Here is a 115,343-nt window from a genome sequence, read left to right as displayed (position 1 = left end):
GGCGGGATTGCTGTAGAGGTCCTGGCGCTGGCGGGGACGCGGGATGTCCACCTCGAAGACGCCGCGCACCGAGCCGGGGTTGAGCCCCATGACCACCACGCGGTTGGCAAGCAGGATCGCCTCCTCCACGTCGTGGGTGACGAAGAAGACGGTCTTGCGCTCCTGGGAGTTGTGCTGCCACAGCTGCAGGAGCAGGTCCTGCAAGCGGGCACGGGTGATGGCGTCCAACGCCCCGAAAGGCTCGTCCATCAGGAGGACCGGCGAGTTGATAGCGAAGACCCGGGCGATGGCAGCCCTTTGCCGCATCCCGCCGGAGAGGGCTCCCGGGAGCTTGTGGAACACGTCGTTCAGTCCCACCATCTCCAGGTACGCCTGGGCGGTATCCGCCTGCTCCACCTTCGACTTGCCCGGGAACGCCTGGTTCAACGCCAGGACCACGTTCTGGCCCGTGGTCATCCAGGGGAACAGACTGTAGTCCTGGAACACGACGCCGCGGTCGAGGCCGGGACCGGTTATGGGGCTGCCGTCGAGGGTCAGGCGGCCGGAGGTCGGATGCCCCAAACCCGCCAGCAGCCTCAACAGCGTGCTCTTGCCACAACCGGAGGGGCCCAGGAGGCAGACGAACTCACCGGCGTAGGCGGTGAAATTGATGTCCTCCAAAACGGTCTGGCTTCCGTAGGAAAAGGTGACGTTGTGTAGAGCTATCTCGTGCATGGTCGTGTCTCCGGCGTAGGTCGTTTGTGGCGTGATCAGGCGTCCTGGAACAAGGCGGTGGACAGGTAGCGCTCGCCGGTATCGGGGAGCACGACCACGATGAGCTTCCCCTTATTCTCCGGACGCCGAGCGAGCTGGCGTGCGGCGAAGGCTGCGGCTCCGGCTGAGATGCCGACCAGCAGCCCCTCCTCGCGCGCCAGGGCGCGCGCCGTCTCGAACGCCTCTTCGTTCTTGACCTTGTAGATCTCGTCGTAGACGTCCGTGTTCAGAACGGCCGGAACAAAGCCGGCACCGATCCCCTGGAGCTTGTGGGGCCCGGGCGTGCCGCCGGAGAGCACCGGCGAATCCAGCGGCTCGACCGCGACCACCTTGATGGCCGGATTGCGTTCCTTGAGCACCTCGCCCACCCCGGTGAGAGTGCCGCCGGTCCCGACACCGGCGACCAGGATGTCCACCTTGCCGTCGGTATCCTCCCAAATCTCCTCCGCAGTGGTGGCACGGTGTATGGCGGGGTTGGCGCCGTTGTTGAACTGTTGCGGTATGAAGGAGTTCGGGGTGGCTGCGGCGAGCTCGGTGGCCTTCTCGATCGCCCCTTTCATCCCTTTGGCGCCGGGGGTAAGGACAAGCTCAGCGCCGTAGGCCTTCAGGAGGTTTCTGCGCTCGATGCTCATGGTGTCGGGCATGGTGAGGATGAGCCGGTATCCTTTGGCTGCCGCGACATAGGCGAGGGCGATACCGGTGTTGCCGCTGGTCGGCTCGATGATCACGGTGTCCTTGTTGATCACCCCCTGCTCCTCGGCCGCCTTGATCATGGCGAAGCCGATGCGGTCCTTGACCGAGCCGCCCGGGTTGAAGGATTCGAGCTTGGCAACCAGCTCGGCGTTGCCGCCGGACTGGCGGGCGGAAAGACGCAGCAGGGGAGTTCTCCCGATGAGGTCGGTGATACTGTTGGCGATTCTGGACATAGCACAGTCTCCTTATTGGTTGATGTATCTGGAAAGCAGCTTCGATTTTTCCAAGGTCGCCAGGGCCTCGGGCACTGGCAGTTCCAACACCAGGGGAAAGATGCGCCGCGCCAGGAGCACGTCTATGGCGCTGGCTCCGATACGGGCAACGGCGAGGCCCCTGCAATCGGAGATGACCTCCGCGGTCTGCTCCAACATCCCGTCCGCGTGTTCCTGCCCGGCACAGGCCGGAGTGTTGTACCGGTCTTCCAGGTGCTCCCACCCTGCCCCGGTCAGGCGGTAGATGCAGAAGCGGGTGGCCCGCCCGAAATGCTGGTCCACCGTGATTCCGTCACTGGATGCCAAAGCCACTCTCAACTCCACGCTGCACCTCCGACTGTTTTTGTAGCTCCCAAAGCGTCCCCCCTCCCAGCCTTCCCCCTCCGGGGGGAGGGGCCGAGATACCCGCCCAAGCGTCCCCGCCCCCGGAGGGGGAGGGACAGGGAGGGGGCTTCGGCCTGCCCAGGCCTTTCCCAACCAGATCCAGCTTCCCCCTTTCGCAAAGGGGGATTGAGGGGGATTTAGCTCAGTTGCTGCGCAGGATGGCGTGGCTAGCTGGGCTAAATCCCCCCTGCCCCCCTTCGCAAAGGGGGGAACGTGAGGCGCGTGCTGCGCGGCTGAAGGGACTGGCTCCGTTAGGTGCCTGTCCCTCTAGCGGGACGCTCCCTTCAGCTTCAGCCACCTTCCCTAAGCCTAACGGGACAGGCACCTGGCGGAGCCAGTCCCCTCTCCCCGCGAATCCCAGACCACCAAAACGAAAAAAGGCCAAGGTAGCGCCTCCCATGAGGGGTTCGCTTACCTTGGCCTCCAGTTTGTCTGGTCAACCAGTCTTATGATGATGAAGCTCCGGGAGCCTCACCGTTACTGAGGCGCCGATGATAGCGCCTGGGCCTGAACAAGTCAAGCCTTTTTCTATCTACCCTACATTTTTTGTAGAGTGTTGTTAGATCTGGTAATCCTCTACGAAGACGCGCATCTTGCGCGGCCTGGCGTAGACCTGTTCCCCTACCTGCAACTGGAGCCGGTCCGCCTCGTCGCGCGGCAGCTCCGCCTCGATGGTCCGGTCACTGCCGGAAAGAACCAAGTCTACGCGCACAAGAGGACCCACCGAGAGGAGGTAGCGGACCTCTGCCTTGATGGCACCGGAACCGTTGCCGTCCCGCTCGATGGCGATATCGTGCGAGCGCACATAGCCAACGGCGGGGGCATGCTGCGCCGAGGCGTTCTCCGGCGAGGACAGGTCGAGCCCCGCCATCTGCGCCGTCCCCTCGTGCACCCGGCCGTGGAACAGGTTTACGCTGCCGAGGAAGTCGTAGACGAACGGGGTAGCCGGGCGGTCGTACACCTCGGACGGCGTCCCTTCCTGCTCGATGCGCCCCTCGTTCATGACGACGATCCGGTCGGCAACCTCGAGCGCCTCCTCCTGGTCGTGGGTCACGAAGACACTGGTGACGTGGATCTCGTCGTGCAGGCGCCGCAGCCAGCGGCGCAACTCAAGCCTCACCTTGGCATCGAGCGCGCCGAAGGGCTCGTCCAGAAGGAGCACCTGCGGCTCGACGGCGAGCGCCCGGGCCAGCGCCACGCGCTGCCGCTGTCCGCCGGAGAGCTGCGCCGGATAGCGGTCGGCCAGGTTTTCCAACTGGATCAGCTTGAGCAGGTTGTGCACCTTGTCCCGAATCTCGGCTTTGCCGGGGCGGCTCTTCTTGGGCTTGACGGTGAGGCCGAAGGCGATGTTGTCGAAAACGGTCATGTGCCGGAACAGGGCGTAGTGCTGGAACACGAAACCCACCTGGCGCTCCTGGACCTGGCGCTTGGTGGCCTCCTCGCCGTCGAACAGGATCCTGCCGCTGTCCGGGCTCTCCAACCCGGCGATGATGCGCAGCAGCGACGTCTTTCCCGACCCGGACGGGCCGAGCAGCGCCACCAGCTCCCCGGAGGGAACCTTGAGACTCACGTTCTTCAACGCGGCAAACGTGCCGAATGACTTGCTGATCCCTTCGATTTCAATGCTCATGGCGTTACCTTTCTGTCTCTGCTGCTGTTATCGTCTGCTGCATCTTCCATTCGGACACCGTCTTCACCGCGAGGGTCACCAGGGCCAGTAGCGCCAGGAGCGATGCCACCGCGAAGGCCGCTGCGTAGCTGTATTCGTTGTAAAGAATCTCCACCTGGAGAGGGATGGTGTTGGTGGACCCGCGCACGTGGCCGGAAACGACGGAGACTGCCCCGAACTCCCCCATCGCCCTGGCGTTGCAGAGGATGACGCCGTAGAGGATGCCCCACTTGATATTGGGAAAGGTGACCCGCAGGAAGGTTTGCAGGCCGCTCGCCCCCAGGGTCAGCGCCGCTTCCTCCTCCTCGCGCCCCTGCGCCTCCATGAGCGGGATCAACTCCCGCGCGATGAACGGGAAGGTGACGAAGATGGTGGCGAGAATGATCCCCGGGACCGCGAAGATGATCTTGATGTCGTGCTCCTGCAGCCTGGGGCCGAGCCAGCCCTGCAGGCCGAAGATCAGCACGTAGATGAGGCCGGAGACCACCGGCGAGACCGAGAACGGCAGGTCGATCAGCGTGATAAGGAAGCTTTTGCCGGGGAAGCTGAACTTGGCGATGGCCCAGGCCGCGACGATGCCGAAGAAGAGGTTCAAGGGTACGCAGACCGCGGCGGTGATGAGCGTGAGCCGGATGGCCGAGATCGTGTCGGGCTCCGTGAGCGCGGCGAGGTAGGCCTCCCATCCCTTTTCCAGTGCCTGCGTAAACACCGCCGCCAGCGGCAGCACCAGGAACAGCGCAAGGAAGGCCAGGGCAACCGAAATCAGCAGCCAGCGCACCCAGGCCGGTTCAGTGACCGTCGCCCCTTTCCTCTCCTTTTTGTGAAGCCCGTTACCAACCATTTCCTACCCCTCCCGGCGCCAAAGCCAGTCTATTCCGCAAAACATCTGCTCCACTTCTGCAACAGGTTGATGCAGAGCAGCATGAAGAAGGAGACCACCAGCATCACGGTGGCGATGGCGGTCGCGCCGGCGTAATCGTACTGCTCCAGTTTGGTGATGATGAGCAGCGGCGTGATCTCGGAAACCATCGGCATGTTGCCGGCGATGAAGATGATGGAGCCGTACTCCCCGACCGCGCGCGCAAAGGAAAGGGCAAAGCCGGTCAGGATGGCGGGGAGCATGGTCGGGAGCAGCACCCGGCGAAAGGTCTGCCACCTGTTGGCGCCAAGGCAGGAGGCAGCCTCCTCGATCTCCTGGTCCAGTTCCTCCAGCACAGGCTGGACCGTGCGCACCACGAAGGGAAGGCCGATGAAGACCATGGCCACGGCAATGCCGAGGGGGGTGAAGGCAACTTTGATGCCGCGCGGCTCCAGGTAGCGCCCCAGCCAGCCGTTTTGCGAGTAGATGCTGGCAAGCGTGATACCGGCGACGGCGGTGGGAAGGGCGAACGGGAGATCCACCAGGGCGTCGATCAGCTTCTTGCCCGGGAAGCGGTAGCGCACCAGCACCCAGGCCACCAGCACGCCGAAGAAGCCGTTGATGACCGCAGCGGCAAGCGAGGCGCCGAAGGTGACGCGATACGAAGCCAGCACCCGCGGCGCCGTAACCGCAGCGACGAAGTCGCCCCAGGTGAGGGTGGCGGTCTTGAAGAAGAGCGCCGAGAGGGGGATGAGCACAATGAGGCTCAGGTAGAAGATGGTGTACCCGAGGGCCGGAGTAAAACCCGGCAACACGTTGTTCTTTCCTCTCCCCACAGCCATCCCTCCCCTTTCCGTCCGCAACAGCGTCTCAATTCCTATATTCCATCGGATTGGTGGAGTTATGCTTAACACTACACTACCAGGTTTGTCAACTTAATTTTACACAAACCCTGTAGAGTAATATCCAAAAGGAAAAACCGGCGACCAGGTAAAGTACGCACGACTGGTCCGAGTTAGAGTTGGGGCCGTCCATAAGTCCGCGCCACAGCAACCAACGCGTCTATATTGGCGGGTGGTGTGTCGATGGGGAGGCCGCAGCCAAGGCCGAGGATATATCCCTTCGGATTGTCCCACGCCTTGGCGAGACACTCCCTCGCATTAGCGACAACGTCGTCGGGGGTGCCGAGGTACATGGTCGCGGTAGGGCGTATGTTGCCGAGAAGCGCCACACTGTCCCCCACCGCCGCCTTGGCGGCGGCCAGATCGACCACGTCGTCCAGGCTCAGCACCGAGGCGCCGGTGTCGGCCATGTCGGACCAGATCCTGGTCGTGTTGCCGCAGATGTGCAGGGAAGGAGCCGCGCCGCTCTGTGCCTTGATGGCGGCGCAGACCTCCTTCAGGTAGGGGAGCGCGAACTCCGTGAACAGCGTGGGCGAGATCATGGTGCCGGAGGCGGTCGGGTCGGCGAGGCCGATCCTGGCGCCGCGCTCGAGGGCCGCCCTGGCGAAGCGGATGATGCTCTCGGTCGAGTGCCGCAGGAGGCGATGAGCGAAGGCCGGGTTCCTGCGCAGGTCGCGCAGAAACGTCTCGGTGCCGCGGATGCCGGCCGCCGTGGTGAAGGGTCCCGCGCAGGTCATGCCGAGGGGAACCTCATCGCCGATTTCCTTGAGCACCTGGGTCGCCGCGTCGAGAAACAGCGGCAGGCGGCCGTCCTTCTCGGGGTCCGGCACCTTCAGGGAATCCAGCACCGACTCGTGCGTCACCACGCTTTCGGCGATATAGGGGGTGCTGTCGGGAAAGGCGACCTTGCTGCCGATGGCCTCGGCGACGCCGGTGAGCCCGGGCCCGGTGTTGACGTTGTCGGTGCCGTACCTGCGCCAGGCCGCGATCTGGCCGCGGGCCAGCAGGTCAGCGGAGTTGTTGTAATCGCCTACGCTGACGCCGATGACGCGCGCGGCGTGGTCGCTGATCAGGAGGTTCACCGGGATGCGGTCGTACGGCTTTCCGGTAAGGGCCGCAATGGTCCTCTCCCTGGAGGACATCCATTCCTGCACCGGCTGCGCTACCGCCTCTTTCATGTTTGTGGGCTCCTTGCACAGCCACCGATCAGGCCGACCGCGTCGGCGCGGCACTGCTGGCAGCCGCGGAACTGTGCGATGGTGGCTTCGTTGGCAGAGCGGACCTGTTCCAGGTGCTCTGGGGTCGGCCGGGGGACGTGGGCGAGATTCGCCTGTGGGATGATAGGCATCACGTTCATGACAAAAGCCCCCGCCTCGCTCGCCTTCTGTGCGACAAGCGGGATCTGCTCCTCGTTGATCCCCGGGATGAGCACCATGTTCACCTTGACCACCATGCCGCGCTGCGCGGCAAGGCGCACCCCCTCGAACTGGTTGCGGATCAGGATCTCCGCGCCCTCGGCGCCACGCAGGACGCGGCCGCGGTAGCGGACCTCCCGGTAGATCCGCCCCCCCACCTCCGGGTCTACGGCGTTGATGGTCACGGTGAGACTGTGCAGGTTGACGCCGGAAAGGTCCCCGATCCTGTCGGGGAGCGCCAGCCCGTTCGTGCTCAGACAGAAGAGCAGGTCCGGGAACTCCCGCTGCACCAGTGTGAACGTCTCGAAGGTTTCTGCGTTGGCCAGGGGATCCCCCGGCCCGGCAATGCCGATGACTCTGATCAGGGAGCCGTACGTGGGGCTGGCCATGACACCGCGCACCTGCTTCAGCGCCTCCGGCGGCGTCAGGAGCCTGCTGGTCACGCCGGGACGCGACTCGTTGGCGCAGTCGTGCCTTCTATCGCAATAGCCGCACGTGATGTTGCAGCGCGGCGCCACGGCGAGGTGGATGCGCCCGTTCCTGTGCCGGTCCCCGCCGAAGCACGGATGCCCGTGCAGGACCTTTTCTCTCGTGCATGAAGTCGCCATGCCTCCTCCCCTCCCCGCTCCGTTTGCTCTAGATGCTGGCACCGCTGCTTCTTACCTCGCCGGTCTCGATGGCAAGCAGGGTGTCGGCCCACTTGAAGGCCCACTCGTGCAGTTGCTTATCGTTGAGCGGCGCGGGCACCTTGGATTCAGTGTGGTTGTAGATCCTGTTCGCGAGGGAGCGGTACACCTTGGCCTGTTCGGAGTCGGGGAAGGCCTCGACGGTCGTCTTACCCTGGAGCTCCGACTGGGTCACCGTGACCGAGCGGGGGACGTACTCGACCACTTGGGTCTGCGTGTTCTCCACGAAGTCGTCGATGATCGACTTGTGGTAATCGGAGTTCATCGAGTTGGCGATCACCCCGCCCAGGAGGGCGCCGCCGTTGTTGGAGTACTTCTGGATCCCCTTGAAGAGGTTGTTGGCCGCGTAGATGGCCATGAAGTCGGATGAGGAGACGGTGAAGACGTGGTCGGCGATCCCTTCGCGCACCGGGACCGCGAAGCCGCCGCAGACCACGTCCCCCAGCACGTCGTAGACCACGATGTCGAGATCGAGTTCCTCGAAGACGCGCAGCTGCTTCAACAGCTCCACCGAGGTGATGATGCCGCGCCCGGCGCAGCCTACCCCGGGGGCGGGTCCGCCCGCCTCGACGCAGTAGATGCCGGCGAAGCCGCGGAAGACGACCTCGTCGAGCTTCACGTTCTTCTTCTCGCGCAGCGTGTCGAGGATGGTCGGGATGTAGCCACCGCCGCGCAACGTGGTGGTGGAGTCGCTTTTTGGATCACAGCCTATCTGCATCACCCTGAGGCCGGAGGCGGCTAGGGCGGCACTGATGTTGGAGGTGGTGGTCGATTTGCCGATCCCCCCCTTGCCGTAGATGGCGATGGTTTTCACTTTTTTGCCGGACATGTCGTTTGCTCCTTTGCTTGTTGGTTTGGCCCCAAGGCCGCAGCGCCGTTGCGCTATCGTGGTTGAAAAAAGTCCTGTCAGATGCCCAGTCCGCCGTTCACCACGCCGGTCTCAAGCTCGGCGATGATGCTCCCCCACTTCCCCGCCCAGCGTTGCATGGCGTGGTCGTCCAGTGCCTTGGGACGGCGCAGCGCGCTCCCCTCGGAGAGGTTCCGCGCCAGTTTCCGATAGGCGTAGGTGACGTGGGAGAAGGGTGCGGACTCCAGGAGTGTCTGGCCGTAGAAGTCACTCACCGAGACCATGATGGAGTGCGGGATGGTGGCCAGCACCGAGGTCCCGGTCTGCGCTGCGAAGTCGGATACGATCGCCTCCTGCAGCGGCCCGGACAGGTTGTTGGCGACCACCCCTCCCAGTCGCGTGTTGGCCGCGGCGATGGTGTTGAGCCAGGCAAAGAGCCCGTTCACCACATGCAGAGAGCAGCGGTCAGCGGAAGTCACCGCCACGAGGCCCACCACCCCGTCGACTCCTGCCGGGAGACGCACATCCCCGCCGGATTCCCAGGTTAAATCGTGCAGCACGTACTCCGGCTGGAATGACTCGACCAGGGGATGGGCAAGAAGCGCCTTCTCCAACTCTTCCCTGCGTGCCACGGCCGCTCCGGCCTCGAGGCATAGGGTGCCGCGGTAGCCGCGCGCGTAGAGGGGGACATCCTCGCCGTGCAGCCACCCCGGCAACGCCTCCATCTCATTGCCGCCGCTCAAGGTACCCGCAGAACTGCGGTGGCTGTCGTAACCGACCAGTAGGACGCGCCTACCCGCCTCGGCCAGGGCTCCGCCCAGGTTGGCCGCCACTGTCGACTTCCCCGTGCCGCTTTTCCCCGCGATGACAATGTGTCGTCCGGCCATCTGTTCCCCCTTTGCGTTTCATCCCCGTGCGGCTGGGTTGATGCTATGCAAACAAAAAAGGCCAGGCATAACCGTGCATCCGGTTAAAGCCTGGCCTCCAGTTTATCTGGTCAGCTGCAGGTGGTTTTCTCGTTGTTCTTCTCTACTACTCTATTCGTTTCTTTCGCTATTGGATCCTGATCTTCTCGTTTTTGTCGAGTTGGATCACTTTCCCGTCCTGGACCACGAGGGTAACGGTGCCGTAACGAAGGTCCCGGAGCGCCAGGCGGATCCTTTGCTCGAGGTCGCTGCTCAGCTTGCCAGACTGTTCCGATGTCGTCTCCATGCTCCCCATGACCTCCTTTGATACGGTGCCTCGCGCGCCGGTTTATTTCACGCCATAGATCTGGTCGAACACCCCGCCGTCGGCGAAGTGAGTCTTCTGCGCCTTGCGCCAGCCGCCGAAGGTGTCGTCGATGGTGACCAGCTTAACCTTGGGGAACACCTTGGCGTACTTGGCGGCCACCTTCTTGTCGCGCGGGCGGTAGTAGTGCTTGGCCGCGATCTCCTGGCCCTCGGGCGAGTAGAGGTACTTCACATACTCCTCGGCGAGTTTCCTGGTCCCCTTCTTGTCGACCACCTTGTCCACCACGGTGACCGGCGGCTCGGCCAGGATGCTCAAGGACGGGACCACGATCTCGAACTTGTCCTTGCCCAGTTCGTTGACGGCGAGGAACGCCTCGTTCTCCCAGGCGAGCAGCACGTCGCCCTGGCCGCGCTGCACGAAGGTGGTGGTGGAGCCGCGGGCGCCGGAATCGAGCACCGGTACGTGTTTGAAGAGCTCGGCAACGAACTGCTTGGCCTTCGCCTCGTTGCCCCCCTTCTGCTTGAGGGCGTAGGCCCACGCCGCCAGGTAATTCCAGCGTGCGCCGCCGGAGGTCTTGGGGTTGGGCGTGATGACGGCAACGCCGGGCTTCACCAGGTCGTTCCAGTCCTTGATCTTCTTGGGGTTGCCCTTGCGCACCAGGAACACGATGGTCGAGGTGTAAGGAGAGCTGTTGTTGGGAAGCCTCTTCTGCCAGTTCTCCGGAAGGAGCTTTGCCTTGTCGCTGATCTCGTCGATGTCGTAGGCCAGCGCCAGGGTGACCACGTCGGCCTCAAGGCCGTCGATCACCGCCCTGGCCTGCTTGCCGGAACCCCCGTGGGACTGCTTGAAGGTGACATTGGAGTGCCCTTTTTTCGCAAAGGCCTTGTTGAAGTCCTGGTACAGCTCGCGGGTCGGATCGTACGAGACGTTGAGGAACTCCTGTGCCGCAAAGGCGGTGAGGGGCAGTGCTGCGGTGAGCAGTGTGAGGAAAGCGGTGCGGATCAGTCTCTTCATGGCGATTCTCCTTTTCCTGTTTAGTCTACAGATTTGATAGGTTTTAAAGGCAAAAAAAAGCGCTGCGGTGCTAGATACAAAAATCGATGACGTTCTTTTCAGAGAGTTCGGCGTGGTCGACGCGGTTGAGCACATCGGCCAGGGTTGTGTTGTCCAGGATCTGCGCGATCGCGTCGCGCACGTCCTTCATCACCAACCGGATGCCGCAGGTGTTCTCGTTGCCGCACTCGGTACACTTCGCGTACGCGGTCTCGCTCACGCAGGGAACCGGAGCCAGGGGACCTTCCATGACACGGATGGCCTGCCCCATGGTAATCAGCCGGGGTGAACGCCCCAGGTAGTAGCCGCCCCCCTTCCCTTTCCGGCTCTGCAGGATACCGCTGTTTTTCAGGGCAAGCAGGATGGCTTCCAGAAACTTTTTGGGTATATTCTCGTCACGCGCGAGGTCCGCGATCAGGATCGGTCCCTGCTCGTACTGGCGTGCGAGGTAGATGAGGGCCTTGAGGCCATATTTGGTTTTCTTCGATATCATCTATTACCCTGTCGTTTTTGTAGACTTGTGTATAAACCTTCAGTCACTTCCTGTCAACATTTTTTTGTTTTTTTTGGTGTCGCAGCAGCATTACGCGGAAATCATTGACTTTTTTTCTTCGGCTGAAACCTCCTGGAATACGATCTCCCGCCAGGCAGAGCAGTCGTCCATCCACTCTCTTTCGTTGAATCCGGCCAAAAAACAATGTACAGTCCCGGCCAATGCACGCTCATCCTGCCAGGGGTTCAGAAAAGGAGTTTCCCATGCGTTACATCAACACCGACAAGATACTCGCCGCCCAACTCACCACACCGGCCGAAAACCCGCTCGTCGGCGACGACACGCGCCTCATCGACGTCTGGTTTGACGGCAGCGCCGTGCGCAAACAGCTGTTCAAGAAGGTGCACAAGACCGAGCAGGAAGCGATGGCCCAGGATCTGGAGCAGAGAGGCTTCATCCGCTCCGGCAATCTCCTCATCAACCCGAAGGCCGTCCTCTTCGCCGAGATGGAGCACGAGATCGTCGGCGGCCTCGTCACCATAGGCTACCAGGACAACGGCAAACCGGTAGAACTGAAGATGGAGACCCAGGCCTTCAAGGAACTGTGCGAGCGGCTGGCGAAACAGGAAGGGTGATCTGGTCCGGAAAAGCGGTAACTTGAGGGATGTTATGAAGACACAGTACTACGCAGCATCCAGTCTGGACGGGTTCATTGCCACCGAAGACGATTCGCTGAATTGGCTTTTCACGTTAGGCAACGTCGACGAGAGCAGCTATCCCGCGTTCATCGCCGAGGTCGGCGCGCTGGCGATGGGTTCAGCAACGTTCGAGTGGATGCTGCGTCATGCCGACGAGGTCGCCCGGGAGACCGGATCGGCGTGGCCGTACACCCAGCCGGTGTGGATCTTCTCCACCAGGGAGCTGCCAGCCATTGCGGGGGCGGAGATCCACTTCGTCCAAGGAGACGTCCGGCCGGTCCATGCAGAAATGAGCAAAGCGGCCGGTCCCAAGAACATCTGGATTGTGGGCGGAGGTGACTTAGCCGGTCAGTTCCACGATGCCGGGCTGCTGGACGAGATAATCGTTCAAGTAGGTTCGGTCACCCTCGGCAAGGGTAAGCCGCTCTTCCCGCGTCGTCTGGTCGCCCCCCCGTTGTCCTTGGTATCAGTGCAGCAGTTCGGCTCCGGCTTCGCCGAATTGCGCTACCAGGTTCCGAAAAGTGCCCCATGAGGCTCCTCTGGACGCCGCGGAATAGCGGCGTCTCCCCTCCCCTTCCGACTACGCCCTCCCCCCCTCCTGCCTTTCTTGCGACCGAAAGGTCCTATCCTTTCTTTTCCCCTCCCCCACACTCACAGCCACATCCCGCCTCTGTCACAGACCGTCCCTGTCCCTGTCAAATTCGCAGTGTCTACAGATTTAGCTTGAACAATGACAGCACATCAATTAGGTTAGACTCACCACTTTACAACAAACAAATATCTCCCGATTCAGTTGCAAACAACATGCGCCTACTGCTTTCCATCATCCTCCTCTGTCTTGCGGTGCCAGCCTTTGCCGCAAACGATCGCCTGGTGACCATCGAAACCAGACCTGGGGTATCTGTTCCCTTCTATTACATGAAACGCGAAGGAGCCAAGGCCACCGTCCTCCTGCTGACCGGAGGGAGCGGCGGCATCGCGGTAAAAAACGGCATCCCCACCTCCAACAACTTCCTGGTCAGAAGCAGGGACCTCTTCGCCGCCAACGGCTTCAACGTAGTGGTTGTCGGCAAGCCCTCCGATCATGACGAACTGGACGGAGTCTTCCGCACCAGCCCGGAACACGCCGAAGACCTGCGCCGGGTGATCGGCTTCGCAAAGAGCGATGCCGGTGCCCCCGTCTGGGTGGTCGGGACCAGCATGGGCACCATATCCGCCGCGGCCCTGGCCACCGTTGCCGGCAAAGACGAAGTAAGCGGCATCGTGCTCACCTCCAGCGTCACCCGCAAAAAGGTGGGCGCCCTCCCCCAGCAAAAACTCGAACTGATCAAGCAACCCGTACTGGTCGTGCACCATCAATCCGACGAGTGCAAGATCTGCGTCCCCGGGGACGTCCCACAGGTGATGCAGCAATTGAAAAATGCGCCTATCAAGAAGGAAGTCTACGTGACCGGCGGCACTTCGCCGACAGGAGACCCATGCCAGGCATTGCACCGGCACGGGTTCATCGGGTTGGAGAAGGAAGTGGTCGACCTTATTTCCGATTGGGTCAAGAATCCCAAACCATAGGGGACTGCAAACGGAGTCACCTTGGTGGCTTAATGTTGTGCGTCTTCCCTTTTTCTGGAGACTGAACTGAACGAACAACACAAAATACTTCCAGCGCTGAGATCTCGGCTGCGGGAAGCATACCAAGGCGCCAGACACGATGCCTTGGTCTTTGCTGCCTTGACGGTGCTGCTGACACCGGTCGCAGTGGTGGTCTTCCTTCTCACTCTGTTATTCGCGCTGGCTCTGGTGGACCTGCCGGTCATCGACCATCTTGGGTACAGAGCATCTCTCATTACCGGGGCAAACCTCAGCCTCGGTTTCATGGCTGCATCGTACTTCCTGCGCCCCAAAGAGGCATATCGGCAGAAAAGCGGTGACAGCATGTGGTTGCTAATAGGTGGCGGTTTTTTCTGCGCCCTGCTCTCCCTCTGCTACTTCACTCAGCTTTCCGCGAGCCACCCGGCGTGTTTTTGGACGATTTACCTCCTGCTAGCACTCGTAATGCTCGGCTGTATCGGGCACGCCTATGAACCCCATGACGACTACTATCTCGGCTGGACCTTTGGACCGGTACTGATCGATAACCCTTTCACTATAGAGGACGATATCGACCGTGCTCATATCGGTCTCGGGTTTGTCGTCGCAGTTGCCCATCTGATTCTGGAATCCTACGGCTCCATCTTCGGCAGCCGTTGGCTTTGGAGTCGAATGGGTGAATCAGAAATCACGGCGTCGATCACGTTGCTGCAGCGGTTGGCAGTACAGGATTCTTCAGGTGTGGTAGCTCTTCTGCACGACCTTGAAAGGAAATCAGCAGCCGATGTTGTTCGAGCACTGGTAAAGCTCGATCTGGTCTCCATGCACAAAGGGCGACCCAAGCTAAGCACAAAGGGGAAAGCGTTTTTGGAAGTAAGAACATAAAGGGCGCAGTAGCATAGCCGCTTCATCGTCACGACACGTCTGCACCTTGTTAGGGTAAACGCATAGCATGCCCCCGTATCACTGAAAAAGGTGATATTTCAAGACCTGGCACCCGACACCCCGTCAGAGTTTGATGTGGATTTAAGTAGCAATGACAATCTAGAGTTAGAAGTGCTGGAACATATAGTCGCTCACCGTGAAGCAATATTATTTTCAAAAGATTTACTGTGGCAGTACGAAAACGAATACAGATTTGTTTCAATATCAAGTGATAGTAGTGAATTCGAAGTTGATATCTCAGGTTCTTTAGTGGGGATTTTCACGAGTTACAATTTCCCGGACTGTTACAAATTAAACCTACTCAGTATAATTGAAAAATTTGATATTTACGCCCTACGAATCGAATGGGAATTTGGTGTGCCCTTGATCACTCAGTGGCCAAGTAGGGATGGCAGTTAAATAATCTATAGTGGAGGTGGCTAGGGAGAAGTGGGTCCAACCTAGCGAGTTGAGACATCCTTAGACACGAACGGCTGACGCCGCCGGTGAAGGCCGCCCCCGTTGTACAGGAGAAGAAGATGACAAAGGCGAGAAGGAATTTGCTTGCTGGTCGGCTAGCGGAGCATCTTGTCTGCGCTGAATTGTCACGCCTCGGACTCATAGCAACAACTTTTACGCATAATGTCCCAGTCTATGATGTCCTTGCCACGGACGATAAATGCCGCACTGTGCCTATCCAAGTAAAGGCTACAAGAGACAAATACTGGAGGACCACTGCCACTAATTGGATGAATATAAGTCTGATAGAGGAAGAGCAACTTCAAAAATATGAAGGCAGAAAAGAATTACATCCTTTAAATCTGGGTATGTGTTGCGGTTGGTGAACGTCGGATTGACGATAAGTTCTTCATAATGATGCAGTACCAGCTCCAAGAAATCCTAATAAAGCACTACACTCAAGAGCTTGAGAGGCTTAAAGGAAAAAGGCGGAAGAACTGGCAGGCTTTAGATTGCTGGTGGAGCGCCGAAGATGTTGCAACTTACAAAGACACATGGCAGACGATCACCGATCGTCTATCCGAAACAGCACCAGAAAGTTGATGGCACAACCACTCGGCGGCACGCGGTCTCCGCTGCGCCCCGCCGGTGCGCCTCGGCCACGTTGGTTAAACTGAACTAAGAGACAAATCTGAGGACTGAATGAGCATAGCAGGAATACGCTCCAATCGTGGCGATATTTATCAGACCCTAATTGCCTTCGACTGGGCATTGACTGTCTTATCTGATCCCGAATTTCAATGGATCGAAATAGATTCAACAACGTACCAAGTAGACGATGTCGTAATTGGCAAATCCGACGGAACCCTGATTTGCTGTCAGTGCAAAAAGAACCAGGCAGATTTCAGCGCATGGTCTATAGCTGATCTTGCGGACGGAGGACGAGGGGACGTAGGTAGCTTATGAAGCTTATCAGCCCGAAAGGTACAGAAGCTACCAGCGTCCCCTCCGTTCTACAGACGTTCGGGCTTGCCGAACCTCCCCTGCTGGCGTCCCGCTACAACGTGGCGCCGACCCAGCAGGCGGCGGTGGCGCGGGAAGGGGCTGACGGGGGGAACCGGCTCGACCTTTTGCACTGGGGGCTGATTCCGGCCTGGGCCAAGGAGAGGACGGTCGCCTACAAGATGATCAACGCGCGCCCGGAGACGCTCCGGGAGAAGCCGTCTTTCCGCCAGGCCTACAAGTACCGCCGCTGCGTGGTGCCGGTGTCGGGATTCTACGAGTGGCGGCACGAGGGGAAGTAGAAGCTCCCCCACTACATCTACCTCCGCGACGGGCATCCATGCCATTTTGCGGAAGTTTGGGAGCAGGCTTATCATCTTAATTCACTCAGCAGCAGTTTTTCATCTTCTGGTATCAAATGTGATACCTCTGCGCAGTCATGTGTATCGGCAGCTGCAGTCATCTGCATTAAATCTTCCATGGAAGCATTTTCCAGCCACTCTGCATCAGCCGCCTCATCAGCTGCATCACGTGCCTCTACACCTGGACTCCTTGCAGCTTGCAACTGCGAAGGGAGTTTTACTAACCGATACTCGCCACTATCTGATGTGCGTACCGGTGCCACATGAACTGGGGCCGGAGGGATAGTGCTGCCGCTGTTTTCCAGCCCGTATCCTATACCTATGGAAGCAACAACGATTACACCTATCATGATAAGCGGCTTTTGCATTGGCAACCTCGCATGTGTATTAGCCATTGTATTAAATTCACAAGAACTTCAGGGTCACCCCAAAGACGGCCTTAACCCACACCATGGAACTATAGGAGTTCGGCGCGCCACCTGTTGCTTTCTGCGGCTCGGCATCACGTTTTAGGCCCTGCCGGCCGTTCTCTTGGCGCTCAGGTTTTCTTGCCGGACGGCACGGGCCTTCACCAGGTAGCCTGGCAGTCCGCGGGCGATCGCCATGTCACGACGCAGCGCCGAAAAACTGAGGGCAGTGAGGGACTGCTGGCGAGGAATGCCGAACCTGTTCCGATACTCCTTAGGCTTCATGGCGTGCGTAGTTGCCAGGTGCCGGGTCAACGACTTCATTGCCTTGCCACACAACAGGCATATTACTTCGGATTTCCTGAAGGCCTTGTGGATGGGCACAGCAGGCAAAGCCACTGTCTTAGGGTGTGAGTCGTCGTTCAAGGTGGAAAGCGTGCTATGGACCTTGGCGATTTCAGCGACAATTTCCTCCGAGGTCATGGGGCTTTTTGAAGCGTGTGCCGCGACTATCTGTCCTACTGCTTCTATCAGACCGTTCATAGGCATTCTCTCCCGATGTCGATTTGCAGTGATCAGATTAAATTAACTTTTACCAATGTCAATAAAAAATAAAGATGTGACAGGGCTGTCTCTCCCTGCTGGCACACAGTTGCTGACTGGTCTAGTCGGTACAGTGGCTGGGAGTGAAGGCGTGACTGAAGATGGGATTACGAAGGCAGCAGGTGGGGAAGGCAGCGCGGTTTGCCAGTGAAGAGTCACTGGTCGGCGCTGTGTGTAGATGCTTGCTGCCGAACCTCTTCCAACAGTTCTTCAGCTGTCCGGAAGTTTCATGGCAATGGCCGTCAGCAAGAAATCTGCCCTTGAAACGAAAAGCCGGAAAAAATAATGTTACAACAGACCATCACTTGAATTAACCGATCATCCTCAGACTGTATCCAGGAAACAGTCCGACCAACACTGACCTATACAGGGAAAAGACCTAGCTTAACACCAGTGAATTCCTGATGCCGTTAAACTCAACCAACATCCACACAGATCTCAACCAGATTTAGTGCCATCCTTTATCATCACTATGAGCCTGAAAAACTTAAGCTATGTTAAAAGTACTTGATCAGGGCATCCCCGAGTGATAGGGTCGGGCTGTTTGCCCGTCGGCATTCGAAGTGTCAATAATGTTCAAAGGAGGAAGTATGCAAAGAATTGTGTCATCGATGCTCGCTTGCGCTGCTGTTCTCACCATGGCGTCAGTTGCCGTCGCCGGTGAGAGGGAGGGGGCGTTTTCGGTTTCTCCCTTCGTTGGTGGTTACACCTTCGATGGAGAGCAACACCTGGAAACCGCGCCCATGTTTGGGCTCCGCTTGGGGTACGACCTGACCAAGAACTGGGGTGTCGAAGCAGTCGGCGATTTCCTGGCGACCGAAGGAACACGTAATGACCGGAGTGTCAACGCCCTGTCCTACCGCCTGGACGTTCTCTACAACTTCATGCCGGACGGACCGCTGGTGCCGTACCTTGCCGTGGGCGGCGGCGGCATCACCTATGGGCATGGCCACGACGGTCTTAAGATCAGCGACCGGACCACCGACGCCACCATCAACGCAGGTGGCGGCATCAAGTACTTCGTGACCGATTCGGTAGCGCTGCGCGCCGACGCCCGCCAGCTGTTTTTGCTGGAGAGCCCGGACAAGCCCAAGTACAACTGGGAATACACCGCCGGTTTGACCTTCCTCTTTGGCGGCAAGGGAACTCCCGCACCGGTAGCGGCTCCGGTACCCGTGCCGGCGAAGGTTGCCGAGCCGGCCCCGGCTCCAGCTCCTGCACCGAAACCGGCTCCGGCGCCTGTGCTTGCTCCCGCCCCCGCCCCGGTGCCGCCGGCTCCGTCCGCGAACCTGTCGGTCGCGCCGGGTTCGATCACCAGGGGGGAAACGGCCACCTTGTCGTGGAGCTCGAAAAACGCCACCGACTGCAGGATCCAGCCTGAGATCGGCGCCGTCCCCCCCCAGGGTTCCATGACCATCACCCCTGCCGACAATGGCGCCTACACGCTGACCTGCAATGGCGCCGGCGGCAGTGCAGAGAGCGCAGCCAGGGTTGCGGTAGTCGCTCCTGCGCCGGTAGTGGCAGCGCCCCCGGCTCCGGCTCCGGCTCCGGCTCCGGCCCCGAAGCTGTGCCGCCCCGCGGTGATCAACGTCCAGTTCGATACCAACAAGGCCGACCTCAAACCCCAGTACCGCGACGAATTGAAAACTCTGGCCGATTTCCTGAAGGAGTTCCCGGAGGCAAAAGGGCTCATCGAGGGGCACACCGACAACGTCGGCCCTAAGGCCTTCAACATGAAACTGTCCCAGCGGCGTGCCGACACGATACGCAACTACCTGGTCAAGGAGTTCGGCATCGCCCCGGACCGGATCAAGGCCGTTGGCTACGGTCCGACCAAGCCGGTCGCCAGCAACAAAACCAAAGCGGGCAAGGCAAAGAACCGCCGCATTGAATCCAACTTCACCTGCAACAATAAGTAGTAGTGCAGCCCGGCATGTTAACAAGCAGAACACCCTTTAACATGGGTGTTCTGCTTGCCGCCAAAATATCCAGTGATATCCTCGATGCAGTTGACTATGACTGAATGCCGTTTGCCCCAAATCAGAATTATTAACGTCAATGAAATCCCATGGGACCGCCAAGTCCTGTGCGGCTCGCTGCACCTTCTTGACGGACATGGTGTCCATGCCGGCAACCTACGCGAGTGGCCAGCCTCTCGCGATTGTCAACGCAACCCAAATCGTTATTCTTCACGGAGGGCGAGACTATGAGCATCGTCAAAGAGTTCAAGGAATTCGCGGTAAAAGGCAATGTTGTGGATATGGCGGTAGGCATCATCATCGGTGCGGCATTCGCGAAGATCGTGTCGTCCTTCGTCGGCGACGTCGTCATGCCGCCCATCGGAGCCTTAGTGGGGGGAGTCGATTTCTCCCAGCTTTCCATCGTGGTGAAGGAGGGTGTCGGCAATAAACCACCGGTACTGATCAGTTACGGCAAGTTCATCCAGACCATCATCGACTTCATTATCATCGCTGCTGCAGTGTTTGCTGCGATCAAAGGGATTAATTCGCTCAAGAAAAAGGAAGCCGCAGCACCGCCGCCTGCACCTACCAAGGAAGAGCTACTCCTCACCGAGATCAGGGACCTGCTCAAGGCTGGGAGATAAGTCACCGCCGCAGCCTGCTGACGTATCTCATCTTCGAGGTGCCCCGACTTGAACGGCGACTGAGTGCTCTTAAAAAGGTTCTAGCGAGGAAATAGTCAGTCTAAGCACTCACAGGATGATACGGGAATCAAGAAAGCCGGGTTACTGAAATATCTTCGGGTATTGAGGTCCCGGCTTTTTGCATCTATGGCAGACCGAAGCAATGCAGGCCACGATGGAATCGCCCAGGAGAGGGACAACAATTTCATTCGAGGTGGAGCTACTCGTATCTGTATTCATGTTGTAGGCGTTGTAGGCCTCCCTGTCACATATTTCCAGGAAAGTACTGCCTCAATATGAGAGAATTCCTGCATTTCCGAACGGGAAACTTGATGTAGATTGGTACGAGAGATACGAGCTTATACGATTGCGCTTAGGATGCGGGCAGTGGTCCTAAAATAATGGAGGAAAACGGTGAGCATCACTGACATCCTGCTCCTAGCACCTGCAGAACTTCTTGAACTACGCGACCGCTATCCCGATGGTAATTTCGAGAAACTTACCAACTGGAAAGGTAACATTCAGGAATACCGGGTGCAACTAGAGGGTGAAGACGAAGAAGGATACTACAGTGTCCTGCAGGATATAGGCATAGCCATGTCATCACATAGCTTCTACACCAAGGTGAAAACGGACCAGAGCTTCGCAGACAGGGTTAGGCAGAGGAATGGGTTATCCGGCTGAGGCCGTTTCTCGCTAGCCATCCAACGTGGAGCGAACGGCTTCAAGAAAGCCGGCAGGGGTGAAGGGTTTGGGGATGAGACTGACGCCATCAGGCGGCGGTTGGTCTAAGGCATACCCGCTCATAACCAGAACTTTTAGGCATGGGGTGATGGCCCTCATTATCTTTATGCTCGCCAGACCGTCCAGACGCGGCATAACGACGTCTGTTACGACCAGGTTTATTGCTTCGAGGTTGAGCTTGAACTTTTCCAGTGCATCCAGGCCGTCATCAGCCTGTATCACCTGGTAACCGTTGCGAACCAGGAGAGCACAAAGCATCGACCGTATTTGCTCCTCATCATCTACGAGAAGGATCGTTTTCCCACCTGCAGGCTCTCCCTGTATCACAACAACACCCTCCAGCTAAAATCATGCATGATCGACCGCCCACCTGTATATCGCCAATTCGAAGCAACCGACAGGAGAGAACCGGTATCGGCGCTACGCGGGGGAGGCATCCCACGCCGGGGAGACGCAAATCCGGGTCATGATGGTGTCGATGCCCTGTAATATCTCGCCGGATGTGTCTTCGGATGAAAGACCGGCAACAAACTCCTCCACCAGAAGCTTGAGCTTGTGAAGAAAAGCCGCCTCCTCAACCTCGCTCGACTCCCCTTGGTGCTTCAAGAGTTCTACCCTTAACCGCAGGAATTTCACCTCAAGCTCGAACTGTCGCTTGTGGGGTGAAGACTTTTTGCGCAGCGCTTGCACGCAGTCATTTACCATCCGATATCTCTCATCCATGTGGCCTCCACTGTTTGTAATGAGGCGCCAGTGCCAGAGGGACTGTCAACTTATCCTAATTCATCTCTAATGTAAATGTTTCTAATTTATTACTTTTGGAGATTCTGACTTGTCGGTCATTGAGGCACGGGAGGAGCGGAGACTGAAACGAAGGGGCTGCTCAGGAGTTAAGGCGGTATGTGGAATTGTTATGGTCTTCCACAACAGAGGCCGCCTACACGGTTGTCTGTGGGCAGTGGTTCTTGTATAACTATCATGGGTTATCTCTCCCGAGCCGCCGAAGCGTTCCTCGCGCTGCTGCCTGCAACTACACCCGAGGCGGAAGGCGGCACTTGTATCAACTGTGGTGAGGAGTTGGAATCGCGGACTAGCATTTAAAATTCACGGCAGAGAATTCGAAATTGTTAGGGAGCGATAAAAACGGGCGGTGCAGAATTCAAATTGGTCGAGAGCAATTAAAGCTGGCGGCGGAGATTTTGAATCGCTGGCGAGCAAATAAAATCGGCGGCCAAGAATTCGAATCACTGACAACCAATTAAAACCGGCGGCCGAGAATTCGAATCGCTGACGAGAAATTAAAATCGGCGGCGGAGAATTCGAATTGCTGGCAAGAAATTAAAACCGACGGCGAGGAATTCAAATTGCTGGCGAGCAATTAAAACCGACGTCGAGGAATTCGAATCGCTGGCGAGAAATTAAAACCGACGGCGAGGAATTCAAATCGCTGGCGAGCAATTGAAACCGACGGCGAGGAATCCGAATCGCTGGCGAGCAGTTAAAACTTACGGCAAGGAATCCGAATGGCTCGCGAGAAATTGAAACCGGCAGCGGAGATTTCGAATCGCAGGCGAGCCTTTCAAACAAAAAGGCCGAACCAGCTTCACGACGCAGATCCGGCCCGCACTTTGATCATGGCACGATTGGCCACGGAGCAAATCTAAGAACTTCTGAGATAACCCGAACCAAAGAAGACCAAGCCACGGTCCTCCCCCACCTGGTCACAAGGCTCACGACCTGGTGCGGATCAGAAACAGGGGATCAAGGCTGTAACGTTTCAGGTGCCGGCTGATTGGCCTTCATCCATGCGACGAAACGTTCCCTGTTCCTTCTGGACAGGATGCGAGGGAACTTCTCCGGATCGTAGAGATAGAGACAGTGTCTGATAGAGGTGTAGGCGCTGAAGGTCCGCTCCGGATTTTCCGTCAGTATGCGGTCGCGGTACTCCCTGACGACCTTCAGATTCTCGTTCAGGCACCTGTGTAGTTCGGCCTTTTGCAGGTTGCCGTTTTGCTCCAGTATGTCCTGCACGAAATCGTCAACCTTCTCATCGTCGAAGACGAAGTCACGGAAAAAGTGCCCGGCAATGGGCATGAAGTTAAAGGCGTTCACGGTCCTCGCACCTGCGGTAACCGCCTGGCCCGGCGCTTCCGGTTCGATCTGGGTAACCGTCGCCTGCTGCATCAGGTCGGAAGTCGCGTTCCTGATCTCCTTGAACTCACGGTCAGCAAGCTCGAAAAGGGCGGCGAGCACATTGATCCTGCGCTTCAGATCCACCGGGATCGATTTCTTGTACTTGATCTTGTGGTCCAGCCTGCTCCACGCGTCTTGAATCAGTGACCGAATCTGCACCTCGAAGCTGATCTCCATCGGCGGAAGATGCTTGGCGAGGCAGGGAGCCTGCGGGTCCAGCGCCAGGTCCATGTGCAGACCTTTGTAACCAAAAGAGTCTTCCGTACTCTCCACTGCAGACGTCTTGTCCGTGACGTTCAGTATCGTATAGTGCCGTTGCAGCAGCGCCGAAACGACCGGGACTTCATCCTCGTAGAGGCAGACGACCCGGATGCCGACCAAGTCTGATATGAAGTCCTTGATCGCGTAGGGTTGCTCGTCCGCCTCGAGCTTGCCCTGATACTTGCGCTGGAACTTCTTTATGCATTCCTCTCTCTCCTTGACGCGCCCTTCTATCTTGGTGACCTCACCAACATCGCTTTGCCGGATCAGGGTCCTGATCATGCCGAGATATGCATCCTTCGCTGCGATCAACTGCTTGTGGTTGCTCTCGTAGTACTTGTTGAAAATTGCTTTTTCCTGTTCGAAATCCAGTGATGCCATGTATCCGTCCTTATATGACGCTGTTGTTACCCTCTACATCTTCGACCTCAAGTACAGTTCCTCGACCTTGTCTCTGGCCCAAGGCGTCCTTCTCAGGAACTTGAGGCTGGAGGAAATGCTGGGGGTGTGGGTAAAACAGCGAATATCGATCCGCCTTCCCAGCTCTTCCCAGCCGAGTTCCTCCACCAGTTCGGTGAGAATCATCTTCAAAGTGACACCGTGGAGCGGGTCGGTTGGCGATTGAGCGGTCATGTTTTCATCCTGATGGTGTTTAGGTGCAAATGCGAGAAAAGTGGAATGCTGTTGATATGGCTGATTTGCTGAAGGAAGTCAACCGAATCCGCCCCCAAGTTCCCCCTCCCCCCATGCTTCTCCTCTCCACCATGCTGTTATTGGCGTATGCTGTCGAAGCCAATGAAGAACTAACCACCCTGCCGTTCCAAACAAAAAAGACCGGGGCTGCGTTCACAACGCAGCCCCGGTCCGCAGTAACCGAAGGAGCCGGAAATTTTCCATGGCCGTTACGGCGCGGTCGCCTTCACATCGTCAAAGCAGGTCACGGAATCGGCTTTGGTCCACAGTCCGATGCCACCGCCCCTGAAGGTGTCGTCACGAGCCTCGACAACGAGTTTGCCGTTCAGGTAGCCGCGGATGTCGTTGCCCTTCACCTCCACGCGCAATTCCTGCCATGTGCCCGACGGCACCTTGCCCGCCCCTTCCTTGATGGCCTGGCGGGCTCCCCCCACGTACCTGTAGATGTTGACATTGTCCTCCAAGGCGTTGGCCCGGAGGATGTAGAAGTTGTCCTGGTCCTGGATGCGGAATATGATCCCGGCCGCCCGGTCCTCGTTGCCGGAGACGGGCTTGAACCGGGTCGAGACGGTAACGTCGGCAAAGACCTTGTCACTGAGGACTATGGCCGGGAAGCGCGCTGACCCGGTCTGACAAAGAGCATGCGATGGGCTCGGAGCGTCGCTCTCCGCTTTTACTGCCCACGTGCCACTGAACACGTGCGCTCCTGCCGGGAGAGTCCCGACGTTTTCCTTGTCGAAAGACCACTGTAGTGTCTGCCCCCTCTGCACACCCTTTTCATCGCGTTGATGTTTGACTGCAGCAGTGGCACTGGATACTAATGCCGCCACCAAGATTCCTATCGCTATCAACAGTTTAGTAGTCATATCGTTTCCTCCTACCTGCTTGAGCCATGATACCACTTCCACGCACAAAGGAGTCCACCGCACCTGGAACTGGAATGGCATATGGCCGAGGGGGGCACTGCACGAGGCGAGAAGCTGGGAACCGCGGGAGACGGGAAATATCGACCGCTCAGAAATGCCGCTCTTCGACCTCTTCGACCTCTTCGGCGGCTTTGTGGCGCTTAACGGGGGGCTTCCAGAAGCTGGCCTGCCAGTTGTCGATCCCGTTTTCCCGCGCCACCCAAGGGGGAAGACCGACCTTGAAATGCCGGGAGAGCGCGTAGACGTAAGGCTCGTACATGAGGCGCAGTTCGGCAAGGCTTTGTTCCAGCACTTCCCTCTCCTTCAGTGTATAGCCGCTGCGGTGCAGGATGTCGCAGATCTCGTCCAGTTTCGCCGACGGCAGCCGGTCGGCCGGCAGTTGCCGCGGCTGAGTGCGGAACACCAGCGCCAGGTCGACCACAGCGTGGCGCGACATGGCGAAGGTGAGTTCCGCCTGCCGGTTGCATGTTCCCTCCACTCCGGCCATGATCAGCGCGCAGGTATCCAGGATCGAGGTGAGCGCGGTGAGCCAGGATTGGTTGTCGTGCTGGGAGCGGAAATAGGCGAGCACGGGATAGGAAAGATGTCCTTCAAGGAACTCAGCGGCCCAGCGCTCCCACTCGTGCAGCAGTTCGCGCAGCGATTCCGGGCCCCCGTGATGGCTGTGCCTGCGCAGCATCTCCGAAGCGGTGGGAGGTGAACCGGCCCGTGCGTCGAGTAGGGAGATACTCACCTCGCGCCGCGCGAAGGATTGGTTCAGAGCCGGCAGGTAGCTGATTACCAGTGCCAGGAAGGCGAACCCCATGCCCGACTCGACCACCACCAGCAGGCGCCCCAGGCTCGTCTTGGGCACCACGTCGCCGATACCGAGGGTGAAGAAGGTGGTGCCGCTCAGGTAGAGATCACTGATCAGTTCGGTACCGCCGTCGGGGTAAAAAAGCCAGGAACCACCCCAGTGGATAAGCGCGAAACCGGCGATCAGCACCGCCGCCCAGAGGCTCAGAAGAAGCAATAGCGACAGCGGGCCGAAGTAGCTCAACCACGTTTCCCGGCGCTTGGGCGGAACGAAGTTGTGGATGAGCCACGTCCAGGGGCGCCAGCTGCTGCGGTAGAAGACCCGTGTGATGCGGAAGCGGCGTGTCACCCGGCGCGGCAGGATGATGGTTTCGAACCCTTCCCACAGTACCAGGAGCACCAACACAGTTCCAAGAATCATCGCCACAATCGCCATATCCGCCTCGCATCCTGCCGTTGAACTGCGTCCACTCTCATAGCAGTATAACCTAGAACCATTGGCCTCGGAGAACATCTGAGGACGTCTGAGAAAACCCGAACCAGAAACAAAAAAAGAGGGGTTGCCCCCTCTTAGAGTTTTGCCTCTTTCAGGCGTTCTCAGGTTTTCTGCGTGGCTAACGATTTTTGTCCACGTGCGCCGGGACAGGGTCCGTCGGGGCTGTCGTCAACTACCTGCGCCCGCCATACGGGCCGCGCCCGTAATAGCCACCATAGTCGTCGTAATAATATCCGTGGTGGTGCCCGTAATAACCGTCCACCGGCACGACAATGCAGCCCGACAGCAGTGAGGTCAGCACCGCGAGTACAGCCAGGTACCGGATTTTCGTTTTCATATTCGTGCTCCTTTTCACCGGAACATAACATCGTCCTCCTTAAATTATAAAGGGATTGAGGCAAAAAGGGGACGAATTGGATGCTTCAGGCGCCTGCTTTGCCTTGGGCAATGACTGCGTCCATAGCGGTTGTGGCCCTGCCGATCAGGGAGCTTAACTGGTGGCCGTCATCGAAGAGCCCACCTTTGGTCGCGCCGCTGTCGGAATCGGCCAGCAGCGCTGCGAACGGCTCCGGAAGCCCAACGGACACGAGGAGATTTTTAAACTCGGGCTCGGAGAGGTTCACGTAGTTGACCTGCTTGCCGTACTGGCGGGATATCTCGGCGGCAAATTCGGTAAGGGTGTAGGAGGTGTCGCCGCCCAGCTCGTAGATCCGTCCCTCCTGCCCTTCCGTGGTGAGCACCGCGACTGCGGCTTCAGCGTAATCGGCGCGGGCTGCCGACGCGATGCGTCCTTCGCCGGCGCAACCGTAGAAGGATCCGTGCTCGACCGCCGGGGGAATGCTGGCGGCATAATTCTCGGTGTACCAGCCGTTACGCAGGACAACGAAGGGGACGCCGGATTCGCGGATCAGGGTCTCCGTGGCGATGTGCTCGGCGCCAAGGCCAAGGGGGGTGCTGTCGGCGCGCAGCAGGCTGGTGTAGGCAAGGAGTTTCACCCCTGCCTTTTTAGCGGCGTCGATGACGGTGCGGTGCTGGTCGATGCGCTGGCCGACTTCGCTGGAGGAGATCAGCAGCACCTTCTCAGCTCCGGCCAGGGCGCCCTCCCAGGTGTCGGGCGAGTTGTAGTCGGCCTGGCGCACCTGCACGCCCAGGGTTGCAAGGTCTTTGGCCTTGTCGGGGTTGCGTACAGCGGCGACGATACGGGAAGCGGGCACCTTTTTGAGCAGCGATGCGATGACGAGCCGCCCTAACTGTCCGGTTGCTCCGGTGATGACGATCATGTGACTATCTCCTTTATGTGTGGGTGCGATTTATGTTACAGGTGGAGCATAGCAACAACGATTACAAAAAGTAAGTACGCACAAAAAGGTAAGTATCATGAGTGAGCCGGAAGTAGTCAGCCTGTCGGACCAGATGCGCCGCGGGGAGCTGTTTTGCGTACAATGCCCTTCCCGGGAAATACTGAAGCATGTGACCAGCCAGTGGGGAGTTTTGGTACTGGTTGCCCTGATGGAAAAGACGCACCGATTCAGCGAGTTGCGGCGCAAGGTAGGAGGTGTGAGCGAAAAGATGCTGGCGCAGACGCTGCAGTACCTGGAGCGGGACGGCTTCGTGGACCGGGTCTCCTTCCCGGTGATGCCGCCTCACGTGGAATACTCGTTGACCCCGCTGGGCAGGGACATCGGCAAGAAGGTCTCCGCCCTGGCGGATTGGATCGAAAGCAACCTGCCAAGCATCATGGCGGTTCAGCAGGCAGGGGGGCCGGAAGAGGCCGAATAATGGACGAAGGGGGCGCAGTCTCGCAACTGCGCCCCCTTCATGCGTACTTCCACCGGTCGGAACGATGGTCTGCGTGGGTTTCCTGTAGGGGCGAATAATCATTCGCCCCGTTCTTTTACGCACAGCGAGGTTTTCCGTGGTGCCACCAGCGGCTGGGCGAATGATTATTCGCCCCTACGGGTGATCCGACTCCTACTACTTCAACTTTTCCGTGAAAAAGGTTGCCAGCTTGTCAAACGGGATGTAGTTCACCCGGTCGTAGAGGTCAACATGTCCCGCACCGGGCACGATGTAGAGCTCCTTCGGCTCGGCGGCAAGCTGGTAGGCATCCTCGCTGAACTCCCTGGAATGGGCCGTCTCACCGGCGATGAACAGCATGGGACGGGGCGAGATGGTCTCGATGTCGTTGAAGGGATAGAAGTTCACGAATTTCACCTCGGAGGTAAGCGCGCGGTTTTGCGTCTGCTCCAGGGTCCCCCCCTCAGGAATGTGAATCCCGCGCGGCGTACGGTAGAAGTCGTGGAACTCACGAGTGATCGGGTCGGCATTTTCGCCCAACTTTGCCGGCAGGTAATTGAGGAACTTGGGCTCGCCGCTGGTGAACTCGGCGTAACGCTGCTCCGCCGCAGCTTCGACCATTTTCTTTCTCTGCTCCACGGTCTGCGAGTGTTTGAGTCCGCTACGGGCGGCGGCACCCATGTCGTACATGCTGACCGTTGCAATGGCTTTCAGGCGCGGATCGATCTTCGCGGCGCTGATGGCGAAGCTGCCGCTGCCGCAGATGCCGATGACGCCGATCCGTTTCCTGTCGACGAAGGGGCGGGTGCCGAGAAAATCGACCGCGGCGCTGAAGTCCTCGGCATAGACATCCGGCAACACGGCGTTGCGGTATTGCCCTTCGCTCTCGCCCCAGAAGGAGAGATCGATAGCAAGGGTGACGAATCCCCTTTCGGCCATCTTGGTGGCGTAGAGGTTGGAGCTTTGTTCCTTGACGGCGCCCATGGGATGCCCGACGATGATCGCCGGGCTTTTTGCATCGGCGTACAACCCTTTCGGGATGAAGAGGTTCCCGACCACCTTCATCCTGTACTGGTTGTTAAAGGAAACCTTCTGCACGGTCACTTTGTCGCTCTTGTAGAAGTTGTCCGCTCCCTCTACGATGTCCTTGGCGGAAGCGACGCCTGCGGTAGCCGAAACGATGCCCAGTACCGCCGCGCCAATAACAGCAAAGCTGCGAGAAATAAAACCTTTCTTGTTCATATCTAACTCCTTTCCATGTTGTCGTTCAGTCTCCTGTTGAAAGACTGGCATTAGGCCTGCCAACTACTATTGCCTTGCGCTGCTAAGTCATCAATTTATAAAGGCACCCCGGGTCCCGGGGAGCGGCTGGTGTGGCGGAAGATTATGGCTAATAGCGTCAGCCTTTGATGCGGTTCCCGCTTCCAATCACTACGGCGGCAAGACCGAGAAGAATGGTCCCCCCAATGAACGTCGCCGCGATGGAAAGGTGATCGAGGAGCAGGCCGCCAAACGCCGCACCCAGCAGGATCGAGAGCTGTATGGCTGCGACCATCAACCCGCCGCCGCTTTCCGGCTCGTCGCTGATCCCTTTGGTCAGCCAGGTAGACCACGCAACCGGGATTGCCGAATTCAGCGTCCCCCAAGCGATCATCATGACCGCCACTTGCCATAGCATATGGCCGACCGCCAGCAGGCCGAGCGTCACCGCCGCCAACCCGATGGGGAGCAACCTGAGCAGCGCATAAAGATGCCGCCCAAGCAGTGCGCTGGCGCCGTATGTGCCTGCGAATCCTGCTCCGCCCAGGCCGAGCAGGAGCAGTGACAGTTGAGGGACGCTGACCCGCGTGTAGGTTTCCAAAAACCGCCGCATATAGGTAAACGTAGTAAAGGCTCCGGCAAAGGTGAGCATGACTCCCACCATGGCAAAGATGACGGTGCGCCTTTTCAGCAGGCCGAGGATCTTACCCACCGGGTGGGCTGTCTGCGGGGGCATGGACGGCAAGCTGATCCACTGCCAGATCAGGTTTATTACGACCAGAGGTACCAAGGCCCAAAAGACGCCGCGCCAGCCGACAATCCCACCCAGATAGCTGCCGATGGGCGCAGCAAAGGTGGTGGCAAGAGCGTTACCGGTGTAGATGGCTCCCAACGCCTGAGGAACGGACTCCTCCGGAACAAGGCGCATGATGATTGCCGTAGCCAGAGCCCAAAAGCCGCCGACCACGATCCCCAGAAGCGCCCGTGCCGCCATCAACGTCCCGAAGGTTGCCGCCTCGGCCATGAGGATCAAGGAGGCCAACATCAGCCCCGTAAGTCCCATGAGCACGTGGCGGCGATCAAACCGACCTGCAACGATGGCGATTAAGAGGCTGGTTACCACCGCGAAGAAGCCTGAGATGGAGATGGCCTGGCCTGCCGCTCCGGCGGTCGCCCCCAGGTCGGCGGCAATCGGCGTGAGCAGGCTGACCGGCATGAACTCCGAGGCGATCAGCATCGCTACGCACAACGCCATAGAGCCGACAGCGCTCCATGTCTGCCGTGCGGAAACGGCGCGCTGCACCGCCGCTGGAGTGGCGGCCGCCTCAACAATAAATCCTTCCGATGCGGAGAAAGCTGCATCCATTCTGTTGTCAGCGAGAACGGCTGTAGATTCCACGCAGTTTGCGAAGGTGACTTCGTCATCTAAAATTGCACTCATGATCCAGGTACTCCTTTGTGTTGCCATTGCCTTGTCTGGTGATTTCATCCTAGACCAAGCCATGAAAATGGAGATAGACCGATCCTGGAAAATTATTGCCTGATCCCACAAAGGGTCGCGTATTTATTGTAATGCAGGTTCCGGGTTGGTATGATGGGCGCTAGAGATCAACAGGAAGTTTTTCTGCGAAATCAGCCAGATGCGAGGTGGACATGAACAACAGGATGGAAGCGGCGCTAGAGACGATGAAAGAGAGCCTTGCCCGATGGACGAAGGTTGACAACCTGAGCCAGTCGTCCGTCCCGGCGCTCTGGTTCTTCAGGGAAAATGGCCCTACCGAACCGACCAGCGCGGTTTACGAGCCATGTGTTTGCCTGGTGGTGCAGGGGGCCAAACGGGTACAGCTTGGCGCCGAACAATACGTCTACAACGACCGCCAGTATCTGATCACCTCGGTCAACCTGCCCACGTTCGTCCAGGTTGTCGAGGCGAGCAGGGAAAGGCCGTTACTCGGCCTCAAATTGACCTTCGACATACAGCAGGTTTCCCAGATGCTGGTGGACAGCAACTTCCCGCATGACCGCGCGCAACAGTCCCGCCACGGCATGGCGACCAGCGAAATCACCCTGCCGCTTGTCACCGCCTTCCAGCGTCTTATCGACCTTCTCGATGAGGAGCGCGACATCCCGATGCTGGCGCCCATCATCGAGAAGGAAATCATCTATCTTTTGCTGGTTGGGGAGCAGGGAGCTCGGCTGCGGCAGATAGCGGCGGCGGGGAGCCAGAGTCAACAGATAGCGCGAGCCGTTGAATGGCTGAAGGACAACTACGCGCAGCAGCTCCGCATCGACGAGATGGCATCCCAGGCCCGCATGAGCCCATCTTCCTTTCACAGTCACTTTCGGACCCTGACCGCTTTGAGCCCGTTGCAGTACCAGAAGCATCTGCGTTTGCACGAGGCCAGGCGCTTGATGTTGGCGGATTCATTGGATGCCGCTGCCGCAGCATTCCAGGTCGGCTACGAGAGCCCTTCCCAGTTCAGCCGCGAATACAACCGCCTCTTCGGGGCTCCGCCGTTGCGCGACATCACCAGGCTGCGCCAACTAGCCGTCGCCCAACAACCCACTTCCCAAGCGACTAAGGGGGACAGGGGACTGGCGCCTTAGGTGCCTGTCCCCTTAGCGGAACGCTCCTTTCAGCTCAACCGCCTTCCCCGAGCATTAGGAGGCCGGAGTTGCCGTGGATGAAGGGGACAGGCACACCTCGCTCGAGACTTTCACCCGCCCAGGGTGAAGTAGAAGGTAGCCCCTTTGCCCACCGCCCCCTCGCCCCAGATCCGGCCGCCGTGGCGCTCGACGATCTGGTGCGAGGTCGCCAGCCCTATCCCCACACCAGCGAACTCGGAACCGTGCAGCCTCTCGAAGGGTTTGAAAAGCTTGGCCTGGTAGTCCATGTCGAAGCCGGCTCCGTTGTCGGTCACGAAGAAGGCTTCATCGCCCGAGGCGCTGGACTTGCCCACGGCGATGCGCGGGAAGGAGGTCTTGGAGGTGTACTTCCAGGCGTTGCCCAAGAGGTTGCCCAGCAGCTGATTGACGAGATGGGCGTCGCCGCGTACCGTGAGGCCCGGCTCGATCTCCTGGCAGACCAGCCGATGCGGCTCGGTTTCCTGCAGCATATGCAGGATAGCGGACGCCGCGGCGCTGACATCGACCGGCTCCATGGTGAGGGTCGCCCTGGCTACCCGGGAGAACTCCAGCAGGTGGTCGATGAGCGCGCCCATCTGGTTGGCCGCGCCCCGCATCCGGTCGAGATAGGTGCGGGCCTCGTAGGGGAGCTCGGGGCCGTATTCCTCGATGAGGATGGAACTGTAGCTGCTGATGTGCCGCAAGGGCGCGCGCAGGTCGTGCGATACCGAATAGCTGAACGATTCCCGCTCGCGGATGGCCGACTGCAGATCCGCGGTGCGCTGGCTGACTCGCTGTTCGAGCAGTTCGTTCGCTTCTTTCAATTCGTCTCTCTTCGCAAGCAGTCGGCTCTGCGTCTGCTTCTGCTGGGCTACGTCCCAAGTGAGATCGGCGAACAGGTTGACGGCATCGATATCACTTTCCGTATAGTCAGAAGGCTTGTTGCCGACGCCTAAAATGGCAACCACCTCTCCGTGTCTTTGCACCGGGACCACCAGGATGCGCTGGATCAGGGCGTGCCCCGGGGGAAGTCCCTTGCGGTGCGGCAGGCTGTTGTAGTCGTTGTAGATAATTGCCTTGCCGGAGCGCAGGCAGTCGGCCCAGACGCCGGCTTGGTCGATGCTGTACGGCCTGTCCCGATCGTCGACGCGGCAGAAATTGTCCAAGGTGCTGGTGGACCAAGCCTTCAGCGAGACGGATTCTGCGGCGGCGTCAAATAGGTGGTAAAAGCCGATGGTGCTGCCAGTCAGCACCTCCACTTCGTCCAGCGCGTTGGCCATCAGTTCGTCCAGCGTATGGCCGGCGGCATACTGGACCACACGCAGGCGCGAAAGGTGGATGTCGTTGATCCGCTTTTGACTGGAGATTTCGTGCATGGTCACGAAGACCTGGTACGGGGTGGACTCGTCGGGCCGGAACATTGGGATGGCGTTGAGATTGAACCAGCGGAAACATCCTTTGAGCGGGTTGAATACCCCGGCGATGAAGTCACATACCGGCAGGCCACTGCTGAGCGAAACCATGGAGGGGTGCCGTTCGGGAGGGAGGTCGGATCCATCTTCGGCGATGACTCGCCAGTCGGGGTTCATGGATGTGCGCCCAAGGAACTCGTCGCGGGTCAAGCCGAACATCTCCAGTGCTGCAGGGTTCACATCGGTGAGTGTGCCGTCCGCAGACTGGAAGAATGCTCCCTGGGCCATTTGGTCAAACAGGGCGTGGTATTTGGCTGCGTCGTCTCCCATAGCGATCCCTTCCGTTTCGGCCAAGCGCCGCAAAGCGGGGACAGGATAACACATTAGGAGGGGGGTTAAAAAGTATTTTAATGTTAGTCGACTCGCTTATCGACTCACTCCTGGGACGGTTTTACGCGCGCAGCCCTTCCACAACCACCTCAGCCAGATCCTTCACCCGTACCGATCCCCCCTGCAGATCCTTTAAGCCGTCCTCCATCATGGTGAGGCAGTAGGGGCAGCTGACGCAGATGGTGTCGGGTTCCTGCTGCAGCGCCTCTTTGACACGGTTCAGGTTGATCCTCTCGCCTTCCTGCTCCTCCTGCCACATCCGGCCGCCTCCGGCGCCGCAGCAGAAGGAGCGCTCCGCGTTGCGGGCGAACTCGGCGGGTGCACTGCCGGTAGCAGCCGTCAACGCCTGCCGGGGCGCGTCGTAGACATCGTTGTGCCGCCCCAGGTAGCAGGAGTCGTGGAAGAGCAGCCGTCCCAGGTCCGCCACCCGCTGCTTCAGCTCCAGTTGCCCCGAAGCGAGCAGCCCGGCTATCAGTTCCGAGTGGTGCATCACGTCCAGGTCCATGCCGTACTGGCGGTAGTCATTCTTCAGGGTCGAAAAGCAGTGCGGGCACTGAGTGACGATCTTTTTCACGCCGCGCTCGGCAAGGAGGCTGACGTTGTCTCGCGCGGTGCGGTCGAAGACGTACTCATTGCCCAGACGACGCAGGCTGTCGCCGCAGCAGCGCTCGTCCTTGCCGAGCGTCCCCCAGGAAACGCCGGCGGCGTCGAGGATGGCGGCAAGCGCGACGGTGACCTGTTTCTGCCGCGCATCGTAAGCCCCCGCGCAGCCCACGTAGAGCAGGTATTCCGTCTTCCCCTGCTCGAAGGGGCGGACCTGCAGGTTGGCGTGCCACTTGGTCCGCTCGGTCGGGGCGATGCCCCAGGGGTTACTCCTGGCCTCGACGTTCTCGAAAAAGGTCGCCAGTTCTTCGGGGAAGGAGGCCTTCATCTGCACCAGGTGGCGGCGCATCTTGACGATTTTGGGCATGTGCTCGATGAGCACCGGACAGACGCTCATGCAGGCGCCGCAGGTGGTGCAGGCCCAGATGGCGTTCTCGGCCGCGCTCCCCTCCCCTGCGCCCGCACCAGTCTCGCTCGCTGCAATCAAAGGCTGCGGCGGTGCATCCCCCGCGCGCAGGGAGGCGCCGTTGGCCAGGAGGTTGGTCTTGAGGGCGTGGATTACGGATCTAGGATTGAGGGATTTGCCGGTCCCGGCGGCGGGGCAGGCGTCCTGGCAACGGCCGCACTCGGTGCAGGAGAAGGAGTCGAAGAGATCCTTCCAGGTGAACTCGTCCACCCGGCCCGCGCCGAAGCGCCCCCCCCTGGTAAACTCCTCGCGCGGTTGGGTGTTGGGGCGCTCGAGCCCGGCGAGGAAACAGTTGGGGATGGCGGTCAGGATGTGCATGTGCTTGCTCTGCGGCAGGTAGGCGAGAAACGAGAGCAGCGCGAGGGCGTGCAGCCACCAGGACCAGACAGCCAACGTGGCCGGGTCGATGGCAAGAGGCGCCACCAGGTTTGCCGCGATGAAGGCGGAGACCGGCATGGCGGCGGGATCCTCGATCCCCGCGGCGATGCGGGCGGCGTGCAGGCCGAAGTAGGCCAGCATGAGCAGGGCGATCAGGGAGAGGATAAGGAAGGCCTCGGGACTGCGGGCCTTGACGTAATCACTGCTCAGGGAGGGCTCGGCGAAGAAGAGCCTGCGGGCGAAGGCGACCAGGACGCAGACAAGCGCCGCCATGGAGACCAGGTCGAAAAGAAAGAGCAGTGCGTGCTGGAGCGGCACCGGGAGCGCTGCGAGGCTTACCTGAGGCGCCAGGCCGCTGACCAGGAACTCGGCGTTGGCTGCGGCGAGGATGATGAAGGACCAGAAGATGACGAAGTGGTTCATCCCGAAGGGTTTGCCGAGCACCCGCTGTTGGCCGAAGGCAAGGCGGAGCATGCGCGAGAAGCGTGTCCCCGGCGCGTCGAGGCGGTCCTCCGGCCGTCCGAGGGCGACCAGGCTGAACCGGCGGTAGCAGCCGATGACGAAGGCGGAGGCGGAGAGAAGCAGGAGTACGGCAAAGAGTTTCGGGTTGGGGGACATGGTCAATCCTTTAGATTCCAAAGGCATTTTTTAACGCAAAGCCGCAAAGGCGCAAAGTTGAGAAGACCAAACCCTGTAGGTTTAGGTTTGATACTTTGTACGCCGCCTCTTTTGATCCGAGATTCAGAGCAATGATTAGCCGAGTTTCTCTTTGCGGCTTTGCGTCTTTGCGTTAACAAAGGGTCGGGTCTTTACCCGTTGCTGCAGATGGCATCTTCCGGCGCCTTCTGCTTCATATTCCTCAGGCGCTCGGTGAGGGCCGGGACGACTTGGAAGAGATCACCGATGATGCCGAGATGGGCGACCTCGAAGATGGGGGCATCGGGGTCGCGGTTGATGGCAATGATCAGGTCGGAGTCCTGCATCCCGACCAGGTGCTGAATGGCGCCGCTGATGCCACAGGCGATGTAGATCTTGGGACGCACGGTCTTGCCGGTCTGCCCCACTTGCCGCTCATGCGGCATCCACCCCGCGTCCACCGCGCTGCGCGAGGCGCCGACCACTCCGCCCAGTTCGTCGGCCAACTCCTGCAGCAGGACGAAGTTCTCCTTCCCCATCATGCCGCGCCCGCCGGAAACGATGAACTCCGCGCCGGCGACATCGACGTGGTCCTTGTTCCGGTCCGAAACCACCGCCAGCACCTTGGTAAGGATCTCTTCTTCCACTACGCCGCTGGCGACGCGGATGACAGGGCCGCTTTTCCCTTCGACGCGCTCCGGCAAGGGCATGACATGGGGACGTACCGTGGCCATCTGGGGACGGAACTTGTCGCACATGATGGTGGCCATGATGTTGCCGCCGAAGGCGGGACGGGTCTGCATCAGGTTGCGCCGATCGTCGATGCCGAGCCCGGTGCAGTCGGCGGTGAGTCCGGTGCCAACCACGGTCGCCACCGCTCCCGCGAGATCACGTCCCAGACCGGTCGCACCCATGAGCACGATCTCCGGCTTGTAGTTTTCGATCAGCCGGCACACCGCCTTCAGGTAGGCCTCGGTACGGTAGTGCCGGAACACCGGCTCGTCCACAAGGTAGGCTTGGTCGGCACCGTAGCAGAAGGAGTGGTAACAGAGTTCCTCGACGTGCGACCCGACCACGACGGCGGAGAGCGGCACCCCAAGGGTGTCGGCCAACTCACGCCCCTTCCCCATCAACTCCCAGGAGACCCGGGCCGGCTCCCCTTCGGTCTGCTCCACGAAGACCCAAACACCGCGGTAGGCGGCGAGCTTGTCGGCCAGGGCTTGCGCTTCCGGATCGACTTCCGCATCGGCACCGCTCTCCGTGGCTAGCCGCTCCAGGATCCGTTTTTCTTCGTCGGTGAAGACCACCTCAAGCGCCTGGGCGGGACAGACCTTGACGCACTTTACACAACCGATGCACTTGGACGCGACGATCTCGGGCTCGCCGCTCCCGCTCATCTCGACGGCGTCGACCGGACAGGCGCTTTCGCAGCGCCCGCCGCAGGCGATGCACCTCCCTTCGATCAGCCGCGCCTTCCCCCGCGGTCGTTTCACCCCTATCTTCGCCTCGCTCATCTTGTCTCCTATACGACCAGCAGATCCCTGCTCACAAGTTTGTCCACCAGCAGATGGGCGGCCCCTGCCGGGTCGGCGGCGCCATCGCCGACGATCTCCCCTTTTTCGCGTTGCGGCGAGAAGATCCGGCTCACCCAGGTCGGGGAGCCTTTCAGTCCGATGCCGTTTTGGTCGAGCTGCAACTCCTGGTTGCTCCAGACCTGAACCGTCGCCTGCTCGGACTCCAGCCTCATGGGAACGGTCGGATAGCGCGGACGGTTCAGTTCGCGCACCACGGTGAGCAGCACCGGAAGCGGTGCCTCCACGGTCTCGTGGCGCCCTTCCAGCTTGCGCCGCACCGTTATCCTCCCCTGGAAGGGATCGAATTTCTCGATCCGGTCCACCAGGGTGAGTTGGGTATAGCCCAGGCGCGTGGCGATGCCGGGGCCGACCTGGGCGGTGTCGCCGTCAATGGTCTGTTTGCCGCAGATGACGATGCCGACCTGCTCCTGCCGGTTCAGCCTATCGATCGCCTCCGAGAGGACGCGACTGGTGGCCAGGGTGTCCGCGCCGCCGAAGACGCGGTCGGAGAGGAGGATAGCCTCGTCGACTCCGAGGGCCAGCGCCTTCTTCAGAGTCGCCTCCGCGTTGGGAGGCCCCATGGAAATGGCGGCGACGCGGAAGCCGAAGCGGTCCTTGAGCCTGAGCGCCTCTTCCAGGGCGTGGGTGTCGTAGGGGTTGACGATGAAGGGGATCCCTTCACGAACCAGGGTGTTGGTGACCGGGTCGATCTGTACCTGGGTGGTGTCGGGGACCTGTTTGATGCAAACTACGACTAGCATTGTCAGCTCCGTTGACGTTGACGTAAGATGCGAAACGTGGTCAAAAAAAATTCTGCCTTTTCTTGATCTCCTACCGACACATCCACATCCCCTCTCCCTCTGGGAGAGGGCAGGGTGAGGGGATTCGGCAGGTAACAAACGTCCCTCACCCGCCCTTCGGGCACCCTCTCCCAGGGGGAGAGGGGACTGGTGGACGGGCACCCTCTCCCTCCGGGAGAGGGTACTAGGGGGAAATCTCGACTATAAGGAGAATGGTGTTGTTACACCGGCTTTACCTTCGGGATGAAGATCTGCTCCGGGTCGAGCACTTCGTGGATGTAGTGCAACTCCTCCCTGGTGGGGGGAAGTGTTTCGCCGCTGACCCGGCTGATGTCGAGGTCGAACTGGCACATGTCCCGGATCTGCTCGGGCGTGTTGCCCGCGTGGCAGGTGTCGAGGTAGATGCGCCCGCTTTCCTCGTCGAAGCGGAAGACACCGAGCGTGGAAATGACGGCCGAGGGGCCGCCGCGATAGGCCGCGCCGTAGAGCTCGCGCCGGTGCACCGTTTCGCCGCCGGGCCAGTTGCGCACCCGCCAACCGGGGCTCGTGATGTAGCTCACCTGCTCGGTGAAGCGGCGCTTCTCGTGCACCATGATGAAAACGGTGCGTTTCGCGAAGGAGTTGATGTCGGGGTTGCCGCCGCTGCCGGTGAGGCGCAGTTCAGGGCTCAGGTAATCGCCGATGCAGGTGGTGTTAACGTTGCCGTACTGATCCACCTCGGCGCCGCCCAAAAAGCCCAGGTCGACGTAGCCGCGCTGCGCGATGCTGAAGGCATCATGGAGACCGGAGGAGCGCGAGGCGCCCATCTCGCAGCGGGCATCGCCGACCGAAGTGGGGATCTCGGGGGGGCGGCCGTCCAGCGTCCCGGCTTCGAAGATCAGCTTGAGGTTGGGCGCGTGGGTCTTTTGCGCCAGCATGATGGCCACCATGGGGAGCCCCGTGCCGGCGAAGACGATCTCGTTGTCCTGCACCTCGCGGGAGGCGGCACAGCAGAGGAGGTCGGCCAATCCGTATTCTTCGGGTTTCGCGAACTCTTTGTTCATGTCACTGCCCCCTTTTCACGCCGGTGCTGTACTTGAGGGCGGTGTTCGCCTTCAGGTTGAGCATCTTCGGCCAGCCGAGTTTCTCGAGGTAGCCCAGGTGGTCCAGGCCGTGGATCCATTCCTTGGCGAAGTCGTCGAACCCTTCCTGGGTCCTGGTCCTGCCGTAGAAGTCCTTGAGGAAGGCGCCGTCCACGTCGTAACGGCCGAACATCCCGGTGGGGTGGGCACCGAAGGGGACTTCGAGGATGTGGTCGACCTCGAAGCTGGTGATGGTGTTCAGGTCGCTGTCGCGGCGCAGGTACTCTTCCGGGACGATCTCCTCCGCCATGACGATGGTGACGTCGGCCGCCCTGGCCACCTCCGGGTCGGAGTAGAACTGGCCGTTCACCCGCACCGTCCCCTCCTCCCCCACCTGCTGCACGCAGAGGATGGCGACGTCCACCTTGGCGGCGGGGACCATGACCTGGGCGCCGGCGCCGAAGAAGGGGTCCTCGGTGAAGCGGTACTTGTGACGGGGAATGCGCCTGCCGTCGCGGAGTCCGGCGTTGCCGAGCGTGTCGTAGGCGGGGTTATGGATGTCGGTGCCGAGCGAGGTCTGGGTCACGGCGTAGGGGGCGCCGGAAGCGGCCGCGCTGAAGCGGAACAGCATCTCCGCGTGGCTGTAGTCCTCGACCAGGATCTCCTTGTTGCCCACCTTCCTGGAGAGGTTGGCGCCGTACTTGCCGTAGAGTTCGTGGCCGACCCAGCACGACTCCCAGATGTCGACGCATCCCGCGCCCACCAGGAACTCGGTCTGTGGCCCGCCGTTCACCTCGATGAGGTGGAGCCCCTTCCTCCTCTGCCTGATCAGCTCGTAGACCAGCGCGAAGGGGCGCCGCCAGATGGTGAAGCCGGAAAAGGTCAGGCTTGAGCCGTTCTTCACGATCTCGGCCGCCTGCTGCAACGTGATCCGCTTGCCGCTACTCATGCGTCCCTCCACGAAGACAGATTAAGATTTAGACTGAGATTTAGACTGAGATTTAGACTGAGATTCAGATTGCCATTAACTTCGCCTGTTACTAATTACCTTCCGCTGGTAAGTCCCCCTTTGGCAAAGGGGGATTTAGGGGGATTTTGCTTCAGTGGCAAGCCAGGATGCTTTGGCTGCCTCGGTTAAATCCCCCCTGTCCCCCCTTCGCAAAAGGGGGGAACCCTGGTTCACGAGCAACGGTTTAAGGCAGCATATCCGATGGTGGCAGCCCCTGGTCCCGTAAGGGCACTTCGTTTAGCTAAAGTTCTTCAGGACCTCCCGGGCGATGATGACGCGCTGGATTTCACTGGTTCCCTCGTAGATGGAGGTGATCCGGACGTCGCGGGCGTAGCGCTCGACGGGGAAGTCGGCGGTGTAGCCGTAGCCTCCCAGCATCTGCACCGCGTTATAGCAGGCACGGTTGGCGGCCTCGGTGGCGAAGAGCTTGGCCATGGAAGCCTCCTTGGCGAAGGGGCGGCCGCTCTCCTTGCGGAAGGCGGCGCTCATCAGCAGCAGACGCGCCGCCTCCAATTCGGTGTAGCTGTCGGCGATCTTCCACTGGGTGGCCTGGAAAGCGCTGATCTTCTGCCCGAACTGCACCCGTTCGTTGCTGTACCGGGTGGCGTAGTCCATGGCGGCCAGGCCGATGCCGAGCGCCAGGGAGCCGATGCCGATCCTCCCGCCGCCCAGCTCGGCGACGGCGATCCGGAAACCGTCGTTCAGTTTCCCCATCAGCGCGTCCTTCGGAATGCGGCAGTTGTCGAAGACCAGTTCGTTGGTGGCCGAAGCATGCTGACCGGTCTTTTCTTCCTGCTTACCGATGACGAGCCCAGGCGTCCCCTGCTCCACGAGGAAGCAGCTGATCCCCTTCCCTTTGGGCGCTTCCTTGTCAGTGACGGCCCAGACCACGAAGACACCGGCGTAGGGCGCGCTGGTGATGAAGATCTTGGAGCCGTTCAGTACCCAGCTGTCACCGTCGAGGACGGCGGTGGTGGTCATGCCCGCGGGGTCCGATCCGGCGCCGGTCTCGGTGAGGGCGAAGCTCCCGGCGGCGTAGGCGCCGGAGCAGATGCGCGGGATGTACTTCTCCTTCTGCTCCTGCGACCCGATGGCCTGGATTACCTCGCAGACCATGTTGTTCACCGAGACGGTGACGGCGGTGGAGGCGCAGGCGCGGGCGATTTCGGTCATGGCGACGCTGAAGGCGATCACCCCGGCCTCGGAGCCGCCGTACTCTCCCTGGACGTTCAGTCCCATGAAGCCCAGCTCCGCCAGCTTCTTCAGGTTGGCCAGGAAGGCGGGGTGGTCCCCCTCCCGGTCCAGCTTGGGCGCAAGCGGTTCCAGCACGGAGCGGGCAAAGTTTCGGGCGGTTTCCTGTATCAGCTTTTGTTCTTCAGTCAGTTCGAGAAACATCGGCGTCTCCCTCTTGGTGAATCGGTTACGTTTCGCATTTTCCTGCTGAGCCGCACTGCCCCCCTCCCTAACCCTCCCCCTCCGGGGGCGGGAAACTTATCCCCTCTCCCCCCGGGAGAGGGGACCCGTGAGAGGACTTGTGAAGTTTTGCCGCTCATCAGGATCGGTTACAGTCTCATCTCGCGCACTTGGCGGTGAAGGCTGGGACGAACTGCATCACATCGGCTACCACCAGGACGTCGGCGATCTCGCCGATGGGTGCGTCCTTGTCCTTGTTGATGGCTACGATGAAATCGGCCTTCTTCATGCCCGCCAGGTGCTGGATGGCGCCGCTGATGCCGCAGGCGACGTAAAGCTTGGGGCTCACCGTCTGCCCGGTGGTGCCCACCTGGTGGCTGTGATCGACCCAGCCGGCATCGACTACGGGGCGGCTGGCGCCGAGTTCGCCCCCGAGGGCGCTGGCCAGTGCGGCGATGACCGGGACGTTGTCCTTCTTGCCCACGCCGCGGCCGGCGCTCACGATGACCTCGGCCTTGCTGAGATCGACCCCCTTCTGCTCGGCGGCCTCGTAGCCCACGAACTCGATGGCGGAGACGGTGCCGGAGAGCTCCAGCCGTTCCAGTTGGGGGGTGCCCTGCGGCTCGCCGGACGGGCTGAAGGCACCGGCCTGGATGGTGAGGACGCAGCGGCCGCTTTTCGGGGTTACCGTCCGGCGCAGCTTGGCGTTGCAGGCATTCACCTCGTAGGCCCCCTCGTTGAGCGCCACGATTTCCGAGACCTGGCCGGCCTTCAGGGCGACCGCGACGCGCGGGGCGAGGTCCCAGCCGTAGGAGGAGTGGACGAAGACGATGCAGTCCGGGTTCTCCCTCTCGACCGCCTGCAGCACCAGCTGCTTGTGCAGGTCGGGATTGTACTCGCCATACTTCGCGGCATCGGCGAGGTAGAGCCTGCCGTCGTATTTGGGGAGGTCGGCATCGCTTCCCACCAGCAGCATGACGCTGTCGGTGCCGAGGCGGTCGGCGAAGGCCTTGAGTTCATAGGTGGTGTCGAGGAGCTTTCCCTGCCGGTATTCCCCTATCAGTAACGCTTTCATGGTCTCCTCCTATCTGAGCACCGCGGTCTTTTCTTTCAGGATCCCCATCAGCCGGTCTACCTGGATGCCGATCTCCCCTTCCAGCACCAGGCCGCCGCCTTTCTTGGCGGGCGGGTAGATGGCGGCGGTGGCGGTCAGTTCGGCCTCACCGGAGAGCTCCGCCGGCGTCAGGGAGGCGATCTCCTTCTTCTTCGCCTTCATGATGTTGGGGAGCGTCGGGTAGCGCGGGGTGTTGAGCCCCAACTGGCAGGTGACCAGCGCCGGGAGTTTCAGCTTCGCCACGCCCTTGATTCCACCTTCCAGTTCCCTCTTGGCGGTGATGGTGCCGCCGTCATAGCTGAAGCCGACCAGGGTGGTGGCGCAGGCGATACCGAGCAACTCTGCCACGATCACGCCGACCTGCGCCGAACCGCGGTCCTGGGACTGCATCCCGGTGAAGATGAGGTCGAACCCTTCCCCCTTGGCGTAGCTCGCGATCATCGAGGCGATCTGCCAGGGATCCTTCTGGTAGTACCGGTCGTCGCGGATGTGGACCGCGCGGTCCCCACCCATGGCGAGTGCCTTCTTGATCGCCTCCACCGTCCGGTCGGGGCCGATGGAGAGGACCGTGATCTCGGGCTCGCCGCCCAGTTGCTCCTTGAGCTGGACCGCCTGTTCCACCGCGTACTCGTCGTATTCGTTCATGCGGAAGGCGAGGTCCCCCTCGTCGTACCAGGTCTTTTCGCCGTTGGGCCTGAAGCGGGACTCCATGTCCGGCACCTGTTTGATGCATACCAGTATCTTCATAGCTTCCTCCTCTGGATTCTTTGCGGCGTCACGCCGACACACCTTCCGCGGCCGCCAGCCGCTCCTGTTCCGGCGGCGCCGGCTCGATCCTCCCGGCCACGTCGGCCAGCGCGGTGACGGCGGCCATAGTCAGTTCCGGCCCCGCCTTGCCTATTTCGAGCGGCGTCGCGAGCCGTTCCGCCACCACCTCGGCCAGGTCCCGCACCGCCAGTTTCCCTTCGCAATCGCCGGTCTTGATGCCGTCCTCGAACATGGTCAGGCAGAAGGGACAGTTGGAGACAATCAGCGGCGCGCCGGTCGCCTCGGCCATCTTCACCCGCTGCACGTTGATCCGGCTCCCCAGCTTTTCCTCGGCGAGGATCCGGCCGCCGCCGGCGCCGCAGCAAAAGCTCTCCAGGCCCGACCGCTGCATCTCGTTGATCCTGCCTCCGGCGACGTGCAGCACGTTGCGCGGCTGCTCCATGATGCCCTGGTAGCGACCCAGGTAGCAGGAGTCATGGTAGGTGTAGTCGAACTGGTGCGGAGCCAGGGCGAGTGTCCCTGCGCCGATGAGCCGGTCGATGAAGACGGTGTAGTGTTCGACCTCCACGTCGAGCCCGAGGTCGCGGTAGTCGCGCCCCAGCGTGTTGAGGCAGTGGGGACAGGTGGTGACGATCTTCTTGACGCCGTACCCCTTGATCAGCTCGATATTCTCCTGCGCGGTCATCTGGTACAGGTACTCGTTGCCCAGCTTGCGCAGCGGTTCGCCGCAGCAGCGCTCCTCCTTGCCCAGGATGCCGACCTTCACACCGGCCGCGTCGCAGATCTTCACGAAGCTCTTGGCCACCTCCTGGTTTCTCTTGTCGAAGGAGGCGTAGCACCCCACGAAGTAGAGGATGTCCGCCTCCTCCCCGTCGGAGAGGTGCCGTACCGGCAGGCCGTCGGCCCATTTGCCGCGCTCGGCGTAGGCCATGCCGAAGGGGTTGCCGTTCACCTCGACGTTGTTAGCCGCGACCATGACCTCCTCGCCGGGGAACTCGCCCTGCATGAGCACCAGGTTGCGCCGCATCTCGATGACCTTGTTGACGTGCTCCACCTGAGCCGGACAGATCTCCTGGCAGGAGCGGCAGGTGGTACAGGACCAGAGCGCGTCCCGCCCCACCGTCTCTATCAGGTCCGCCTGCGGTGCCGTGCACGCGGTCTCGCCTATCTGCTGCACCACCTGCATCGGAGAGAGCGGTTTCTCCGTGTTGAAGGCGGGACAGCGGTCCTGGCAGCGCTTGCAGCTGGTGCAGGCGTCGGCGTCGAAGATGTCCTTCCAGGTGAGGTCGGCCACCTTGTCCACCCCGAAATGCTCCACCCCTTCGGCCTCCAGGTCGATGGTGTCGATGCTCCCCTTGGGCCTGAGATCGACGAAGAGGTAGTTGGCGGGGGTGGTCAAGAGGTGACGGAACTTGGTCCAGGGGATGGCGGCGATGAAGCCGGTGACCAGCAGGAAATGGCACCACCACCAGAGCCGGTGCAGCTCCTTGAGGGACTGCAGGTCCAGGGCGGCGAACTGGCCGGCGACGAAGAGCCCTACCGGCGAGAAGCGGGCCAGGTCCGGGTTCTGGCGCAGCTCCGTGGCGGCCATGCGCACCCCTTCGGCGAAGAAGCCGGTGACGATGATGGCGGACAAAAGGCCGTGCATCAGGTAGTCGTCGCGGGTGATCTTGAGCCCCTCCGGCCGCGCCACGAAGCGCCGCAGGGCGAGGCCGAACAGGGTGACCAGCGCGGCCAGCCCGGCCAGGTCCAGCACCAGCGAGTATCCCTTGTAGAAGCTGCCGGTGAGAATCTTAATGCCGAAGAGCGGCTGCGAGAAATCGGCCTGGGCCATGACGAAAAGCGTCCCGATGAAGAGGACCACGAAGCCCCAGAAGAACAGTGCGTGCGGGATGCCGGGGCCAGCGACGCGCAGCACCCGGATCTGGCCGAACAGGTTGGTCGCCATCAGCGTGACCCGCTCGCGCAGGTTGTCCAGGCGGTTTATCGGTTTGCCCTGCCGGTAGACCTCGACCCGCTTCCAGCACCCGTAGGCGCAGGCGGCGAAGGCCATCAGCGTGAGCAGGTACATCGGGAGCACCACGCCGTGCCCTACGTTCCAATAGATTTCCCTGGTAGCTTCCATAACTGGCTCCTGCGTGTTACCGGCTTCCCCCCTCCCGACCTCCCCCCTCCGGGGGGAGGAGCCCGTGGAGGACCGTTGTTCTCGGCGTAGCCGCGTCCCGTTTACCTACCTTCAGGGGGCAGGTGGATGAGACGAGACGGCGTCGTTACGAAAGAAGCATCTTCGAGATGACCACGCGCTGCACCTCATTGGTCCCTTCGTAGATCTCGGTGATCTTGGCGTCGCGGAACATGCGCTCCACCTCGTAGTCGCAGATGAAGCCGTAGCCGCCGTGGATCTGGATCGCCTCCTTGGTGACGTAGGTGGCCGCCTCGGAAGCGAGCATCTTGCACATGGCCGACTCGGCCGTGTAGTTCTTCTTGGCGTCCTTGAGGCAGGCGGCCTTGTAGGTCATCAGCTTGCTGGTCTCGATGCGGGTGTACATGTCGGCCAGCTTGAATTGAACCGCCTGCAGCTCGCAGATGGGGTGATCGAACTGCTTGCGCTCCTTGGAGTAGGCCAGCGCCCGCTCGAAGGCCCCTTCGGCAATGCCCAGCGCCTGGGAGGCGATGCCGATGCGCCCGCCGTTGAGTGTGTCCATGGCGATCTTGAAGCCCTGCCCTTCCTGTCCAAGGAGGTTCTCGGCCGGGATGCGCACGCCGTCCAGCGCGAAGGCGGTGGTGTAGCTGCCGCGGATGCCGAGCTTGTTCTCGTTCTTGAGGATTTCCACCCCGGGGGAGTTGAGGTCGATGATGAAGGCGGAGACGCCCCGGTGCTTCAGGCTCTTGTCCGAGGTGGCGAAGAGGACGCCGGTGCCGCGGTAGCCGCCGTTGGTGATGAAGATCTTGGAGCCGTTGATGACGAACTCGTCGCCTTCGCGGCGGTAGGTGGTGGAGATGGCCCCGGCGTCGCTGCCTGCATCGGGCTCGGTGAGGAGGAAACAGCCGATCACCTTGCCCGTGTTCAGCGCCGGGAGCCATTTCTTCTTCTGCGCCTCGGTGCCGAAGGTGTAGATCGGGCCGCAGGCGAGCGAGGTGTGCGCCGAGATGAGCACGCCGCTGGAGCCGCACGCCTTAGAGACTTCCTCGACCACGATGGCGTAGGAGAGCATGTCGAGGCCGGCGCCGTCGTACTCCTCGGGGAAGTAGCTGCCCAGGAAACCCATCTCCGCCATCTTGTTGACCAGCGAGTCCGGGATCATGTGCTCCTCGTCGATCTTCATCGCGATCGGCTTGATCTCCTTCTCAACGAACTCGCGCACCGAATCCCTCAATACTTTGTGGTCCTGGCTCAATTCGAAATCCATTGCATCCCCCTTATTTAGAAAACGTTCTATGTTCTACGTTCTAAGTTCTACGTTCACCCCACTACTGCTGGTCAGGTTCTCTGTTCTTTGTTCCATTCCGGATTGCTTAGAAGCGCTATTACATCTTTTCCAAGCGCCTCTGTTCGCAACGTAGAACGTAGAACATAGAACGTAGAACTGCTTCTGGTTCACTTTCCCTGGAACTGCGCTTTGCGCTTTTCGACGAAGGCGCCCATACCTTCTTTCTGATCCTCGGTGGCGAAGAGGACTCCGAAGAGGGAGCTCTCGTAGCGGAATCCATCTTCTTTCGTCATGTTGAGACCGTTGACGATGGCGTTCTTGGCGTAGCCGACGCCGAGGCTGCCGTTTTTGGCGATCTCCCGCGCCAGGTCCAGGGCCTTCGCCGCAAGCTCCGCCTGCGCGACCACCTCGTTGACTACCCCCCAGGCCAGGGCCTTCTGGGCGTTGATCATCCTGCCGCTATAGATCAGCTCCTTGGCCCGGTTGGGGCCGATGAGACGGGCGAGGTTCTGGGTGCCGCCGAAGCCGGGGATGATCCCCAGGGTGACCTCGGGGAAACCAAGCTTGGCGTTGTCGGAGGCGTAGATGACGTCGCAGGCGAGGGCCAGTTCGAGGCCGCCACCCAGGGCGTACCCGTTCACCGCGGCGATCACCGGCTTGGTCATCTTCTCCATGAAGAGCATGACCCGCTGCCCCTGGAGGGCGAAACGGTGCCCCTCGTAGGAGTTCATGTCGGCCATCTCCTTGATGTCCGCGCCGGCGACGAAGGCCTTTTCACCTGCTCCGGTGAGGATGACGACGCGCACTGCGGAGTCCTGCTCCAGCTTGTAGAGGGTGCACTCCAGTTCGCCGAGCACCTGGCTGTTCAGCGCGTTCAGGCTCGCCGGGCGGTTCACGGTGACGGTCGCCACTCCCTCGGCGATCTCGCAAAGGATGTTCTGGTTTTCCATGATGATCGCTCCCCCGGGCCTAGCCCTGATAGTCGTAGAATCCCTTGCCCGACTTCTTGCCGAGATAGCCGGCGTTGACCATGTTCACCAGGAGCGGGCAGGGACGGTACTTGGGATCCTTGAAGCCGTCATGCAGGACGTTGCAGATGGCGAGCACGGTGTCGAGGCCGATGAAGTCGGCGAGAACCAGCGGACCCATGGGCTGGTTGGTGCCCAGCTTCATCCCCTTGTCGATGTCCTCGGTTGTGGCGATCCCCTCGTAGAGGGCGAAGATCGCCTCGTTGATCATCGGGATCAGCACCCGGTTGACGATGAAGCCGGGGTAGTCCTTGGCGACCGCCATCTCCTTGCCCAGGCGCGCGACCAGGGCGCCGATGGCCTGGAAGGTTTCCTCGCTGGTGCCCAGGCCGCGGATCACTTCGACCAGCTGCATGATCGGCACCGGGTTCATGAAGTGCATGCCGATCACCTTGTCCGGACGCCTGGTGCAGGCCGCGATGCGGGTAATGGAGATGGAGGAGGTGTTGGAGGCGAGGATGGCGTCTTCCGCCACGATCTCGTCGAGCTTCTTGAAGAGGTCGAACTTGAGGTTCTCGTTCTCGGTCGCCGCCTCCACCACCAGGTCGCACTGGGCGAAGTCCTTGAGGTCCTTGGTGGCGGTGGTGCGGGCCATGATCCCTTCGATGCTGGTGGTGAAGATGACGCCTTTCCTCGCCTGGCGCTCCAGGTTCTGTTCGATGGACTTGAGCGCCTTGTCCAGTTGAGCCTGGGAAATGTCGTAGAGCAGAACCTGGTACGCATGCTGGGCGAAGACATGGGCGATACCGCTTCCCATCTGGCCGGCGCCTATGACGCCTACTACCTTGAACATGTCATCCTCCTATGAAAACTGGGATCCTTGAAGTGCGGGTCAAACCCTCTCGAATACTACCGCGACAGCCTCGCCTCCGCCGATGCAGAGGGTGGCAAGCCCGTAGCGGGCGTTGCGCCGGTGCAGTTCGCGCACCACGGTCGCCGCCAGCCTGCCGCCGCTGGCGCCGATGGGATGGCCGATGGCGCAGGCGCCGCCGTTCACGTTCACCTTTTCCGGGTCCAGGTTCAGATCCTTGATGGCGATCATGGCCACCGTGGCGAACGCTTCATTGATCTCGAAAAGGTCGATGTCTTTGGTCTTCAATCCAGCCTTGGCGCAGGCAACCTCGATGGCCCCGACCGGCGCCTCGGTGTAGCGCTCGGGATGGAGGCTGCAGGTGGCATGGGCGACGATGCGCGCCTTGGGCTTCAGGTTCAGGCGCTTGACCGCGTCGGTGCCTGCCAGCAATGAGAACGCCGCACCGTCGTTGATGGTGGAGGCGTTGGCCGCGGTTATGGTGCCGTCCTTCTTAAAGACCGGCTTCAGGGCTGGGAGCTTGCTGAAGTCGACCTTGAAGGGCTCCTCGTCCTCGGCAATCGTGACCTCACCGCCGCGCCCCTTTTTCAGCACCGGCACGATCTCGTCCTTGAAGATGCCGCCCCGGACCGCTTCCTGCGCCCGGGTGTAGGAACGGATGGTGAACTGGTCCTGGGCCTCGCGGGAAAGGGCGTGCCGTGCAGCCGCCTCTTCGGCGATGTCGCCCATGTGCCGCCCGGAGTACGGGTCTTGCAGGCCGTCGTAGATCATCAGGTCGGTGAGTTCGCCGTGCCCCATGCGGTAGCCGTAGCGCGCTTTCTTCAGGACGAAGGGGGCGAGCGACATGTTCTCCATCCCGCCGGCGATTACCACGTCGGAATCGCCCAGCATGATGGAACCTGCGCCGAGCATGATCGACTTCAAGCCGCTGCCGCAGACCTTGTTGATGGTGAGTGCGTGCGCGGTATCGGGGATGCCGGCGTAGCGCATGGCCTGGCGGGCGGGCGCCTGCCCCACCCCGGCGCCGAGCACCTGGCCGGCGATAACCTCGTCAACCTGGGCCGGGTTCAGGTCGGCCCGCTCCAGGAGCGCCTTGATCACGCCCCCCCCCAGCACGGGCGCCTCAACGTCGGACAACGAGCCGCCAAAGGAGCCAAAGGGGGTTCTCAGCGATTCCACTACGAAGACGTCTTGCATCGTTTCCCTCCCGGTGATGATGTGTTGACTAGAACTTTATCTGTCGTTTACGTTAAAGTCAAGCAAAAGTATAACAAGATTCTAAATTCGTGATTTTATTGTACCACCAGTTGCCCACCGCTGCAGCGCCGCGCGGGACAGCCATGAGCCAACAGAATATAAACGCCTGAAAGACAGGGAGTAAATCCGCTTGGCCACAAAAAAGGGGCTCGCCTTCGCGAGCCCCCACATAAAACAAAAATTGTTTTCCGTGTTTACACGCAGACGATTTCGTCCGCCAGATCCGTGATTTTCACCCCACCCTCCGGCGCCACGGCAAACGTGTTTTCGATACCTATAACACCGAGCCCGGGAAGCACGAACTTGGGTTCGATGGCGATGGTCTGGCCAGCCCGGAGCTGCGACTTGAATCCCTGGGCCAGTACCGGGAACTCGTCCAGCTCGAGCCCCACCCCGTGTCCAACGAACTTGGCATTCTCGCCGGGCGCGCCCATGAAGTTGCGCGCAAGCCCGGCGCTCTCCGCGATCTCGGCGGCCTGGGCGAAGAGGTCCTCGCACACCGCACCCGGCTTCAGGTTCTCGGCCAGGTGCTGCTGGATCCGCAGCGAGGTATCGAAAGCCTGCTTCAGTTCGGGCTCGAGCCGCCCCACCACGAACATGCGGGTCATGTCCACGATGTAGCCGTTGAATACGCCGGTGTAGTCCACCAGCACCGGGACGTTGGCCTCGATGGCATCGGTTGAGGCACCGTGGGGTGAGGCGTTGGAGAGTCCGCGCCCGGTGACCGCGCCGTCGAAGAAGCCGGGATTGCCGGCGCCCGCGCTGACCGCCAGCCCCTGGAACAACTCCTGGTTGTAGGCGCGCATGCGCACGTACCCTTCGCCCCCCGCCTTGCGCAGCCGGTATTCGAACTCGGCGGCAAGGTCCAGCTCACGCATCCCCTCTTTCAGGAAACCGGGCACCTCCTTGAAGACGCCGCAAAGCCTGGCGCCGCTTTCGCGCATCCGTTCCAGCTCCAGTTCGGACTTCACGCTCCGTAGTTCCCGGTTCAACGTGGAGACATCGACGAATTCCACGCCGGGGAGGAGCTTCGCGTAGTACTGGTACTGCTGCACCGGCGCCACGTCGAAGGTGAAGCCGATCCGCTTTGCCTGGGGCGGAAACTGTGATGCGAATTCCTTGCTGGAGGGAAAGGGGCGCGTGTCGTCGATGACGCTTTCGGCCTGGGCCCGGAAGTAGCTTTTGCGCACCATCAGGCGCGGCTTCCCTTCCGCGGGGACGAAGAGCGCCGAGTTCTGGCGCGTGCCGGAAAAGTAGTAGATGTCGATGGGGTAGATGAACAGGGCGCCGTCGAGCCCTTGTTGCCTCAGCCCCTCCTGCAGCCTTCCTATCCTTTGCTCCGATTCGGTCTTGGTCAGCATGCGCTCCCCCAGTCGTTGTGATAGGCGATCTCCGCCAGTTCCTTGCGCGGTCGGGCCTTGGGCTCCTGGTCCGGGTAGCCCAACGGCGTCACGCCGACGACCCGTATCCCCTCCGGGATGCCGAGCGACGCCTTCAGGGTCCGCTCGTCGAAGAGCCCCATCCAGCAGGTGCCAAGCCCCAGGCCGTGCGCGGCCAGGCAGATGTGCTCGAAGGCGATGGCCGTGTCGGCGACGTAGTACTCGATGCCGTTCTCGACGCCCGACTCGGCCGGGTCGGCGCAGACCACGATGGTCACCGGCGCCTGGGAGAGGGCCTTCTTGCCGGGATTGTCATCGGGGAAAGCGTCCAGCAGCGCGTTCCGCTTGCCGCCTGACGAGAGCACCAGGAAGCGCCAGCACTGCATGTTCTTCCACGACGGCGCCAGCCGCCCCGCGTCGAGCACCTGGCTCACCTTGTCCCACTCCACCGGAATGTCCCGGTACTTCCTGATGCTGCGTCTGTCGTTTATTGCTTGAAAGACATCCACGGTTTGTCCTCCTCGTTCGCTCTCGTTGTCTCTTCTGCTGCTGATTCCGGGAGCAAGTTTTCCCCCTCCCTGTCCCTCCCCCTCCGGGGGAGGGAACGTTGGGCCTCAAGACTCCTCCAACTACATGTTGCGCCGGTATTCGCCGCCCACCTCGTAGAGCGCCCTGGTGATCTGCCCCAGCGAGGCGCACTGCACCGTCTCCATCAGCTCGGCAAAGATGTTGCCGCCGGCCACCGCCGTCTCCTGGAGCCGCTTTAGGGCACGCGGGGCCTCGTCCTTGTGCCGCTCCTGGAAGGCGCGCAGGTTCCTGATCTGCTGTTCCTTCTCCTCGACGGTGGCACGGGCCAGCTCTCCGGGGATCTGGTATCCCTCCTCGCCCGCGTGCGGGTTCAAGAAGGTGTTGACGCCGATAATGGGGAGCTCGCCGGAGTGCTTGCGCGCCTCGTAGAGCATGGACTCGTCCTGGATCTTGCTGCGCTGGTACTGGGTCTCCATCGCCCCCAGCACGCCGCCGCGCTGGTCGATGCGCTCGAACTCGGCCAGTACCGCTTCCTCCACTAGGTCGGTCAACTCGTCGATGATGAAGGCCCCCTGTAGCGGGTTTTCGTTCTTGGCGAGGCCAAGCTCCTTGGTGATGATCATCTGCACCGCCATGGCCCGGCGTACCGACTCTTCCGACGGTGTGGTGACCGCCTCGTCGTAGGCGTTGGTGTGCAGCGAGTTGCAGTTGTCGTAGAGGGCCATCAGGGCCTGCAGCGTGGTGCGGATGTCGTTGAAATCCATCTCCTGGGCGTGCAGCGAACGGCCGCTGGTCTGGATGTGGTACTTGAGCTTCTGGCTGCGGTCGTTGGCGCCGTACTTCTCCCGCATCACCACCGCCCAGATGCGCCGCGCCACGCGGCCGATCACCGTGTACTCGGGGTCGAGGCCGTTGCTGAAGAAGAAGGAGAGGTTCGGCGCGAAGTCGTCGATGTTCATCCCCCGCGACAGGTAATACTCCACGTAGGTGAAGCCGTTGGAAAGCGTGAAGGCAAGCTGCGAGATGGGATTCGCCCCGGCCTCGGCGATGTGGTAGCCGCTGATGGAGACCGAGTAGTAGTTGCGCACCTGCTGCTCGATGAAGTACTGCTGGATGTCCCCCATCATCCTGAGCGCGAACTCCGTGGAGAAGATGCAGGTGTTCTGCCCCTGGTCCTCCTTGAGGATGTCGGCCTGGACGGTGCCGCGCACGGTCTGCAGGGTGCGGGCCTTAAGCTCGGCGAACTCCGCGGCCGACGGCTCGCGCCCCTGCGCGGTCTTGAACTGCGCCAGCTGCTGCCTGATGGCCGCATTGAAGAAGAAGGCCAGCATGATGGGCGCCGGGCCGTTGATGGTGATGGAGACGCTGGTCGAGGGGGCGCAGAGATCGAAGCCGGCGTAGAGCTTCTCCATGTCCTCGACGGTACAGATGGAGACCCCGCTCTCCCCGACCTTGCCGTAGATGTCGGGCGGGTAATCCGGGTCCTCGCCGTAGAGTGTCACGCTGTCGAAGGCCGTGGAGAGGCGCTTGGCGCCGTCGTCCTGGCAGAGGTAATGGAAGCGCCGGTTGGTACGCTCCGGGGTCCCCTCCCCGGCGAACTGACGCTTGGGATCCTCCTCGGCGCGCTTGAACGGGAAGACGCCCGCCGTGAAGGGGAAGAAACCGGGCAGGTTCTCCTTCATGGACCACTTGACGATCTCCCCCCAGTCCTGGTAGTCGGGGAGGCAGACCTTGGGAATCTTCGTCCCGGAGAGGGACGTGGTGTAGAGCTCGGTGCGGATCTCCTTGTCGCGCACGCGGGTGACCTGGGCGTCCTGGCGGTAGCACTCCTTGAGCGACTTCCAGCCGTCGATGATGCGCCGCGGCTCCTCCTGCAGCTTCGCGGAAAAGCTTCCGATGAGCTGCTCCAGTTCCGCGACCGTCCCCTCCCCCTTCACTTGGGCCCTGGCGCCGGAAAGCTGGAACAGTGTGCGCGCGACACCGGCCTGCTCCTCCACATCCCTGCGGTAGCCGCGCACGGCCTGCACGATCTCGCCCAGGTAGTGCACCCGGTCCGGCGGGATGATGTACTGCTTCAGGCTCTCGCGCTCGGTGACCTCCAGTCGCGAGCTCCACCCCGCGTCCTTCTTCTCGTTGACCCGGTCCAAAAGCGCCCGGTAGAGCACGTTGGTGCCGGGATCGTTGAACTGCGAGGCGATGGTGCCGTAGACCGGCAGTTCCGCATCCGGGATTTCGAAGAGGTTGCGGTTGCGGCGATACTGTTTGCGCACGTTGCGCAGCGCGTCCTCCGCCCCCTTGCGCTCGAACTTGTTGAGGGCCACCAGGTCGGCGAAGTCGAGCATGTCGATCTTCTCCAGTTGCGTCGGTGCGCCGAACTCGCAGGTCATCACGTAAAGCGACACGTCGCAGATCTCCACCACCCCGGCGTCCCCCTGCCCGATCCCGGAAGTCTCCACGATGACCAGGTCGAAGCCCGAGGCGCGCACGACGTCGAGGGCGTCGCGTATCGCAGCCGACAGCTCGGAGCGGGAATCGCGGGTGGCCAGGGAGCGCATGTAGATCCGGTCGCTGTTGATGGAGTTCATCCTGATCCGGTCGCCCAAGAGCGCCCCGCCGGTACGTTGCCGGGACGGGTCAACCGCCAGGATGGCGACGCTTTTCTCCGGGAAGTCCCTGATGAAGCGGCGCACCAGTTCGTCGGTGAGCGAGCTTTTCCCTGCCCCGCCGGTCCCGGTCACCCCGACCACCGGGACGTCGCGCCCCATGGCGCGGATCCGGTCCCGTACCGCCCCGTACCCCTCGCTTTGGTCGTGGACCGCCTGCTCGGCCAGGGTGATCAGCGTGTTGACGGCGCGGATGTCGCGCTCCTTGAGCCTCTCGATCTCCCGGTCCGTGTCGCGCTGCGGGGTGAAGTCGCACAACTCCAGCATGTGGTTGATCATCCCCTGAAGGCCCATGCGCCTGCCGTCCTCGGGGGAGAAGATCTTGCTCACGCCGTACGCCTCGATCTCGCGGACCTCCTCCGGGACGATGACGCCGCCGCCCCCTCCGAAGACCCTGATGTGGTCGGCGCCGCGCTCCCGGAGCAGGTCGCAGATGTACTTGAAGAACGGGACATGCCCCCCCTGGTAGCAGCTCACCGCGATGCCCTGGGCGTCCTCCTGGATGGCGGCGGTGACGATGGCGTCCACGGAGCGGTTGTGTCCCAGGTGGATCACCTCCGCGCCCGAGGCCTGGAGCATCCGCCGGATGATGTTGGTGGCGGCATCGTGCCCGTCGAAGAGACTGGTCGCGGTGACGAACCGGACCTTGTGTCTGGAGCGATAAGGCTCCGCAGCGGCAATGTGCATGTCGTTCCTCCTTGCGGGGTGGTCTTTACGGCTAATCGTTTTTCAAGGTGAACTCCCAGGCGCACCAGAACTCTTCGGGGTGCGGGTCGGGAGGGCAGGCGATGCAGCGGGTGGTGATGCGCGGATCGATGGTCCGGGCGAACTCGGAGTATTCGACGATCCCCACCGACTTGCAGGGGTGGTCCGCGAGTCCCTTGCGCTTCCTGGCGGACTGCACCCGGCAGTCGAGCATGCGGAACACGGCCCGGGTATCGCTCACCTCGACGCTTTCCTGGAGGTTCAAGCGGGCGTAGAAGCGGTGCTTGAGGCACTCCACCAGGGCGGGGATGCCGCCGCCGGGCTTCATGGAGAGCCGCTCCATGATGCGCTTGGCCTCGATGACGGTGAAAAGCCGCCACGCATCGGTATCGATGTCCACCGCCACGTCCATGCCGTACTTCTTTTCCAGCGACTGGAACCAGACCCCGTCGTGGGCCAGCCAGTTCTTGGCGTCGTCGACGATGATTCGGACCAGTTCCTCCTTGCTGAGCGAGTAGAGGAGTTGGATCCCCTCGTCTCCCGCCGGCGGCTCCACGGCCGCTATTTCCTGCAGGTTGTTAGCGTGTGTCACGGGTTCACCTCCTTTTCGGTTGTGCACTGAAGCTCCCACCTCCCTGTCCCCCTGAGGGGACGCCGGCTACGGCTGTACAAGGTGAGAGCGATGGGGAACTTCCCCCTCCCTGTCCCTCCCCCTCCGGGGGAGAGGACGCTTGCGCACCCGCTCCCGGAGAGGTATCGGAAACTTGCTTGGCTGGACACCGCCAGCGTGGCCCCTCCCCCCGGAGGGGGGAGGTCGGGAGGGGGGCCTGGGTAAAAGGAGCTGGTGGCCGGCTGCCTTGGGCGATGCCAGGGGCCGGTTTGGTGCCAAGAGCTAGTGGTCCGCCGCCTTGGCGATACCGATGCCGGTATTCTGGCGCACGTCGATCTCGTCGAACATCTCCTCGGCACGGCGCTCCCTGAAGAGCAGACAGCCGAAGAAGGCGGCCAGGAAACCCAGCGGCACCGAGACGATGCCGGGGTTCTTGAGCGGGAAGATCGGGGCGTCCAGCCCGACCATGGACTTGCCGTCCTTGTTCTTCACGTACTCCGTCCGCGACTTCTCCAGGGCCTGCACTTCCTTCTCGGCCAGCACCGCGCCGCCGGCCTGCTTCTTCTCCAGGGTCTCCACCACCTTCTTGGCGTCGGCAGCGATCTTCTTGGGATAGGTCATCACCGGCGAGACCATGACCAGGGCCAGCGCGGAGATGGTCCCCACCACCAGGCCGGAAACGATCCCCGCCGTGTTGAACTTGCGCCAGAACAGGGAGAACATGATCACCGGGAAGTTGCCGGAAGCGGCGACCGCGAACGCCAGTGCCACCAGGGCCACCACGTTCTCCTTCTCCGCCATGAGCCCCATCACGATGGCCGAGGTGCCCACGAAGAGCGAGGTGATGCGGGCCACCTTGACCTGCAGCTGCTGGTCGGCCTTGCCGTCCTTGATGATGTTGACGTAGACGTCGTGGGCGATGGCGGCGGAGGCCGCCAGCACCAGGCCGGAGACCACGGCGAGGATGGTCGCAAAGGCGACCGCGCAGATGAAGGCGAGGAAGATGTCGCCGCCGAGGCTACCCGCGCCGCCCCCCATGTGCTGGGCCAGGAGCAGGGTCGCCATGTTGCCCCCCTTGTCCACGGCGGAGATCGCCTGCGGGGTGAGGTAGAGCGCGGCGCCGAAGCCGATCACGCTGATCATGAAGAAGAAGCTGGAGTTGAGGAAGAGGGCCACGATGATGGACTTCCTGGCATCCTTGGCGCTCGGGACGGTGAAGAAACGCATCAGGATGTGGGGGAGGCCCGCAGCGCCCAGGGCCCAGGCGAGGCCGAGCGAGATCTGGTCCAGGGGGTTCTTCAGGAACAGACCGGGCTCCAGGAACCTCTGCCCGTAGTCGACGCCGGGCTTGGCGATGACGTCCTTCAACACGTTCATGCGCACGTGCTCCTGGATGGCGCTGTTACTCACCACGTCGGTAAAGAAGCCGACCGGGTTGAAGCCCGCCTTGATGGCGACCAGCAGACAGAGGACGGTGGTGGCGCCCATCAGCAGCGACGCCTTGATGATCTGGACCCAGGTGGTGGCCTTCATGCCGCCGAAGACGACGTAGGCGACCATGAGCGCTCCGACGCCGACCACGGAAACGCGGTACGGGATGTTCAGGAGCATCTGCATCAGCTTGCCGGCGCCCACCATCTGGGCGATCAGGTAGAAGATGGAGACCGTCACCGTCGAGAGCGCCGCGACGCCGCGCACCACCTTGGGTGAGCTCCTGAAGGAGAGGATGTCGCCCAGCGTGTACTTGCCGGCGTTGCGGCAGGGCTCGGCGATCACCAGCAGGATGGCGATGAACGAGAACATCGGTCCCACCGCGTACATGAAGCCGTCGATGCCGTAGAGCGAGATGAGGCCCGACATCCCCAGGAAGGAGGCCGCCGACATGTAGTCCCCGGCGATGGCCCAGCCGTTCTGGAAGCCGGTGATGCCGCCGCCGGCGGTGTAGAAGTCCGAGGCGGTCTGCGTCTTCTTGGCCGCCCACACCACGACCCCCATGGTGACCGCGATGATGAGCGCGAACATGCCGATGGTGATGCCGCGGTTGGGGGTGATCTTGGCCGGTGCGGCGCCCCCCTTCACCGGTGCGGTGGCGGCCTTGACGGCGACGCCTGCGGCGGGAGCCGCCGATTGGGTGGCTGCGGCTGCGGCGGGTGCGGCGGCCTGGGGAGCTGCGGCAGTGGCTGATGCAGCGGCCGGAGGTGCCTGGGCGGTGGCGGGCGCCTGGGCGCAGACGGCGGCCGCGCCGAACATCGATAGCGACAGTGCTACGGTTAAAGCGGCGATCCTCTTTTTCATACCTGGTCCCCCTCTTTGATTGATGGACGCGTCTATTGCAAGGCTTCCAAAAGCTGCTTGGTGAGTCGATCGAAGGTCTTGTTGGCGACGTGGGCGTAGTAGATCGCCACGCCGATGGCCATGACAAACTGGGACAGGATGAAGAGGTATCCGAAGTTGATGGGGCCGATGACCTTGACCCTGAAGGCCTCGGGGAAGTAGCCGGAGATGACCGGGAGCAGGAGGTAGTAGATGGTCGAGATGATCCACCAGCTGAAGAGGAAGTTCCGTTTCCTGCGCTTTAGCTCGATGAACTTGCTGTGGTTGGCGATTGCTTCCCATTGCTGTTTTTCCGACATGGCCGTCACTCCTTCTGTTAGGGTTACCAGCGTCTGGAAGCGGCGCCGCCGCTTCCGTGTCCATCCCCCCGCCTGCGCCAGGGGGGCCAAGTAGCTCCAGGAGAGGCTTGCGTGCTTCAGGGGCGGGCGTAGCCGAACCTGGCGGAGAGGAGTTCGGCGCTCAGGCGCAGCGAGGGGATGATCTCCTGCTCCAGCCGGTCCCCCAGCAGCCGGAAGGAGGGCCCGATCAGCATCAGGGCGCCCACGACCTTGCCGGCGTAGTCCCGGACCGCCACCGCCACGGTCACCACGCCGTCCCCCATGCCGCTGCACTCCACCGCGACCCCGTGCTCCCGGATCTGCTCCAGCTCGATGCGCAGCTGGGCCAGGTTCGGCTGCTCGCCCCGTCCGCCGCGCCACCTCCGGCCGATCTGCTCCAAGAGGTCCCACGAATCGATGGCGCGCATCACCTTCCCGGCGGCGTTGGCGAAAAAGGGAAAGCGCCTCCCCACCAACGGCTCCCCCCGCTCCTGGCGCAGGGGATCCACCATGTCCAGCAGCAGCACCTCGTCCCCGTTGGGGACCGCCATGTAGATCGCCTCGTTGTGGCGGCGCGCCAGGGCTTCCAGCACCGGCCGCGCGTCCTTCAGGATGGTCACCTTGAGCTCGTCGTCGTGCTCGGACAACACCGACCGGAGCACCGGCCCGAGGACACTGCTGTTGCGGACGTTCTGCAAAAGCGTCCGGGCGAGCGACCGGGCGCGGCTCTCGTCGTACTTGCCGCTCTGGACCGCACACTGCACCAGCCCCTTGTCCTCCAAAAGCGCCAACAAAAGCCGCGCCCGGTAAGGGGTGACGCCCGCCTCGCGCGCCAGCGCCGACAGGGAACACCCCTTGCCCCGGGCCGCAACTATCTCGAGCAGTTCGACCGCCTTCTGCAACTCGTCACGCGAAAGCTCACCGTTGTCACGTTCCATCGGTCCACCCTCTCCCGGCCCAGCTAGTTCCAGTTGTCGATCTTCATGGTCCCTTTTTCCGCGAGGTGCTGCTGCATCTTGAACACCTTGAAGAGCATGTGCGGCTCGTGGCCGACGTTGAGCTCGCAGCACTCGCGCCTGGCCCGTTCGAAGTACTCCTGCATCAGCGGCTTGTAGTCGGGGTGGACGCATTTGCTGATGATGGTCTTCGCACGCTCCTGGGGCGACAGCCCGCGCAGGTCGGCAAGCCCCTGCTCGGTGACCAGGACGTCCAGGTCGTGCTCGGTGTGGTCGACGTGCGGCGCCATGGGGACCACGCAGGTGATCCCGGTGGGATCGGTCTTGGAGGGGCGCGTGGACGGGGTGTGCATGATGGAGAGGTAGGCGTTTCTGAGGAAGTCGCCGGAGCCGCCGATGCCGTTGATCATGCGGGTCCCCCCCACCAGGGTGGAGTTGGCGTGCCCGTAGATGTCGAACTCGACCGGCGTGTTCATGGCGATCACCCCGAGGCGGCGGATCGGCTCCGGGTTGTTGCTGATCTGCATGGGGCGCAGCACGACCTTCTGGACGTAGAAATCCCAGTTGTCGTAGAGCCGTTTGAAGCCTTGCTCGGAGAGGGAGAGCGAGGTGGAGGAGGCGAAATCGAGTTTCCCGGAGTCGAAGAAGTCCAGCATGGTGTCCTGGATCACCTCGGTCCACACCTTGACGTTGCAGAAGGGCCCCTTGACCATGCCCCCCACCACCGCGTTGGCGATGTTGCCCACGCCCGACTGCAGCGGCAAGAGGTTCTTCGGCAGCCGCCCCGCCTTCACCTCGAACTGGAAGAAGTCGAGGATGTGTGCGGCGATCTGCTCCGAGGTCTCGTCGGGGTCGGAGAGGGCGCGCCCCTTGTCCGGCAGGCGCGACTCAACGATGGCGAGGATCTTGTCCGGGTCGCAGGGGACGTAGGGGGAGCCGATGCGGTCGTCGACCCTGCTGATCAGGTAGGGCTTTTTGTAGGGAGGACGCTCGGTCATCACGATGTCGTGGATCCCCTCGAAGGAGGGTATCGCCGTGTTGATCTCGATGATCAGCTTGTCAGAGTGCTGGATGACTTCCGTGGCGCAGCCGATGGAGCCCCCGAGGATGATGTGCCCTTCCTCGGTGATGCCGCTCGCCTCGATGAGCCCCAGGTCGAAGCCGCCCCCCCTCTCCTTGGTGTAGAACCCGTAGGCCAGGTCCTGCGCGTAGACGGAGAGGTGTTTGTCACCCATGCGTACCGTGCCGTTGTTCACCTGCTTTTGCACCACCTTGCCGGTCTGGTAGGGCCAGCGCTTGTCGGTCATCAAAAGCGAGGCCCAGCGGTCCTCGATCTCGGCCCCGATGGAAGCGCCGATGAAAAGGTTGAAACGCATCTTCCCCTGGAGGTTGTTTTTCTCCACGTAATCGGCCAGCGCCGCCGGCACCACCTTCGGGTACCCCACCGGGGTGAAGCCGGACCAGCCCAGGTCCATGCCGTTGCGGAAAAAGGGGATGGTGTCCTCGGGGCTCATGATTCTCGAATGCAGGCTCGTCTTTCTGATCCTTTTACGCAGCTCGCTCATTTCAACCCCCGTTATTTCATTAAGGTATCCAGGACCACTACCTTGACATTTCATCCACAAAACATGATGTATATTCTTCAACTTATGGCGAACCAGATTTAACAGAACGCAGGTTTGTTATCCCAAGCCATTCAAACAACGCCCCCGTTATTGGCCACCCCAGCGGTCCCGTCACTGGGCCAACCACGGCACCATTTTCACCTAATCCGCTAGACGACCATTTGACGCCAAGGGCAAATACACACCCTTGTTTGGCAGGCCACCACAGCAGAATCAGCGCTAACACCCCGAATTACAGCGCTTAAAGCATTACATCCCGTGGTGGCGCTAAAAAAATACCAACGCTTTACGTTAATGTCAACCATAAATAAAACGGAATTATACTTTATTGCGTTCATGGCTTCTCCGCACCCGGTTCCGCGCGCTTTGCCGGCCATTAGTAATGGTTGACAAAAACGGCCTCATGGCTGAAAATGTGCCAATTTTACGTAAAGGTGAAGCAAATGACGAACGTGCAGAAGGAAGGCGAGACCATCGTCTCTATCAGTGACTTGGCGAAGGAATTGGGGCTGACGACGAGGACACTGCGTTACTGGGAAGAGGTGGGGATTGTGGAATCGGTGGAGCGGCAGGACGGCGCCACCAGGGGGTACACCCCCTACTATGTCAGAAGGATAAAGTTCATCATCAAGCTCAAAGAGTTGGGGCTGACCATCAAGGAAATGCAGGATCTCTACGCCGCCTACGGAGATGCCAAGCAGACCGAGAAGATGATCCCGCGTCTCATCGAGATTCTGGACCAGCATGTGGCCAAGGTGGATGAAAAGATGGCGCAACTGGCGTCACTGAGGCAGGACATCGTGGGGTATCGGCAGAAGATGATGAAACAGTTCGCGCTCGCCAACGAAAGGGAGCAGTGACAAGCCCTGATCCCTTTCCCCACGGGAGAGGGTCAGGGTGAGGGGCCTATCCCTCCTGCAGCGTTTCCTTCAGTTTCCGGCCCAGCGACTGCAGGTCGAAAGGCTTCTGGATGAAATGCCTCCCCTCGTCCACCACGCCGCGCTGGGCCACCAGGTCTCGCGTGTATCCGGACATGAACAGCACCTTGAGACCGGGACGGAACGCCTCGATGGCATCGACCATCTCCTTGCCGTTCATCCCCGGCATCACCACATCGGTCAGGATGGCGTCGATGCGCGTCCCCCCGTCCCTGCAGATGGCGATGGCCTCGTCGGCGCCCGAGGCGTGGATCACCGTGTACCCCAGGTCCCGCAGCGCGCGCAGCGTCATCTTGCGCACCAGGGGATCGTCTTCAACCAGCAGGATGGTTCCCGATCCGACCAGGGCGGCTTCAACCGCCGCGCCCTCCCCGACCGCAGCGGCGCCGGCGCACCTGGGGAAGTTGATCTGGAAGATGGTCCCCTGCCCCGGCTCGCTGTACACGTTGATGAAGCCGTTATGCTGCCGCACGATGCCGTAGACGGTTGCCAGCCCGAGCCCCGTCCCCTTCCCCACGTCCTTGGTAGTGAAGAAAGGCTCGAAGATGCGGTCCAGGGTGTCGCGGTCCATGCCGCAACCGGTATCGCTCACGGAAAGCTGGACGTAGTCGCCGGGCGAGGCATCGAGGTGGTACTGGCTGTAGCTCTTGTCCACCGTGACGTTGGCAGTCGCCACGGTAAGCAACCCGCCGTTCTCCATCGCGTCCCGTGCGTTCACCGCCAGGTTGACCAGGATCTGGTCCAACTGCGTAACATCGGCATTGACCGGCCAGAGGTCCGGGGCGGGGTGGAAGGTCATCTTGATGTCCTCCCCGATCAGCCGTCCCAGCGTTTTCTGCATCTCGGCGAAGTGCTCGTTCAGGTTCACCTCCCGCGGCGCGATCACCTCGTTGCGTGAGAAGGCCAGCAGCTGGCGCGTGATGTCGCTGGAGCGCTTGGCGGCATGGATGATCTGGTCCAGGTCCTGCCACAGCGGACTCCCCTCCTCTGCCTCGCGCAGCGCCAGCTGCGCGCAGCCGAGGATCACGCTCAGCATGTTGTTGAAGTCGTGCGCCACCCCGCCCGCCAGGCGCCCGATGGACTCCATCTTCTGCGACTGGAACAGCTGGGCTTCCAAGAGCTTGCGCTCGGTAATGTCCTCCTTGACCGCCAGGTAGTGGGTGATGACGCCGTTTCTGTCCCTGATGGGCGAAACGGTGGCGTGCTCGGAGAAAAGCTCCCCGTTCTTCTTCTTGGTGAGGAATTCCCCCTCCCACACCTTGCCGCCGGCAATGGTCTGCCACAGTTTCCGGGACTCTTCCGGGTCCGACTTGCCCGACTTCAAAAAGCGCGGGTTGCGGCCGGTGACCTCCTCCAGCGTGTACCCCGTCAGCTGGACGAACTTCGGGTTGACGAACTCGATGCGCCCGGAGGTGTCAGTGATGACGATGGATACCGGGCTTTGTTCGACCACCTGGGAGAGCTTGCGCAGGGAATCCTCGTCCCGCTTGCGCTCGGTGATGTCCTGCATGATGCCGTCGATGTGGGCCAGGACGCCGCGGTCGTCGAAGGTGGGACGCGTGCTCAGGTTGACCCAGATCCTGGTGCCGTCGCTGCGGTAGAACTCCACCTCGAAGTTCTTCACGTTCTGCCGCTGGTTCATCATGGCGTACAGCTCGTCGCGCCGCTTGGGGTCGACGTAGAGCTGCGGCCCGATGTCCACCACGTTTTCCAGCACCTCCTCCGGGGTCTGGTAACCGAGGATGGCGGCGGTGGCGAAGTTGCAGCTGAGAAACCTCCCCTCCGGGGTGGTCTGGAAGATCCCCTCCATGGCGTTTTCGAAGATGCCGCGGTACTTGGCCTCGGCGAGACGCTCCTGCTCCAGGGCCTTCTTCATGCCGGCGTAGTGGATCAGGTTCTCGATGGCGGAGGAGAGCAGCCCCGCCAGGTTGCCGATGCCGAACAGGGCCTCCTCGCTGTCGCTGACCCTGCGGTTGAACTCGGCATTCTCCTCGGAGTTGCCCACCGCGATCAGGGCGGCGGGATCGGAGGGATTGCCCAGGGGGCACAGGATGTACTCGTTCATCAGCAACTTGGCGCGGTACTCGGAGAGCGCGTGCTGGCGGGAACCCTCGGTGCAGATGCGGTCCTCGCCGCTGAAAAGCGGTGCCAGGAAGGGGGCCTTCCTGGCAATGGACAGGGAGGAGACGGCGCCTTCCTCGTCGGATTCGTAATAGCCGTCCCAGGCACAGACCGCGTAGGCGGCGCCGTCGTCGGACCTCTGGAAGATGAGCACCCGTTCGTAGTTGAGGCTGTTGATGACGTAGCCGGTGGCCAGTGCGAAGATGGCCGAGAGTTCGCCGCAGGTGGAGAGCTTGCGGCTCAGGTCGTAGAGCCCGCTGTACTCCTTGACCTGGGCGTCCAGCTGCTCCTGGTAGTCGTAGAGCCTGCTCTCGGCCTTGACCAGCCTCTTCACCTGTTCGGAGAGGATCTCGTTCTCGCGGCGCAGCTTCTCCAGCTCGGCTGCCGGCACCATGTCTTTTCCGGTCTCGTTCATACCCGCTTTCAGCTTCAGTACACCACGGTAACTACTGAGGTGAAGTTGTGGAAACAGTTGTACTTGCGGATCGGCCCGATCTCGCCGTAGGTGTAAAAGCCGAGCCAGGGCACGTTCTCCCCCAGGTCGCGCTGCAGGGATTGCACCAGGTCCATGCGCTCCTGCTCCTTGAACACCACCCTGCCCCGCCCCATGCATTCGAACTGCAGCACGAATTTCGGCCGGTCGCCGCAGAGCTGCTCCTTGATCTGGCGCGGTATCGAGCGCAGGCCGTTCATCATCAGTTCCTTGTCGCGCCGCACGATCCAGAGCTCGGTACCCTCGGCGACGTCGGACTGGATGGTGACTGAGCCCTCGCGGTCGTCCTTGTCGGTTATGTAGCGGATGAAGTACTCCTCGTACCCCTGGCGCAGGTGTTCCGGCGTCTTGAACCCCAGGCAGAGGTTGAGGGTCGCCTTGTTCCACTTGATGGCCCACTCCTCGTCCAGGTACTCCTTGAGCACCTCAAGGGCCGACACCCCGTCGATCTCGTAGATGATGTTCCCCTTGCTGCGGGTGATGGTCCGCTTGGTGCCCACCGGGACGCAACCGTGGTTGATCCCCCAGGCGACCTGCCCCTTGCCGGACATGACCACGCAGCAGGCCCCGTCACTGAGCACCTGGTCGTCGTGGTACTGGTAGGTCTTGCGCGAGGCCCAGTTGTCTGCCGCCAGCCCGCCGAAGATGGGGAGCCGGGCGGACGGGGCCAGTACCCCCTCGAAGGCCGCCACGAAGGGATCGAAATCGAAGCCGAGCCCGTCCGCCAGCAGGAAGAAGGCGCGGCTGTCCGACGCCACCAGCGGTGCGATTCTCTCCGCCAGCCGCCGCCCGGCGATATCGCCCCCCTCCCCGATCCCCGATATGGAGGCGGTGGCAAAACGCAGCTCGTCCGAGGCGATCACCATGATCCCGACGGCGAAATTGGACTCGGCGACATCCTGCTGCGCGATGATCCCTTCGCCGGAGCAGCCGCACAGCGGTGCGCCGGCGGTCGCCTCGCGTACCGCGTCGATCAGGCGCTGCTGGTGGTACCCGACCGTGGCGAAGACCATGACGAAGTCGGGCTTGGTCACCCCCGCCTGTTCCAGTGCGCTGCGGGCCGCCTCGTGCCCCGCCTCCACCGGGTTCTTGCGCATGCTGAACCCTATTCCTACCGACGTCCCCATCTCATCCTCCGACCGCTGGGGTTAAAACCCAAAAACTCTGTTAGAACTGGTGCCCCACTCCAAGGTGCAGCGCCACGTCCGGCGAGGCGCCGACGGTGACGTCCTCGGAGAGGGCGATATCCAGGGTGGTGCGCGGCGAGAACGCGACGGTTCCGCCGAAGATGACCTGCATGGCCCCGGAGCTCAACTCCGAGAAAGCGCTGTCCCTGAAAAAAGCGCTGTGCCCGGAGAGTTGCGCCTTCAAGGCGAAGCTGTCGGCCGGGGACCAGCCCAGGCCCAGGGTGCCGAAGCCGGCCAGGTTTTTGTGCTGTTGCTTCAGCACCTGCCCGTCCGTCATGGCCAGTCCGCCTGCCGCCGCGAACACCGTGGCATGCCCCCATCGGCCCGGCAGGGCGTAATCGCTGCTGCCGGTGAGCCACAAGGCAAGATCGGTGCTGCCGCTGCCGGTCAAGCGGGAACTGCTCCCCGTGGGGAGTTTCAGGCTTGTCCGCAGCGCCAGGGCGACCGGATTGGCGCCGCCGTCGTGGTAGAGCTGCCATCCCCCGTTTAGGCGCACATCCCCGAGGCCGATGCCGTCGCGGTCCATGTCCAGGCGCTGCCGTCCGTCCTTCGCGTACTCGAAGCGGAGCTGCCCCTTGGGGGCGCCCGGTCTTTGCCCTTGCGGCAGCCCGAAGAACTCGTGCCAGTCCTCGATGAAGCCGTCGAAGATGCCGCCGTTGTAGGCGACCAGCGGGAGGTCCATCCCCAACTCCCCCCTTTGCGCGACACCGTAGCGCAGCGCAAGGGTGATCCGTTCGCCCTCGCCGTCCACAAGGAGCGACTCCCGGGCCGATTCCCGCTTCAGGTAGCTGTTGGCCACATCCAGGGCCACAAGCGTCCATGCCTTCCCCGGCTGCTGCACGACCGCGCTTTCCGCAGCCGGGAGCCCGTAGATCTGGACCAGGGGACTTTGGTTAAAGGTATAAAAAGGGGTAACCGCCAGCGACTCCGCCTGACAGGGACGCCCCCAAACTGCAAGCAGCAGCACCACCGCAGCTGAGACTCTCTTAATCGGGAATCGCATCGTCATTGAAAAGGCCAGGGGTGTCATAGTGGGTCCGGTAGACTGGTAGATGTACGCGGTTCAACAGATGGTACATGAGGTTGGAGATAATGGCAAACAAAGCTGAAGCTAGGCAGCTTCAATGTCACAGGAAGAGCCTTTCCGTCAGTCGTCCTGCGCACTCCTAAGAGTCACGAACCGGCCAGGAAAAGGCGGCACGAAAAAAGGCTGTCCGCTGCCGGACAGCCCCTCCCGACGTTACCGGGCTCAACGCCCGGGGTTAGTGATACTGTTCCCTTTCCTCAATATTTGAAGATAACTCCGACACTTTTTCTTCCGCGTACTCGCGCCCTCTGCGCAGGTTCCGGTTCAGCTTGTCCTGGGCCTCCGCCGTCAGCCCTTTCATCTTGGCGATGGCATCACCGGTCACGTCGGATACTTTCTCTCTCATCTCATGCCCTGTCTTGGGGGCGTAGAGCAGGGCAAGCCCGGCGCCTACCAGTGCCCCTGCCGAAAAGCTCACTACCTCAGCCGTGGTGCTCGCGTGTCTTCTCATGACGTCCTCCTTTGCTGCGTTCGCTACACTCTGCGGCCCTTGTGGGTGTACCAGTAGTTCCCCAGAGCAGCTCCGATCGTTGTCGCCAGCCCGCGCCACGCGACTTTTTTACCTTCCCTAGGGGTGCCGCTTTTTTCCGAGGCCCGCTTGCCTCCCAGGAACGCCTTGGCTGCGGTCGCTGCCAGGGTCAAACCCGATACCGGCACCTTCTCGCGCCCTTTCCCGCCGCCAAACTTACGCATCAGCAGCCACATCGCACTGGCACCGGCCGCCCGTGCCACTGCCGGAGCAGGATGCGGTACCTCTACCACATGCTTTCTGATCCTTGCGCGTTTCATCCTGTCGCGCACCCGCCTGTTCCCCAACAGCATCAGCAGCGCGCTCCCTCCGACCAGCGAGGCCTGCACCGAGGTCCGCTCGGCCAGTGCGAGGGCTTTGGCGATGGTCTGCCAGGCGAACAGTTTCGCCTTCCGCATCCCCCGCCGCTTCAGGTACTGCGGGGAAAGTCTCTGCTCGAGGCTCTGCACCGTTTGGGTTATATCGCTTTCCGTGTGCCGGATTTGTTCGCGAATCCTCTCCGGCGACTGCTGGTCAACTTTAACGTTTTCGCCCATTGTACTGCCTCCTTCAAAGCCCCCACCGTCTGTTCGGGCTTCGCGTCCATCTCCTTCACGTCCTTACCGCCTTTGAGGACCAGGACCGCTCCGATGGCAATCAGGCCGAGGGCCACCACCAGTGCTGCGCCCCACGCCGGCATGACGGTCGCCAGCCCCAGAACGATGGCCGCCAGCAGCACGAGGAACCCGGTATAGAGCAGTACCCCGCCCACCCCGATGGCGGCGCCGTCCTTGGCCAGGGCGATCAGCTTCTCTTTCATCTCCGCCGTGAAAAGGTCCAGTTCCTGTCGGAAAAGTGCTCGCACCTCCCCGGTCAGTTCGGATACCAGTTCTCCAATAGTCTTTTCACCTTTATCCGCCATGGCAGCCTCCTTTCGCCGCTGGAAGATCTGCAGTTTTTCCAACCAGTATTGGTACAGATTAATGTTAAGGAATTTGCATTTTTATTGCAAGACCATTGGCGGGAGCTGCGCCAGTGCGGGAACCGGGGCAATGCATGCTGCACAGCCGGGCGCAGTTGCGCCCCCTCCCCTCCGGATGCAGGGGGCAGCTGCTCCTCCACTGGCGGGGGCGATAAGCCATGGAAAAACGGCGCTGACTGTGGTACTGTCGCACCCCTCCGACCGTATACACAATTTACTGGAATATTTTTTTCGTTTGGCACACAATTAGAAAAACTCAATCAGCACTGCTGTCACAACTTTAATTGCAATGTAAGGAGAAGGAGCGTGTCATGAGTACCAAAAAAGAGTTAACAGCCTATACTCCTGATGAACTGAGGGAGCTGTATAAGGAGGATCCCGCCCTTTTCGACGAACTGTCGGCCGAGGCGTTGCAGAAGGCGTGCGTGGCGAGAACCCCGGAAAAGAGCCTGAAACTCCAGCAGATGCAGTGGTCGATGACCATGCAGATGCGCAAGGCAAGCAGCAACCTCGGCAGGATGCACATCATGGAGAACATCTTTTACACCCAGGTTTACGGCAAGGGGGGGCAACTGGAGCGACTGGTGGACAACTGCAACTCCCTTTTGCGCGCCATCGGCAAGAAGCAGCAGATCATGGGGAAGGAAGAGGAGACCATCAAGCTACGCAGGGTGTAACGGTGCACACGTAGCGTGGCGGACCGCCTTTTAACGAAAAGGAGCCGTAAGAGCCCGACAATGTCGGCTCCCACGGCTCCTTTTTTTTGTTGGCACTATTTTCCTGGTTCCCAAGCTCCAGCTTGGGAACCCCATATGGCGCAAAGCTCCAGCTTTGTATCCGGGAAGCTGGAGCTTCGAGAGGATTTGCGTTCCCAAGGCGGACCTTGGGAACGGGATCAAAATCAAATCCCCCCTGCCCCCTTGCCGTCTACCTTCCGCCGCAGCAGTCGGCGAAGAAGGCATCGAGCCCGGCAATCCACTCCTTCCTGGTCTCCTCCGCTACGAAGCTCGCCTCGAAACTGTTGCGCGCCAACAGGTACGCCTCCCGCGCCCCCAGTTCCGGCAGCGCGTCGAAGGTGGCCGTGAAGTTCCGGTTCAGGTAGCCGCCGAAGTAGGCGGGATCATCGGAGTTGATGGTGGCGACGACGCCCGCGGCCAGGAGCCTGGCGAGGTTGTGATGCCCAAGTTCCGGGAACACCGCCAGTTTCACGTTGGACAGCGGGCACACCGTCAGCGCGATCCGCTGCGCCGCGAGACGGGCCACCAGCTGCGGGTCCTCGAGGCAGCGCACGCCGTGATCGATCCGTTCCGCCTGCAAAAGGTCCAGGGCATCGCTTATGTACGAAGCCGGCCCCTCCTCCCCGGCGTGGGCCACCAGCCTAAGCCCCAGTTCCCGGCAGCGCGCAAAGAGTGCGGCGAACTTCTCCGGCGGGTTGCCGCGCTCACCGCTGTCCAGACCGACGCCGATGAACTTGTCCCGAAACGGCAACGCCTCTTCCAGGGTGGCGAAGGCATCCGCCTCGCTTAGGTGACGCAGGAAACAAAGGATGAGGGAGGCGGAGAGCCCCAGCTCCTCGCGTCCGCGCCGGACGGCACGGTCCAGGCCGTTGATCACCGTCGCGAAGGGAACGCCCCTGGCGGTATGGGTCTGGGGATCGAAGAAGATCTCGGCGTGGATCACGTTGTCGGCCTTGGCCCGGTTCAGGTAACTCCAGGCCATGTCGAAGAAGTCGTCCTCGGTCTGCAGCACACCGGCGCCGGCATAGTAGATGTCGAGAAAACTCTGCAAGTCGGTGAAGGCGTAGGCCGCGCGCAGCGCCTCGATGGACGGATAGGCGAGCTCGATGCCGTTTTTGCGGGCCAGGGCGAAGATAAGCTCCGGCTCCAGGGACCCTTCGATGTGGATATGCAGTTCCGCCTTGGGCATGCGGCACAGGATGCCGGCCAGCTCCTGGCGCGGGATGGATTCCAGGTTCATACTCTGCTCCGGTAGTGGTTCGGTTATGCGCCGGCAGGCGCGGACCAGGGATACTGCCACAACTGTACCCTCACGACAAACACCTTTCACGGCTGATTCAATTATAAAAGATCAACGGGCTGTGTCAGCAACGACAACACGATCCCGTTGCGGCGCGCCTGAGCACCCACCGTCTCGCCTCAGTCCATTGCCCTTTGACATGGATTTTAAACTATAATAAATTGCGCCGAAGACGGATCATCCGTGGCGGCGGGGAAAAGCATGCGCCAGCTCTCTTGTCACAGCGCATGCTCTTTCTTAAGTCTGGCCGGATTGCGCCGACAAGTAACCGTACGGGTTCGAGATTTTGAGGGTTCGGTGGTTCTCAAGTGGGGCCAAAGGGAACGCGGAATCCGGCTCCTGCATGGAGAAAAAGATGACGGGGATTTGGTTCAACCGCGTGCTGCACATAATGGTCCTCGTCTGCCTGCTGGGATGGCTGACCGATGCCCACTGCGCCGAAAACGTCAGGAAGAAGGTACTGGTCCTCAACTCCTACCATTCCGGGTACAAGGGATCCGACGACGTCATAGAAGGGATTAAAGAGACATTGCTCCGGGCGTTGCCGGAAACCGACCTCCAGGTCGAGTATCTCGACTCCAAAAACAACAGCAGCAAGGAGTTCGATGCCAAAATCATCGATCTGCTCAGGTTCAAATACCAGCAGCGCCACTTCGACCTGATTCTCTCCACCGACGACTATGCTTTCAATGTCATCGAAGCGCACCGGGCGGAACTGTTCGGCGCCACCCCGGTCGTCTTCTGCGGCACCAACTCATTCGACGGCTCCAGGCTTGCCGGCAAGCACGGCATCATCGGCATCGACGAGCGCCCCAGCTTCAAGGCCACCCTCGATCTCATCTTCATCCTCCATCCCGCAACCAACAACATCGTCGTCATCCGGGACGATTCCGTCACCGGTCAGTTGAACGACATGGAGTTCCGCAAGGCCGCAGCGCAACTGCAGGACAAGGCCACCTTCTCCGACTGGGCCGGCCTGCGCCTGGACCAGTTCATCAGCCGGGTCAAACAGCTGCGGCCCGGCAGCGTCATCGTCTATTTCGCCTCCTTCGTGCAGGATAGAAACGGCGACCGGGTCTCCAGCAACGAGGCGCTGCGCAAAATCTCCGCAGTCAGCCCGGTCCCGGTGTACGGCGGTTGGGAATTCAACCTGGGCAAAGGCATCGTCGGCGGGCGGCTGTTGAACCTGCGCGAACACGGTGCCGCGGCGGCGGCGCTGGCCGTGCGGGTGCTAAGAGGGGAGTCCATCGACGCCCTCCCCCCGGTCACGCCGAGCCCCAACAAGGACATGTTCGACTACAACGAGCTGCGGCGTTTCGGGATCGCGCAGGGGAAGCTGCCGGCGGACAGCATCATCGTCAACCGCCCCCCGGGCTACGTCTACAGTCACCGGGTCGAGATACTCTCCACCATATCCGTGCTGCTCTTGCTGGCCCTCACCATGAGCTTCGTCAAACTGATCAACAGCCGGGAAAACCTCCAGGCCCACCGGGACGCCCTGGTGCAGCGCAACGAGGAACTGGAACAGGCCCTGTCCAAGGTAAAGGTCCTGGAGGGGATCATCCCGGTCTGCATGTACTGCAAGAAGGTCAGAAAAGACGAACAGAGCTGGCAGCAGATGGAGTCCTACATATCCCAGCACACCGAGGCCCAGTTCAGCCACGGCATCTGTCCGACCTGCTTCGACAACAATTTTTCCGGCAAGAAGCCCAAGCAGTTGTAGGACCGCCCCCATTCCGGGTCGTCAGCACGGCGACCTGCGCCGGTCACTCTCCCCGCCGGCGCAACCCGCCCCCCGCCGGTACAGTAACTCTGCGCATGACGGCGTGCCGCATCCCTCGCCCGCCCCGATTGCCACACGACTCCTGCGAAAAAGACTTTCAGCCCGTACTTCAATATGATATACGAATCGGTATAGACGATAGATAGCAATGATCGGATCAATCACGACCGCGACCGGATTGATCTCGCCCGGCCGTCAAGGCCACTGAACGTCGTTTGGCAAGGAGAGTGTGAGTATATGTTGTCGCGGCTCAAAAAAGATCGCCGGTACTCCCTGATCACGGGCAGCGCCCTGATACTGGCATCCTGGCTTACAGACAGTTTTCTCGATGCGGCGTTTTTTTCCGAAGGGACCTTCCTGCAGCAGCTGCTGCGCCCGCAGGCGCAGGAACTGACCTACCGTCTCCAAACCATCTTCTTTCTGCTGGTTTTCATGGCCTGTGCCTGCCGCAAGTCGACAAAGGTGCAAGAAGCAACCTCTGCGCTGGAAGACAGCCTGGCCAAACTGGCACTGGAAAAAAGTCGTACCGAGGCCATCCTCGCCAGTGTGCCTGACGCGGTGACGGTCCAGGACCGGGACTTCAGGATCCTGTACCAGAATCCGCAGGCCAGGCAGTTCAAGGGCGAGCGCGTCGGACAGCACTGCTACAGCGCCTACCACGACAGGGATGACGTCTGCCCCGGTTGCGTCGTCAACGACTGTTTCGAAGATGGCCAGCCGCACCGGCACGAGGTGACCCATGTCATCGACGGGCAGACGCGTCACATCGAGAGCGCAGCCGCCCCGCTGGTGGATGCCACGGGTGCCGTCACCGCGGCCATCGAACTGGTACGTGACGTGACCGAGCGCAAGAACAGGGAGAACATGCTGAAAAAGCAGTTCGCCGCCATAGAAGCATCCATGGACGGCATTGCCCTGTTGACCCCCGCCGGCGATTACCTCCACCTCAACAAGGCGCACGCGGAAATCTACGGCTATCCCTCGCAGCAGGAGCTGTTAGGCCAGAACTGGAAGAAGCTGTACACCGACGAGGAGCGCCAACGGCTGGAGCCGCTCGTCTTTGCCGCCTTCGGTCAGGGCCACGGCTGGCGCGGCGAGGCTACCGGGCTCAAGAAGGACGGCACCCTGTTCCCCCAGGAGATATCCCTGTCGCTTCTGGAAGATGGAGGCATCATCTGCGTGGTGCGCGACATCTCGGAGCGCCGGGCATCGGAGCAGGAGATCCGCACGCTGAACGCGAGCCTGCGCCAGCAGACCCTCGACCTGCAGGCCAACAACCGCGAACTGGAAGCCTTCAGCTACTCGCTGTCGCACGACCTGCGCACGCCGCTTACCACGGTGTACGCGGCCGGCCAGGCCCTGGCCGACATGTACCGCGACCTGCTCGACGAAACCGGCCACTGTCTCGTCGATGCCATCCACACCGGCTGCGAAAACATGGAGCAGTTCATCGAGGCGATGCTGGTGCTGTTCCGGGTGACGAGAACGGAGCTAAGTTGCGAGGAGGTCGACCTGGGGCGTGTGGCGGATGACATCATTGCCGAACTGCGCATGTACGACCTGCAACGCTCGCTGGACTGGCGCAACCAGGCGGGCATGACGGCCTGGTGCGACCCCCATCTGGCCCGGGTTCTGCTGCAGAACCTGCTCGGCAACGCCTGGAAGTACACCTCCAGGAACGAACATACCATGATCGAGTTCGGACAGAGGCTTTGCGACGGCAAGTACGAGTTCTTCGTGCGCGACAACGGCATCGGCTTCGAGACGACCGACGCCGAGCAGATCTTCAAGCCTTTCCGGCGCCTGCGCCCCTCCAGCGACTTTCCCGGCACCGGGGTGGGGCTGGCCACCGTGTTCAGGATCGTCGACCGGCACGGCGGCGCGGTCCGCGCCGAGGGCGAGCCGGGCAAGGGCGCCTCTTTCTACTTCACCCTGCAGGGTCCGCAGCACCACATCTGAACGTCGCCCACCCACGATACGTTCTGCTGCCGCCTGCCAAGCACTGCCTGCAGCCCTTGACGGCCCGACAGACTGATCACCGCCTCATCAGCGCGAACACGCCCCACCCCAGGTATTCGCGCGTGTAGGTGGCGTAGCGTTCCGGTTCCGAGGTCAGTTGGGCTCGAACCTCGTTGAATAACTCGTCATCGGGATTGGCCTCTAGCCAGCGGCGCATGGTGAGCCATTTGGCAGCCTCGTATCTGTCCCAGCCGTCCTGGTCGGCCAGAACCATTTCCACGACGTCGTATCCCAAGCGGGAAAACGACGCGAGCAGTTCAGGAAGCATAAGAAAATCCGAGCTTGAGCCGGCGTGACACTGCTTGGCAACGTCCTCCGTCGGCGGGAATTGCCGCCAGTAGGGCTCGCCGATGAGGATGATCCCTCCGCGGCACAGGCTGCACGCCAGGAGTTCGATGGTGCCGGCGGCTCCCCCGCCGATCCAGGTGGCACCGATACAGGCCGCCACACCGACCTTCTCGTCGGAGACGTATCCCGCGGCATCGCCGTGGATGAACTCGACGCGGTCTGCGACGCCGAGTTCGACAGCACGGCGCTTGGCCTGTCCCGAAAACAACTGGCTCAGGTCGATGCCCGTGCCGACGATGCCGTGATCACGAGCCCAGGTGCACAGCATCTCCCCCGATCCGCTGCCGAGGTCGAGGATTCGTGTCCCCTTCTCCAGACGCAGTGCCGCGCCGAGCGTGGCAAGCTTTTCCGGTGTGATCGGGTTATGGATGCGATGGGCGCTTTCGGTGATGTTGAAGATCCGCGGGATGTCCATGGTGGCAATCCTTTCGAGCGTAATGTGGTGCAGGCTGACCATCAAAAGGAAGAAGAAATGGAGCCGAAAGAACTTCTGGAACGGATGAAACGAAACAAAGGACCCGTCATAGTCGATGTCCGGACCGGGTTGGAGTTTCGCAGAGGGCACATTTGCGGTGCGCACCATGCCCCGACCTGGAAGATCTTTCTGGGGCTGGCTAAATTGCCGGCTGACCGTGGCACGGAACTCGTGGTGACCTGTGAACACGGTCCCCGGGCGCAGATAGCGCAAAAGATCCTGCACGGCCGCGGCTATCACAATGTCACCCTGCTTTCCGGCCACATGGCCGGCTGGCGGCGGTCAGGAATGCCTGTGGTAAAGTGACACGAGGCTGCCCAGACTCAGGAGTAGGTGGGAGTCCGCAGTCGTGCGGCCAGAGCTGAGAGATGACGGCCGTCCGTGCCGCAGCACCCACCAAGGATCTTCAACCCGAGCTCCCTGCCCAAGGCGGCCACGGATGTCCCAAATGCCTCCGGTTCCTGCTCCACGAGAGCAGAGCTGTTGTCCAAGTCTTCCGGGCTAAGAGCCGCCGTATTGGCCAGAAGACCGATGACTCGCTGGCGCACTTCTGCAGACGAATTGGTCTCATGCAGTAGCGCAGACCTGGCAAAGGTGACATGGGTGCAATTGATCATGAACGCGAGCGGTTTGGGATTGGCTACGGCGTCGATTGCCGCGATGGCTTCCTTTAGCGGTGTGCCATCGAGGAGGGTGCCGGTTGGTCGGACCACGAAACTCACGATGTAAGGTTTTCCCGTCTTGGCCAGCGCCATGGCAAGGCCGGTGGCCTCACTCAGAGCCGGCAGCGTGGCCGCCAGGAGAAAGTCCACCGTCGTCGCCGCAAGTTTTTCCGCCTGCCACGCATGATATTCCGCGGCCTGGTTTTCCGGGAGAGCCTCGTCGGGGTGGTACGCGTCACCTTTACAACTCATCAACCCGCAGATGAGGATCTTGTCGGCGTATCCCTGGTAGCTCTGTCTCAGACCTTCCAGAAAAGCCGCGTTGTCGCCGTTTAGGTCGGTGCCGTCGAGACCGGCCGCGGCGATCCGCTCCCTGCTCGCCCGCCATGTCGGTGTAGACATGAGGAGAGGCAGCCCGGCCTGGCAGCCGATGTCCAGGTACTCCCGGCAGATCCCCTCCAGCGCCCTCCGCTTATCATCATCATAGATAAAAGCCGAGTTCACCACGAAAGGATCAAGCTCCAATCCCTTCTTGCGGCGCAGGCGCTCGATAACGGCACCCTCGCCAAGGATGAAGGGGTATCGGCTAAGAAAGGCGTCGATGGTGTTCACTGTCTGCCTCCCTTCTTCCAAGCACAGCCTGCTGATAGCTGGCCAGCAATTCCGGTTCTTCGATGGAACCGTGGTGGTGCACCTGGCGCCACTGTCCGTTGATCAGTCTGAAGATTCTGCTTGTGCGAATCCGCATTTCAAGAACGGTATCCCCGGTCTTGAATGTACCGCGTTCACGGCCGACAACGTAAAACAATTCGCCTGCATCGTGCAGGGTGTAGTCGTAAAACTCGAAGTAATAGTTAGAAGTGCTCCCAAAGAGCCGCTCGTAGACAGACCTGATCTCCTCCCAGCCTCTCTTTATCCCACCGAGTGGATTGTCCATTGCTGCTTCGTCACCTTGCAGCCAGTTCTGCGACATCAGTTCCATGTCCCTTGAGTTAAGGGCCTCATAAAACTGCGACAGGGCTCTCAACATCGGTGACAGCTCGTCCTTGTTCTCTTTCCCTGTAACGGGAGTGTTTTCCATTTTCATGGTCTGTTCCTCGCCTACGAATTATCCACTTTCATACTCGCCTTTTGCGTCTGCCTCTTTCTCAATAATTTAGTCGTTACTATCGCTGTTCTCAAGAATTCATCCAAACGTTTTTCGGCTTCCAGGTCTGCCCAATGAGGCGCCCGGTTGACCCGCAAGCCCGGCATTCTCGGGCTATCGGCGTCAAACCGGTTGGCCGGAGCGTTACCTGTTTACGATATTCAAACAGACCTCTTAAACTTCTATGGTGCATTGAGCCAGCCAGTTGACAAGGTGTTTAGCCAACGTACAGTGGTAACTTGCAACCACAAAAGTACAGCTGGACATGGAGGTAAACCATGCGCTGGTCAGGTTCTGGTATTGTCATTACCGTCTTGGCACTGACAGTAGCCGGCTGTAGCAGCAACAACTTTCTCGTGTATAAGGATGGCAGCAACTTTTTCATCACTAGGAACTGCGAGGCGCGGCAACACCTGCTCTGCGATTCCGGCGATATCGGGCGCATCGTTGCCGGGGCAGCACTTCCCCAATCGCTGCAAGACCGGATCAAAGAGGCGATATGTGCGCCGGGCGTGATGAAAGCCGACATGCACAAAATCCTGGCTGAAATGACCGAAGAGCAGCGTTCCTCACTCAAACAGTCCTTCCGCGACAACGGCTACGAAATCAACAAACCGATCGATGCATGAGTGTAGGCCTGGCGTCCGGGTGACGCCAACAGGACCGAACTGCGGAGGACGTGAACTGCGGGGGACGTTGCTGAGATTTCGACTTTTTCTCTCTGTTGCATCTGCAAATCTCAAAATCTCGGCAACGTTTTTATGCCTTTGAGACACTTGTCTTTTTGTAATCGCTCGACTACAACACCCATTATGTACATCGTCAAGACCCTTCCCGAATTTGACGCCTGGCTAAATGGCATCAAAGACCGCACCACACGGTTACGGCTGGCTCGACGCCTAGACAAGGCCCAGCGAGGCAATCTCGGGGATGTGAAATCGGTTGGCCACGGCGTTTTCGAGATGCGTGAATTCTTTGGCTCCGGCTCGCGAATGTAGAACGTGGCAACATGCTGATCGTTATGCTCGGCGGTGGGGATAAGTCCACACAAGCAGCCGACATTGCCATTGCCTTCGAGCGGGTAGCCAGAATGGAGTATTGCCCCATGCCCAAAAAAATCGTTGTATCTGACCTGCCAGAATTCGATCTTGCCGCGCAGTTAAAAAGCGAGGCCGACATTGCGGCGTATATCACCATGGTGATTGAAGAAGGTGACGCAGCAGAGTTGGCCCATGCCTTAGGAGTAGCCGCACGAGCGCGCGGGATGGCTGAAATTGCTCAAGCTGCCGGGCTGACTCGCGAAGCCCTGTACAAAGCCTTGCGTCCCGGAGCTCATCCACGCTTCGACACCATCAGCCGAGTTTGTTCCGCCCTTGGAGTCCGCTTGGTTGCCCAGCCTCGCCATTAGATCTCGCCCTTTTACCTGGTTTTCTCTCCCTCGTCCAACGGGTCGGCCTTGACCCGCGGCGTTAGCCGTCCGCGGGAGACCAGGGGGACGGTCATAAGTTTATAAGTTTCTCTGAAGCAAATCCCTCAATGCCCATCCTCTTTCAGTCGCTAGCCGCTCGCCTCGCTCAACAGCTTGGCTCACCGCGGGTTGACTTAGCCCCAAAAACTTTGCCATCGATGTTTCCGTCAGTCCGATTTCACGAACCGCCCAGTAACATAATAGGCTACGCGCCTGCACATGCTGCGGTTGCTTACCAACAGCACACACCTCGGCCCTCTCCATGCCCATGGCCTTTGCTACAACAGCTATCACTTGTTGAAGATCAACTTCTTCCCGTCGGTACCAACTCTTTCTCTCCAGATCTTCTTCTGCAATTTGCAGCGCGGAGTCAACAAAATCACTGTCGCCCAGGATTCGTTCATCATTGTGGAGGAATATGCCAGCTTCTCTTGCAGAGTGGAGTTCGCGCCACCCTCCGGCACTCCTCAACAGTCCTCCCCCAGTAAGATCTGCGCGGGGCCCCTTTGCAACCCCATCTAAAACAAAAGCTTCGTATGCCCGCCTGCTTTCCTTCAACGAGTTCCCGAAATGGCCTAAAACCTGTCTGGATTCCATCCATGACTCCAGATCTGGAATTTTGCCAAGCAGGCAACCATGCCCACAGTAGCGGTAGTCCCGCAGCGCTTCAATCGATGAAATGATGCCAGCCCGAAGTGGATTGAGGTGAATGTAGCGCACCAATTCCAGCAGATAGGTCTCCTCCTGGCACAATATCGATTTGTAACGGTTTTGAAACAGGTGCCCGTGGCGGTTGTGACGCAAATTGAAGGCGGTAGCGTATCCAGTCAGAAGCTTCTGCATCAGCAACGAGATCGGTATAAGCCCAGTTTCTAAAAGCAGATGGAAGTGATTGGGTATGAGCGCCCACGCAAAACAGCGAGTAGACGTGATGGTCGTTATCTCGACCAGGCGCGAAAGGAAATTATCTCTATCATGATCATCACAAAATATCTCGCGCCGTTCAATCCCGCGGCAAATGATATGGTGAAGCGCCCCAGGGATGTCAATACGAGCCTGTCGTGGCATGCCGATCCTCATAACGTCGTAACATCGCCTAGAATCTTATAATCTTATGACCGTCCCCCTGCCTCCCCGTTGGATTTTTGATGGTCATGGTAGCTCCTTAGGGTAAGTGGTTTACCCCGTAATGACCATTTACACAAAGCTTTTTACACCCCCTTTTTGATGACCTGAGCAACAAGGGGCGCGTTTTCTGATTTTACGAGCACGTTTTACGATTTTATGATCACGTTTTCCGATTTTGTGATGACGTTTCACGATTTTAGAGGGACGTTTTCCGATTTTACGATGACGTTTCACGATTTTATGATCGCGTTTTCCGATTTTGTGATCACGTTTTCTGATTTTAGAGGCACGTTTTGCGATTGCATGGGGACGTTTACTGATTTTGACGCGACGTTTCACCATTTTACCGGCTAATGCTCGCAAACCGCACTGCAAGGGGGGGGGAGTTTGGGGCGAGTGCCACCACCGAACCCGCGGGTAGTCGGTGGTGGCACTGGAGAGGGGATCTAAATCGCCATCATGCTGATGAAGGTGGACCAAGGCCCTGCGTCACGGGCACCAACAGCCCTGATCCTGAAGTAGTAGAGCCGGCCGGGCGTCAGACCGGTTATTTCGATCTTGTTGATCTTGCCCGAGGTCGCGTGGTGTCTCCAACTCGACTCCACGAGCGGGTCGCCCTCACAGACCCATATCTCGTAACTCCTGGCACCCTTCACCGCGGACCCGCGGGCGATGATGCTGCGCCCCTCGTATGCCATCCTGAAATTTCCCGGCACCGAGAGGCCCGCAGCTGAGCCCCGTTTGCCGGCGGTCTGATGCACCAGGCCCAGTTTTTGCGGAATGGTCGGGTCGTGTTTGCCGGTGAGGGTTGCCATGCCGTTGAGCATGTTCATCTTTGCGATGAGGTCGTTACGGGCCACCTCCAGTTCCGGCTCCTTGTCATGGGCGCCGTCCACAACCAGGTGGGAGAGACTGCGGTGCCGGTCACGGGCCCCTTGTAACTTCTGCAGGTCCGGCAAGAGATCATAGATGCTTTGCATGATGGAGGGATCCTTGATCAAGCTGGTGAGGAGGTCATCGAATGCTCGGATGACTTCGTCGTCCTTCCCCCCGCCGTCACGATTTTTACTCATGTCTTTGGCCTCCGTTCTCTGAATTAAACTGCTCCAATTAAAGTAGCATATGCAACGGTCATTTCAAGGGCAAAACTTAGGGGGGAGAACCAAAGGCAACATTAACGCAAAGGCGCGAAGGCGCAAAGAATGGCCACAGCTGCAGGATTACCTGGCGGCAGATGGGGAGGGTCGGTGACGCTACTGCTACTGGGCGCGCTTTTGCCCGACGCTTTCGGAGATGAGGGTCAGCACCAAGGTGTTGAGGCTGACACCTTCCTGCCGGGCCATGGCGACCAGGCGGGCATGAAGAGTCTTAGGGAGACGGGCTACGAATTTTCCCGATGCCTCGACCAGTTCCATGGGTCTCGCGGTCGGCTTGGGGACTGGTTTTCCCATGTCGATGGCTGCGGCAACCCAGGCGGAAAAAGCATCCCTTCCGTTGGCAATCGCCTCTTCGACGGTGGCTCCGTCCGACATGCAGCCGGGGAGGTCGGGAAAGGTAATGAGAAAGCCACCGCCGTCCTCAGGCGAGAGGGGGGAGATTTCGTGCATGTAGCTTTCGAACGCGTGGGGAGGGGTGAGGGTCTCGATCCGCCATTCACCTGGGCTATGGCGCATTTGCTCGAGTTGTTTTTCCGCAGTGGTCATAACATCATGATACTGGATACAGTGTCAATGAGCCTCCCAAAAGGCAGGAGAGGCGGGATCGTATAGGTAAAACCGCCGCACCTGTGCTATAAAGCCGGAGTGAGCCCCCACCACCTGCCAGAAAATGTCCATAAAGACGGGACACGGCCACGTGCCGCCATTGTAATCCCCTTACTGCTGCTCGCCCTGATGCAGATGCTGGCACGCAGCGCGGAACTGCGCCTGGCGGTTCCGTCGCTGGTCGGCATCACTGCCTTGGCGACGGCTTTCCTCGCCTTTACGCTGTACCGGGGAGAGCGCCACGCCTTCGCCTGGTCCCCCACGCTGATCATCGCGGTCGCCCTGCTGCTGCGCCTGATGTTCCTGTTCGCCCCGGCGCAACTCTCCGACGACATCTACCGCTACCTGTGGGACGGCGGCAACATCCTGCGCGGGGTGAACCCCTATGCGGCTGCGCCTGCCGCCATAACGCCTCCTGCGCAACTCAAAACGCTCCACGCCGCGATCAACCACCCGGAGTACGTGACCATCTACCCTCCCGCGGCGCAGTTGCTCTTTGCCGCCGGGGCAGCCCTGGGAGGAACGGTTACCGCCCTGAAGGCGTTCCTGGTGTTAATCGACCTGATGCTGTGCGGCCTGCTGATCATGCTGCTGCAAAGGTTAGGTCTGCCGACGTGGCGGGCGGTCTTGTACGCGTGGAACCCGCTGCCGGTCCTGGAGATAGCGGGCTCCGGGCACGTGGACGGGGCCGGCATGGCGCTTTTTGTCGCGGCTTTTTTGTTGCTGGTGGCCAACGGCAAAGGGCGAACCGGCGCGGCCTTGGCCGGAGCCGCCTTCGCTGGGGCCGCACTGGTGAAGCTTTTCCCCCTGGTCCTGGGACCGGCACTTTTCCTGCTGGCTTCACGCCGCCGACTGCACTTTCTCGGGGGATTGTGCTGCGGAGCGTTGGCGCTCTCGGTCCCGTTTCTGCCGGACTTGGCGCGGATAGCGGACAGCCTCGGCGCCTACGCCAGGAATTGGGAGTTCGCCGGGTTCGCCTTCAGCACCTTGCGCGGCGCAACCGGTTCCGGCGGCCTCGCCCGCCTCGCCCTGGTGGCCGTTCTGCTGTTCTGCATCGCCGCTGTGACCTCGCGTGTGGCCCGGGCGCCGGACACGCCGGACGAGGGGAGTCCGGTCACACAGCAAAGGCGCGTGATCGAGGCCTGCTATGCCATCACCATGGCTTTTTTGCTCACCACCCCTACCCTGCAGCCGTGGTACGCGCTGATGCTGGCGACATTGCTTCCTTTCGCGGCCGGACCGGCGGGTATCGTGCTCTGCTGGGCGGTCCAGCTCACCTACCGGGTGCAGATTCCGTATTTCATCCTGGGACAATGGACCGAAAGCGCTTGGGTGACGGCGGCGGTGTTCCTGGCGCCGGTAACGGCAGGTGCGTTGGGACGGGTGTTGTCAGGGAACCGGCAGGTAAACGCGAAGCATGCGGTCAGTTCGTCGGACGGGAGATGAGCAACTCGCCCAGATCCTTCAGGAGCACCAGCGCGAAGCCCAGGGGGAAAAGGAGAAATAGCGGCACCGCGCCGACCACACCCCGCTGCCAGGCGAAGGTGATGGGAAGCAGGGAGTAGCACAGCAGAAACGCATTCAGGACGAAATACATGAAGCTCCGCTGGCAGTAGAGAAAGGCTAGGCCCGGGACACGTTCCTGCCCCCGCACCCCGAACTTGGGCGTGCGTTCGAAGCTGCCGCCGAAGGAGAACATCCCCTTGACCACCGAGAGGGAAATGCTCGGTGCCAGGCCGATGGCGAGCGCGGGGAGCAGGCAAACCTGCCGAAGCTGCACGGTGTTGCTGCGGACGGCGTAAAAGAGAAAGTAGCACGCGATGGCGCCGCTGGTCCCCAGGAAAAGAGGGAGGTCGATGCGCAGGATCTGGTGTAGCCCGATGCCGACCCGGAAGGTTATCGCCGGGTACAGCGTCAACATGACCAGCACGCCCAAAAGCCAGTAGCAGTTGGCGGTGAGATGCGCCACGGCCTCCACTTTGACGGCCCAAGGGAGCTTCGACCTCAGCAAGCGGGGCAGGATCTTGCGTGCGGTCTGGATCGACCCCTTGGCCCAGCGCTGCTGCTGGCTGCGCAGCGCGCCTACGGTGACCGGAAGTTCGGAAGGGACGGGATGCTCCTCGCGGTAGACGAAGCGCCATCCGGCAAGCTGGGCCCGGTAGCTGAGGTCGAGATCCTCGGTGACGGTATCCGACTGCCACCCCCCGGCAGCTTCGATGGCGCTCCGGCGCCAGACCCCGGCGGTCCCGTTGAAATTGAAGAAGAGCCCCTTCAGGTAGCGCACCCGGTGCTCGATGCTGAAATGCGGCCCCAGCAGCAGGGCCTGCACCCCGGTGAACCAGGAATGTTCGGCGTTGCAAAAGTCCCAGCGCGCCTGCACCATGCCAACCTTGCCGTCGCGGAACCAGGGCACGGTGCGCTGCAGGAAATCCGGCGCCGGGATGAAGTCCGCATCGAACAGGGCCAGGAATTCCCCGCGCGCCTGCCGCATCCCCTCCGCGAGGGCGCCCGCCTTGTAGCCGGCACGGTGGTCGCGCCGCAGCACCTGGATGTCCACTCCCCTTTCCCGCCAGTAAAGTACCCGCTCGTCCACCATGGCCACCGTGTCGTCACTGGAATCGTCCAGGACCTGCACCTCGAGCCGGTCGGCGGGCCAATGCAGCGAGGCGGCCGCGTCGATCAGGCGCCGTACCACGAAGCGCTCGTTGTACAGGGGAAGCTGCACGGTGACCAAAGGGAAACCTTCCCGCCTCGTGAAGGGAGGCGGAGGAGGCGCTGGCTCGGAAGCATGACAGTAAAGGCACGTGAGCAGCCAGAGCCGGTGGAGCCCATAGAGGCAGAGGCCGAAGAGGGCGCAGAAATGCAGTGCCGTCAAAAGGGGAAGGAGCAGCGACATCAGGGTTCCTCAGGTTCGGGGCAGGCGCAGGGGACGCCGAGCGGCTTTTCCTCGAACAGGTAGCGCTCGGGCCGCCAGGCCTTGGGGATAGCGGGGGAACCGGGGGCGCCGGCCACGTCTTCTCCCGAGACGACCCAGAACTTGCCGGCCCAGCTATGCCAGATCCCCTGCAGCACCAGCTTTCCTTGCGCGTCGCTGGTGCCCCTGGCGACGACGGCGCCGCGGGAGGGAGCCTCCTGGTAGCGCACCAGGGCGTAGGGGGAGCGCGGGGCAAGTCCGGAGGCGGTCAGGGTGAAGACGCCGTCCGTCTCGCGGTAGCCAAGCTTGCCGCGGGCACCATCCTTGACGATGGACCAGGTGGCCGGGTTCTTGGCGAAGAGGAGCAGCCTCTTGTCGCCGGGCGCCGCGGCGGCGGTACCGGCGACAAGGAACAGCAACGCCGCCGCAAGGATCATTGGTTTGGTCGGTGCAAACAACAGGGGAAAAAAGGGATGTTTCGGGTGTGCCAACAAAGAGCTAAATCCCCCCTGCCCCCCTTCGCAAAGGGGGGAACTTCAGTTCACGTGCAGCGCTTCGCGGGCCACATAATCCAGATGCAGGGATACTGCGCCGAACCGATGATCGGAACCTAGCGCACGTCCCTCTTGTCCCAGGCTTCCCAGCCGCCCTTGTAATTTCTCGCTTCGGGGAGACCGGCCAACTGGTGCACGGTCCAGGCATAGCCGGAACGAACACCGCCCAGGCAGTAATACACGACCGGCTTTTTCAGGTCAACGCCATGCTTGGTCAGGAGCTTGCGCAGTTCCGCCCCGTTCAGCGGCCTGCGCTCTTTCCCGGTGTAAAAGTCGTCCCAGGGGATGTGCACCGCACCGGGGATCCTCCCCTTCAACCATTCGAAGGTGGAACGGACGTCGATCACGGTGCAGGCATCCTTTTGCCCCTGCAGTTCTTCGGTGGAGACCACGGTACGCGGCTTTGCCTGGAACAGGTAGGGGACCTTCTTTACCTGCCGCGCTTCCGCTCCAGCGATAAGCGGCAGCCCGGCGCCGCGCCAGGACTGGATGCCGCCGTTTAGGAGGCGGACCGCTCCTTTGTGCCCAAGCCATGAGAAAAGCCAGGCGTCGTACCCTTCCCCACCCCAACTCTTGTCCGCATCGCCGTAGATGACCAGCGGGGTGCGCTCGGAGATCCCCATCGCACCAAGGAGAGCGGCCAGTTCGCCGGGAGGAAAGGAGCTGTACTTAACGCCGCGGGCGTCGGTGCGGGTGTACTCGTCCCAGGAAAAGGAGATGGCACCCGGGATGTGGCCGGCCAGCCACTCGGCGCGGGGACGGGCATCGAGAACGACATAGCTGGCAGCACTTCCCTTCAGCTGAGCGGCGTCGATGAGCGCGAGGTCCCCAGCCTGCGCGGACCAGGGGAGGATGATCTGGACCAAGAGTAGGGCCAGAACAGCGGTCAATATTTTAAACATCTACTGTCTCCTTCATTCAACAATCAAATCCCCCCGCGGGGGGAACGTGGGACCTTCTTTTTACAAGTTTCCCGGTGGTCAACTCCGAGCAGAGCTCGCGCGCGATGACCCAGAGGATGGTGCAACCGGCCTGAACGGTGCCACTGACGGTCCGGCTGATCTTGGATACGCCGGCGCTGCGCCGGCGGTACGGGACGTCCACCTCGCCGATCTTCAACCCGTGGCGCACCGCCCGAACCTGCATCTCTACGGTCCACCCGAACGCCTCATCCTGCATGGCAAGCTGCTCCAGCGCCTCCCAGCCGATTACCCGCATCGGCCCGAGATCACGGAAACGATGCCCCCAGAAAAGCCGGATCAGCGCCGTGGCCAGGTGGTGACCGAAGCGCTGCTGGAAGCTGAGCGCTCCGTTTTCAACCGGGACGCGCCGCCCGAGCATGAGATCGACCTCCCCGGCACAAACAGGGGCGAGCAGTTCCGGGAACAGCGAGAGGTCGTCGCTGCCGTCGGCATCGACGAAGGCGACTATGGCGGGGGGAGCGTCGCGCAAGGCGGCCAGCCCGGCGAGACAGGCCCGGCCGTAACCCGGCACGGGCTCGTACACCACCGCCGCACCGAAAGAGGCCGCCACCTGTGCCGTCGCATCGCTGGAACCGTTATCGACCACGACGACGCGGCCGATCTCCGCGGGAACCCGGGCCAATACGCCGGGCAGCGCCGCCTCCTCGTTCCTGGCCGGTATCACCAACACTGTTTCTGCTGCACAATCACTCATTCAGTCGCTGCAAAACCTCCCTGGCGCGCTTTGCGGCGACGGTAGCACACCGGGACCAGGACCACCACCAAAATGAGGGAGATACCCGCGAGGAGCGCGGGCGAAACCCGGCCGCCGAGCAGATCGAGCAGCGAACTGGAGAAGACGATGAAGGCGACGGTCGCGGGGAGCATGCAGACAAAGCTCGCCAGCAGGTAGTGGGCGAAGCGAACCTTGGTGAGCCCGAAGGCGTAGTTCAAGAGGTTGAAGGGGAAGGCGGGGATCAACCGGGTGAAGGCGACTACTTTCCAGCCATGCTGCGCCACCTCGCTATCGAGCCTCTCCCACTTGGCGCCGGTGAGCCTGGCCGCCACCCAGTCGCGCGCGGCATAGCGGGCGGCCAGGAAGGCGAGCGAGGCGCCCGTGGTGGCGCCGACGATGGTGTAGACGACGCCCCACAGGGGGCCGAAGACGATCCCGCCAACCAGGGTGAGCGGCAGCGCCGGGAGGAAAAGTACCGGCGCCAGGGAGTAGATGAGGACGTAGATGACCGGAGCCAGCGTGCCGTAGGAGCCGATCAGCGCCCGCAGGCGGTCCTGCTGGAGATATTCCCTCGCTCCCGAGAGTTGGACGCCGGCGACGGCGAAGGCAACCAGGGCGATCAGTATGACCGGCTGCCAGGGGCTCTTTTGGCGCGCCCCCGGTCCTTTCATGTGGTTTTCTTGCCGCGACACGGCACATGCCTCCTTTTGCTGCTGCTCTGTTAGTGATCCGCGTTGGTTCTCCACCACCGAAGGAGGGGACTGGCTCCGCAAGGTGCCTGTCCCCTTAGGGCTTGGGTAAGGTGGGTGGCAGAAGGGAACGTTCCGCTTAGAGGGACAGGCACCTGACGGAGCCTGTCCCTTCTGCCTTTTGTTACGGTGTCTTGAAGTAGAGTGCGACCGAGTAGTTGGCGCCGGCGGCGGTGTTCTGGCCGTAGAGGTCCGGGCGATAGCCGAGTTCGACCCCCATGGCCGGCGTGACCTGGTACCCCAGGGTCAGGTCGAGCTTGCCGAGGTCGAAGTTGTTGGTCGTGGTCGGGTTGCCGGAGCCGTCCACCTTCTTGCCGTTGTCGATGCTGTAGATGCCGTCCAGCTTGGCGCGGGTGAAGAAGTTCTTGCCCAGGTCGAAGCCGACCTCGACGAGGTAGCGCAGTTCGTCGGAGGGGTCACCGGCACGCAGGCGGTAGCCGATCTCCAGGTTCGCGTAGCCTGGGAGCGTCGGGTACAGGGAGCGACCGTAGAGCAGGCGCAGTTCGGTGTCGTACTGGTCGTTCCCCAGCGGCAGCGGGTCGTTCTTGTCGTAGCCCCCCGGGATTTTCACCAGGAACTGGGTCGAAACGACGCCGACGGCATCACTTTGGTAGAGGCGGTAACGGGCGCCGAGGTCGATGTCGCCGATGCCGTGGGCCGTGGCGCGCATCAGGTCGTTGTCGTTCTCGAGCCACTTATAGGAGAGGGAATTGAGCACGGTGAGGCTGTCGGTGACGCCGTACTCGAAGTAGTTGCTCAGGTTGTGGTCGGTGAACGTGCCGTGGTCGGAGAGGTCCCTGCGGTTGCCGTCCGGGTTGAAGCTCTTGTCGGCGTAGTAGAAGTTGAAGGAGGCTTTTTCGTAATATCCCCCCTCTTTGGCGGTCCAGGCGCCGGCAAAGCACGAAGATGCCGAAAAGGCCGCGACCAGGGCGACCGCGGCCAGCGATGCGAGAAGCGTTTTCATGGTTTCCTTCCTGTATCAAAAGGAAGGCGCCGCTGCCGGCGCCTTCCCTGCTGAGAGTCACTGGTTCGTTTTACAGCCCGCCCGTTGCCACCGGACGGCCGGAGGGATCCTGGCGCCAGCCGTCGGTGCTCCCCGGGACGGCCGGGGTCGCCAGGTAGGCGGGATCTTCCACGTAGTTGGTGGACCACCCTTCCCACCCGTCCGAGTAGTTGCGGATGTTGGTGTAGCCCATAAGGTGCGCGTACAGGTAAGCCAGGGCGGAACGGTAGCCGCTGCCGCAGTAGAAGATGGTTTCCTTGCTGAAGTCGATGCCGAGGCCGCTCCAGAGCGACTTCACCTCTTCGTAGCTTCTCAGGGTGGCATCGGCGTCGACGTAGATCCCGGCGGAATCGTCCGCGTTATAGGCCCACGTGGCGCCCGGGATGCGTCCCTTGTTCACCACGTAGCCGTAGCCGCTGATCATGCCGGTGTACTCGCTGCCGGCGCGCACGTCGACCATCTTGGCGGTGGTGTTGTAGACCGAGGCGACGTAGCCGGTGCCGGCCAACAGCGCGGGGTTGGTGGCACCGGTATAGGTGGTGGCCACCGGGGTGTTGATGGCGGTTTCGGTCGGGTACCCCGCCGCCTGCCAGGCCTGGATGCCGCCGTTCATGAAGCGGACGTCGGTGACGCCGGCATACTTGAGGATCCACCACAGGCGCGCCGCGAAGATGTTGGAGTCGCTGTAGACCACGACGGTGGTGTCGGGGGTGATGCCCATGCTCCCCAGGGCGGTCTTCAGTTCGGCGTCCGGAAGCAGGAACCAGCGCGGGTAGCCGTTCTCGTAGACGTCGGAGTTGGAGTGGATGGCACCCGGGATGTGCCCGAGCAGGTAGGAGTTGTCGGCCCAGCCGGCGGCCATGTCGGAGAAGCTCCCCCACTGGGTCTCGAAGATGACGTACTTGTGGTTGCGGTCATAGGAGTACTGCGGCGGCGCAGCCGAGGTGCTCCCCGGCTTGTGGTAGTCGATGAGCGCCTTGACCCAGGCCGGGTACACCGCGTCGGCGTAGTTGGTGGCCTTGTCCATGGGATAGGAGGTGTTGTCGGCCCAGTCCCAGGCGGAGGCATCGTAGTTGGAGCATTTGCCGTAGCCCATGAGGCGGAGCAGGAAATAGGCGTAACCCGAGCGGATACCGGCGGTGCAGTAGGCGGTCACTTCCTTGTCGGGGGTGATGCCGCGGGATTCCAGCATGGTTTTGAGCTGCTGATAGCGGATGGTGGACTTGTCGCTGTTGTAGTACCAGGCGTAAGGGATGTTTACCGCGCGCGGGATGTGGCCGCCGCGGGTCTCACCGTAGAGTTGCCACCCGGCGAACTCCTCGTCGGTGCGGGTATCGATGACGGCGAAGTCGTTGTCGTAGAGTCGGCTGGCAATCTTGGCGGAGTTGGCCCTGAGCGAGCCCTGTACGCTCGGGATAAAGGTCGCGGCCGGCTTCACCACCGCAGTGGTACTGGTGGGACGAGCGTCGGCGGACCACTTGTCCCAGCCGCCGTCCAGGATGTGGACGTCGCTGCAGCCCAGGTACTCGAGCATCCAGAAGAGACGTCCCGCAGCCCCCCACGAGGCCGTGGTGTTGTCGTAGATGACGATCTTCTGCTGCCGGGTGATGCCGGCGGCGCCGAGTTGGGTGGCCAGGGTGTCGGTATCCTTGAGGCCGGCGCCCTTGGTCCAGAAGGCGCTGTGCTGCAGGTTGATGGCGCCGGGGAGATGTCCCGCCGCGTAGGCCGACGCGGCGCGCGCGTCGATGATCAGGAGATCGGTTGCCTGCAGGCTTTGCTGCACCGAATCAGCAGAGACCAGGAGATCCGCATTGGGAAACTCCGTTGCCGCGGCTACGAGTTTCGCCTTGGTGGCGGTCTTGTCCGTGACGCTGCTGCCGCACCCGGTTAGCACCAGCGCACAGAGCATCATGAGCAGCATGCCCTTCACTACATGTTTCATTACATTTCCTCCTCAGGATTCATCTCTCAAATCGCAGCAACTGCGAAGAACAAACCGGCCCATGCACCCTTATCGGGCGGGCGTGAAACTATCAAGCGGACTTAATAAAGTCAAATTGATATATTCAAAAAACAACATCAGATGGATCGGTTTGACCGATAGATGTTAAGGAAGGCACCGGACAAATTCCCCCTGTCCCCCCTTCGCAAAAGGGGGGCGCGAGGGCTCGTGCAGCAGAAGAAAAGGCGCAAATGAAAAGGAAATGAAAAGGGGACAGGCTGCTTTTACGAGGCGCTCTACGTGTCAATGAGCCACACAACAGACACGCGAGGCGGGATGGTATGGGAACAATTGCTGGAATTGAGAGGAGATGTCAAACAGGAGCCAAAGACGGGCGAATGATTATTCGCCCCTACAGTTGGAATTGCTGGGTGGGCTGAAAGGAGCGTGCCGCTAGAGGGACAGGCACCTGACGGAGCCTGTCCCTTCTGCCTTTCTGCCTTTCCGCCCTAGAGCTTGAACTTGCCGACGATGCGCTGCAGTTCGCCGGAGAGCTCGGAGAGACGGGAGGCGGACTGGGCGGAGTCCTGGGCACCGCTGGCGGTCTCCTGCACCACGGAGGTCACCTGCTGAATGTTGTTGGTGATCTCGCCGGTGGTGGCCCCCTGCTCCTCCGCGGCGGTGGCGATCTGGCTCACCTGGGCGGTGACGTCGTTCACCTGCTCCAGGATCTTCTTCAGGGCCCCCTCCAACTGCTCGGCCTCGACGGCGCCCTGCTCGGTGCCGCGCACCCCTTCCTCCATGGAGGTGATGGCGTCCCTGGTCTCCTGCTGGATCGCCTTGATCATGTCGCCGATCTCCTTGGTGGCGCGGGTGGTGCGCTCGGCCAAAGCCCGCACTTCGTCGGCGACGACGGCAAAACCACGCCCCTGCTCGCCGGCGCGGGCGGCCTCGATGGCTGCGTTCAGGGCCAAGAGGTTGGTCTGGTCGGCGATGTCCTCGATGGTCGCCACGATGGCGCCGATCTGCTCGGAGCGCTCGCCCAGCGAGGAGATGCGGTCGGCGTTCTGGCGGGTCTGACGGCCGCGGTAGCGGATTCCTTCCACGGTACTGGAAACGACCTTGAACCCTTCCTGGGTGGTGTCGGCGGCGTGCTGCGCGCTGTCGGCGGCGCGGTGACAGTTGCTGGCGATGTCGGCGGCGGTGGCGGCCATCTCCTCGCTGGCGGTGGCCACGGTCGCGGTCTGCCCGGCTACCGACTCGGCGCCGACCGAGATGGACATGGAGGTCGAGGTGAGCGCGTTGGATTCGGAGGCAAGCGACCGGGAGGCGGAGGCGATCTGGGAGATGATGCTCCCCATGCTCTCCACGAAGGTGTTCAGCTTCTCCGCCAATAGCCCGATCTCGTCACTGCGGTGCCCGACGTCGACCCTCTTGGTCAGGTCCCCCTCCCCTTCGGCCAGGTCGGCGACGCGGGTGCAGAGCACGCCCAACGGACTGAGCAGCCTCATCACGATGAAGAAGATGACGGCGATGCCGCCGGCAAGGAAGATGGCGCCGATGACCATGAGCGCCCGCACCTGCTTGTTCACCGGCGCGAAGACGTCGGCCTTGTCGGCCGTGACACAGAGATACCAGTCCGCGGCGGGGATGCGCGCGTAGGAAGCGATCTTGGCGACGTCCCCCATCTGGTATTCGAGGCTGCCGTTGGGGGCGGCGGCAAGTTTCGCGCTCAGGTCGTCGAGCCCGGAGGTCACTTCCTGGAACTTTTTCTTGAGCACGAGCTCTTTTTTCGGATGCACCAGGATCTTGCCGGTCTTGTCCATGATGAAGGCGTAGCCGGTGCTGCCGACCTTCACGTTCAACACCTGCTTGATGACGTCGTCGAGCATGATGTCGGAACTGAGCACGCCGGTGAAGCTGCCGCCGGCAGTGATGGGCGCGATGAAGGAGATGATGGTCTTGCCGGTCTGGGCATCCTGGTACGGCTCTGTCTGGGATACCTTCATCTCCGCCTTGGCCTTCTCGTACCAGGGGCGCTTGCGATGGTCCCATCCCGCGTCGGGTACCCAGCCGTCGGAGGAGACGAACAAGCCGTTCTCGTAGCCCGGATAGACGGTGGAGAAGCCACCGGCAGAGGCCAAAAGCCGGACCAGGTTGCCCAGGTACTCCTTGGACTGCCCCGACTCCTTGGAAAGTTCCTTGGCTCCCGCAGCGATGATGGCCTGTTTGCTGAGCAGCCAGGAGTCGACGCTGGCGGCGTTGTCGCCGGCAATGGACTGCTGCGAGGCGTTGACCATGCTGCCCATGATCTTGCGCGAACTGGTGGCGGCGGTGATGATCAGGGCGACGATGGCTATGGCAAAAGCAATCACTACCGTCACGTTGACCTTGTTTCTCAGGTTCATAACTTACCTCTCACAATCTTGCTGAAGGAATGTTTCACCTTCAATATTTCGGTGCGTGGAGCCTCGTGCTTGAGGACTTAAAGGGACAGACCATATCACATTGGCAAAAAATAATGTATCAGCCGCCGGCTTGTCCTGTCTCTGACAGCAGATGCCCTTGCAACTCGCAGATTTGACAGATAAGCTGCATCCATGCCGTCAGTAACCGTCATTCAGCGCCAAAGCCAATGCCACCGGCACCTGCGTCTTATCGTCGCCGCCGTTCTCTCCCTCTGCGCCGTCATCTGCGCGCACCCGGCCCCGGCCGCCGACCCGGCTCCCTCGCTGGTCGTCGTCGGCGGCGACCGCAGCTACCCTCCTTACGAGTTCCTGGACAAGGACGACAAGCCAACCGGCTACAACGTGGAGCTGACCCGCGCCGTGGCCCGGGTGATGGGGCTCAAGGTGGAAATACGGCTGGGGGCGTGGTCGGAACGGCGCCAGGACCTGGTCAGGGGGGACGTCGACCTCTTGGAGGGGATGTCCTTCTCGGACGAGCGCGCCAAAAGCGTCGATTTCTCTCCGCCGCACACCATCGTGCACCACTCCATCTTCGCCCGCAAAGGGGGCACCCGGCATCCCACCCTGGCCGACCTACGCGGCAAGGAGGTCCTGGTGCTCAACGACGGCATCATGCAGGAGTTCCTGGCCGCGCAGCGCGTCGGCGCCAAGGTGATCCCGGTCCCGACCCACGCCGACGTGCTGCGCGCGCTGGCCTCGGGCAAGCACGACTACGCGGTGATGGCGAAACTCCCCGGCCTGTACCTGATCCGGGAGCTGGGGCTTTCCAACCTGGAAGCGGTGGGCGACCCGGTATCGGCGCAGCAGTACTGCTTCGCGGTGAAGAAGGGGAACGCGGCGCTCTTAGCCCGCTTCAACGAGGGGCTCGCCATTTTGAAGAACACCGGTGAGTACCAGAAGATCTACAACCGGTGGCTCGGGGTCCTGGAACCGCCAGGGCTCACCTGGAGCGAGGTGTTCAGGTACGGCGCGGTGGTGGTGCTGCCGCTGATCCTTCTCGCCGGCGGCGCCGTCATCTGGTCGCGGACACTGCGGCGGGAGGTGGACACCCGTACCGCGGAGCTGACCCGCGAGGTTGAGGAGCGCCGCCACGCCGAGGAGGAGTTGAGAAACCGGCAGCAGCAGCTGGTCCAGGCGGACAAGATGGCCGCGCTGGGGATCCTGGTCTCCGGCGTGGCGCACGAGATCAACAACCCCAACGGGCTGATCCTGTTGAACCTGCCGGTGGTGATGGAGGCGTTTCGGGACGCGGAGCCGATTCTCGAGGAGTACTACGAGAAGAATGGAGACTTTGAGTTCGGCGGGCTTTCCTACTCGCGCATGCGCGAGGCGCTTCCGAAGCTCATGCAGCAGATGCAGGAGGGATCGCGGCGGGTGAAGCTGATCGTCGAGGACCTGAAGGATTTCGCGCGGCAGCAGGAGCCGGGACAGGCGGCGGAGTTCGACCTGAACGAGACGGTGCAGGCGGCGCTGCGGCTTCTGACCAACCTGGTGGAGAAGAGCACGGAACATTTCAGCGTGAGCCTCGGGGCCGGTATCCCGCGGCTCAACGGCAGCGCCCAGCGTATCGAACAGGTGGTGGTGAACCTTTTGGTGAACGCCTGCCAGGCGCTTCCTTCACCGGAGCGGGGCATCGAGCTGGTCACCTGGTTCGATGCGGAGACAAGGCAGGTGATCATGGAGGTACGCGACCAGGGAACGGGGATTGCGCCGGAACACCTGCCGCGCCTGACCGATCCCTTCTTCACCACCAAGCGCGACAGCGGCGGCACCGGCCTCGGGCTGTCGGTTTCCAGCGGCATCGTCAAGGAGCACGGCGGCGAACTCTCCTTCAGCTCCGCCCCCGGCGCAGGCACCACGGCGCGGCTCACCTTCACCGTGCCCGAAAAGGAGTTCATGGCATGACCACCACCCTCTATCCATCCTTCGGCATCCTGCTGGTCGACGACGAACCGGACTGGCTCTATGCCATGAGCATCACCCTGGAGCGCGCGGGGCTCACCAACATCATCACCTGCGCGGACAGCCGCGAGGCCCTGAAGATGATGACCGAGCACACGGTGGGCGTGGTGCTGCTCGACCTGACCATGCCGCACCTCTCCGGCGAAGAACTCCTGGAGCGGATCGCCGAGGAGCATCCCGAGGTGACGGTGATCATCGTGAGCGGCTTGAACCAGCTGGAGACCGCGGTGAACTGCATGCGCAGCGGCGCCTTCGACTACTACGTGAAGACGTCCGAGGAAGGGCGCATCGTCAAGGGGGTGAAGCGGGCGGTGCGGGAGAAGGAGCTGCAGCTGGAGAACCGGGAGCTGAGGAACCGCTTCCTCTACGACCGGCTGGAGCACCCCGAGGCGTTTGACAACATCGTGACCGGCGACAAGGGGATGCGTTCCATCTTCCAGTACGTCGAGGCGGTGGCGCTTTCCTCGCAGCCCATCCTGGTGACGGGCGAGAGCGGCGTCGGCAAGGAGCTGATCGTATCCGCCCTGCACCGGCTTTCCGGCAGGAAGGGGGAGCTGGTGGCGGTGAACGTGGCAGGACTGGACGACACCATGGTGTCGGACACCCTGTTCGGGCACGTGAAGGGGGCCTACACCGGCGCGGGCGAGGCGAGGAAGGGGATGATCGAGCAGGCCGCCGACGGGACCCTGTTCCTGGACGAGATCGGCGACCTGAGTCTTAGCTCCCAGGTGAAGCTGTTGCGGCTTTTGCAGGAGGGGGAGTACTATCCCATCGGCAGCGACCGTCCCCGCCGTATCCGGGCGCGGGTGGTGGTGGCGACGCACCAGGACCTGGCGGCGCGGCAGGCGGCGGGGCAGTTCAGAAATGACCTCTACTACCGGCTGCGGGCGCACCACCTGCATGTCCCCCCCTTGAGGAAGAGGAAGGAGGACATCCCGCTGCTGTTGGACCACTTCCTGGGGCTGGCGGCGCGGGAGTTCGGCAAGAAGAAGCCGACCCTGCCCAAAGAGCTCGCCGTGCTGCTGGCCACCTACGACTTCCCGGGCAACGTGCGCGAACTGAAGGCGATGGTCTACGACGCGGTCAGCCTGCACCAGGGGGGCGTGCTTTCCATGGAGGCGTTCGTGCGCGCCATCGGGGAGCGGCCGGTGCAGTCGGCCGTGGAGCAGCCGGCGGAGCCTTCGGAGAACCCCTTCTTCGGGGTGGACCGGCTGCCGGGGTTCACCGAGGCGATCGATTTGCTGGTGGCCGAGGCGGTCAGGCGGGCGGAGGGAAACCAGTCCATCGCGGCGAGGCTTCTGGGGGTGTCGCAGCCGACCTTGAGCAAGAGGTTGAAGCAGCAGCGGGGGGAGTGATCGCGGAAGGGGACTGGCTCCGTCAGGTGCCTGTCCCCTTTGCCTTGATCTCGTTCCCAAGGCCCACCTTGGGAACGCAAAGCCTCTCCGAAGCTCCAACTTCCATCGGATGCAAAGCTGGAGCTTTGCGCCGTATAGGGTTCCCAAGCTGGAGCTTGGGAACCAGGAAATGCAAAGCTGGAGCTTTGCGCCATATGGGGTTCCCAAGCTGGAGCTTGGGAACCAGGAAAAGGGGACTGGCTCCGTCAGGTGCCTGTCCCCTGCCTTGATCTCGTTCCCAAGGTCCACCTTGGGAACGCAAAGCCTCTCCGAAGCTCCAACGTCCCTCGGATGCAAAGCTGGAGCTTTGCGCCGTATAGGGTTCCCAAGCTGGAGCTTGGGAACCAGGAAGGGGGGAGTGATTGCTGACAGGGGTATGCCCCAGGGCATACTATGCCGGTTGTCATACATTATCCTAACTTGCCGGAGATACATACCTTTCCCCGTCCAGACCTCCCCCCCTATTCCCTACGGCATACCCCTCATGAGAATCACCGCCCTCAAATTTCCACAGTAACCTGCCGATTCTTAAAACCTTTACCTCCCTGCTCTCCTCTTGGCATCGCCGATGCTATGTACCGGTCGTGGGCGATGTACGCCCGACCATAAAAGAGGGGAGAAAGATCATGTTCTGGCTAGAGTTCACAGTGGTACTGGCAGCTATCTTCGTCGGAGCGCGGCTGGGCGGCATCGGCCTGGGGGTCATGGGCGGCCTGGGCCTCGCAGTCCTTACCTTCTTATTCCACCTGCAACCGACCGCACCCCCGATCGACGTGATGCTGATGATCGCGGCGGTGGTCACTGCCGCGGGCGTGCTGCAGGCGGCAGGAGGCCTGGACTACCTGGTCTCGCTGGCGGAAAGAATCCTCAGAAACAACCCGGACCGGATCACCTTCCTGGGACCGATGGTCACCTACTTCTTCACCCTCTTCGCGGGAACCGGACACGTGGCCTACTCGGTGCTCCCGGTGATCGCGGAGGTGGCGCGCGAAACCGGCGTCCGCCCGGAACGACCCATGTCGATCTCGGTGATCGCCTCGCAACAGGCCATCACGGCAAGCCCTATCGCCGCGGCGACCGTGGCTCTGCTCGGCCTCCTGGGGGGCTCGGCGGCAAAGTTCGGCTTCAACGTGGAACTGATCGACATCCTGAAGGTCTGTATCCCCTCCACCCTGATCGGCGTCATCATCGCCGCCTTCGTCTCCAACAAGATGGGCAAGAACCTGGACCAGGACCCGGAATACCAGAAAAGGCTGCAGGAAGGGCTGGTTCCTCCGCCGCGTAACGCGAGCGCGGACAGCGCCAAGGTGAACGAGGCGATCCGCAATACGCCGGCGAGCGCGAAGGTGGCGGTGGCACTGTTCCTGGTCGGCACCATTCTCGTCGTCCTCTTCGGCTCCTTCCCGCAAATGCGCCCGGAGTGGAGCGTGGGGAGCGACACCCGCATCAGCCATATCGTGGTGAAGAGCGAGACCGAGGCGAAACAGGTGCTCTCCCAGTTGAAATCGGGCGGCAACTTCTCCGACGTCGCCAAGCAGTGCTCCATCGACGCCAGCGCGGCGACCGGCGGCGACCTCGGCTGGCAGGCGAAAGGAAAGATGATCCCCGAGTTCGAGAAGGCCTGTGCCAAACTGAAGAAACCGGGCGACCTCACCGAGGTGATCAAGAGCCCGTTCGGCTACCACATCGTGAAGTTCGACGACAAGCGCCCCGCTCAGAACAAGGAGAAGATGGGGATGCCGCACGTGATCGAGATCGTGATGCTGACCATCGCGGCGCTCATGCTGCTTCTGTGCAAGGTGAAGGTCTCCCGCGTGGTGGAGGGGAGCGTCTTCATCGCCGGCATCCAGGCGGTCATCGCCATCTTCGGCATCGCCTGGATGGGGGACACCTTCTTCCAGGGCAACATGGACTTTTTGAGCGGTTCCATCAAGGGGATGGTGACCACCGCCCCCTGGCTCTTCGCCTTCGCCCTCTTCGTCCTCTCCATCCTGCTCTACAGCCAGGCCGCCACGGTGAGGGCCCTCATGCCGCTGGGGATCAGCCTGGGCATCCCGGCACCGTTCCTGATCGCCATGTTCCCGGCGGTAAACGGCTATTTCTTCATCCCCAACTACCCGACCGTGGTCGCAGCCATCAACTTCGACCGCACCGGCACCACCGGCATCGGCCGCTACGTGTTGAACCACAGCTTCATGATCCCGGGGCTGGTCGCCACCTTCTCGTCCATCGGCATCGGGTTTTTGCTGGTGAAGCTCATGTTCTAGCCACGTAAGCTCCCTCCCCCGGAGGGGGAGGGTCGGGGAGGGGGAAGCATGAAAAAAGCCCTGCCTCCCCCCTCCCAGCCTCCCCCCTCCGGGGGGAGGAGTAGTGTCATACACCGCCAACATTCCATTGAGGAGTAACGAGCAATGAAAACCACTACCGCAGCATTGAAGAGACTGAGCGCCGCCACCATGGAAAACCGCAACTGGCTCATGGAACAGTTCCCCCCCTATTTCTTCATCGCCATGAAGGACGAGCCCGAGGCGATGGCCATGCTGGAGCGCGAGATGGCTACGCTGGCGCACAACCGCCGGCTGGTGCTCTCCGACCGGGACAAGTGCCTGATCCAGGCGCTCCCCAACGTGCCGGGATCGCTGTACGACACGCTGCGCCGCATCCCGGAGCGGGAGATTTCCTACGCCATGATCGCCCACTCGGAGAGCCCGCTCCCCGGCAGCGACCGCACCCTGGAGATCCAGCGCTTCGAGTTCGACAGAAAGAGCACCAAGGAGATCCAGGACGGCGGGGACGTGGTCATCCCGGCCGGGATCCGCGCCAAGGTCGCCGCCTCGCTGCGCCAAAACTACCCGGACTTCGTCATGGCCGAGTTGGACCGCCTGCTGCGCATGCTCTGGCTTAACAACGAGAAGTACGTGCGCATGGCCTGGCCGGAGCGGGTGGCCCAGGTGGTCAACCTGTACCAGAAGGGGGTCAAGGCCGGGGGGCTGTACCTGGACGTCGAGGAGATGGAGGGGGGACGTGAATCCCGCATCCACTTCGCGGTGGGCAACCCGCCGCAAAAGGACTTCCTGCTCCAGGTGATGGAGGTCTTCAACCGCCTGGACCTGGGCGTCAACCGCGCCTACTGCCTCACTATCTCCAACGGCACCCACCCCTACTTCCTGGGAACCTTCTACGTGCGCCGCCGCGACGGCCACGTGCTCTCCCGCGACAGCGAACTGTTCAGCCGCCTGAAAGACGAGCTGTGCAACACCCAGATACTCGCCACCACCTCGATCGCCTACCGCGACTTCGTCACCCGCGGGACCTTCAGCGGCAGGGAGGGGTCGCTCATCAACGCCTTCATCGCCTTTACCCACACGAACCTCGCCCACAACCAGCCGGACCGCTTCGGCCTGGACGACGTGAAGAGCGCCTTCTTCTCGCACCCCGAGATCGCCCTGCAACTGGCCGAGCTGTTCGCGGTCCGCTTCGACCCCGCCGTCAGCGAACGGGCGACCCGCTACGCCGAGAAGCTCGAGGAGACCGAACGGCTGGTCTCCGACTACAACACCGGGCACCGCTACCTGGACGAGGTGCGCCGCGCCATCTTCCGCTGCTGCCTCATCTTCATCAAGCACACCCTGAAGACCAACTTCTACGTGCTGCAGAAGCAGGCGCTCGCCTTCCGGCTCGATCCCTCCTACCTGACCGAGCTGGGTGCGGAGTTCACCTCGGACCTCCCCTCCTCCCTCCCCTTCCGGGTCACCTTCTTCTTCAGCCGCTTCGGTTTCGGCTACCACATCGGCTTCTCGGACATCGCCCGCGGCGGCTGGCGCACCGTCATCGCCAGAAACGGCGACGACTTCATCACCAACGCCAACACCATCTTCCGGGAGAACTTCGTCCTGGCCCACACCCAGCACCTGAAGAACAAGGACATCTACGAGGGGGGCTCCAAACTGGTGCTGATCCTCGACGCGGGGGACCTGCAGAGAAGCGGCGAGCGCGACCAGGAGGTCTTGCGCCTGTACAAGCTGCAGTACGGCGTCGCCAACGCCTTCCTGGACATCTTCGTCACCGACCACGGCGTGGCGAGGCTCCCGGCGGTGGTGGACTACTACCGCGAGGACGAGCCGATCGAGCTCGGGCCCGACGAGAACATGCACGACGCCATGATCGAGAGCATCGCCCGCATCTCCAAGGAGCGCGGCTACCTCTTGGGCATCGGTATCATGTCCAGCAAGAAGGTGGGGATCAACCACAAGGAGTTCGGGGTCACCTCGACCGGCGTGGTCCGCTTCGCCGAGATCACCATGGCGGACCTGGGCATCGACATGGTGCACGACGCCTTCAGCGTGAAGTTCACCGGCGGCCCCAACGGGGACGTGGCGGGCAACGCCATGCGCATCATGCTGGAGCGCTACCCGAGGATGCAGATCCGCCTTATTCTGGACGGCACCGCGGCGCTGTTCGATCCGCAGGGGGCGCGCCACGGGGAGCTGTCGCGCATCATCCTGAAGGAGGACCTGGACGGCTTCAACCCGCAGGCGCTGCACCAGGGGGGCTTCATGCTCTTTAGAAGCGGCAGCAAAACCGAGGGGCTGAAGACCCTGTACCGCAAGGTGACCATGGGGGCGGACGGCCTTAGCGAGCAGTGGATCTCCATCGACGAGTTCTCGCGCGAGTTCGGGGACCTGGTCTTCACCACCGAGGCCGACCTCTTCATCCCCGGCGGCGGGCGCCCGGAAACCATCGACGCCGGCAACTGGGAGCGCTTCTTCCTCCCCGACGGCACGCCGTCGGCCCGGGCCATCATCGAGGGGGCCAACTCCTTCATCACCCCGCAGGCGCGCGCGCTCTTGCAGAAGCGGGGGGTCATCATCATGCGCGACGCCTCGGCCAACAAGTGCGGCGTGATCTCCTCCTCCTACGAGATCATCGCCAACCTGCTCATGAAAGACAGCGAGTTCCTGGCCGAGAAGGAGGAGTACGTCGCCGGGGTGATCTCCATCCTGGAAAAGAGGGCGGCCGACGAGGCGCGCCTCATCCTCAAGCGCCACCGCGAAAGCCCGGCGCTTGCCTGCACCGAGATCTCCGACGCCATCAGCACCGAGATCAACGGCCACTACGCGCGCCTGTTCCGCTTCTTCCAGGGGCGCCCCGAGCTTTTGGCCCAGGCGCCGTTTCGCCGGGTGATCCTGGCGCACCTCCCCGCGCTGGTGGCGGAAAAGGCGCTCTACCGCCGCCGGATCGCGACGCTGCCCCAGAAGTACCTCTGCGCCATCCTGGCCGCGGAACTGGGCTCCTCCATGGTGTACCGCGGCAACCAGGAGACCGAGTTCGAGGATATCCTCAGGCTGCACATCGACCGCAACTTCGCCGCCTGATACCACGACAAGGAAACGGCATCCCCAAGAGCCCGCCGGCAACGGCGGGCTCGTCCCGTTTGTGGAACGCGTTTTTGCTGGTATTATCATCAAGTTGCGCGGGGCCGGCTCACCGGGGCTCAACATTTCGGGCCGTTTGCCGATGAGGAGCGCATCGTACCCATGCTGTCGGAGGAACGAAGTGTCTTACCTCAATGGCCCACATCCCCACCCACGCAACCGCTCGGCGGCTCTGCGCTACAGCGCCATCCTGTTCGCCACCTTCCTGGTAGTGTTCGGCCTGATCGTCTGGTTCACCGAAGGCAACAACCTGAAAGCGAAGCAAAACGACCTGGCCGCCAGGGTGCGCACCTTCAGCGGTTCGCTGCAACTGACCCTGGAAGGGGACGCCAGCTACCTGGGGCTTCTGGCCCTGGACCGGGCCGCGGGAAAACTCAGCCCCGTGCTTTTCCAGGAGCGCGCCGGGCAGTACGTGCAGGCCCACCCCCAGTTGATCAACATCACCTGGGTCGATGCCGACTACACCATCACCGACGTGGCCCCCCTGGCGCCGAACCGGCAGATCGTCGGGCTGCACCTGAACCTCCCCGAACCCAAACGGGCCTCGGCCCTGGCCAGGCAGCTGCGCAAGCCGGTCTATACCCGCCCCTTCGAGGCCATCCAGGGGAACCCTTCCTTCGAGGTCTGGGTCCCGGTGTTCCGCGGGGACACCTTCCTCGGGCTCTTCGGAGGGATCTACTCGTGCAACAAGCTGCTGCAGCAACTGGTCGCGCATACCCAGCCGCGCCTGTACCACCTGAGCCTCACCGATTCAGGCGGGCGCCTGCTGGCCACCATGCCCTACGCCGAGCCCCTGGACCGGCACTACGTGAAGGAGTGGCCGGTCACCTCCCCGGAGAGCGGCGTGATGCTGCGGGTGACCCGCTACCAGGGGCCCAGCGACTGGCGCCTGTACCTGCTGAAGGCGGTCTCGCTCCTGCTGGTTCTGGGGATGTCCTACGCGCTCTGGAACCTGAAGCTCGAGATGGACGAGCGCAGGCATGCCGAGGAGGAGATCAAGAAGCAGGCGGCGCTTTTGGAGGATGAGATCAACGAGCGCCAGGCCGCCCAGGAATCGCTGCAGGAGCAGGCGGCACTTTTGGAGGAGGAGGTCTCCGAGCGCTGGCAGGCGGAGGAGGCACTGCGGGAGAGCGAGGAGCGGCTCAGGCTGCTGCTCGATTCCACCGGCGAGGCGATCTACGGCATCGACATCGATGGAACGTGCACCTTCTGCAACCGGGCCTGCCTGGCCATGCTCGGCTATGAAAAAGAGAGCGACCTCCTGGGCAGGAACATCCACGACATCATGCACCACAGCTACCCCGACGGCCGGCACATGCCGCAGGAGGAGTGCAGCGCCCACAGCACCATGCTGCAGGGCAAGGGGAGCCACGTGGAAGACGAGGTGTTCTGGCGCTCCGACGGCAGCAGCTTCCCCGTGGAGTACTGGTCCTATCCCCAGGTGAAGGAAGGCAAGGTGGTGGGGGCCGTGGTGGCGTTCATCAACACCACCGAACGCAGGCACCTGGAAGAACAGTTCCGCCAGTCGCAGAAGATGGAGTCCATCGGCCGCCTGGCCGGCGGGGTCGCCCACGACTTCAACAACATGCTGAGCGTCATCTCCGGCGCCGCCGAGCTCTCCAAGCGCAAGCTCGAGGACGGCGAGCCGATCGGGCAGTACCTGGAGCTGATCATCAACGCGGCCCGGCGCTCCAGCGACATCACCAGGCAGTTGCTGGCCTTCTCCCGCAAGGAGGTGGTTTCCCCCAAACCGGTGCAGTTGAACCGGCTCATCGAGGATTCCATCAAGATCCTCACCAGGCTGATCAGCGAGGACGTGCAACTCTCCTTTCATCCCGGGCCGGAGCTGTGGACCATAATGATCGCCCCGTCGCAGGTGGACCAGATCCTGATGAACCTGGCGGTGAACGCCCGCGATGCCATGCCCGAGGGGGGGAGCCTCGCCATCGAGACCGCCAACGTGCGCATTCCCAGCCACTACGCCTACCTGCATCCCGAGGCGCGGCCGGGGGAGTACGTGCAGCTTTCGGTGAGCGACACCGGCCACGGCATGGACAAGATGACCGCCGCCCACGTCTTCGAGCCCTTCTTCACCACCAAGGGACAGGGCAAGGGGACCGGCCTGGGACTGTCCACGGTGTACGGCATCGTCACCCAAAACGGCGGCTTCATCAACGTCTACAGCGAGCCGGGCCAGGGTGCCGTGTTCAAGATCTACCTCCCCCGCCTCCAGGAGGACCCGGCGGCGCCGCAGGGGGAGCGCCCCGAGGACGGGCCGCTGTCCGGGACCATCCTGCTGGTCGAGGACGAGGAGATGCTTTTGTGGCTTACCACGAGGCTGCTGGAGGAGATGGGGCTCAGGGTGATCCAGGCGCAAAGTCCCCTGGATGCGCTGGAAATCAGCCGGCAGCGCGGCGCCGAGATCGACCTGGTGCTGACCGACGTGGTGATGCCGGAGATGAACGGCAGGGAGTTGGCGGAGCGGATCCGGGAGGGGTTGCCGGAGATGAAGGTGCTCTTCATGTCGGGGCACACCTCGGACAACGTGATCCAGCGCGGGGTGATACAAGCGGGGATGCACTACATCCAGAAGCCGCTGGAGATGGAAAAGCTCAAGAAGAAGCTCTCGGAAATGCTGGCGCAACCGCAAGAGCCTTGAGGCGGGTTGCCAGCGACGCGATGGGTGGGGCATGAAGGTCGAAACATACCAAAACGGTGAGCGGGTCACCATAGCGCCGGGCGAATTCTACGTCACGGGCAAGCCGGGGGTGATCACCACCCTGCTCGGCTCCTGCATCGCCGCGTGCCTCTACGACCCGAGCCGGCGCCTGATCGGGATGAACCACTTCATGCTGAGCAACCCGCGCTACTCCAAGGAGCTGCCGCTCAACATCACCGACGCCGGGCGCTACGGCATCCATGCCATGGACCTTTTGATCAACGCCATGATGGCCAACGGAACCGACCGCTCCCGGATCAGGGCCAAGGTCTTCGGGGGAGCCACCATCATCAACCCGGCGGCGAACACGGACAACTTCTTCTGCGTGGGGCAGGTAAACTGCCGGTTCATCCTGCAGTACCTGGAAAAGGAACGGATACCGATCGACGCCATGGACATCGGCGGGGACTTCGGGAGGGTGATCCACTTCTCCAACGGCGATTTCTCCGTGCACCGCAGGAAGGTGGATTCCAGCCGCAGCAGCAAACTCGCCGAACGGGACCGCTACTGCTGGCAGAGGGCAATCGAGCAGCAGCAGGCCGCGCTCACCGAGGTCGATCTCTGGTGAACGGGAAAGGAATGATGAGCTGATGAAGATGTACCTGATGAAGCAGGAACAGCTGCTGCCGCTGTCGCTGGAACAGGCCTGGGAGTTTTTCGTGCACCCGGGCAACCTGCCGCGCATAACGCCACCCGACCTCGGCTTCAGGATCACCGGGGAGCTCCCCGAGACGATGCACGCCGGGATGATCGTCACCTACACGGTAACCCCCTTTCTCGGCATGGCGGTCAACTGGGTCACCGAGATCACCCACATGCAGGAGCCGTACTTCTTCGTGGATGAACAGCGCTTCGGGCCGTACCGGATGTGGCATCACCAGCATATCTTCAGGGAGACGCCGCAGGGGACGCTGATGACGGACATGGTGCACTACGTGCTCCCCTTCGGGCCGCTGGGGCGGGTGGCGGCGCCCCTGGTGGCAAAGCGGGTGCGCAGCATCTTCGACTACCGCCGCGTGGCCCTCGCCCGCGAACTAGGCCTTCACCTGTAGCGCACAGGCAGCAGCGTAGAGCCTGCCTATTTTTTATGCAAAAAGGTAAAAAACCATGATCTTCAGGGAGAAAGGGGTGCCAACCGGAAAGTTATCCACAGCGTTTTCCACCAAACTGTGTACAGCGAAGCCGCGCCCAGATAGGTGCTAGCTGGAAAGCGCGGTTTTTATGCACTTTCCCGCCATTTTGCGGAGCCTCGACATTATATTGACGAATTCTAATACGCCAGGGCTACCCCTTGCCGCCCCAGAGCGGGTCGTCGAAGAACTGGCGCCTGAGCTGCTCGTCCGGGTTCTGCTCGTAGAATTCCTCTTCTGAAAAGGAAAAACGGTAGTCGGCAAGGTAGTCGAGCAGCACCCGGTAGGCGGCATTGACCTTGCTCATCTCGTCGCTGTCCGCCGGCGCCCCCAGGTCGGGATGATGTCTTTTCACCAGCTCGCGGTGCCGGTTCTTGATCTGCCTGAGGCTCGCCCGCTCCTCCAGGCCGAACACCGCCAGGGCCAACTGCAACTCCTTGTAGGTCATCCCCTTCCCTCCCGGCCTCCCCGCAGGGCCGCGCTCCGTTTCAGCTCTATGTTGCGCATGAGGCTGTCGTAGGGGCGCGCCAGCCGCTGCACCCCCTCGTCCTCGAGCTCCTGGGCCAGCCGGTCCGGATCGATCCCCAGCGCGCAGAGCTGTTCCAGCAGGACCTGTGCGTCCTGCGCCCCCAGGTCGAGCCGGCTTACCGGGCGCCCACGCTCGCGGTAGGCCGCCAGCACCCCGGGCGACATGACCTGCACCGTGTCCGGCCCGACTAGCGCCTCCGGATAGCGCAGGTCGAAGCTCCCCGCCAGCGGCGCGCCCGTGACCCAGGCCAGCCGCTGGGGTCTTCCCCCCCGCGCCGCCAGCGCGATGAAGCGGCTGTCGCGGTGCATCTCGCGGTTCACGCCGCGCAGCACCTTGGCCAGAGCGATGCCCCCCTCCCCCCTGAGCGCCCCGGCCAGCACCCGGCCGGAGTCGCTCGCCAGCGCCAGGCGGGAGAGCAGCGGCTCCAGTACCCGGTCGATCCCGCCCAGCGGCAGCCCCACCACCGAGGCCACCCGCTCCAGCGGCAGCCCCCGGGCGGCGCGCCGTGACAGTCCGTCCAGATAAGCCTCGGCGACGGCGCGGTAACGCGGGACGCTGAAAAGGGGATCCACCCGCACGTTGACCCCCTCGCTCACGAGGCAGCGCAGGGCGGCCACCGCTTCCAGGGTGCCGGGCATCTTGACGAAGAGGTTGGGACGGTCGGCAAGGTCCCGCAAACGCCTGGCCTCCCGGACCATGGCCGAGGCATCGTGGGCAAGGTGCGGGGAAAGCTCCAGGGTCACGAACCCGTCGCTGCCGCCGCTTTGCTGGTACACGGGACCCAACAGGTCCGCCGCGGCCCGGACGTCGTCGATGAGCAGGGCGTCGCAGATGGGAAGCGACGAGAGGCCTCTTTTGGCCAGGTACGCGATGTCGGCATCGTAATCGCTTCCCGCCGCAACGGCATGCTCCAGGACGGCGATGCTGCAGCCGACGCCGCTGACGCCGTCCTCCTGGATCAGGGCGGCCAACTCCCCGGAGAGCAGGGCGCGACGGCTGACGCCGTCGAGCCACACGCTCTGGCCGCACTGCAACAGCCTCGAGACCGGCGTATCCCTCATGTCGCTCCTTGCCGGGAGGTGCCCGGACCGGCGCCGCGCGCCGTGGTTACCAGCCCGCCATCTGCAGGGCGAGCCGGCAGAGGTGGGCCACGGTGAAGCCGTACTCCTCGAGGACGCGCTCTCCCGGTGCGGAGGCGCCGTACCCCTCCACACCGAGCACCACCCCGGCATCCCCCACGTAGCGGTGCCACCCCTGCGGGCTCCCCGCCTCGATCGCCAGCCTGAGCGGCACATCGCGCGGCAGCACCGCCTCGCGGTAGGCCAGGGGCTGCTCCTCGAAGATCTCCCAACTGGGAAGGGACACCACGCGCACCGCAAGCCCTGCCTCGTTGAGCCTTGAGCGCGCCTGCAGCGCGAGCGCCACCTCGGAGCCGGTGGCGATCAGGATCAGGCGCGCCCCCTCCCCCTCGAAATCAGCCAGCACGTACCCCCCCTGCAACACCCCCTGTGCCGGTGCGTAGCGCACCCGGTCCAGGGTGGGGAGAGCCTGCCGCGACAGCACCAGCGCCACCGGGCGGTTCCTGACCGAGAGCGCCGCGCGCCAGGCGAAGGCGGTTTCGTTGGCGTCGCAGGGGCGCAAGACGACAAGGCGGGGAATCGCCCGCAGGGACGCCAGGTGCTCCACCGGCTGATGGGTGGGGCCGTCTTCGCCCAGGGCGATGGAGTCGTGGGTAAAGACGTGGATCACCTTCAACTCGGACAGGGCGGCCAGGCGCAGCGACGGACGCAGGTAATCGCAAAAGGTGAGGAAGGTGGCCCCGAAGGGAATGGTGCCGCCGTGAGCGGCGATACCGTTCAGGATGGCCGCCATGCCGTGTTCGCGCACGCCGAAATGGACGTTGGCGCCCGCTGCCCCCCACTCCCCGCCTACCGCACCCTGGCGGTCTGCCGGCTGCCACGCTTCGCTTTGAAAGTCCCCCCGGCCGGCGAGCGCGGTGACGGTGGAGGGGTTCAGGTCGGCAGAGCCGCCGAAGAACGGGAGGCGCGCCGCCAGGGCGTTGAGCACCTTGCCCGCGGCGGCGCGGGTCGCCATGCCCTTCTCGTCGGCGGGAAACTCGGGGAGGGCCTCCTGCCACCCCTGCGGGAGCTCCCCGGAGACCGCCGCCGCCAGCTCGCCGGCCAGCTCGGGATACTCGACCGCGTAGCGGGCGCGCAGTTCCTCCCACTGCCGCTGCGCGGCGCCCCCCTCTTCCAGGGCCAGCCGGAAGCGCTCCAGCGCCGGCTGCGGCACCAGGAATTCCGGTTGCTCCGGCCACCCCAGGCGCTCCTTGCTGCGGCGCACCTCGTCCGCGCCCAAGGGCGCCCCGTGCGCCTCGAAACTGTCCTCTTTGCCCGGTGAGCCGAACCCGATGCGGGTGCGCACCATGATCAGCGAGGGGCGCCGGGAGTCGGCGCGCGCCTGTTCGAGCGCGGCGGCGATGGCCGCCAGGTCGTTCCCCTCCTCGACCACCAGCACCTGCCAGCCGAAGGCGGCGAACCTGGCGCCGCGGTCCTCGGAAAAGGAGAGCGAGGTCGAGGCGGCCAGGGTGATGCGGTTGTCGTCGTAGAGGCAGATCAGCTTGCCCAGCCCCAGGTGCCCCGCCAGGGAGGCCGCCTCGGAGACCACCCCCTCCATCAGGTCCCCGTCACCGGCGATCACGTAGCTGTAGTGGTCGATGAGAGGGAAGCCGGGGCGGTTGAAGCGGGCGGCCAGGTGCGCCTCGGCCATGGCCATCCCCACCGCGTTGGCGAAGCCCTGCCCGAGCGGACCGGTGCTCACCTCCACCCCGGGGGTGAGGCCGCGCTCCGGGTGCCCGGGGGTACGGCTCCCCCACTGCCGGAAGCGTTTGAGTTCCTCCAGCGGCAGGTCGTACCCGGTCAGGTGCAAAAGGGAGTACAAAAGCATCGATCCGTGTCCGGCGGAGAGGACGAAGCGATCCCGGTCGAACCAGGAGGGATCGGCCGGGTTGTGCTTCAGGAACCGGGTCCAGAGCTGGTACGCCATGGCAGCGGCCCCCATCGGCATGCCGGGGTGGCCGCTGTTGGCTTTTTGAATGGCGTCCACCGCCAGAAAGCGCAGGGTGTTGATGCAGAGCTGGTCCAGGTCGGCGACGGGATCGGTAACGGGATGCGTGGTCATGGCGCTGCTCCTCAAGGTTGAAGTTGCGGAGCATCGGCACTGTTTCCGCCACGCCTGTTTCAGTGATCCCCACAGTAACTGTGACAGGAACCTGCGATGCTTCCTGCCATGACTATAACAAGGGAAAGGTTAAATAGGAACTGTGTCCTCAATGACCAATTGACAATGGACCATTGACAGTGCCTGCCCAACTCTATCCCTTGCCCCCCTCTCTGATACAGCTTCATTACCAGCCATCCCGATGCGCTCGCTAATCGGAGTTGTCGACGAAACGGAGCGCGGCCTCGGGCGAGCGCGCGCCGGCCACCTGGAAACCGCACACCGACTCGTCCAGGCGGCACCAGACTGTGTCGCACAGCTTAAGCCCCACCGCCTGCGCGTTCTCCTCCAGGTAGCGCAGGTGCCTGGTCCCGGGGATGGGGACGATGTCGCTGCCGCGGCGCAACAGCCAGGCGAGCGCCACCTGGGCCGGGGTGGCATCGTGGGCGCAGGCGAGCTCGTTGACCATGGAGACCAGGGTGAAGTTGTGGCGCAGGTTCTCGGCCAGAAAGCGCGGGTTCTTGCGGCGCCAGTCGCAGGGCTCCAGGTCGTCCGTGCTCCTGATCTTGCCGGCCAGAAATCCCCTCCCCATGGGGCTGTAGGCGACGAAGCCGATGCCCAGTTCGCGCAGGACCGGCAGGAGCTTGTCCTCCACCCCCCGCTCCCACAGCGAATATTCCGACTGCACCGCGGAAAGCGGGTGCACGGCGTGGGCGCGGCGCACGATGCCGGGGCCCACCTCGGAAAGGCCTATGTAGCGCACCTTCCCCTCGGCCACCAGTTCCGCGAGGGCACCCACCGTTTCCTCGACCGGGACGGCGGGGTCCAGGCGGTGCTGGTAGTAGAGGTCGATGTAGTCGGTCCCCAGGCGCTTCAGGGAACCGTCGATGGAACGGCGCACCTGGGCCGGGCTGCTGTCGAGCCCGATCTGCCTGCCGTGCGGGCCGAAGCGCCAGGCGAACTTGGTCGCCAGCACCAGCTTCCGGCGCGGGACCTCCTTCAGCAGGCGTCCCAGGAGCTCCTCGTTGCAGAAGGGGCCGTAGACCTCGGCGGTATCCCAGAAGGTGATGCCCAGTTCGATGGCGCGGCGCAGCACCCGGATCGACTCGGCGAGGTCGCCGCTGCCGTAGCAGTAGGTCAACCCCCGGCAGCCAAGCCCCAGCGCCGACACCTCCAACCCCTGTTGGCCAAGTTTGCGTTTGTGCATGGAAACCTCCTAAGAGCTTCAAATACCGTTCAAGGTTCAACGTTCAACGTTCGATGATGACAAAGGCTCCGGCCACGACTTCCCGACGGCAACTGTTGCGCTCGCTGCGAACCTCCCAAACCTTCGACCTTCAACCTCGCCCTCGCCCTCGAAACGTTGAACATTGAACGTTGAACGGGTTTTGCCTCTCCCCTCTCCGGCAACAAAAATAGCCCATACGGATATGGGCTATTTCTGCGGCAGCGGTGGTCAGGGTTGCCGAAGGCCAGGGTGCTGCAGGTGAGCGCTGGTGCCCTGGCCGGTCATGGCTACTTGTTGACGACGCAGTCGATGATGGCGTTGATCCTGCGGTTTTGCTGCCGCCCTTCGGCCGTGTTGTTGTAGGCGATGGGACGGGTGGCCCCGAACCCTTTGGCGGAGAGACGGGAGCGCTCGATGCCGAAGTTCTTGACCAGGTAGTCGACCACGTTCTGGGCGCGCTGCTGGGACAGCTTCATGTTGTGAGCGGCGTCGCCGGTGTTGTCGGTATGCCCCTCGATGACGGCGGTCGTGGTGGTGTAGCGCTTCATGTAGTCGGCAACCTTGGCGATCTCATCGCGGTACTGCGGCTTGATCTCGGACTTGCCGGGGTCGAAGTCGACCACCAGGGACATGCAGAGCCGCTGCGGCGGGGTGACCTGCTGCACGTCGAAGGCGCAGTCGATGATGGCCTCGATGCGGCGGTTCTTCTGCTTCCCTTCGTTGGTGGCGTTGTCGGCGATGGGACGGGTGAAGCCGTACCCCTTGGCAGCGAGACGGGTGCGCTCGATGCCGTACTGCTCGGCCAGCACGTCGACCACGGCCTGGGCGCGTCGCTGGGAGAGGTCCATGTTGTGGTTGTAGGACCCGACGTTGTCGGTGTGCCCCTCGATGACGGCGGTGGTGGTCGGGTACTTCTTCATGAAGTTGCCGACCTGGGCGATCTGGTCGCGCAGTTCCTGGCGCACGATGGCCTTGTCGATGTCGAACTCACCCTGCAGGGTGACGCAGTACTTGTAGTGCCCCGGGCTCGGCTCGGCGGCAACCGGTTGCGGTTGCGGCTGCGGTTGAGGCTGCGCTTCGGGCTGCGCCGGCGGCGGGGTCTGGGCGACGGTACCGCCCGGTTCGGCTGCCGCAGCCTTGGCTGGAGCGCTCTTCATGGTCCGCCCACCCATGACGAAGGTGAGGCCGACGCTGTATTCCCAGTTCCTGGCGATGTTCTCGCGGACGTGGTTGCTCTGGAAGTCGATGATGCGGCGGGCGTCGGCCCTGAAGGCGACGTCGTCGTGGAAGAAGAGCTTGAAGCCGGCGCCGCCGTTGGCCGTGCCGTCGTTGGAGTTGGCACCGTGATACCTGATGGTGGTGCCGCCGCCGCCCAACGCCAGGTAGGGAACGAAGGCCGACCTGGGCATGAAGTTCCAGATCAGGTCCAGGTGGTAGGAGTACATGCCGTTCTCGCGATCGGTGGCCTGGTCCTCCACCCTCAGGTAGCTCCCCACGAGTTCGGTGGCGAAGTTGTCGGTCCAGTCGTAGCCCAGCCGCAAACCGCCGGTGATCCGGTTTTCCCTGTAGTTGCGCTGGGGCAGTTTCGAGTCGTCGAAAATGTACCCGCCGGCGTAGGGAGAGATGGAGAACGCCCCCGCACGTTCTCCGGCGTGAGCCGTGGCGGCCAGCGCCATCACGGCCATGACCATGATGCAGATAAAGCCGGTGATCTTTTTCATCCTGGTAGCCTCCTTGTTGAGGAGGATCATCTCGAGATCCTCCCGCTAATTTTTCCGAGCCGGCCTCCGGCTGGCCCATCCAGTTCCGGTTCTTGCCGGCGTGAACAGATCCGCTAACCCGCTGATTCAACTCCGGCGGCGCCCCGTCGGCCACCGCCGGAAAAATTAACGTTTACCAATATAACTGCATTCGTTTCGGTGTCAACCCGCGAACCCGCGCTGGAAGCCCCTGCGCAAAGGATGCACAGTGCATTCACTCACCCCGGTTGCGGGTCATGTCCCGGGCCGCCCTGACCTCCTGCGCCGGAAGCCCGGCCTCCAGGTAGGCGGCGAACCCTCCCGCCAGCGCCCATGCATGGACGCCGTTCTCCTTGAAGAATGCCGCCAGCTCAAGGGCAGGCGCGTCGTCGGGCACAGCGGACACCACCACTACCAGGCGGTCGCGCGGCACTTCCGGCAACTGCCGGCGGGCCTCGTCGCAATCGACCCGAAGCCCCCCCCGCACCCGGTGCACCGCGTAGTCGGCATCACCGGGGTGGCGCAGCTCGATAAAAAAGAGCGGCTCCCCTTCCTTGATCCGCTCCCATACCCAGTCCGTCGATACTGCCAGATCGCTGCGCATGGCCCCTCCTGCTCAGTCTTCCCCCTCGTCGCCGGCTTTCTGGTCGACGTGTTTGCCGTCGACCTTCCTCCTCAGCGTGAGGTAGACGAAAAGCGCGATGGCGAGGACGATGAACAGCGTGACGCTCAGGGCGAAGGTCCCGAAGGAATGCTTGGCTACCGGAGCGGGAACGGTGGACGGCGCCTGGGTTTGCGTTTGCACAGTGGCCATGGCCTCCTCCTTTTGCCGGAATCCCCGCTGTTACCCGGCGGGCGGCACCCATTTAAAATAACTTAGAGCCTTTTAATGTCAACAAGCCAATGTTTGTTTTTTTGATGTGACTGGAGCAGCATACGACCGGTGAGCACCAAGGCCGGCAGCCAAGAGAGAGGTGAGCAGCGGGGGGAAAGGTTGTGCAAACGGAGACTGATGAGCAAGGAGGTCGCTGCACTCAGACGGGATGACAATGACTGTCGCGGCAACCGGGCCACGATGACGCCCCCTGTTCGAAGCAGTCGCTGATGGTATTGATAATGAAATAAAAATCACTGGGTTTTGTCGGCAAAAACTATTACCATTCAAATAGTTCCTGTGTACACAACAACAACGAGCAAAGAGCCGGAGATATGAACATCACCGATAAAATAGAGCAGGCCAAGCCTGCGCTTCCCGTAGAGGGAAGGATGGACGCCCCGCGGACCCGGGCGCAGCAGCCTGAGGGACGCCCCGAGCGACAGGAGGACCTGGTCGAGCTTTCCACCTCCCTGTCCCAGATCTCCACCGACGAACTGGACCGGCAGCAGGCCCGGCGGGTAGCCGACATCAAGGCGCGCATCCAGTCCGGAACGTACCGGGTCGATAGCCGCCAGGTGGCGGAGAAGATGCTGGCCAACGCAAGCGGCATCTGACCGGCAGCCTCCCCCTGCAACGGTAAACGGCAGCCTCCCCCTGCAACGCAAACGGCGCGTCACCTCCAGGTGACGCGCCGTTGTCTTTGGTACTCCCCCTTGCCAGCCGCGTGCTGCCGCGGCTAGGCGGCGCCGGCGAGCCGGAACCAGGCCGCCATCCCGGAAAGCTCCTCCGCGATCTGCCGCAGTTCCACCGAGGCGCGGCGAACCTCGCCGGTGGACTGCTCGGCCCGCTTGGTGATGTCGGCCATGCCGTCGACGTTGGCCGAGATCTGCACCATGGCCGTGGACTGCTGCTCGGCCGCCGCCGCGATCCGTTCCGCCATCTCCGCCCCGCGGGTGGAAACCGCCAGGATCTGCTCCAGGGACCGGCTCGCCTCCCCGGCGTAGCGCACCCCCTCGGCGACGTTCCGGGTCCCCGCCTGCATGGCGCGCACGGTGCGCGAGGTCCCCTCCTGGATCTCGCGGATCATGGCGCCGATCTCTGAGGTGGCCTCGGTGGTGCGCGAGGCGAGCTTGCGCACCTCGTCGGCCACGACGGCGAAGCCCTGCCCCATCTCCCCGGCGCGGGCCGCCTCGATGGAGGCGTTCAGCGCCAGGAGCGAGGTCTGGTCGGCGATGTCGTTGATGATCCCCACGATGGAGCCGACCTGTTCCGATCGCTCCCCGAGGCTGTGCACCAGGGCGGCGGCCTCGCGCACCGAGGCCGCGATGTGCTCCATCCCCTGCGCGGTGGTGGTCACCACTTCCCCCCCTTGCCCCGCCGTGATCAGCACCTGCTGCGAGGCCTCGGAAGCCTGGGCGGCGCTGCCGGCCACGTCGTTGATGCTCTGCGACATCTGCCCCACCGCGTCGGCCGACTGCTCCGTGGCCAGGGCCTGTTCCCGCGCCCCCTGAGCCAGTTCCTCGGCGGTGACCGAGAGGTGGCGGGAGTGGCCGGCCAGCTTGCCGATGGCGCGGCTGAGCGCCCCGGTGATCTCGCCCAGCTTGGCCGTGGTCTGGTTGAAGTGGCGCGCCAGTTCGCCGAACTCGTCCTTGCGCCGGGCGTCGAGCTGGGCGCTGAAATCGCCGTTGCCGAACCCGGTGGCCAGCACGATCAGCTCGCGGATCGGCGTGGTGATGGAGCGCGCCAGCAGGATGCTGGTCACCAGGCCGAACACCATCATGGCCAGCCCCAAAAGGGAGACCGCCACCACGAAGCTGCGCACCATGCGGTTCACCGAGGCGACCGCCTTCTCCTGTTCGCCCTGCGCCGCGGTGACCCCCTTCTTCCCCTGCTCGTTCTGCTGGGCCACCAGCTCCTTCAGCTTCAGGTTGAGCAGGGCGGCCTGGGCGCGCACCTGCACCACCTGCTCGAGCTTGTCGACGGTCCCCTCCTTGGCCATGAGCTGCGCCTTGATGGCGGCGAGCTTACCCGCCACCCCGCGCAGCACCCCCGCCTCGGCCGAGTTTTTCGATCCCAGCGCGGCCGCCATGCGCCCCTCGACCCCCTCGGCGGCGGCGAACCTGGCCCGCAGCTCCCCGCCCACCTGGGCGATCTCCTCCTTGGTGCGGGCGGCGAAGAGCTCCTTTATGGCGCTCTTGATGTCCAGCCCCAGGGAGATCAGGGTGCCGTTGAGGGCCAGGATGTCACCGGCCAGATTGGACCCTTTGAGCGAGTCGTCGTGGCTGCGGCTTTCCTGGGTGTACTTGCCGGTGGCCAGGGTGACCGATTGCTCGATCTCGATCACGGCGCCGGAGAGCTTGGCGGCGGCATTCTGCGCCACCTGCTCGTACTCCGGCGGCGGCTCTCCCCCCTTGGCGAGGAGCGCCCCCTTCAGCTCCAGCACCCCCTGGGGGCCGGCCACCAGCTTGCGCGCCTCGGCGGCCAGCTCGGCAGGGGCCTTGACGCTGGGATCCCCGGCGGCGACGAGCCGGTTCTTGGCGAACTCGTTCAGGGCCGCGTCCAGCTTGCCGCGGGCGATGATGACCCCTTTCTTGCCGGTCGCCTTGAGCAGTTCGGAGAGGGCGTAGTTGGCGT

General features: G+C 62.1%; 103 protein-coding genes (2 of these 103 only partly in view). 27 read left to right on the top strand and 76 right to left on the bottom strand.

What is annotated here, in order from left to right; all coding sequences use genetic code 11:
• The 13 genes from JFN91_RS04640 to JFN91_RS04580 form a co-directional block, all read right to left on the bottom strand.
• Window positions 1-714, bottom strand: partial view of an ABC transporter ATP-binding protein gene (locus JFN91_RS04640; protein WP_199388029.1) — the 5' portion only. Its footprint begins 102 nt before the window's first position; only the first 714 of its 816 coding nucleotides appear in the window; it begins with the start codon at window positions 712-714; the stop codon falls past the left edge of the window.
• Window positions 715-749: 35 nt separating this feature from the next.
• Entirely contained in the window at window positions 750-1,679 is a 930-nt protein-coding gene (gene cysK, locus JFN91_RS04635) for a cysteine synthase A (RefSeq protein WP_199388028.1), read from the bottom strand.
• Window positions 1,680-1,691: 12 nt separating this feature from the next.
• A complete protein-coding gene (locus JFN91_RS04630) occupies window positions 1,692-2,042 on the bottom strand; it encodes a NifB/NifX family molybdenum-iron cluster-binding protein (protein WP_199388027.1) in 351 nt (116 codons plus the stop codon).
• Between the two features lie 619 nt (window positions 2,043-2,661).
• Window positions 2,662-3,732 (bottom strand): sulfate/molybdate ABC transporter ATP-binding protein, encoded by a 1,071-nt coding sequence (locus tag JFN91_RS04625; protein WP_199388026.1) that lies wholly within the window; start codon window positions 3,730-3,732, stop codon window positions 2,662-2,664.
• Between the two features lie 4 nt (window positions 3,733-3,736).
• Entirely contained in the window at window positions 3,737-4,612 is an 876-nt protein-coding gene (gene cysW / locus JFN91_RS04620; RefSeq protein ID WP_199388025.1) for a sulfate ABC transporter permease subunit CysW, read from the bottom strand.
• A 29-nt stretch (window positions 4,613-4,641) separates the two neighbouring features.
• On the bottom strand, window positions 4,642-5,472 hold the full coding sequence (gene cysT / locus JFN91_RS04615) for a sulfate ABC transporter permease subunit CysT (protein ID WP_199388024.1): 831 nt from the start codon (window positions 5,470-5,472) through the stop codon (window positions 4,642-4,644).
• Window positions 5,473-5,645: 173 nt separating this feature from the next.
• Window positions 5,646-6,710: a uroporphyrinogen decarboxylase family protein gene (locus JFN91_RS04610; RefSeq protein ID WP_199388023.1), complete on the bottom strand. Its 1,065-nt coding sequence runs from the start codon at window positions 6,708-6,710 to the stop codon at window positions 5,646-5,648.
• Window positions 6,707-7,555, bottom strand: a complete 849-nt coding sequence (locus JFN91_RS04605) for a radical SAM protein (protein WP_199388022.1) — start codon at window positions 7,553-7,555, stop codon at window positions 6,707-6,709. The genes JFN91_RS04610 and JFN91_RS04605 overlap by 4 nt, the downstream gene beginning before the upstream one ends.
• Before the next feature lie 28 nt (window positions 7,556-7,583).
• Entirely contained in the window at window positions 7,584-8,462 is an 879-nt protein-coding gene (gene nifH / locus JFN91_RS04600) for a nitrogenase iron protein (protein WP_199388021.1), read from the bottom strand.
• 77 nt (window positions 8,463-8,539) lie between these two features.
• Window positions 8,540-9,367, bottom strand: a complete 828-nt coding sequence (locus JFN91_RS04595) for a nucleotide-binding protein (RefSeq protein ID WP_199388020.1) — start codon at window positions 9,365-9,367, stop codon at window positions 8,540-8,542.
• Window positions 9,368-9,533: 166 nt separating this feature from the next.
• On the bottom strand, window positions 9,534-9,692 hold the full coding sequence (locus JFN91_RS04590) for a YezD family protein (protein WP_199388019.1): 159 nt from the start codon (window positions 9,690-9,692) through the stop codon (window positions 9,534-9,536).
• A 42-nt stretch (window positions 9,693-9,734) separates the two neighbouring features.
• Window positions 9,735-10,727: a sulfate ABC transporter substrate-binding protein gene (locus JFN91_RS04585; protein WP_199388018.1), complete on the bottom strand. Its 993-nt coding sequence runs from the start codon at window positions 10,725-10,727 to the stop codon at window positions 9,735-9,737.
• Window positions 10,728-10,797: 70 nt separating this feature from the next.
• The gene (locus tag JFN91_RS04580; protein WP_183346797.1) at window positions 10,798-11,259 is read right to left on the bottom strand and encodes an RrF2 family transcriptional regulator; all 462 of its coding nucleotides are present in this window, start codon (window positions 11,257-11,259) and stop codon (window positions 10,798-10,800) included.
• Between the two features lie 263 nt (window positions 11,260-11,522).
• Here JFN91_RS04580 and JFN91_RS04575 point away from each other — a divergent pair, with 263 nt between their 5' ends.
• From JFN91_RS04575 to JFN91_RS04550, 6 genes are all read left to right on the top strand, one after another.
• Complete coding sequence (locus tag JFN91_RS04575) at window positions 11,523-11,894, top strand: hypothetical protein (RefSeq protein ID WP_199388017.1); 372 nt, start codon at window positions 11,523-11,525, stop codon at window positions 11,892-11,894.
• Window positions 11,895-11,928: 34 nt separating this feature from the next.
• Window positions 11,929-12,489 (top strand): dihydrofolate reductase family protein, encoded by a 561-nt coding sequence (locus JFN91_RS04570; RefSeq protein ID WP_199388016.1) that lies wholly within the window; start codon window positions 11,929-11,931, stop codon window positions 12,487-12,489.
• Between the two features lie 272 nt (window positions 12,490-12,761).
• Entirely contained in the window at window positions 12,762-13,526 is a 765-nt protein-coding gene (locus JFN91_RS04565) for an alpha/beta hydrolase (RefSeq protein ID WP_199388015.1), read from the top strand.
• A gap of 165 nt (window positions 13,527-13,691) precedes the next feature.
• Entirely contained in the window at window positions 13,692-14,429 is a 738-nt protein-coding gene (locus tag JFN91_RS04560) for a hypothetical protein (protein WP_328745998.1), read from the top strand.
• Between the two features lie 135 nt (window positions 14,430-14,564).
• Window positions 14,565-14,888, top strand: a complete 324-nt coding sequence (locus JFN91_RS04555; RefSeq protein WP_199388014.1) for a hypothetical protein — start codon at window positions 14,565-14,567, stop codon at window positions 14,886-14,888.
• Window positions 14,889-15,889: 1,001 nt separating this feature from the next.
• Window positions 15,890-16,231 (top strand): SOS response-associated peptidase, encoded by a 342-nt coding sequence (locus tag JFN91_RS04550; RefSeq protein ID WP_199388013.1) that lies wholly within the window; start codon window positions 15,890-15,892, stop codon window positions 16,229-16,231.
• Between the two features lie 71 nt (window positions 16,232-16,302).
• Here JFN91_RS04550 and JFN91_RS04545 read toward each other — a convergent pair whose 3' ends face one another.
• A complete protein-coding gene (locus JFN91_RS04545; protein ID WP_199388012.1) occupies window positions 16,303-16,659 on the bottom strand; it encodes a hypothetical protein in 357 nt (118 codons plus the stop codon).
• 141 nt (window positions 16,660-16,800) lie between these two features.
• A complete protein-coding gene (locus JFN91_RS04540) occupies window positions 16,801-17,241 on the bottom strand; it encodes a MucR family transcriptional regulator (RefSeq protein ID WP_199388011.1) in 441 nt (146 codons plus the stop codon).
• 650 nt (window positions 17,242-17,891) lie between these two features.
• Between JFN91_RS04540 and JFN91_RS04535 the strand changes: the two genes are divergently transcribed.
• The 3 genes from JFN91_RS04535 to JFN91_RS04525 all read left to right on the top strand — a co-directional run bounded on the left by JFN91_RS04535 (window position 17,892) and on the right by JFN91_RS04525 (window position 20,629).
• Window positions 17,892-19,220 (top strand): OmpA family protein, encoded by a 1,329-nt coding sequence (locus JFN91_RS04535; RefSeq protein ID WP_199388010.1) that lies wholly within the window; start codon window positions 17,892-17,894, stop codon window positions 19,218-19,220.
• Between the two features lie 287 nt (window positions 19,221-19,507).
• Window positions 19,508-19,906, top strand: coding sequence for a large-conductance mechanosensitive channel protein MscL (gene mscL, locus JFN91_RS04530; protein WP_183346481.1), 399 nt, complete (start codon window positions 19,508-19,510; stop codon window positions 19,904-19,906).
• A 453-nt stretch (window positions 19,907-20,359) separates the two neighbouring features.
• A complete protein-coding gene (locus tag JFN91_RS04525) occupies window positions 20,360-20,629 on the top strand; it encodes a hypothetical protein (protein WP_199388009.1) in 270 nt (89 codons plus the stop codon).
• 12 nt (window positions 20,630-20,641) lie between these two features.
• Here JFN91_RS04525 and JFN91_RS04520 read toward each other — a convergent pair whose 3' ends face one another.
• The 8 genes from JFN91_RS04520 to JFN91_RS04485 form a co-directional block, all read right to left on the bottom strand.
• Window positions 20,642-21,016 (bottom strand): response regulator, encoded by a 375-nt coding sequence (locus tag JFN91_RS04520; protein ID WP_199388008.1) that lies wholly within the window; start codon window positions 21,014-21,016, stop codon window positions 20,642-20,644.
• 93 nt (window positions 21,017-21,109) lie between these two features.
• On the bottom strand, window positions 21,110-21,412 hold the full coding sequence (locus tag JFN91_RS04515; protein ID WP_199388007.1) for a hypothetical protein: 303 nt from the start codon (window positions 21,410-21,412) through the stop codon (window positions 21,110-21,112).
• Window positions 21,413-22,450: 1,038 nt separating this feature from the next.
• Window positions 22,451-23,524: a GTP pyrophosphokinase gene (locus JFN91_RS04510; RefSeq protein WP_199388006.1), complete on the bottom strand. Its 1,074-nt coding sequence runs from the start codon at window positions 23,522-23,524 to the stop codon at window positions 22,451-22,453.
• Window positions 23,525-23,557: 33 nt separating this feature from the next.
• On the bottom strand, window positions 23,558-23,776 hold the full coding sequence (locus JFN91_RS04505; RefSeq protein ID WP_199388005.1) for a VF530 family protein: 219 nt from the start codon (window positions 23,774-23,776) through the stop codon (window positions 23,558-23,560).
• Between the two features lie 269 nt (window positions 23,777-24,045).
• Window positions 24,046-24,534, bottom strand: a complete 489-nt coding sequence (locus tag JFN91_RS04500) for a family 16 glycoside hydrolase (protein ID WP_199388004.1) — start codon at window positions 24,532-24,534, stop codon at window positions 24,046-24,048.
• Between the two features lie 316 nt (window positions 24,535-24,850).
• On the bottom strand, window positions 24,851-25,993 hold the full coding sequence (locus JFN91_RS04495) for a potassium channel family protein (protein ID WP_199388003.1): 1,143 nt from the start codon (window positions 25,991-25,993) through the stop codon (window positions 24,851-24,853).
• Window positions 25,994-26,225: 232 nt separating this feature from the next.
• A complete protein-coding gene (locus tag JFN91_RS04490; protein ID WP_199388002.1) occupies window positions 26,226-26,390 on the bottom strand; it encodes a hypothetical protein in 165 nt (54 codons plus the stop codon).
• Between the two features lie 85 nt (window positions 26,391-26,475).
• Complete coding sequence (locus JFN91_RS04485) at window positions 26,476-27,333, bottom strand: SDR family oxidoreductase (protein WP_199388001.1); 858 nt, start codon at window positions 27,331-27,333, stop codon at window positions 26,476-26,478.
• Window positions 27,334-27,430: 97 nt separating this feature from the next.
• On the opposite strand from JFN91_RS04485, the gene JFN91_RS04480 reads away from it, so the two are divergent.
• Complete coding sequence (locus JFN91_RS04480) at window positions 27,431-27,832, top strand: winged helix-turn-helix transcriptional regulator (RefSeq protein ID WP_199388000.1); 402 nt, start codon at window positions 27,431-27,433, stop codon at window positions 27,830-27,832.
• A 195-nt stretch (window positions 27,833-28,027) separates the two neighbouring features.
• Here the strand turns inward: JFN91_RS04480 and JFN91_RS04475 are convergent, their stop codons facing one another.
• Together JFN91_RS04475 and JFN91_RS04470 are read right to left on the bottom strand one after the other, a co-directional pair.
• The gene (locus JFN91_RS04475) at window positions 28,028-29,092 is read right to left on the bottom strand and encodes an alpha/beta hydrolase (RefSeq protein WP_199387999.1); all 1,065 of its coding nucleotides are present in this window, start codon (window positions 29,090-29,092) and stop codon (window positions 28,028-28,030) included.
• A gap of 157 nt (window positions 29,093-29,249) precedes the next feature.
• Entirely contained in the window at window positions 29,250-30,551 is a 1,302-nt protein-coding gene (locus JFN91_RS04470) for an MFS transporter (RefSeq protein ID WP_236014957.1), read from the bottom strand.
• A gap of 212 nt (window positions 30,552-30,763) precedes the next feature.
• On the opposite strand from JFN91_RS04470, the gene JFN91_RS04465 reads away from it, so the two are divergent.
• A complete protein-coding gene (locus JFN91_RS04465; RefSeq protein ID WP_236014955.1) occupies window positions 30,764-31,717 on the top strand; it encodes an AraC family transcriptional regulator in 954 nt (317 codons plus the stop codon).
• Window positions 31,718-31,827: 110 nt separating this feature from the next.
• Here the strand turns inward: JFN91_RS04465 and JFN91_RS04460 are convergent, their stop codons facing one another.
• From JFN91_RS04460 to JFN91_RS04355, 22 genes are all read right to left on the bottom strand, one after another.
• The gene (locus JFN91_RS04460) at window positions 31,828-33,477 is read right to left on the bottom strand and encodes a PAS domain-containing sensor histidine kinase (protein WP_199387998.1); all 1,650 of its coding nucleotides are present in this window, start codon (window positions 33,475-33,477) and stop codon (window positions 31,828-31,830) included.
• A 121-nt stretch (window positions 33,478-33,598) separates the two neighbouring features.
• Window positions 33,599-35,602 carry a (Fe-S)-binding protein gene (locus tag JFN91_RS04455; RefSeq protein ID WP_199387997.1) on the bottom strand — a complete coding sequence of 668 codons (2,004 nt, stop codon included), beginning with the start codon at window positions 35,600-35,602 and terminating at the stop codon, window positions 33,599-33,601.
• A 191-nt stretch (window positions 35,603-35,793) separates the two neighbouring features.
• Window positions 35,794-37,134 (bottom strand): electron transfer flavoprotein subunit alpha, encoded by a 1,341-nt coding sequence (locus JFN91_RS04450; RefSeq protein WP_199387996.1) that lies wholly within the window; start codon window positions 37,132-37,134, stop codon window positions 35,794-35,796.
• Window positions 37,135-37,142: 8 nt separating this feature from the next.
• The gene (locus JFN91_RS04445; RefSeq protein ID WP_199387995.1) at window positions 37,143-37,955 is read right to left on the bottom strand and encodes an electron transfer flavoprotein subunit beta/FixA family protein; all 813 of its coding nucleotides are present in this window, start codon (window positions 37,953-37,955) and stop codon (window positions 37,143-37,145) included.
• Between the two features lie 260 nt (window positions 37,956-38,215).
• Window positions 38,216-39,037 carry a CoA-transferase subunit beta gene (locus JFN91_RS04440; protein WP_183346824.1) on the bottom strand — a complete coding sequence of 274 codons (822 nt, stop codon included), beginning with the start codon at window positions 39,035-39,037 and terminating at the stop codon, window positions 38,216-38,218.
• A gap of 1 nt (window position 39,038) precedes the next feature.
• Window positions 39,039-40,004, bottom strand: a complete 966-nt coding sequence (locus JFN91_RS04435) for a CoA transferase subunit A (RefSeq protein WP_199387994.1) — start codon at window positions 40,002-40,004, stop codon at window positions 39,039-39,041.
• Between the two features lie 297 nt (window positions 40,005-40,301).
• Window positions 40,302-41,459: an acyl-CoA dehydrogenase family protein gene (locus JFN91_RS04430; protein WP_199387993.1), complete on the bottom strand. Its 1,158-nt coding sequence runs from the start codon at window positions 41,457-41,459 to the stop codon at window positions 40,302-40,304.
• Window positions 41,460-41,634: 175 nt separating this feature from the next.
• The gene (locus tag JFN91_RS04425; protein ID WP_199387992.1) at window positions 41,635-42,552 is read right to left on the bottom strand and encodes an electron transfer flavoprotein subunit alpha/FixB family protein; all 918 of its coding nucleotides are present in this window, start codon (window positions 42,550-42,552) and stop codon (window positions 41,635-41,637) included.
• A 9-nt stretch (window positions 42,553-42,561) separates the two neighbouring features.
• A complete protein-coding gene (locus JFN91_RS04420; RefSeq protein ID WP_199387991.1) occupies window positions 42,562-43,338 on the bottom strand; it encodes an electron transfer flavoprotein subunit beta/FixA family protein in 777 nt (258 codons plus the stop codon).
• A gap of 28 nt (window positions 43,339-43,366) precedes the next feature.
• Window positions 43,367-45,484, bottom strand: coding sequence for a heterodisulfide reductase-related iron-sulfur binding cluster (locus JFN91_RS04415; RefSeq protein ID WP_199387990.1), 2,118 nt, complete (start codon window positions 45,482-45,484; stop codon window positions 43,367-43,369).
• Between the two features lie 145 nt (window positions 45,485-45,629).
• Window positions 45,630-46,769 (bottom strand): acyl-CoA dehydrogenase, encoded by a 1,140-nt coding sequence (locus JFN91_RS04410; RefSeq protein WP_199387989.1) that lies wholly within the window; start codon window positions 46,767-46,769, stop codon window positions 45,630-45,632.
• A 188-nt stretch (window positions 46,770-46,957) separates the two neighbouring features.
• Window positions 46,958-47,740, bottom strand: coding sequence for an enoyl-CoA hydratase/isomerase family protein (locus JFN91_RS04405; RefSeq protein WP_199387988.1), 783 nt, complete (start codon window positions 47,738-47,740; stop codon window positions 46,958-46,960).
• A gap of 19 nt (window positions 47,741-47,759) precedes the next feature.
• On the bottom strand, window positions 47,760-48,611 hold the full coding sequence (locus JFN91_RS04400; protein ID WP_199387987.1) for a 3-hydroxybutyryl-CoA dehydrogenase: 852 nt from the start codon (window positions 48,609-48,611) through the stop codon (window positions 47,760-47,762).
• 39 nt (window positions 48,612-48,650) lie between these two features.
• Complete coding sequence (locus JFN91_RS04395; RefSeq protein ID WP_199387986.1) at window positions 48,651-49,826, bottom strand: thiolase family protein; 1,176 nt, start codon at window positions 49,824-49,826, stop codon at window positions 48,651-48,653.
• 254 nt (window positions 49,827-50,080) lie between these two features.
• The gene (locus tag JFN91_RS04390; RefSeq protein WP_199387985.1) at window positions 50,081-51,247 is read right to left on the bottom strand and encodes a M24 family metallopeptidase; all 1,167 of its coding nucleotides are present in this window, start codon (window positions 51,245-51,247) and stop codon (window positions 50,081-50,083) included.
• Window positions 51,241-51,774: a nitroreductase family protein gene (locus JFN91_RS04385; RefSeq protein ID WP_199387984.1), complete on the bottom strand. Its 534-nt coding sequence runs from the start codon at window positions 51,772-51,774 to the stop codon at window positions 51,241-51,243. The genes JFN91_RS04390 and JFN91_RS04385 overlap by 7 nt, the downstream gene beginning before the upstream one ends.
• 120 nt (window positions 51,775-51,894) lie before the next feature.
• Window positions 51,895-55,143, bottom strand: a complete 3,249-nt coding sequence (icmF, locus tag JFN91_RS04380) for a fused isobutyryl-CoA mutase/GTPase IcmF (RefSeq protein WP_199387983.1) — start codon at window positions 55,141-55,143, stop codon at window positions 51,895-51,897.
• A gap of 31 nt (window positions 55,144-55,174) precedes the next feature.
• Window positions 55,175-55,753, bottom strand: coding sequence for a DUF6125 family protein (locus JFN91_RS04375; protein WP_199387982.1), 579 nt, complete (start codon window positions 55,751-55,753; stop codon window positions 55,175-55,177).
• A 300-nt stretch (window positions 55,754-56,053) separates the two neighbouring features.
• Entirely contained in the window at window positions 56,054-58,066 is a 2,013-nt protein-coding gene (locus JFN91_RS04370; protein ID WP_199387981.1) for a solute symporter family protein, read from the bottom strand.
• 32 nt (window positions 58,067-58,098) lie between these two features.
• Window positions 58,099-58,404 (bottom strand): DUF485 domain-containing protein, encoded by a 306-nt coding sequence (locus JFN91_RS04365; RefSeq protein ID WP_183346839.1) that lies wholly within the window; start codon window positions 58,402-58,404, stop codon window positions 58,099-58,101.
• Window positions 58,405-58,520: 116 nt separating this feature from the next.
• Window positions 58,521-59,360, bottom strand: coding sequence for an IclR family transcriptional regulator (locus JFN91_RS04360; protein ID WP_199387980.1), 840 nt, complete (start codon window positions 59,358-59,360; stop codon window positions 58,521-58,523).
• A gap of 23 nt (window positions 59,361-59,383) precedes the next feature.
• Complete coding sequence (locus tag JFN91_RS04355; RefSeq protein WP_199387979.1) at window positions 59,384-60,943, bottom strand: acetyl-CoA hydrolase/transferase C-terminal domain-containing protein; 1,560 nt, start codon at window positions 60,941-60,943, stop codon at window positions 59,384-59,386.
• Window positions 60,944-61,446: 503 nt separating this feature from the next.
• Between JFN91_RS04355 and JFN91_RS04350 the strand changes: the two genes are divergently transcribed.
• A complete protein-coding gene (locus JFN91_RS04350) occupies window positions 61,447-61,863 on the top strand; it encodes a MerR family transcriptional regulator (protein ID WP_199387978.1) in 417 nt (138 codons plus the stop codon).
• Between the two features lie 46 nt (window positions 61,864-61,909).
• Here JFN91_RS04350 and JFN91_RS04345 read toward each other — a convergent pair whose 3' ends face one another.
• From JFN91_RS04345 to JFN91_RS04320, 6 genes are all read right to left on the bottom strand, one after another.
• Window positions 61,910-64,477, bottom strand: a complete 2,568-nt coding sequence (locus JFN91_RS04345) for a hybrid sensor histidine kinase/response regulator (protein WP_199387977.1) — start codon at window positions 64,475-64,477, stop codon at window positions 61,910-61,912.
• A 14-nt stretch (window positions 64,478-64,491) separates the two neighbouring features.
• Window positions 64,492-65,682 (bottom strand): FIST signal transduction protein, encoded by a 1,191-nt coding sequence (locus JFN91_RS04340; protein ID WP_199387976.1) that lies wholly within the window; start codon window positions 65,680-65,682, stop codon window positions 64,492-64,494.
• 40 nt (window positions 65,683-65,722) lie between these two features.
• A complete protein-coding gene (locus JFN91_RS04335; protein WP_199388362.1) occupies window positions 65,723-66,745 on the bottom strand; it encodes a DUF3187 family protein in 1,023 nt (340 codons plus the stop codon).
• A 259-nt stretch (window positions 66,746-67,004) separates the two neighbouring features.
• On the bottom strand, window positions 67,005-67,280 hold the full coding sequence (locus tag JFN91_RS04330) for a YtxH domain-containing protein (RefSeq protein WP_183346845.1): 276 nt from the start codon (window positions 67,278-67,280) through the stop codon (window positions 67,005-67,007).
• A 23-nt stretch (window positions 67,281-67,303) separates the two neighbouring features.
• Entirely contained in the window at window positions 67,304-67,894 is a 591-nt protein-coding gene (locus tag JFN91_RS04325; RefSeq protein ID WP_199387975.1) for a DUF3618 domain-containing protein, read from the bottom strand.
• Entirely contained in the window at window positions 67,816-68,259 is a 444-nt protein-coding gene (locus JFN91_RS04320; protein ID WP_199387974.1) for a phage holin family protein, read from the bottom strand. The genes JFN91_RS04325 and JFN91_RS04320 overlap by 79 nt, the downstream gene beginning before the upstream one ends.
• Before the next feature lie 371 nt (window positions 68,260-68,630).
• Here JFN91_RS04320 and JFN91_RS04315 point away from each other — a divergent pair, with 371 nt between their 5' ends.
• The gene (locus JFN91_RS04315) at window positions 68,631-68,996 is read left to right on the top strand and encodes a DUF3135 domain-containing protein (protein WP_199387973.1); all 366 of its coding nucleotides are present in this window, start codon (window positions 68,631-68,633) and stop codon (window positions 68,994-68,996) included.
• A gap of 250 nt (window positions 68,997-69,246) precedes the next feature.
• Here JFN91_RS04315 and JFN91_RS04310 read toward each other — a convergent pair whose 3' ends face one another.
• On the bottom strand, window positions 69,247-70,296 hold the full coding sequence (locus JFN91_RS04310) for an adenosine deaminase (protein WP_199387972.1): 1,050 nt from the start codon (window positions 70,294-70,296) through the stop codon (window positions 69,247-69,249).
• Window positions 70,297-70,711: 415 nt separating this feature from the next.
• Here JFN91_RS04310 and JFN91_RS04305 point away from each other — a divergent pair, with 415 nt between their 5' ends.
• Entirely contained in the window at window positions 70,712-72,079 is a 1,368-nt protein-coding gene (locus JFN91_RS04305) for an ABC transporter substrate-binding protein (RefSeq protein ID WP_199387971.1), read from the top strand.
• Between the two features lie 297 nt (window positions 72,080-72,376).
• Window positions 72,377-74,098 carry a sensor histidine kinase gene (locus JFN91_RS04300; protein WP_199387970.1) on the top strand — a complete coding sequence of 574 codons (1,722 nt, stop codon included), beginning with the start codon at window positions 72,377-72,379 and terminating at the stop codon, window positions 74,096-74,098.
• A 76-nt stretch (window positions 74,099-74,174) separates the two neighbouring features.
• Here JFN91_RS04300 and JFN91_RS04295 read toward each other — a convergent pair whose 3' ends face one another.
• On the bottom strand, window positions 74,175-74,921 hold the full coding sequence (locus JFN91_RS04295; protein WP_199387969.1) for an SAM-dependent methyltransferase: 747 nt from the start codon (window positions 74,919-74,921) through the stop codon (window positions 74,175-74,177).
• On the opposite strand from JFN91_RS04295, the gene JFN91_RS04290 reads away from it, so the two are divergent.
• The gene (locus JFN91_RS04290) at window positions 74,871-75,287 is read left to right on the top strand and encodes a rhodanese-like domain-containing protein (protein ID WP_328745716.1); all 417 of its coding nucleotides are present in this window, start codon (window positions 74,871-74,873) and stop codon (window positions 75,285-75,287) included. The two genes, JFN91_RS04295 and JFN91_RS04290, sit on opposite strands and share 51 nt — an antisense overlap.
• A gap of 17 nt (window positions 75,288-75,304) precedes the next feature.
• Here the strand turns inward: JFN91_RS04290 and JFN91_RS04285 are convergent, their stop codons facing one another.
• Window positions 75,305-76,255, bottom strand: coding sequence for a homocysteine S-methyltransferase family protein (locus JFN91_RS04285; protein ID WP_199387968.1), 951 nt, complete (start codon window positions 76,253-76,255; stop codon window positions 75,305-75,307).
• Window positions 76,230-76,730 (bottom strand): YybH family protein, encoded by a 501-nt coding sequence (locus tag JFN91_RS04280; RefSeq protein ID WP_199387967.1) that lies wholly within the window; start codon window positions 76,728-76,730, stop codon window positions 76,230-76,232. Before JFN91_RS04280 ends, JFN91_RS04285 begins: the two co-directional genes overlap by 26 nt.
• Before the next feature lie 338 nt (window positions 76,731-77,068).
• Between JFN91_RS04280 and JFN91_RS04275 the strand changes: the two genes are divergently transcribed.
• Window positions 77,069-77,419 carry a hypothetical protein gene (locus JFN91_RS04275; protein ID WP_199387966.1) on the top strand — a complete coding sequence of 117 codons (351 nt, stop codon included), beginning with the start codon at window positions 77,069-77,071 and terminating at the stop codon, window positions 77,417-77,419.
• 380 nt (window positions 77,420-77,799) lie between these two features.
• Window positions 77,800-78,198 carry an addiction module antidote protein gene (locus JFN91_RS04265; protein WP_236014953.1) on the top strand — a complete coding sequence of 133 codons (399 nt, stop codon included), beginning with the start codon at window positions 77,800-77,802 and terminating at the stop codon, window positions 78,196-78,198.
• Between the two features lie 99 nt (window positions 78,199-78,297).
• On the opposite strand, the gene JFN91_RS04260 is transcribed toward JFN91_RS04265, so the two are convergent.
• The 3 genes from JFN91_RS04260 to JFN91_RS04250 form a co-directional block, all read right to left on the bottom strand.
• A complete protein-coding gene (locus tag JFN91_RS04260) occupies window positions 78,298-79,326 on the bottom strand; it encodes a transposase (protein WP_199387965.1) in 1,029 nt (342 codons plus the stop codon).
• 506 nt (window positions 79,327-79,832) lie between these two features.
• On the bottom strand, window positions 79,833-80,459 hold the full coding sequence (locus tag JFN91_RS04255; RefSeq protein WP_199387964.1) for a fibronectin type III domain-containing protein: 627 nt from the start codon (window positions 80,457-80,459) through the stop codon (window positions 79,833-79,835).
• A gap of 186 nt (window positions 80,460-80,645) precedes the next feature.
• Window positions 80,646-80,993 (bottom strand): type II toxin-antitoxin system HicB family antitoxin, encoded by a 348-nt coding sequence (locus JFN91_RS04250; RefSeq protein WP_236014951.1) that lies wholly within the window; start codon window positions 80,991-80,993, stop codon window positions 80,646-80,648.
• A 285-nt stretch (window positions 80,994-81,278) separates the two neighbouring features.
• Here JFN91_RS04250 and JFN91_RS04245 point away from each other — a divergent pair, with 285 nt between their 5' ends.
• Entirely contained in the window at window positions 81,279-82,595 is a 1,317-nt protein-coding gene (locus JFN91_RS04245; RefSeq protein WP_199387962.1) for a glycosyltransferase 87 family protein, read from the top strand.
• Here JFN91_RS04245 and JFN91_RS04240 read toward each other — a convergent pair.
• The 8 genes from JFN91_RS04240 to JFN91_RS04205 form a co-directional block, all read right to left on the bottom strand.
• On the bottom strand, window positions 82,573-83,874 hold the full coding sequence (locus JFN91_RS04240; RefSeq protein ID WP_328745995.1) for a glycosyltransferase: 1,302 nt from the start codon (window positions 83,872-83,874) through the stop codon (window positions 82,573-82,575). The two genes, JFN91_RS04245 and JFN91_RS04240, sit on opposite strands and share 23 nt — an antisense overlap.
• A 170-nt stretch (window positions 83,875-84,044) precedes the next feature.
• Complete coding sequence (locus JFN91_RS04235; RefSeq protein WP_199387961.1) at window positions 84,045-84,500, bottom strand: hypothetical protein; 456 nt, start codon at window positions 84,498-84,500, stop codon at window positions 84,045-84,047.
• 173 nt (window positions 84,501-84,673) lie between these two features.
• Window positions 84,674-85,519: a sulfurtransferase gene (locus JFN91_RS04230; RefSeq protein ID WP_199387960.1), complete on the bottom strand. Its 846-nt coding sequence runs from the start codon at window positions 85,517-85,519 to the stop codon at window positions 84,674-84,676.
• A gap of 16 nt (window positions 85,520-85,535) precedes the next feature.
• Window positions 85,536-86,270 (bottom strand): glycosyltransferase family 2 protein, encoded by a 735-nt coding sequence (locus JFN91_RS04225; protein WP_328745707.1) that lies wholly within the window; start codon window positions 86,268-86,270, stop codon window positions 85,536-85,538.
• 20 nt (window positions 86,271-86,290) lie between these two features.
• Window positions 86,291-87,007 (bottom strand): TVP38/TMEM64 family protein, encoded by a 717-nt coding sequence (locus tag JFN91_RS04220; RefSeq protein ID WP_328745705.1) that lies wholly within the window; start codon window positions 87,005-87,007, stop codon window positions 86,291-86,293.
• 181 nt (window positions 87,008-87,188) lie between these two features.
• On the bottom strand, window positions 87,189-88,028 hold the full coding sequence (locus JFN91_RS04215) for a hypothetical protein (RefSeq protein WP_199387958.1): 840 nt from the start codon (window positions 88,026-88,028) through the stop codon (window positions 87,189-87,191).
• 70 nt (window positions 88,029-88,098) lie between these two features.
• Window positions 88,099-90,009 carry a sulfurtransferase gene (locus JFN91_RS04210; RefSeq protein ID WP_199387957.1) on the bottom strand — a complete coding sequence of 637 codons (1,911 nt, stop codon included), beginning with the start codon at window positions 90,007-90,009 and terminating at the stop codon, window positions 88,099-88,101.
• A gap of 509 nt (window positions 90,010-90,518) precedes the next feature.
• Window positions 90,519-92,417, bottom strand: coding sequence for a methyl-accepting chemotaxis protein (locus JFN91_RS04205; protein ID WP_199387956.1), 1,899 nt, complete (start codon window positions 92,415-92,417; stop codon window positions 90,519-90,521).
• Between the two features lie 192 nt (window positions 92,418-92,609).
• Between JFN91_RS04205 and JFN91_RS04200 the strand changes: the two genes are divergently transcribed.
• The 7 genes from JFN91_RS04200 (at window position 92,610) to JFN91_RS04170 (ending at window position 105,039) form a co-directional block, all read left to right on the top strand.
• Window positions 92,610-94,382: a transporter substrate-binding domain-containing protein gene (locus JFN91_RS04200; protein ID WP_199387955.1), complete on the top strand. Its 1,773-nt coding sequence runs from the start codon at window positions 92,610-92,612 to the stop codon at window positions 94,380-94,382.
• Window positions 94,379-95,794 (top strand): sigma-54-dependent transcriptional regulator, encoded by a 1,416-nt coding sequence (locus JFN91_RS04195; protein WP_199387954.1) that lies wholly within the window; start codon window positions 94,379-94,381, stop codon window positions 95,792-95,794. Before JFN91_RS04200 ends, JFN91_RS04195 begins: the two co-directional genes overlap by 4 nt.
• Window positions 95,795-96,459: 665 nt before the next feature.
• Window positions 96,460-98,100, top strand: a complete 1,641-nt coding sequence (locus JFN91_RS04190; RefSeq protein WP_199387953.1) for an anaerobic C4-dicarboxylate transporter — start codon at window positions 96,460-96,462, stop codon at window positions 98,098-98,100.
• Window positions 98,101-98,244: 144 nt separating this feature from the next.
• Entirely contained in the window at window positions 98,245-101,208 is a 2,964-nt protein-coding gene (locus JFN91_RS04185) for an NAD-glutamate dehydrogenase domain-containing protein (protein ID WP_199387952.1), read from the top strand.
• A 181-nt stretch (window positions 101,209-101,389) separates the two neighbouring features.
• Window positions 101,390-103,927: a hybrid sensor histidine kinase/response regulator gene (locus tag JFN91_RS04180; RefSeq protein WP_328745695.1), complete on the top strand. Its 2,538-nt coding sequence runs from the start codon at window positions 101,390-101,392 to the stop codon at window positions 103,925-103,927.
• A gap of 31 nt (window positions 103,928-103,958) precedes the next feature.
• On the top strand, window positions 103,959-104,555 hold the full coding sequence (locus JFN91_RS04175) for a chemotaxis protein CheD (protein WP_199387950.1): 597 nt from the start codon (window positions 103,959-103,961) through the stop codon (window positions 104,553-104,555).
• A 22-nt stretch (window positions 104,556-104,577) separates the two neighbouring features.
• The gene (locus JFN91_RS04170; protein ID WP_199387949.1) at window positions 104,578-105,039 is read left to right on the top strand and encodes an SRPBCC family protein; all 462 of its coding nucleotides are present in this window, start codon (window positions 104,578-104,580) and stop codon (window positions 105,037-105,039) included.
• A gap of 232 nt (window positions 105,040-105,271) precedes the next feature.
• Here the strand turns inward: JFN91_RS04170 and JFN91_RS04165 are convergent, their stop codons facing one another.
• From JFN91_RS04165 to JFN91_RS04135, 7 genes are all read right to left on the bottom strand, one after another.
• Window positions 105,272-105,565 (bottom strand): J domain-containing protein, encoded by a 294-nt coding sequence (locus JFN91_RS04165; protein ID WP_199387948.1) that lies wholly within the window; start codon window positions 105,563-105,565, stop codon window positions 105,272-105,274.
• Window positions 105,562-106,707: a transaldolase family protein gene (locus JFN91_RS04160; protein WP_199387947.1), complete on the bottom strand. Its 1,146-nt coding sequence runs from the start codon at window positions 106,705-106,707 to the stop codon at window positions 105,562-105,564. The genes JFN91_RS04165 and JFN91_RS04160 overlap by 4 nt, the downstream gene beginning before the upstream one ends.
• Before the next feature lie 46 nt (window positions 106,708-106,753).
• The gene (tkt, locus tag JFN91_RS04155; RefSeq protein ID WP_199387946.1) at window positions 106,754-108,826 is read right to left on the bottom strand and encodes a transketolase; all 2,073 of its coding nucleotides are present in this window, start codon (window positions 108,824-108,826) and stop codon (window positions 106,754-106,756) included.
• Window positions 108,827-109,076: 250 nt separating this feature from the next.
• On the bottom strand, window positions 109,077-110,072 hold the full coding sequence (locus JFN91_RS04150) for an aldo/keto reductase (protein ID WP_199387945.1): 996 nt from the start codon (window positions 110,070-110,072) through the stop codon (window positions 109,077-109,079).
• A 308-nt stretch (window positions 110,073-110,380) separates the two neighbouring features.
• Complete coding sequence (locus JFN91_RS04145) at window positions 110,381-111,814, bottom strand: OmpA family protein (protein ID WP_199387944.1); 1,434 nt, start codon at window positions 111,812-111,814, stop codon at window positions 110,381-110,383.
• Window positions 111,815-112,067: 253 nt separating this feature from the next.
• A complete protein-coding gene (locus JFN91_RS04140) occupies window positions 112,068-112,436 on the bottom strand; it encodes a rhodanese-like domain-containing protein (RefSeq protein WP_199387943.1) in 369 nt (122 codons plus the stop codon).
• 12 nt (window positions 112,437-112,448) lie between these two features.
• Window positions 112,449-112,646 carry a hypothetical protein gene (locus tag JFN91_RS04135; protein WP_199387942.1) on the bottom strand — a complete coding sequence of 66 codons (198 nt, stop codon included), beginning with the start codon at window positions 112,644-112,646 and terminating at the stop codon, window positions 112,449-112,451.
• A gap of 395 nt (window positions 112,647-113,041) precedes the next feature.
• Between JFN91_RS04135 and flgM the strand changes: the two genes are divergently transcribed.
• Complete coding sequence (gene flgM / locus JFN91_RS04130; protein ID WP_199387941.1) at window positions 113,042-113,323, top strand: flagellar biosynthesis anti-sigma factor FlgM; 282 nt, start codon at window positions 113,042-113,044, stop codon at window positions 113,321-113,323.
• Window positions 113,324-113,445: 122 nt separating this feature from the next.
• Here flgM and JFN91_RS04125 read toward each other — a convergent pair whose 3' ends face one another.
• A protein-coding gene (locus JFN91_RS04125) for a methyl-accepting chemotaxis protein (protein ID WP_199387940.1) crosses the window boundary here: on the bottom strand, window positions 113,446-115,343 show its 3' portion. It continues 595 nt past the right edge of the window; 1,898 of the gene's 2,493 nt are visible here — the last part of the coding sequence; its start codon lies off the right edge, out of view; its stop codon occupies window positions 113,446-113,448.

Source organism: Geomonas anaerohicana, from assembly GCF_016458305.1.
In the GTDB taxonomy this organism is placed as follows: Bacteria; Desulfobacterota; Desulfuromonadia; order Geobacterales; family Geobacteraceae; genus Geomonas; species Geomonas anaerohicana.
This window is presented reverse-complemented; position numbering and strand designations above follow the sequence as displayed.

Coding starts and splice junctions, on each gene's coding strand:
- cysK (WP_199388028.1), bottom strand. CDS start 1,679: ATGTCCAGAATCGCCAACAGTATCACCGACCTCATCGGGAGAACTCCC.
- JFN91_RS04625 (WP_199388026.1), bottom strand. CDS start 3,732: ATGAGCATTGAAATCGAAGGGATCAGCAAGTCATTCGGCACGTTTGCC.
- cysW (WP_199388025.1), bottom strand. CDS start 4,612: ATGGTTGGTAACGGGCTTCACAAAAAGGAGAGGAAAGGGGCGACGGTC.
- cysT (WP_199388024.1), bottom strand. CDS start 5,472: ATGGCTGTGGGGAGAGGAAAGAACAACGTGTTGCCGGGTTTTACTCCG.
- JFN91_RS04610 (WP_199388023.1), bottom strand. CDS start 6,710: ATGAAAGAGGCGGTAGCGCAGCCGGTGCAGGAATGGATGTCCTCCAGG.
- JFN91_RS04605 (WP_199388022.1), bottom strand. CDS start 7,555: ATGGCGACTTCATGCACGAGAGAAAAGGTCCTGCACGGGCATCCGTGC.
- nifH (WP_199388021.1), bottom strand. CDS start 8,462: ATGTCCGGCAAAAAAGTGAAAACCATCGCCATCTACGGCAAGGGGGGG.
- JFN91_RS04595 (WP_199388020.1), bottom strand. CDS start 9,367: ATGGCCGGACGACACATTGTCATCGCGGGGAAAAGCGGCACGGGGAAG.
- JFN91_RS04590 (WP_199388019.1), bottom strand. CDS start 9,692: ATGGAGACGACATCGGAACAGTCTGGCAAGCTGAGCAGCGACCTCGAG.
- JFN91_RS04585 (WP_199388018.1), bottom strand. CDS start 10,727: ATGAAGAGACTGATCCGCACCGCTTTCCTCACACTGCTCACCGCAGCA.
- JFN91_RS04580 (WP_183346797.1), bottom strand. CDS start 11,259: ATGATATCGAAGAAAACCAAATATGGCCTCAAGGCCCTCATCTACCTC.
- JFN91_RS04575 (WP_199388017.1), top strand. CDS start 11,523: ATGCGTTACATCAACACCGACAAGATACTCGCCGCCCAACTCACCACA.
- JFN91_RS04570 (WP_199388016.1), top strand. CDS start 11,929: ATGAAGACACAGTACTACGCAGCATCCAGTCTGGACGGGTTCATTGCC.
- JFN91_RS04565 (WP_199388015.1), top strand. CDS start 12,762: ATGCGCCTACTGCTTTCCATCATCCTCCTCTGTCTTGCGGTGCCAGCC.
- JFN91_RS04550 (WP_199388013.1), top strand. CDS start 15,890: ATGAAGCTTATCAGCCCGAAAGGTACAGAAGCTACCAGCGTCCCCTCC.
- JFN91_RS04545 (WP_199388012.1), bottom strand. CDS start 16,659: ATGCAAAAGCCGCTTATCATGATAGGTGTAATCGTTGTTGCTTCCATA.
- JFN91_RS04540 (WP_199388011.1), bottom strand. CDS start 17,241: ATGAACGGTCTGATAGAAGCAGTAGGACAGATAGTCGCGGCACACGCT.
- JFN91_RS04535 (WP_199388010.1), top strand. CDS start 17,892: ATGCAAAGAATTGTGTCATCGATGCTCGCTTGCGCTGCTGTTCTCACC.
- mscL (WP_183346481.1), top strand. CDS start 19,508: ATGAGCATCGTCAAAGAGTTCAAGGAATTCGCGGTAAAAGGCAATGTT.
- JFN91_RS04515 (WP_199388007.1), bottom strand. CDS start 21,412: ATGGATGAGAGATATCGGATGGTAAATGACTGCGTGCAAGCGCTGCGC.
- JFN91_RS04510 (WP_199388006.1), bottom strand. CDS start 23,524: ATGGCATCACTGGATTTCGAACAGGAAAAAGCAATTTTCAACAAGTAC.
- JFN91_RS04505 (WP_199388005.1), bottom strand. CDS start 23,776: ATGACCGCTCAATCGCCAACCGACCCGCTCCACGGTGTCACTTTGAAG.
- JFN91_RS04495 (WP_199388003.1), bottom strand. CDS start 25,993: ATGGCGATTGTGGCGATGATTCTTGGAACTGTGTTGGTGCTCCTGGTA.
- JFN91_RS04490 (WP_199388002.1), bottom strand. CDS start 26,390: ATGAAAACGAAAATCCGGTACCTGGCTGTACTCGCGGTGCTGACCTCA.
- JFN91_RS04485 (WP_199388001.1), bottom strand. CDS start 27,333: ATGATCGTCATCACCGGAGCAACCGGACAGTTAGGGCGGCTCGTCATC.
- JFN91_RS04480 (WP_199388000.1), top strand. CDS start 27,431: ATGAGTGAGCCGGAAGTAGTCAGCCTGTCGGACCAGATGCGCCGCGGG.
- JFN91_RS04475 (WP_199387999.1), bottom strand. CDS start 29,092: ATGAACAAGAAAGGTTTTATTTCTCGCAGCTTTGCTGTTATTGGCGCG.
- JFN91_RS04470 (WP_236014957.1), bottom strand. CDS start 30,551: ATGAGTGCAATTTTAGATGACGAAGTCACCTTCGCAAACTGCGTGGAA.
- JFN91_RS04465 (WP_236014955.1), top strand. CDS start 30,764: ATGAACAACAGGATGGAAGCGGCGCTAGAGACGATGAAAGAGAGCCTT.
- JFN91_RS04460 (WP_199387998.1), bottom strand. CDS start 33,477: ATGGGAGACGACGCAGCCAAATACCACGCCCTGTTTGACCAAATGGCC.
- JFN91_RS04455 (WP_199387997.1), bottom strand. CDS start 35,602: ATGTCCCCCAACCCGAAACTCTTTGCCGTACTCCTGCTTCTCTCCGCC.
- JFN91_RS04450 (WP_199387996.1), bottom strand. CDS start 37,134: ATGAGCGAGGCGAAGATAGGGGTGAAACGACCGCGGGGGAAGGCGCGG.
- JFN91_RS04445 (WP_199387995.1), bottom strand. CDS start 37,955: ATGCTAGTCGTAGTTTGCATCAAACAGGTCCCCGACACCACCCAGGTA.
- JFN91_RS04440 (WP_183346824.1), bottom strand. CDS start 39,037: ATGAACAAAGAGTTCGCGAAACCCGAAGAATACGGATTGGCCGACCTC.
- JFN91_RS04435 (WP_199387994.1), bottom strand. CDS start 40,004: ATGAGTAGCGGCAAGCGGATCACGTTGCAGCAGGCGGCCGAGATCGTG.
- JFN91_RS04430 (WP_199387993.1), bottom strand. CDS start 41,459: ATGTTTCTCGAACTGACTGAAGAACAAAAGCTGATACAGGAAACCGCC.
- JFN91_RS04425 (WP_199387992.1), bottom strand. CDS start 42,552: ATGAAAGCGTTACTGATAGGGGAATACCGGCAGGGAAAGCTCCTCGAC.
- JFN91_RS04420 (WP_199387991.1), bottom strand. CDS start 43,338: ATGAAGATACTGGTATGCATCAAACAGGTGCCGGACATGGAGTCCCGC.
- JFN91_RS04415 (WP_199387990.1), bottom strand. CDS start 45,484: ATGGAAGCTACCAGGGAAATCTATTGGAACGTAGGGCACGGCGTGGTG.
- JFN91_RS04410 (WP_199387989.1), bottom strand. CDS start 46,769: ATGGATTTCGAATTGAGCCAGGACCACAAAGTATTGAGGGATTCGGTG.
- JFN91_RS04405 (WP_199387988.1), bottom strand. CDS start 47,740: ATGGAAAACCAGAACATCCTTTGCGAGATCGCCGAGGGAGTGGCGACC.
- JFN91_RS04400 (WP_199387987.1), bottom strand. CDS start 48,611: ATGTTCAAGGTAGTAGGCGTCATAGGCGCCGGCCAGATGGGAAGCGGT.
- JFN91_RS04395 (WP_199387986.1), bottom strand. CDS start 49,826: ATGCAAGACGTCTTCGTAGTGGAATCGCTGAGAACCCCCTTTGGCTCC.
- JFN91_RS04390 (WP_199387985.1), bottom strand. CDS start 51,247: ATGCTGACCAAGACCGAATCGGAGCAAAGGATAGGAAGGCTGCAGGAG.
- icmF (WP_199387983.1), bottom strand. CDS start 55,143: ATGCACATTGCCGCTGCGGAGCCTTATCGCTCCAGACACAAGGTCCGG.
- JFN91_RS04370 (WP_199387981.1), bottom strand. CDS start 58,066: ATGAAAAAGAGGATCGCCGCTTTAACCGTAGCACTGTCGCTATCGATG.
- JFN91_RS04365 (WP_183346839.1), bottom strand. CDS start 58,404: ATGTCGGAAAAACAGCAATGGGAAGCAATCGCCAACCACAGCAAGTTC.
- JFN91_RS04360 (WP_199387980.1), bottom strand. CDS start 59,360: ATGGAACGTGACAACGGTGAGCTTTCGCGTGACGAGTTGCAGAAGGCG.
- JFN91_RS04355 (WP_199387979.1), bottom strand. CDS start 60,943: ATGAGCGAGCTGCGTAAAAGGATCAGAAAGACGAGCCTGCATTCGAGA.
- JFN91_RS04350 (WP_199387978.1), top strand. CDS start 61,447: ATGACGAACGTGCAGAAGGAAGGCGAGACCATCGTCTCTATCAGTGAC.
- JFN91_RS04345 (WP_199387977.1), bottom strand. CDS start 64,477: ATGAACGAGACCGGAAAAGACATGGTGCCGGCAGCCGAGCTGGAGAAG.
- JFN91_RS04340 (WP_199387976.1), bottom strand. CDS start 65,682: ATGGGGACGTCGGTAGGAATAGGGTTCAGCATGCGCAAGAACCCGGTG.
- JFN91_RS04335 (WP_199388362.1), bottom strand. CDS start 66,745: ATGCGATTCCCGATTAAGAGAGTCTCAGCTGCGGTGGTGCTGCTGCTT.
- JFN91_RS04330 (WP_183346845.1), bottom strand. CDS start 67,280: ATGAGAAGACACGCGAGCACCACGGCTGAGGTAGTGAGCTTTTCGGCA.
- JFN91_RS04325 (WP_199387975.1), bottom strand. CDS start 67,894: ATGGGCGAAAACGTTAAAGTTGACCAGCAGTCGCCGGAGAGGATTCGC.
- JFN91_RS04320 (WP_199387974.1), bottom strand. CDS start 68,259: ATGGCGGATAAAGGTGAAAAGACTATTGGAGAACTGGTATCCGAACTG.
- JFN91_RS04315 (WP_199387973.1), top strand. CDS start 68,631: ATGAGTACCAAAAAAGAGTTAACAGCCTATACTCCTGATGAACTGAGG.
- JFN91_RS04310 (WP_199387972.1), bottom strand. CDS start 70,296: ATGAACCTGGAATCCATCCCGCGCCAGGAGCTGGCCGGCATCCTGTGC.
- JFN91_RS04305 (WP_199387971.1), top strand. CDS start 70,712: ATGACGGGGATTTGGTTCAACCGCGTGCTGCACATAATGGTCCTCGTC.
- JFN91_RS04300 (WP_199387970.1), top strand. CDS start 72,377: ATGTTGTCGCGGCTCAAAAAAGATCGCCGGTACTCCCTGATCACGGGC.
- JFN91_RS04290 (WP_328745716.1), top strand. CDS start 74,871: ATGGATGCGATGGGCGCTTTCGGTGATGTTGAAGATCCGCGGGATGTC.
- JFN91_RS04295 (WP_199387969.1), bottom strand. CDS start 74,921: ATGGACATCCCGCGGATCTTCAACATCACCGAAAGCGCCCATCGCATC.
- JFN91_RS04280 (WP_199387967.1), bottom strand. CDS start 76,730: ATGAAAATGGAAAACACTCCCGTTACAGGGAAAGAGAACAAGGACGAG.
- JFN91_RS04275 (WP_199387966.1), top strand. CDS start 77,069: ATGCGCTGGTCAGGTTCTGGTATTGTCATTACCGTCTTGGCACTGACA.
- JFN91_RS04265 (WP_236014953.1), top strand. CDS start 77,800: ATGCTGATCGTTATGCTCGGCGGTGGGGATAAGTCCACACAAGCAGCC.
- JFN91_RS04260 (WP_199387965.1), bottom strand. CDS start 79,326: ATGCCACGACAGGCTCGTATTGACATCCCTGGGGCGCTTCACCATATC.
- JFN91_RS04255 (WP_199387964.1), bottom strand. CDS start 80,459: ATGAGTAAAAATCGTGACGGCGGGGGGAAGGACGACGAAGTCATCCGA.
- JFN91_RS04250 (WP_236014951.1), bottom strand. CDS start 80,993: ATGCACGAAATCTCCCCCCTCTCGCCTGAGGACGGCGGTGGCTTTCTC.
- JFN91_RS04245 (WP_199387962.1), top strand. CDS start 81,279: ATGCAGATGCTGGCACGCAGCGCGGAACTGCGCCTGGCGGTTCCGTCG.
- JFN91_RS04235 (WP_199387961.1), bottom strand. CDS start 84,500: ATGATCCTTGCGGCGGCGTTGCTGTTCCTTGTCGCCGGTACCGCCGCC.
- JFN91_RS04230 (WP_199387960.1), bottom strand. CDS start 85,519: ATGTTTAAAATATTGACCGCTGTTCTGGCCCTACTCTTGGTCCAGATC.
- JFN91_RS04215 (WP_199387958.1), bottom strand. CDS start 88,028: ATGAAAACGCTTCTCGCATCGCTGGCCGCGGTCGCCCTGGTCGCGGCC.
- JFN91_RS04210 (WP_199387957.1), bottom strand. CDS start 90,009: ATGAAACATGTAGTGAAGGGCATGCTGCTCATGATGCTCTGTGCGCTG.
- JFN91_RS04205 (WP_199387956.1), bottom strand. CDS start 92,417: ATGAACCTGAGAAACAAGGTCAACGTGACGGTAGTGATTGCTTTTGCC.
- JFN91_RS04200 (WP_199387955.1), top strand. CDS start 92,610: ATGCCGTCAGTAACCGTCATTCAGCGCCAAAGCCAATGCCACCGGCAC.
- JFN91_RS04195 (WP_199387954.1), top strand. CDS start 94,379: ATGACCACCACCCTCTATCCATCCTTCGGCATCCTGCTGGTCGACGAC.
- JFN91_RS04190 (WP_199387953.1), top strand. CDS start 96,460: ATGTTCTGGCTAGAGTTCACAGTGGTACTGGCAGCTATCTTCGTCGGA.
- JFN91_RS04185 (WP_199387952.1), top strand. CDS start 98,245: ATGAAAACCACTACCGCAGCATTGAAGAGACTGAGCGCCGCCACCATG.
- JFN91_RS04175 (WP_199387950.1), top strand. CDS start 103,959: ATGAAGGTCGAAACATACCAAAACGGTGAGCGGGTCACCATAGCGCCG.
- JFN91_RS04170 (WP_199387949.1), top strand. CDS start 104,578: ATGAAGATGTACCTGATGAAGCAGGAACAGCTGCTGCCGCTGTCGCTG.
- JFN91_RS04165 (WP_199387948.1), bottom strand. CDS start 105,565: ATGACCTACAAGGAGTTGCAGTTGGCCCTGGCGGTGTTCGGCCTGGAG.
- JFN91_RS04160 (WP_199387947.1), bottom strand. CDS start 106,707: ATGAGGGATACGCCGGTCTCGAGGCTGTTGCAGTGCGGCCAGAGCGTG.
- tkt (WP_199387946.1), bottom strand. CDS start 108,826: ATGACCACGCATCCCGTTACCGATCCCGTCGCCGACCTGGACCAGCTC.
- JFN91_RS04150 (WP_199387945.1), bottom strand. CDS start 110,072: ATGCACAAACGCAAACTTGGCCAACAGGGGTTGGAGGTGTCGGCGCTG.
- JFN91_RS04145 (WP_199387944.1), bottom strand. CDS start 111,814: ATGAAAAAGATCACCGGCTTTATCTGCATCATGGTCATGGCCGTGATG.
- JFN91_RS04140 (WP_199387943.1), bottom strand. CDS start 112,436: ATGCGCAGCGATCTGGCAGTATCGACGGACTGGGTATGGGAGCGGATC.
- JFN91_RS04135 (WP_199387942.1), bottom strand. CDS start 112,646: ATGGCCACTGTGCAAACGCAAACCCAGGCGCCGTCCACCGTTCCCGCT.
- flgM (WP_199387941.1), top strand. CDS start 113,042: ATGAACATCACCGATAAAATAGAGCAGGCCAAGCCTGCGCTTCCCGTA.